The sequence below is a fragment of the Streptomyces sp. NPDC050842 genome (genome assembly GCF_044456565.1).
Classification (GTDB): Bacteria; Actinomycetota; Actinomycetes; order Streptomycetales; family Streptomycetaceae; genus Streptomyces.
Genome location: NZ_JBITGA010000003.1, coordinates 338,397 through 453,739, shown reverse-complemented (window position 1 = coordinate 453,739; position 115,343 = coordinate 338,397). Strand labels below are relative to the sequence as shown.

General features: G+C 71.9%; 87 protein-coding genes and 2 tRNA genes (2 of these 89 cut by a window edge). 40 read left to right on the top strand and 49 right to left on the bottom strand.

What is annotated here, in order from left to right; all coding sequences use genetic code 11:
• From ACIBG6_RS11215 to ACIBG6_RS11205, 3 genes are all read right to left on the bottom strand, one after another.
• A protein-coding gene (locus ACIBG6_RS11215; RefSeq protein WP_399222307.1) for an Rne/Rng family ribonuclease crosses the window boundary here: on the bottom strand, positions 1-565 show its 5' portion. Its footprint begins 3,332 nt before the window's first position; only the first 565 of its 3,897 coding nucleotides appear in the window; its start codon is at positions 563-565; its stop codon lies beyond the left edge, outside the window.
• 234 nt (positions 566-799) lie between these two features.
• Complete coding sequence (locus tag ACIBG6_RS11210; RefSeq protein ID WP_399222306.1) at positions 800-1,591, bottom strand: TIGR03936 family radical SAM-associated protein; 792 nt, start codon at positions 1,589-1,591, stop codon at positions 800-802.
• Positions 1,592-1,714: 123 nt separating this feature from the next.
• A complete protein-coding gene (locus tag ACIBG6_RS11205) occupies positions 1,715-2,851 on the bottom strand; it encodes a hypothetical protein (protein WP_399222305.1) in 1,137 nt (378 codons plus the stop codon).
• Positions 2,852-3,016: 165 nt separating this feature from the next.
• On the opposite strand from ACIBG6_RS11205, the gene ACIBG6_RS11200 reads away from it, so the two are divergent.
• Positions 3,017-5,032 (top strand): glycosyltransferase family 4 protein, encoded by a 2,016-nt coding sequence (locus ACIBG6_RS11200; RefSeq protein WP_399222303.1) that lies wholly within the window; start codon positions 3,017-3,019, stop codon positions 5,030-5,032.
• Positions 5,033-5,146: 114 nt separating this feature from the next.
• On the opposite strand, the gene ACIBG6_RS11195 is transcribed toward ACIBG6_RS11200, so the two are convergent.
• Entirely contained in the window at positions 5,147-8,758 is a 3,612-nt protein-coding gene (locus ACIBG6_RS11195) for a CDP-glycerol glycerophosphotransferase family protein (RefSeq protein ID WP_399222302.1), read from the bottom strand.
• A 583-nt stretch (positions 8,759-9,341) separates the two neighbouring features.
• Here ACIBG6_RS11195 and ACIBG6_RS11190 point away from each other — a divergent pair.
• On the top strand, positions 9,342-11,657 hold the full coding sequence (locus ACIBG6_RS11190; protein WP_399222301.1) for a CDP-glycerol glycerophosphotransferase family protein: 2,316 nt from the start codon (positions 9,342-9,344) through the stop codon (positions 11,655-11,657).
• A gap of 151 nt (positions 11,658-11,808) precedes the next feature.
• On the opposite strand, the gene ACIBG6_RS11185 is transcribed toward ACIBG6_RS11190, so the two are convergent.
• From ACIBG6_RS11185 to ACIBG6_RS11140, 10 genes are all read right to left on the bottom strand, one after another.
• On the bottom strand, positions 11,809-13,737 hold the full coding sequence (locus ACIBG6_RS11185) for a TIGR03960 family B12-binding radical SAM protein (protein WP_399222299.1): 1,929 nt from the start codon (positions 13,735-13,737) through the stop codon (positions 11,809-11,811).
• Positions 13,738-13,789: 52 nt separating this feature from the next.
• Positions 13,790-15,391 carry a CHAD domain-containing protein gene (locus ACIBG6_RS11180; protein WP_399222297.1) on the bottom strand — a complete coding sequence of 534 codons (1,602 nt, stop codon included), beginning with the start codon at positions 15,389-15,391 and terminating at the stop codon, positions 13,790-13,792.
• A 15-nt stretch (positions 15,392-15,406) separates the two neighbouring features.
• Positions 15,407-16,606, bottom strand: coding sequence for a rod shape-determining protein RodA (gene rodA / locus ACIBG6_RS11175; protein WP_399222296.1), 1,200 nt, complete (start codon positions 16,604-16,606; stop codon positions 15,407-15,409).
• Positions 16,607-16,610: 4 nt separating this feature from the next.
• Positions 16,611-18,797, bottom strand: coding sequence for a penicillin-binding protein 2 (gene mrdA / locus ACIBG6_RS11170; RefSeq protein WP_399222295.1), 2,187 nt, complete (start codon positions 18,795-18,797; stop codon positions 16,611-16,613).
• A 19-nt stretch (positions 18,798-18,816) separates the two neighbouring features.
• On the bottom strand, positions 18,817-19,485 hold the full coding sequence (gene mreD, locus ACIBG6_RS11165; RefSeq protein ID WP_399222293.1) for a rod shape-determining protein MreD: 669 nt from the start codon (positions 19,483-19,485) through the stop codon (positions 18,817-18,819).
• Positions 19,482-20,492, bottom strand: a complete 1,011-nt coding sequence (mreC, locus tag ACIBG6_RS11160) for a rod shape-determining protein MreC (RefSeq protein ID WP_399222292.1) — start codon at positions 20,490-20,492, stop codon at positions 19,482-19,484. Before mreC ends, mreD begins: the two co-directional genes overlap by 4 nt.
• Before the next feature lie 88 nt (positions 20,493-20,580).
• The gene (locus tag ACIBG6_RS11155) at positions 20,581-21,600 is read right to left on the bottom strand and encodes a rod shape-determining protein (protein WP_125753625.1); all 1,020 of its coding nucleotides are present in this window, start codon (positions 21,598-21,600) and stop codon (positions 20,581-20,583) included.
• 268 nt (positions 21,601-21,868) lie between these two features.
• On the bottom strand, positions 21,869-22,282 hold the full coding sequence (gene ndk, locus ACIBG6_RS11150; protein WP_055643470.1) for a nucleoside-diphosphate kinase: 414 nt from the start codon (positions 22,280-22,282) through the stop codon (positions 21,869-21,871).
• A 65-nt stretch (positions 22,283-22,347) separates the two neighbouring features.
• Entirely contained in the window at positions 22,348-22,722 is a 375-nt protein-coding gene (locus ACIBG6_RS11145; protein WP_399222291.1) for a DUF4233 domain-containing protein, read from the bottom strand.
• A 5-nt stretch (positions 22,723-22,727) separates the two neighbouring features.
• Positions 22,728-24,227, bottom strand: a complete 1,500-nt coding sequence (locus tag ACIBG6_RS11140; protein WP_399222289.1) for a bifunctional folylpolyglutamate synthase/dihydrofolate synthase — start codon at positions 24,225-24,227, stop codon at positions 22,728-22,730.
• Between the two features lie 100 nt (positions 24,228-24,327).
• Here ACIBG6_RS11140 and ACIBG6_RS11135 point away from each other — a divergent pair, with 100 nt between their 5' ends.
• Positions 24,328-25,350: a rod shape-determining protein gene (locus ACIBG6_RS11135; RefSeq protein ID WP_399222288.1), complete on the top strand. Its 1,023-nt coding sequence runs from the start codon at positions 24,328-24,330 to the stop codon at positions 25,348-25,350.
• A 4-nt stretch (positions 25,351-25,354) separates the two neighbouring features.
• On the opposite strand, the gene ACIBG6_RS11130 is transcribed toward ACIBG6_RS11135, so the two are convergent.
• Both ACIBG6_RS11130 and ACIBG6_RS11125 read right to left on the bottom strand, forming a co-directional pair.
• A complete protein-coding gene (locus ACIBG6_RS11130) occupies positions 25,355-26,494 on the bottom strand; it encodes a sensor histidine kinase (protein ID WP_399222287.1) in 1,140 nt (379 codons plus the stop codon).
• A gap of 235 nt (positions 26,495-26,729) precedes the next feature.
• Positions 26,730-29,351, bottom strand: coding sequence for a valine--tRNA ligase (locus ACIBG6_RS11125; protein WP_399222286.1), 2,622 nt, complete (start codon positions 29,349-29,351; stop codon positions 26,730-26,732).
• A 138-nt stretch (positions 29,352-29,489) separates the two neighbouring features.
• On the opposite strand from ACIBG6_RS11125, the gene ACIBG6_RS11120 reads away from it, so the two are divergent.
• Positions 29,490-30,449, top strand: a complete 960-nt coding sequence (locus ACIBG6_RS11120; RefSeq protein ID WP_399222285.1) for a hypothetical protein — start codon at positions 29,490-29,492, stop codon at positions 30,447-30,449.
• A gap of 80 nt (positions 30,450-30,529) precedes the next feature.
• Here ACIBG6_RS11120 and clpX read toward each other — a convergent pair whose 3' ends face one another.
• The 5 genes from clpX to ACIBG6_RS11095 all read right to left on the bottom strand — a co-directional run bounded on the left by clpX (position 30,530) and on the right by ACIBG6_RS11095 (position 35,190).
• Positions 30,530-31,813 (bottom strand): ATP-dependent Clp protease ATP-binding subunit ClpX, encoded by a 1,284-nt coding sequence (clpX, locus tag ACIBG6_RS11115; protein WP_024755522.1) that lies wholly within the window; start codon positions 31,811-31,813, stop codon positions 30,530-30,532.
• Between the two features lie 156 nt (positions 31,814-31,969).
• Complete coding sequence (locus tag ACIBG6_RS11110; RefSeq protein ID WP_376405880.1) at positions 31,970-32,632, bottom strand: ATP-dependent Clp protease proteolytic subunit; 663 nt, start codon at positions 32,630-32,632, stop codon at positions 31,970-31,972.
• A 62-nt stretch (positions 32,633-32,694) separates the two neighbouring features.
• Positions 32,695-33,312: an ATP-dependent Clp protease proteolytic subunit gene (locus ACIBG6_RS11105; RefSeq protein ID WP_329623462.1), complete on the bottom strand. Its 618-nt coding sequence runs from the start codon at positions 33,310-33,312 to the stop codon at positions 32,695-32,697.
• A 242-nt stretch (positions 33,313-33,554) separates the two neighbouring features.
• Positions 33,555-34,940, bottom strand: coding sequence for a trigger factor (gene tig / locus ACIBG6_RS11100; RefSeq protein ID WP_399222283.1), 1,386 nt, complete (start codon positions 34,938-34,940; stop codon positions 33,555-33,557).
• A gap of 173 nt (positions 34,941-35,113) precedes the next feature.
• Positions 35,114-35,190: transfer RNA gene (locus ACIBG6_RS11095), tRNA-Pro, on the bottom strand.
• Between the two features lie 133 nt (positions 35,191-35,323).
• Between ACIBG6_RS11095 and ACIBG6_RS11090 the strand changes: the two genes are divergently transcribed.
• Positions 35,324-35,397 (top strand) — tRNA-Gly (locus ACIBG6_RS11090).
• A 131-nt stretch (positions 35,398-35,528) separates the two neighbouring features.
• Entirely contained in the window at positions 35,529-35,990 is a 462-nt protein-coding gene (locus ACIBG6_RS11085; RefSeq protein ID WP_399222282.1) for an amphi-Trp domain-containing protein, read from the top strand.
• 24 nt (positions 35,991-36,014) lie between these two features.
• Here the strand turns inward: ACIBG6_RS11085 and ACIBG6_RS11080 are convergent, their stop codons facing one another.
• Together ACIBG6_RS11080 and ACIBG6_RS11075 are read right to left on the bottom strand one after the other, a co-directional pair.
• Complete coding sequence (locus ACIBG6_RS11080) at positions 36,015-36,209, bottom strand: hypothetical protein (protein ID WP_024755527.1); 195 nt, start codon at positions 36,207-36,209, stop codon at positions 36,015-36,017.
• A 154-nt stretch (positions 36,210-36,363) separates the two neighbouring features.
• Complete coding sequence (locus ACIBG6_RS11075) at positions 36,364-37,509, bottom strand: PP2C family protein-serine/threonine phosphatase (RefSeq protein ID WP_399222281.1); 1,146 nt, start codon at positions 37,507-37,509, stop codon at positions 36,364-36,366.
• Between the two features lie 106 nt (positions 37,510-37,615).
• On the opposite strand from ACIBG6_RS11075, the gene ACIBG6_RS11070 reads away from it, so the two are divergent.
• Positions 37,616-38,845, top strand: coding sequence for a GNAT family N-acetyltransferase (locus tag ACIBG6_RS11070; RefSeq protein ID WP_399222280.1), 1,230 nt, complete (start codon positions 37,616-37,618; stop codon positions 38,843-38,845).
• A gap of 169 nt (positions 38,846-39,014) precedes the next feature.
• Here ACIBG6_RS11070 and ACIBG6_RS11065 read toward each other — a convergent pair whose 3' ends face one another.
• Entirely contained in the window at positions 39,015-39,824 is an 810-nt protein-coding gene (locus ACIBG6_RS11065; protein WP_399222279.1) for an Fpg/Nei family DNA glycosylase, read from the bottom strand.
• Positions 39,824-40,318, bottom strand: a complete 495-nt coding sequence (locus ACIBG6_RS11060) for a ribose-5-phosphate isomerase (RefSeq protein ID WP_399222278.1) — start codon at positions 40,316-40,318, stop codon at positions 39,824-39,826. Before ACIBG6_RS11060 ends, ACIBG6_RS11065 begins: the two co-directional genes overlap by 1 nt.
• 196 nt (positions 40,319-40,514) lie before the next feature.
• On the opposite strand from ACIBG6_RS11060, the gene ACIBG6_RS11055 reads away from it, so the two are divergent.
• Positions 40,515-41,954, top strand: coding sequence for an amino acid permease (locus ACIBG6_RS11055; RefSeq protein ID WP_399222277.1), 1,440 nt, complete (start codon positions 40,515-40,517; stop codon positions 41,952-41,954).
• A gap of 84 nt (positions 41,955-42,038) precedes the next feature.
• On the opposite strand, the gene ACIBG6_RS11050 is transcribed toward ACIBG6_RS11055, so the two are convergent.
• On the bottom strand, positions 42,039-42,632 hold the full coding sequence (locus tag ACIBG6_RS11050) for a biotin transporter BioY (protein WP_024755533.1): 594 nt from the start codon (positions 42,630-42,632) through the stop codon (positions 42,039-42,041).
• A 253-nt stretch (positions 42,633-42,885) separates the two neighbouring features.
• Here ACIBG6_RS11050 and ACIBG6_RS11045 point away from each other — a divergent pair, with 253 nt between their 5' ends.
• The 3 genes from ACIBG6_RS11045 to ACIBG6_RS11035 all read left to right on the top strand — a co-directional run bounded on the left by ACIBG6_RS11045 (position 42,886) and on the right by ACIBG6_RS11035 (position 46,623).
• Entirely contained in the window at positions 42,886-44,259 is a 1,374-nt protein-coding gene (locus ACIBG6_RS11045) for an amino acid permease (RefSeq protein ID WP_399222276.1), read from the top strand.
• Between the two features lie 116 nt (positions 44,260-44,375).
• Entirely contained in the window at positions 44,376-45,794 is a 1,419-nt protein-coding gene (locus tag ACIBG6_RS11040) for an amino acid permease (RefSeq protein WP_399222274.1), read from the top strand.
• A gap of 184 nt (positions 45,795-45,978) precedes the next feature.
• Positions 45,979-46,623 carry a superoxide dismutase gene (locus ACIBG6_RS11035; RefSeq protein WP_399222273.1) on the top strand — a complete coding sequence of 215 codons (645 nt, stop codon included), beginning with the start codon at positions 45,979-45,981 and terminating at the stop codon, positions 46,621-46,623.
• A 125-nt stretch (positions 46,624-46,748) separates the two neighbouring features.
• Here ACIBG6_RS11035 and ACIBG6_RS11030 read toward each other — a convergent pair whose 3' ends face one another.
• Positions 46,749-47,381, bottom strand: a complete 633-nt coding sequence (locus tag ACIBG6_RS11030; RefSeq protein ID WP_399222272.1) for a DsbA family protein — start codon at positions 47,379-47,381, stop codon at positions 46,749-46,751.
• A gap of 19 nt (positions 47,382-47,400) precedes the next feature.
• Here ACIBG6_RS11030 and ACIBG6_RS11025 point away from each other — a divergent pair, with 19 nt between their 5' ends.
• The 3 genes from ACIBG6_RS11025 to ACIBG6_RS11015 all read left to right on the top strand — a co-directional run bounded on the left by ACIBG6_RS11025 (position 47,401) and on the right by ACIBG6_RS11015 (position 51,315).
• Positions 47,401-47,577 (top strand): hypothetical protein, encoded by a 177-nt coding sequence (locus tag ACIBG6_RS11025; RefSeq protein WP_399222271.1) that lies wholly within the window; start codon positions 47,401-47,403, stop codon positions 47,575-47,577.
• A complete protein-coding gene (pepN, locus tag ACIBG6_RS11020) occupies positions 47,567-50,116 on the top strand; it encodes an aminopeptidase N (protein WP_399222270.1) in 2,550 nt (849 codons plus the stop codon). The genes ACIBG6_RS11025 and pepN (ACIBG6_RS11020) overlap by 11 nt, the downstream gene beginning before the upstream one ends.
• Before the next feature lie 191 nt (positions 50,117-50,307).
• A complete protein-coding gene (locus ACIBG6_RS11015; RefSeq protein ID WP_399222269.1) occupies positions 50,308-51,315 on the top strand; it encodes a hypothetical protein in 1,008 nt (335 codons plus the stop codon).
• Between the two features lie 12 nt (positions 51,316-51,327).
• Here the strand turns inward: ACIBG6_RS11015 and ACIBG6_RS11010 are convergent, their stop codons facing one another.
• The 5 genes from ACIBG6_RS11010 to ACIBG6_RS10990 form a co-directional block, all read right to left on the bottom strand.
• Positions 51,328-52,479 carry a serine hydrolase domain-containing protein gene (locus ACIBG6_RS11010; protein WP_399222268.1) on the bottom strand — a complete coding sequence of 384 codons (1,152 nt, stop codon included), beginning with the start codon at positions 52,477-52,479 and terminating at the stop codon, positions 51,328-51,330.
• Positions 52,480-52,621: 142 nt separating this feature from the next.
• On the bottom strand, positions 52,622-53,089 hold the full coding sequence (locus ACIBG6_RS11005) for an NUDIX hydrolase (RefSeq protein WP_399222267.1): 468 nt from the start codon (positions 53,087-53,089) through the stop codon (positions 52,622-52,624).
• 9 nt (positions 53,090-53,098) lie between these two features.
• Positions 53,099-53,644 (bottom strand): HPP family protein, encoded by a 546-nt coding sequence (locus tag ACIBG6_RS11000; RefSeq protein ID WP_399222266.1) that lies wholly within the window; start codon positions 53,642-53,644, stop codon positions 53,099-53,101.
• A gap of 34 nt (positions 53,645-53,678) precedes the next feature.
• Positions 53,679-54,563, bottom strand: a complete 885-nt coding sequence (locus ACIBG6_RS10995) for a pyridoxamine 5'-phosphate oxidase family protein (protein ID WP_399222265.1) — start codon at positions 54,561-54,563, stop codon at positions 53,679-53,681.
• A gap of 44 nt (positions 54,564-54,607) precedes the next feature.
• Entirely contained in the window at positions 54,608-55,063 is a 456-nt protein-coding gene (locus ACIBG6_RS10990) for a VOC family protein (protein ID WP_399222264.1), read from the bottom strand.
• Positions 55,064-55,192: 129 nt separating this feature from the next.
• Between ACIBG6_RS10990 and ACIBG6_RS10985 the strand changes: the two genes are divergently transcribed.
• The 5 genes from ACIBG6_RS10985 (at position 55,193) to pepN (ACIBG6_RS10965) (ending at position 64,350) form a co-directional block, all read left to right on the top strand.
• Positions 55,193-55,735 carry a CGNR zinc finger domain-containing protein gene (locus tag ACIBG6_RS10985; protein WP_399222263.1) on the top strand — a complete coding sequence of 181 codons (543 nt, stop codon included), beginning with the start codon at positions 55,193-55,195 and terminating at the stop codon, positions 55,733-55,735.
• A gap of 194 nt (positions 55,736-55,929) precedes the next feature.
• Positions 55,930-59,250, top strand: a complete 3,321-nt coding sequence (locus ACIBG6_RS10980) for a S8 family serine peptidase (protein WP_399222262.1) — start codon at positions 55,930-55,932, stop codon at positions 59,248-59,250.
• A gap of 146 nt (positions 59,251-59,396) precedes the next feature.
• Positions 59,397-60,413, top strand: coding sequence for an aspartate-semialdehyde dehydrogenase (locus tag ACIBG6_RS10975; protein WP_399222261.1), 1,017 nt, complete (start codon positions 59,397-59,399; stop codon positions 60,411-60,413).
• Between the two features lie 111 nt (positions 60,414-60,524).
• The gene (locus tag ACIBG6_RS10970) at positions 60,525-61,721 is read left to right on the top strand and encodes a TerD family protein (RefSeq protein WP_399222260.1); all 1,197 of its coding nucleotides are present in this window, start codon (positions 60,525-60,527) and stop codon (positions 61,719-61,721) included.
• Between the two features lie 52 nt (positions 61,722-61,773).
• On the top strand, positions 61,774-64,350 hold the full coding sequence (pepN, locus tag ACIBG6_RS10965; protein ID WP_399222259.1) for an aminopeptidase N: 2,577 nt from the start codon (positions 61,774-61,776) through the stop codon (positions 64,348-64,350).
• Between the two features lie 67 nt (positions 64,351-64,417).
• Here pepN (ACIBG6_RS10965) and ACIBG6_RS10960 read toward each other — a convergent pair whose 3' ends face one another.
• The 5 genes from ACIBG6_RS10960 to ACIBG6_RS10940 form a co-directional block, all read right to left on the bottom strand.
• The gene (locus ACIBG6_RS10960; protein ID WP_399222258.1) at positions 64,418-66,166 is read right to left on the bottom strand and encodes an FG-GAP-like repeat-containing protein; all 1,749 of its coding nucleotides are present in this window, start codon (positions 66,164-66,166) and stop codon (positions 64,418-64,420) included.
• A 133-nt stretch (positions 66,167-66,299) separates the two neighbouring features.
• Positions 66,300-67,421 (bottom strand): allantoicase, encoded by a 1,122-nt coding sequence (gene alc / locus ACIBG6_RS10955; protein ID WP_399222257.1) that lies wholly within the window; start codon positions 67,419-67,421, stop codon positions 66,300-66,302.
• A gap of 58 nt (positions 67,422-67,479) precedes the next feature.
• Positions 67,480-68,406, bottom strand: coding sequence for a LysR family transcriptional regulator (locus ACIBG6_RS10950; protein WP_399222256.1), 927 nt, complete (start codon positions 68,404-68,406; stop codon positions 67,480-67,482).
• A 33-nt stretch (positions 68,407-68,439) separates the two neighbouring features.
• Positions 68,440-69,393, bottom strand: a complete 954-nt coding sequence (locus ACIBG6_RS10945; protein ID WP_399222255.1) for a DMT family transporter — start codon at positions 69,391-69,393, stop codon at positions 68,440-68,442.
• 5 nt (positions 69,394-69,398) lie between these two features.
• Positions 69,399-70,367 (bottom strand): EamA family transporter, encoded by a 969-nt coding sequence (locus tag ACIBG6_RS10940; RefSeq protein ID WP_399222254.1) that lies wholly within the window; start codon positions 70,365-70,367, stop codon positions 69,399-69,401.
• 135 nt (positions 70,368-70,502) lie between these two features.
• Between ACIBG6_RS10940 and ACIBG6_RS10935 the strand changes: the two genes are divergently transcribed.
• Positions 70,503-71,009, top strand: a complete 507-nt coding sequence (locus tag ACIBG6_RS10935; RefSeq protein ID WP_399222253.1) for a MarR family winged helix-turn-helix transcriptional regulator — start codon at positions 70,503-70,505, stop codon at positions 71,007-71,009.
• Between the two features lie 104 nt (positions 71,010-71,113).
• On the opposite strand, the gene ACIBG6_RS10930 is transcribed toward ACIBG6_RS10935, so the two are convergent.
• The 3 genes from ACIBG6_RS10930 to ACIBG6_RS10920 are packed head-to-tail and all read right to left on the bottom strand — an operon-like array spanning position 71,114 to position 73,663.
• Entirely contained in the window at positions 71,114-71,341 is a 228-nt protein-coding gene (locus ACIBG6_RS10930) for a hypothetical protein (protein ID WP_399222252.1), read from the bottom strand.
• Between the two features lie 20 nt (positions 71,342-71,361).
• Positions 71,362-73,461 (bottom strand): 4-alpha-glucanotransferase, encoded by a 2,100-nt coding sequence (gene malQ / locus ACIBG6_RS10925; RefSeq protein WP_399222251.1) that lies wholly within the window; start codon positions 73,459-73,461, stop codon positions 71,362-71,364.
• A 1-nt stretch (position 73,462) separates the two neighbouring features.
• Positions 73,463-73,663 carry a hypothetical protein gene (locus ACIBG6_RS10920; RefSeq protein WP_399222703.1) on the bottom strand — a complete coding sequence of 67 codons (201 nt, stop codon included), beginning with the start codon at positions 73,661-73,663 and terminating at the stop codon, positions 73,463-73,465.
• A gap of 249 nt (positions 73,664-73,912) precedes the next feature.
• Between ACIBG6_RS10920 and ACIBG6_RS10915 the strand changes: the two genes are divergently transcribed.
• Positions 73,913-77,170, top strand: coding sequence for a beta-N-acetylglucosaminidase domain-containing protein (locus ACIBG6_RS10915; RefSeq protein ID WP_399222250.1), 3,258 nt, complete (start codon positions 73,913-73,915; stop codon positions 77,168-77,170).
• Between the two features lie 63 nt (positions 77,171-77,233).
• On the opposite strand, the gene ACIBG6_RS10910 is transcribed toward ACIBG6_RS10915, so the two are convergent.
• The gene (locus tag ACIBG6_RS10910) at positions 77,234-77,797 is read right to left on the bottom strand and encodes an HNH endonuclease (RefSeq protein WP_150270194.1); all 564 of its coding nucleotides are present in this window, start codon (positions 77,795-77,797) and stop codon (positions 77,234-77,236) included.
• Between the two features lie 297 nt (positions 77,798-78,094).
• On the opposite strand from ACIBG6_RS10910, the gene ACIBG6_RS10905 reads away from it, so the two are divergent.
• The 14 genes from ACIBG6_RS10905 (at position 78,095) to ACIBG6_RS10840 (ending at position 96,970) form a co-directional block, all read left to right on the top strand.
• Entirely contained in the window at positions 78,095-79,114 is a 1,020-nt protein-coding gene (locus ACIBG6_RS10905; protein WP_399222249.1) for a mechanosensitive ion channel family protein, read from the top strand.
• 217 nt (positions 79,115-79,331) lie between these two features.
• Entirely contained in the window at positions 79,332-80,546 is a 1,215-nt protein-coding gene (locus ACIBG6_RS10900) for an ROK family protein (RefSeq protein ID WP_399222248.1), read from the top strand.
• A 94-nt stretch (positions 80,547-80,640) separates the two neighbouring features.
• Entirely contained in the window at positions 80,641-81,984 is a 1,344-nt protein-coding gene (locus ACIBG6_RS10895; protein WP_399222247.1) for an ABC transporter substrate-binding protein, read from the top strand.
• A gap of 19 nt (positions 81,985-82,003) precedes the next feature.
• Positions 82,004-82,969, top strand: coding sequence for a carbohydrate ABC transporter permease (locus tag ACIBG6_RS10890; protein ID WP_399222246.1), 966 nt, complete (start codon positions 82,004-82,006; stop codon positions 82,967-82,969).
• A gap of 3 nt (positions 82,970-82,972) precedes the next feature.
• A complete protein-coding gene (locus tag ACIBG6_RS10885; protein WP_399222245.1) occupies positions 82,973-83,890 on the top strand; it encodes a carbohydrate ABC transporter permease in 918 nt (305 codons plus the stop codon).
• Between the two features lie 7 nt (positions 83,891-83,897).
• Entirely contained in the window at positions 83,898-85,163 is a 1,266-nt protein-coding gene (locus ACIBG6_RS10880; protein ID WP_317595216.1) for a 6-phospho-beta-glucosidase, read from the top strand.
• Positions 85,154-86,137 carry an N-acetylglucosamine kinase gene (locus tag ACIBG6_RS10875; protein ID WP_399222244.1) on the top strand — a complete coding sequence of 328 codons (984 nt, stop codon included), beginning with the start codon at positions 85,154-85,156 and terminating at the stop codon, positions 86,135-86,137. Before ACIBG6_RS10880 ends, ACIBG6_RS10875 begins: the two co-directional genes overlap by 10 nt.
• Positions 86,138-86,390: 253 nt before the next feature.
• Positions 86,391-87,821, top strand: coding sequence for a hypothetical protein (locus ACIBG6_RS10870; RefSeq protein WP_399222243.1), 1,431 nt, complete (start codon positions 86,391-86,393; stop codon positions 87,819-87,821).
• A gap of 11 nt (positions 87,822-87,832) precedes the next feature.
• Positions 87,833-88,882, top strand: a complete 1,050-nt coding sequence (locus tag ACIBG6_RS10865; RefSeq protein WP_399222242.1) for a glutamate ABC transporter substrate-binding protein — start codon at positions 87,833-87,835, stop codon at positions 88,880-88,882.
• Between the two features lie 55 nt (positions 88,883-88,937).
• Positions 88,938-90,215, top strand: coding sequence for a hypothetical protein (locus ACIBG6_RS10860; RefSeq protein WP_399222241.1), 1,278 nt, complete (start codon positions 88,938-88,940; stop codon positions 90,213-90,215).
• Between the two features lie 59 nt (positions 90,216-90,274).
• Positions 90,275-92,785: a tetratricopeptide repeat protein gene (locus tag ACIBG6_RS10855; protein ID WP_399222240.1), complete on the top strand. Its 2,511-nt coding sequence runs from the start codon at positions 90,275-90,277 to the stop codon at positions 92,783-92,785.
• A 2-nt stretch (positions 92,786-92,787) separates the two neighbouring features.
• Positions 92,788-94,206 carry a PP2C family serine/threonine-protein phosphatase gene (locus tag ACIBG6_RS10850; RefSeq protein ID WP_399222239.1) on the top strand — a complete coding sequence of 473 codons (1,419 nt, stop codon included), beginning with the start codon at positions 92,788-92,790 and terminating at the stop codon, positions 94,204-94,206.
• A 61-nt stretch (positions 94,207-94,267) separates the two neighbouring features.
• Positions 94,268-95,602 (top strand): VWA domain-containing protein, encoded by a 1,335-nt coding sequence (locus ACIBG6_RS10845; RefSeq protein WP_399222238.1) that lies wholly within the window; start codon positions 94,268-94,270, stop codon positions 95,600-95,602.
• Between the two features lie 48 nt (positions 95,603-95,650).
• Entirely contained in the window at positions 95,651-96,970 is a 1,320-nt protein-coding gene (locus ACIBG6_RS10840) for an FHA domain-containing protein (protein ID WP_399222237.1), read from the top strand.
• Here the strand turns inward: ACIBG6_RS10840 and ACIBG6_RS10835 are convergent.
• Positions 96,967-97,941, bottom strand: a complete 975-nt coding sequence (locus tag ACIBG6_RS10835; RefSeq protein WP_399222236.1) for a methyltransferase domain-containing protein — start codon at positions 97,939-97,941, stop codon at positions 96,967-96,969. The two genes, ACIBG6_RS10840 and ACIBG6_RS10835, sit on opposite strands and share 4 nt — an antisense overlap.
• Positions 97,942-98,050: 109 nt before the next feature.
• Between ACIBG6_RS10835 and ACIBG6_RS10830 the strand changes: the two genes are divergently transcribed.
• The 5 genes from ACIBG6_RS10830 to ACIBG6_RS10810 all read left to right on the top strand — a co-directional run bounded on the left by ACIBG6_RS10830 (position 98,051) and on the right by ACIBG6_RS10810 (position 106,746).
• Positions 98,051-98,455: a globin gene (locus tag ACIBG6_RS10830; protein ID WP_399222235.1), complete on the top strand. Its 405-nt coding sequence runs from the start codon at positions 98,051-98,053 to the stop codon at positions 98,453-98,455.
• Between the two features lie 260 nt (positions 98,456-98,715).
• Positions 98,716-102,099 carry an ABC transporter permease gene (locus ACIBG6_RS10825; protein ID WP_399222234.1) on the top strand — a complete coding sequence of 1,128 codons (3,384 nt, stop codon included), beginning with the start codon at positions 98,716-98,718 and terminating at the stop codon, positions 102,097-102,099.
• Between the two features lie 44 nt (positions 102,100-102,143).
• The gene (locus ACIBG6_RS10820; RefSeq protein WP_399222682.1) at positions 102,144-105,035 is read left to right on the top strand and encodes an FtsX-like permease family protein; all 2,892 of its coding nucleotides are present in this window, start codon (positions 102,144-102,146) and stop codon (positions 105,033-105,035) included.
• Positions 105,032-106,003: an ABC transporter ATP-binding protein gene (locus ACIBG6_RS10815; RefSeq protein ID WP_399222233.1), complete on the top strand. Its 972-nt coding sequence runs from the start codon at positions 105,032-105,034 to the stop codon at positions 106,001-106,003. Before ACIBG6_RS10820 ends, ACIBG6_RS10815 begins: the two co-directional genes overlap by 4 nt.
• Before the next feature lie 155 nt (positions 106,004-106,158).
• The gene (locus tag ACIBG6_RS10810; RefSeq protein ID WP_399222232.1) at positions 106,159-106,746 is read left to right on the top strand and encodes a hypothetical protein; all 588 of its coding nucleotides are present in this window, start codon (positions 106,159-106,161) and stop codon (positions 106,744-106,746) included.
• A gap of 10 nt (positions 106,747-106,756) precedes the next feature.
• Here ACIBG6_RS10810 and ACIBG6_RS10805 read toward each other — a convergent pair whose 3' ends face one another.
• From ACIBG6_RS10805 to ACIBG6_RS10775, 7 genes are all read right to left on the bottom strand, one after another.
• Positions 106,757-107,425, bottom strand: coding sequence for a hypothetical protein (locus ACIBG6_RS10805; RefSeq protein ID WP_399222231.1), 669 nt, complete (start codon positions 107,423-107,425; stop codon positions 106,757-106,759).
• The gene (locus ACIBG6_RS10800) at positions 107,422-107,847 is read right to left on the bottom strand and encodes a thioesterase family protein (protein ID WP_329623408.1); all 426 of its coding nucleotides are present in this window, start codon (positions 107,845-107,847) and stop codon (positions 107,422-107,424) included. The genes ACIBG6_RS10805 and ACIBG6_RS10800 overlap by 4 nt, the downstream gene beginning before the upstream one ends.
• Positions 107,848-107,852: 5 nt before the next feature.
• A complete protein-coding gene (gene ettA / locus ACIBG6_RS10795) occupies positions 107,853-109,517 on the bottom strand; it encodes an energy-dependent translational throttle protein EttA (RefSeq protein WP_376405733.1) in 1,665 nt (554 codons plus the stop codon).
• Positions 109,518-109,860: 343 nt separating this feature from the next.
• Positions 109,861-111,342 carry an LAETG motif-containing sortase-dependent surface protein gene (locus tag ACIBG6_RS10790; RefSeq protein WP_399222230.1) on the bottom strand — a complete coding sequence of 494 codons (1,482 nt, stop codon included), beginning with the start codon at positions 111,340-111,342 and terminating at the stop codon, positions 109,861-109,863.
• A 224-nt stretch (positions 111,343-111,566) separates the two neighbouring features.
• On the bottom strand, positions 111,567-112,043 hold the full coding sequence (locus tag ACIBG6_RS10785; protein WP_399222229.1) for a single-stranded DNA-binding protein: 477 nt from the start codon (positions 112,041-112,043) through the stop codon (positions 111,567-111,569).
• Positions 112,044-112,201: 158 nt separating this feature from the next.
• On the bottom strand, positions 112,202-114,004 hold the full coding sequence (locus ACIBG6_RS10780; protein WP_399222227.1) for a GTPase: 1,803 nt from the start codon (positions 114,002-114,004) through the stop codon (positions 112,202-112,204).
• A gap of 1 nt (position 114,005) precedes the next feature.
• Positions 114,006-115,343, bottom strand: the 3' portion of a protein-coding gene (locus ACIBG6_RS10775) for a dynamin family protein (RefSeq protein ID WP_399222226.1). 297 nt of this gene lie beyond the right edge of the window; 1,338 of the gene's 1,635 nt are visible here — the last part of the coding sequence; the start codon falls outside the window, past its right edge — the gene reads right to left on this strand; the stop codon is at positions 114,006-114,008.

The window sequence follows — 115,343 nt, the reverse complement described above, 5'->3', positions numbered from 1 at the left end:
CCTCGACCGCGGGCTCCTCGACAGCGGCCGTGGACGTCACCGGCGCGGTGGCCTTACGGGTGGCGCGACGGCGGGTGCGCGGCGCGGCCTCGGCGGCCTCTTGGACCGGAGCGGCGGCGGTCTCGGCGACCGGCGCGGCCTCGACCGCGGGCTCCTCGACAGCGGCCGTGGACGTCACCGGGGCGGTGGCCTTACGGGTGGCGCGGCGGCGCGTCGGACGCGCCGGAGCGGCCTCTTCGGCCGGGGCGGCGGCGGTCTCGGCGACCGGCGCGGCCGCCGCGGGGGTCTCCGCGGGGACGTCCGCGAGGGGGGCACCGACCTCGACCGTCTCCACGGCGGGTGCGGTGGCCTTGCGGGTGGCGCGGCGGCGGGTGCGCGGCGCGGGGGCGGCCTCGGCCTCGACCGGCGCGGCCTCCACGGCCGGGGTCTCGGCGGTCGCCTTGGTCTCGGCGGCCTCGGTGCCCGCCGTCACCGGCGGACCGGCGGGGCGGGAAGCGGCGCGGCGCCGACGGCGCGGCGGCAGCTTGTCACCGGGGGCATTGGTGTCTTCGTTGGACTCGAGCATGCGGGCGGTTCTCCCGTCGCGCTCCCGGGCGCCGCGCCTGGTTCCGGTCCGGCGGCACGATCACGCCTGTGGCGCGGTGCCGCCGTCCGGGGCGCGGGCGCCGCACGGGAGCTGATGTCTGGCTCGCCGGTTCCGTACGCCCTGTGCGTACGGCCTGGCGAAAGTCTCCTGGTCTGTGCGCTGCCCGACCCAGGTGGCTCCCGAGTACCAGGGCGGCGCTACAACGACCGCTCCCTACGCGGTACCTGCACCCGGCGCCGTCGCTGAGGCGGTCGCGGCGGCCGTGGATGAAGCGGCCGTGACTGCCTCGCGGTCGGGCGCGAGCGGGTCGGTCACCGTGCCGGACTCCTCGTCGAAGAGCCCCTGCGCCAGCCTGGTCACCGCAGCGGGGACCGGCGGCGCCAGGTCGGCCACAGCTCGGAGACCGGACAGGACGTCGTCGGGTCGTACGGCAGGTGTCACGTGCCGAACAACCAGCCGCAGTATCGCACAGGCGCTGTCCAGCGTCCTCTCACCCTGGGGATCGCCCTGGGCGGAGGAAACCGTCAGCTCGGTGACCGCGGAGCGGGCGTCGAAGGTGCGGATGCCGTTCTTGGTCTTGCGCTGTACTTCCACGGTCTCGGCCGCGAGAAACGCGTCGGCGGCCTTCTGCGCGTCCTCGACGGTGACGCCTTCGAGCCGGAGCTCCCACACGGAGGCGGTGAGGCGGTCGGCGAGACCCGAGGTCCGGGCCTCTACGGCGTCGGTGATGTCGAGGCCCGTGGGAAGGGACTCGTCGAGCAGCGCCCGCAGCATCTCGGGGTCGCGCGTCTGGGTGAGCGCGATCTCCAGGTACTCGGCCTCGGAGCCCGTACCGGTCGGGGCGGCGTTGGCGTACGACACCTTGGGGTGCGGGGTGAAGCCGGCCGAGTACGCCATGGGCACCTCGGCGCGGCGCAGCGCACGCTCGAAGGCGCGCTGGAAGTCACGATGGCTGGTGAACCGGAGGCGGCCGCGCTTGGTGTAGCGCAGTCGGATGCGCTGCACCGCCGGTGCGGGCGGCGGGCCTTCGGGCTGTCGCTTGCCCAGTGGTTCTTCTCCTCGGTGCGGGGCGGGCGCGGGTGACGCGCCGCCCTCGGGTGTACGGGGGTTCCCTCGGGGCCGGCCGGCTCACCCCCGCTTGTGCAGGGAGATCTCGGTCTCGGCCACCACGCCGGGAACGGTCTGTTGTGGTGCAGCACCTCCCAGGTTACGCGCCTGACCCCGGATGGCGTTCACAGGCTCCGGCTGCCGCTCCCCGCCGACCAGCGCGTGCCACGCGTCGCGGCGCGCCCGGCGCACGGTCTCGCGCGCCGAGGCGAGGGCTCCGCGGACGGCCCGGCCGGTCTCCACGGCGGCCTTCCTGGCGGGGCGCCACACGGCGTCGCGCACGACGTGGCCGACCGGGGTGCACACGCTCCGGTAGAACCAGCTCACGGGCAGGCCGACCAGGTTCCACGCGAGCCACTTCAGGGCGCGGCCGACCGCGAGCGAGACGTACCCGGCCACGCGCCAGGCCACCGCGAGGGCGTCGGCGATCTCGCGGCCGATCAGCGCGAGGACACGTCCGACGGGGGTGAGCACCCAGCGGTACAGGAACACGGCGGGGACGACGACGAGGACCTTCCCGAGCCACATCAGGCCGGCGGCGAGGCCCTTGCCGAGCCAGGCGACGCCGCGGCCGAGCCAGGTGAGGGCATGGCCGAGCGGGGTGAGGACGTAGCGGTACGTCCCCGACGCGAGCGGCACGGCCACGTACCGCCACATGGCCGTCCACGGCCAGACGAGCACCGCCCACAGCGCCAGTCCGGCACCACGCCCGAACGGTGCGAGCAGCCGTGCGTACACCCAGGCCGTCGCGCGGGCCAGGCCGTGCCCGAGCGGCGTGAGGACGGCCCGGTACAGCCAGGCCACCGGGCGGGCGATCAGGTGGACGGCGATCGGTACGACGACGTAGCGCCACAGGCCCAGCCAGGGCCAGTAGAAGACCGCCTTGCACAGCCACCACGTCGCCGTGGCGACGGCCTCGGCCATCCGGGCGACGGCACGGCCGACGGGGGCGAGCACGTGCGCGTGGAACCAGTCGTACGCGCGGCCCAGTGGGCGCAGCAGTACCCGGCCCAGGAAACCGCCGCACAGGACCAGCGCGTCCCATACGAGGCGTACGGGGACGACGACGACAAGGACGACGATCCGTACGGGGATCCTGATGGCCGCCGTCAGACAGCCTTCGGGATCCGGCCGGGGGGCCGCTTTCTCCAGGTACATGTTCCGGGAGACGCGAAAGGTCCGTTCATGGTTCACCCCCGGCAACCGGATCCGGACTGTTCGGCACCGCCCCCAGGAGCGGCCCCGTAGCCTAGGTCCCTACGCCCGTCCCCCCACACACCTTGCGCATCCCCCCACCTACCCCAGGACACGTTGAGGCTCGGTATGAAAATATCCTTCCTTCTGGTCGACCGCTGTCACATCGGCGGCGTGGTCAGTGCCATCCACAACCTGGCCAAGGCGCTGGCGGACCACCACGAGGTCGAGCTGGTCTCCCTCCGTCGCAACCTCGACCAGGCGTACTTCCCGCTCGACCCCCGGGTGAAGACCCTCGCCCTCACCGACATGCGGAAGCACTCGCACACGTATGACGGTGACGACCCGATGATCGAGGTCTTCCCGCACATCTACCCGAACGAGCCGACGGACAAGAAGCCGTGGGTCAGCCGCCTGGCCGAGAAGCGGCTGATGGAGTACCTGGCCACGACCGACGCCGACATCGTGGTCAGCAACAACCCCAAGATCACGATCATGCTGGCCTACGCGGACGGCGACTTCCTGAAGGTCGCGATGGAGCACTCGCGGCCCGCGCGCTACGGCCCGCACATCCGGGACGCCCTCTTCAAGGACGCGTACCCGAAGATGGACGCGATCACCGCGCCGACGCCGGACGAGTGCCGGACCATCGCCGGGGTCGTCCCCGCCGTGAACCACCTGCTTTCCCCGATGCCCAACTGCATCCCGGCCCACGAGGGCCAGATGTCCACCGGTGACAACAAGATCGTGGTCACCGCCGGTCTGCTCAAGACCCACAAGGGCTTCGGCGACCTCATCGAGGCCTTCTCCACCGTGGCGCCCCGCCACCCGGACTGGAGCCTGCGGATCTACGGCTCCGGCCCCGAGCGCGCCAACCTGCGCAAGAAGATCAACGACACGGACAGCAACAACCAGATCTTCCTGATGGGCCCTGCCACCCCGGTCACCCCGGAGTTCGCCAAGGCGTCCGTGTTCGTCCTCCCGTCCCACCTGGAGGCCTTCGGTAACGTCACCGTCGAGGCGATGGCGGCCGGCCTGCCGGCGATCTGCTACGACGCCCCGCACGGCCCGCGCAACATCATCACGCAGGGCGAGGACGGCTACGTCGTGCCGCTCGGCGACAAGGCGGCGCTCGCCGAGCACATCGAGAAGCTGATCTCCGACGAGGACCTGCGCCGGAAGATGGCGGCCGCCGCGGTGACGAACGTGGTCCGCTTCCAGGAGGCCGAGACCGTCGCCCGCTTCGAGCGGCTCGTGGAGACCATGCGGGCCCGCCGGGCCATCCCCCGCACCGCCGCCGCCGTGGTCGATCCGCAGGGCGACGTCCGGGTGCTGGTCGACGGGCTGTCCGCCGACAGCGGCGCCGAGCTGGTCTGCAAGGACATCCGCAAGAAGGCCGACGAGGTCGTCGTCCCCTTCGTCGGCGGCGAGGCGCTGGTGCCCGCGCTCGGCAAGCTCGTCGAGGGCGACTGGGAGCTCGCGGTCCGCGCCGCCGGCTTCGACCTGCCGCTGCGGTCGGCCGGCTGCGACACCCTCCACATGCTCTCGCTGAAGCTGCCCCGCACCGAGGGCCCCGCCCTGTCCGTGCTGCTGCCGTACGCCCACACGGACGGCACCCTGCGCGTGCAGAGCCGGGTGCGCGCCCAGCACGTCGAGGTCGCGGCCCTGCACGCCGGCGCCACCTCGATCGTCATCGACGCCGCCGCCTGGGGCGTCGAGCCCGGCAAGAGCAGCGTGATCGAGGCCGTCCACCGCAAGGAGGCCGACAGGAACTTCACCTTCCCGGTGAAGGCCGGCGCCGACGGACGCTTCACGGCCACCCTGGACAACGCCGCCGCGGCCCGCCTCCACCAGGCCGGCGCCGAGGACGTCTGGGACCTCTGGCTGCTGCCGGACAAGGACTCCGCCCGGATCCGCGTCTGCAAGCTGGCCACCGACGTGCTCACCCCGATGGACGTCTTCACCTACCCGTACCCGGTGGTGAAGAGCTCCGGCGCGCCGGTCGCGGCCGCCGCGGACACCAAGTCGAAGAGCGTCTGGCGCAACCGCCTGGCCTCCGTGCCCGGCACCCCGGTCATGCACGAGCTGCGCCCGTACTTCTCCAGCAACGGCCAGCTCTCGCTGAAGATCATCGACAAGAAGTGACCGGCGAGCGGTAGGGCCTGACAGGACCTACCGGTCCCGGCCCGCGCACGACGGAGCCCCGGCCCGCAGGGAGACCTGCGGACCGGGGCTCTTCCGTACGCCCGGGGGCACCGACTACAGCGGCGCGCCGTCCTCGGCCGTCTTGAACATCAGGTCGGCGAGACGCTCGGCCGCGTGACCGTCGTCGAGGTCGCAGAACTGGTGGTGGAACTCGTCGTACTTCTCCTGGTACGCGACCTTCACCTCGTCGATCTCCCGGATGGCCGTGAGCAGGTCGTCCGAGGTCTCGACCAGCGGGCCCGGCGCGTCCTCCTCGAAGTCGAAGTAGAAGCCGCGGAGCCGGTCGCGGTAGTGCTCCAGGTCGTACGTGAAGAACAGCATCGGACGACGCAGGTGCGCGTAGTCGAACATGACCGAGGAGTAGTCCGTGATCATGATGTCGGCGGCCAGGTAGAGGTCCGCGATGTCCGGGTACTCGGAGACGTCGAAGACGAAGCCGTTACCGGCGCCCGGGATGCTGTCCACGATGTTGGAGTGGCGCCGGATGAGGAAGACGTGGTCGTCCCCGAGGCGGCGGCGGGCGTCTTCGAGGTCGACGCGGAGGTCGAACTTGAACTGGCCGCGGGCGTGGGACAGGTCGTCGCGCCAGGTCGGCGCGTACAGCACGACCTTCTTGCCCTCGGGGAGCCCCAGGCGCGCCTTGACCTCCTTGGCCCGCTCGTCGCGGTCCTCGGCGTACAGGTAGTCGTTGCGCGGGTAGCCCGTCTCGGCGATCAGGCCGTTGTAGCCCATGGCCCTCTTCAGGATGGGCGTGCTGAAGCGGTTGGACGAGACGAGGATGTTCCAGTTCGCCGCCTCCTGGACCAGGCGCTCGTGGTAGTTCGGGTCGAACTTGGGCGCGTCGATGTCCAGGCCGATCTTCTTCAGCATGGTGCCGTGCCAGGCCTGCACGATCACCTGTCCCGGCCGCCGCTTGATCCAGTGCGGGAGGTGGGCGTTGGTGATGATGTACCGCGAGCGCGCCAGGGCGTCGTACCAGTCGGTGCCCTGGAAGCGGACGGGCTCGAGCGTGTCGGGAAGCTCGACCTGGCCGTCGCGGACCAGCCACCGGTGCTTCAGGTCCGAGCCGCGGCGGAGCAGTTCCTCGTGGACCGCGCGGGGGCTGTCCGAGAACTGCTTGCCGTTGTAGCTGATGTACAGGACCTCGTCGCGCAGCGGCAGCTCGCGGCCGCGCTCGTAGACCTCGGTCCGCAGCTGGTACTGGCGGTTGGCGCCCCGCTCCATGTCCGTGAGGTCGGGCAGGCAGTTGAGCTGGGGGTGGTCCTGCCAGTGCACCTCCATCCGGTAGTCGCGGCCGTTGTGCGAGCCCTCCAGCGGGAACTGCGACACGGCGAGCCGGTCCACGACGAGCGGCAGGGACTGCTCCTCGTCGGGGGTCTCCAGGCGGAGGACCCAGCGGCCGGCCTTGAGCGGCAGGCGGCTGTTGGTGCCCGTCATCGTGGCGGGGCGGAAGGAGGCCTCGAAGGTGCCGTCCGGCAGGACGTTCAGCGGGACCGTGCGCTCGTCGAAGCGGCCCTTGGCGCTGATGACGAGGCGGTGGTCCGACAGCTCCACGGGCGCGGCGCCGCGGACGAGGAACGTCCCGTCGGCGAAGGCGATGCCGGTGATCCTGGCGCGCAGCGGGCGGCCGGAGAACTTCAGGTAGCCGTTGGCTCCGGAGAGGACCGCCACCTCGTTCTGCATGGCTTCCTCGCCGCCGAACTCGGCGGGCAGGCGGACCTGGAGGTCCGGGACGCCGTCCTTGACGACGACCTTGACGGAGCGCTGGTTCTGGCCGGGCTCCGTGACGCGTATCTGGGTGCTCCAGTTGCGGCGCATCGTCTTCGCGGCGTCGGCGCCACCGCCGGAGGCGGCCTCGGCGCTGTCCTGGTGCTCCGGCAGCAGGGCTATGTCGCCCAGGGGCACGCGGACGCGCAGTCGCGTGTGCCCGCCGGTGACGTCGAGGACCTCCGCCGGGTAGGTGAGCACCTCGCCGCTGTTCTGGTTGGCGACGCGGAGGATGATCTCGGTGCCCATGGCGAAGGTCTCACGGAACACGCCGTCGACGACGATCTCGTCGCCCTCGGGCTTGAAGCCGGTGATGACGACCGGCACCTTCTCGATGCGCAGCTTGAGCGCCGCGCGCCGGATCTCCGGGACGATCCGGAAGTCGTCGTCGAGCCACTGGTAGGGCGGGTAGGTCAGGCGGTCCGTGCCGTACGAGTGCACGGAGCGGGAGCGGACGAGGCCGCCGGACATGACGCGCATGCCCACGTGCCAGAGGCCCTCCTGCCACTTGCCGCCCTTGCGGAACCGGGCGGGGTCGATGGTCGTCTCCCAGCCGGCCCAGTCGAAGCTGTGGCCGCGGCCCTTGTGCCCGGAGGCGGTGGTGGCCTCGGGGGCGAAGATGTTGCCCAGCGGGACGAGGACGCGGCGCTGGGTGCCGTCCTTCTTCAGCTGGAGGAGCTTGACGACGCTGCGCTTGCCCGTCTGGTCGACGCGGTCGATCCAGGCGTGGCCGGACAGCTTCAGCTTGCCGTTCTCCCACGTCAGGTCGTCCAGCGGGGAACGCAGCTGGAGGTCCTTGTCGACGCGCAGGAGCTTCTTGGGCACCAGGTCGCCGCGGGCTTCCAGCGCGGAGTACCGGGCGTACTTGCGGACGACGCCGTCGAGCCCGACCGGCTCGCCGAGGCGCTCCGCCTCGATGAAGTCGACCAGCTCGTTCGCGGCGTGCTTGCGGACCAGCAGCCACTTGACGCGCAGCGCCGTGGGCAGCGTGTTGATCAGCTTGACGTCGATCTGGTCGAGGAACTTGTTCGCCACGCGCAGGAACTCGGCGCGGTACTCCTCGTCGCCGTCGGGCATCACGTTGAGGAAGATGCGCAGGTCGCCGGTGAGGACGGTCTTGTCGTACGCGAGCTTCAGCGCGTCGGCGGCGGGGTCGTTCTGCTCGGCGAGGAACCGGCTGACGTGCTCGCAGCCGGTGGCCCGGTCACGGGCCGCCTTGGGCTCGTTACGGCGCTGGGTGATCGAGGGGTTGGCCTCGCCCTCGCGCAGACGCCAGTAGTACGTGGCGTCGCTGATGATGTCGACGGACTCGGCGAGGAACTGGGCCGGCACGATGACCGGGGTGTCCTCGTACAGCACGCCCTCGGGGAAGCGCAGGCCGTGCTGCTCCCAGAAGTCACGCCGGAAGAGCTTGTTGCAGGCGAGGCGGTCCGTCAGGAGGTTCCGGTTCTTCCGGACGTGCGTGCGCTTCACGGCGCCCCGGGAAAGGAACCGGTGCATCGGCGACTGCCAGACGCGGGTGGAGTTGATGTGCTCCACGTTGCCCGTGGCGAAGGAGGAGCCGGTCTCGTCCAGGCTGCTGATCATCAGCCGGAAGGCGTCCGGCGGGATCATGTCGTCGCTGTCGACGAACGTCACGAACTCGCTCTCCGGCGCCAGGCTGTCGAGTCCCGTGTTACGGGCCGCACCCAGGCCGGCGTTCTCCTTGCGGATCAGCCGGAACCGGGCGTCCTTGTCGGCGAACTCCGCCGCTATGGCGTTGGAGTCGTCGGTGGACCCGTCGTCGATCATGAGAACTTCCAGGTCCTGGAAGGTCTGCACGGCCAACGAGTTGAGGCAGGCGGGAAGGTACTCCGCCACGTTGTAGATCGGGACGATGACGCTGAGCCGGGGTGCCATGGAGTTCTGCGTTCCTTTCTGGTTCAGACCCGCTCGACGAGCTCGAGCGCCTGAGGGGGTGACGGGGTGGCGTGCTTGGGGATTTCCGGCGGATCGGCGGGGGGTGTCTCCACCCTCCGGAGAGGATCCGCCGGGCGACGTGCTGGGCCGCACGCCCGCCGTCGAACTGCAGTACTTGTCCCGGTACCCGGTCCGCAGCTTAGCTGCCGCCCTCCGGCCCGCCCCGAAGGAAAGCGGACCTGCCGCACCGTGACGCGGGGAGCCGTGACCAGAGACACAGAAGAACGCAGGACCGTTTCCGCGCGCCCCGGTATGCGGGAGCGCGCGTTGCGTATGGGGACCACCAGGGTCGGTCGGGACATTCCTCACCGGTCCATCTGCCTGCATGACTGTGCGGCGGCCCCCGGCCGCCGCAGCTGTCCAGGGTAGACGATCCGCAATTCCGGCGTTCTCTTGTCGTTGGGCCCTCCCACACCCGCAAGGAAGAGGATGTTCACCCCGTACGCGAGCACGTGCGGTTTCCGGCGTGCGGAAGGCCTCCTGCATACTGCGCTTGAGCGGTTCGACTGAGGAGACACGACGCATGCCGGCTGCAGCTACCCCCCGATTCAGCGTGATCATCCCGGTGTACGGGGTCGAGGGCTACATCCGCGAGTGCCTCGAATCGGTGACTACGCAGAGTTACCAGAATTTCGAGATCATCGCGGTCGACGACTGCTCCCTCGACGGCAGCGGCGCCATCATCGACGAGTTCGCCGCGCGCGACCCGCGGGTGCGCGCCGTCCACCGTGCCCAGAACGGCGGCATCGGCGCCGCCCGGAACACCGGCGTCGAGCACGCCCGCGGCGACTACCTGCTCTTCATCGACGGCGACGACTCGATCCGCCCCGGCTCCCTGGAAGCCATGGCGGACCGGCTCGCCGAGGCCGAGGACCCCGAGGTCCTGCTCTTCGACCACGTCCGCACCCACGTGGACGGCACCGTCGAGCCCAGCAACTCGGGCCCGTACCTGGCCGGCATCCGCGACCAGGTGATCCGCCCCGCCGACCGCCTCGAACTGCTGCGGATGTTCGCCGTCGTCTGGAACCGCCTCTACCGCCGCGACTTCTTCACCGGCGAGGGCTACGCCTTCACCGACGGCCTGTACGAGGACGCGCTCATGGTCTACACGTCCATGGCCGTCGCCCAGCGCGTCGCGGGTCTGGAGTACGTGGTCGTCGAGTACCGGCAGCGCCGGGTCGGCAGCTCGATGCGCAGCAGCTCCCCGCGCAAGCACTTCGTGATCTTCGACCAGTACCGGAGGGTCTTCGCGTACCTCGACGGCCGCCCCGGCCTCGACGAATACCGCAAGACCGTCTTCACGCGGATGATCTCCCACTTCCTGTTCACCTTCGCCCGGGACTTCCGCATACCGAAGGGCCACCGCCGCGCGTACCTGAAGCAGGCCTCCAAGGTCTACCGCGACCTCGAACCCGCGGGCTTCACGCCGCCGCCCGGCATCCTCGGCCTGAAGTTCAAGGTGCTGCGGAGCGGTTCGTACACCGGCTTCGAAGGCCTCAAGGTGGTCAACGGCACCCGTGAGGCGGGCATCCGCTCCGTCGGCCGGTCCAAGCGCTGGGGCGGCCGCAAGGCCCTGCGCGCCTACTACGCCGTGCAGCGCCGCCTCCCCGTCGACCAGAACCTCGCCGTGTACTCGGCGTACTGGGGCCGCACCCCCGGCTGCAACCCGCTCGCCGTGCACGAGGCGGCCAAGCGGCTCGCGCCCGGCATCCGCGGGGTGTGGGTCGTCAACCAGGAGCACGCCGGCAGTGTGCAGCCCGGGCTGAAGCGGATCGCCCCGGCCACCTTCGGCTACTGGAAGGCGCTGGCCCGGGCCAAGTACCTGGTCAACAACGTCAACTTCCCCGACGCCGTGATCAAGCGCCCCGGCCAGATCCACCTGCAGACCCACCACGGCACCCCGCTCAAGCGGATGGGCCTGGACCAGCAGCACTACCCGGCCGTCTCCCGCAGCATGGACTTCGGGAAGCTGCTGGAGCGCGTCGACCGCTGGGACTACAGCGTCTCGTCGAACCAGCACTCCACCGAGAACTGGGAGCGGGTCTACCCGGCCGACTTCCGGACCGTGAACTCCGGTTACCCCCGCAACGACGTCTACTACCGCTCCACCGCGGCGGACGTCCGCCGGATCCGCGACGAGCTCGGCATCGCGCACGACAAGACGGCGATCCTGTACGCCCCCACCGTGCGCGACCACCAGAAGGACGCCTTCGTCTCCCGGCTGGACCTCGCCCGCTTCGCCCGCGAACTCGGCCCGGACTTCGTCCTGTTGGTCCGCGCCCACTACTTCTACGGCGCCGACCGGGAGTTGAGCTCCCTCGCCGAGCGGGGCGCGCTCGTCGACGTGTCGCGGCACCCGTCCGTCGAGGAGCTCTGCCTTGCGGCGGACGCCCTCGTCACGGACTACTCGTCGATCATGTTCGACTACGCCAACCTCGACCGGCCGATCGTCACGTACGCCGACGACTGGGAGGCGTACCGGACCTGCCGAGGCGTCACCTTCGACCTGCTCTCCGGCGAGCCGGGCGACACCCCCGGTGTCCTCACCACGACCGAGGACGAGCTGATCGAGGCGTTCCGCAGCGGCGCCTGGGAGGGCGAGCGGGCGGCCACGCTGCGACAGGCGTTCCGGGAGCGGTTCTGCGCCTGGGACGACGGCTTCGCGGCCGAGCGGGTCGTCCGGCGGGTCTTCCTCGGCGAGGAGGAACTGCGGCCGGCGGTCGTCCCCGTCGCCGAGCGCCACCCGGCCCCGGCGCCGCGATCGGCCGAGGGTCCCGGGGTGCTCCGCCCCCGGCCGGCGGACCAGGACGAGCTCACCGCGGCCCGGTCCGACCACTAGGGCTTGCCCCTGAGGACACGCGCAGGAGGCGCCCGGAGCGATGGCTCCGGGCGCCTCTTCGTGTCCGGTGGATCCGCCTCTTCGGACGGACGAAGGCCCGGCCACGGATGTCCGTGGCCGGGCCTTCGTCCGATCCTGTGCCTGCGGCGCGCTACTTCACGACCGACAGCGGCAGCAGCTTCTTGCCCGTCGGGCCGACCTGGATCTCGGTCTGCATCGCGGGGCAGACACCGCAGTCGAAGCACGGCGTCCAGCGGCAGTCCTCGACCTCGGTCTCGTCGAGCGCGTCCTGCCAGTCCTCCCAGAGCCAGTCCTTGTCGAGACCGGAGTCCAGGTGGTCCCAGGGCAGGACCTCCTCGTAGGTGCGCTCGCGGGTCGTGTACCAGGCGACGTCCACGCCGAAGCCGGGCAGCGTCTTCTCGGCGCACGCCATCCAGCGGTCGTACGAGAAGTGCTCGCGCCAGCCGTCGAAGCGGCCGCCGTCCTCGTACACCGCGCGGATGACCGAGCCGATACGGCGGTCGCCGCGCGACAGGAGGCCCTCGACGATGCCGGGCTTGCCGTCGTGGTAGCGGAAGCCGATCGAGCGGCCGTACTTCTTGTCGCCGCGGATCTTGTCGCGGAGCTTCGTGAGCCGCGCGTCCGTCTCCTCGGCCGACAGCTGCGGCGCCCACTGGAACGGGGTGTGCGGCTTGGGGACGAAGCCGCCGATGGAGACGGTGCAGCGGATGTCGTTCTGACCGGAGACCTTGCGGCCCTCGGCGATGACCTTGACCGCCATGTCGCCGATCTGGAGGACGTCCTCGTCGGTCTCCGTCGGCAGGCCGCACATGAAGTACAGCTTCACCTGGCGCCAGCCGTTGCCGTACGCGGTGGAGACGGTCCGGATGAGGTCCTCCTCCGAGACCATCTTGTTGATGACCTTGCGCATGCGCTCGGAGCCGCCCTCGGGGGCGAAGGTGAGGCCGGAACGGCGGCCGTTCCTCGTCAGCTCGTTGGCCAGGTCGACGTTGAAGGCGTCGACGCGGGTCGAGGGGAGCGACAGGCCGACCTTGTCCTCCTCGTACCGGTCGGCGAGGCCCTTCGCGATGTCACCGATCTCGGTGTGGTCGGCGGAGGACAGCGAGAGGAGGCCGACCTCCTCGAAGCCGGTCGCCTTGAGACCCTTCTCGACCATCTCGCCGATGCCGGTGATGCTTCGCTCCCGCACGGGGCGCGTGATCATGCCGGCCTGGCAGAAACGGCAGCCGCGGGTGCAGCCGCGGAAGATCTCGACGGACATGCGCTCGTGGACGGTCTCCGCGAGCGGGACGAGCGGCTGCTTCGGGTACGGCCACTCGTCGAGGTCCATGACGGTGTGCTTGGAGACCCGCCACGGCACGCCGGACCTGTTGGGCACGACACGGCCGATGCGGCCGTCCGGCAGGTACTCGACGTCGTAGAACGCCGGGATGTAGACCGCGCCGGTCTTCGCGAGACGGAGGAGGACCTCCTCGCGGCCGCCCGGCCTGCCCTCGGCCTTCCAGGTGCGGATGATCTCGGTCATGTCGAGCACGGCCTGCTCGCCGTCGCCGATGATCGCCGCGTCGATGAAGTCCGCGATCGGCTCGGGGTTGAAGGCGGCGTGGCCACCGGCGAGCACGATCGGGTGGTCGACGGTCCGGTCCTTCGCCTCCAGCGGGATGCCGGCGAGGTCGAGGGCGGTGAGCATGTTCGTGTAGCCGAGCTCCGTCGAGAAGCTCAGGCCGAAGACGTCGAAGGCGCCGACGGGACGGTGCGAGTCGACCGTGAACTGCGGGACCTCGTGCTCGCGCATGAGCTCTTCGAGGTCCGGCCACACGCTGTACGTGCGCTCGGCGAGGACGCCCTCGCGCTCGTTGAGCACCTCGTACAGGATCATGACGCCCTGGTTGGGCAGACCGACCTCGTACGCGTCCGGGTACATCAGCGCCCAGCGGACGTCGGCGGACTCCCACGGCTTCACCGTGGAGTTCAGCTCTCCACCGACGTACTGAATCGGCTTCTGCACGTGCGGGAGCAGAGCTTCGAGCTGCGGGAAGACAGACTCGGCAGCAGACATCTCGAACCTTCGTGAGCTGGCAGGGGGGCGACTCTCAAGCGTACCCCGGTGCTCAGCGCGTCAGCGCCGCGCGGATTTCCGGGGCCGCGGCCTTGGCCCAGACCCCGGGGAGGTCGCGCTCCCCGGCCTCCGCCGCCGCTTGCTCGCGGCCGTGGAGAAGTCCCCAGGTGAAAGCGGATTCCCCGGCCGCGTGGGCCTGGGTCGCGAGCTCGCGGAGGGCCTCGCGGGCGACGACGCTGTCCTGGTGTTCGCCCAGGAGGGACTGGACGGACTTCACACGCTTGGCGACCTTCCGCGCGGGCTTCCCTAGGGTGGGCTTGGCGGCGTTGGCGGCGTACCTCGCGCGCTTGGCGGCCTTGCGCGCCTCGTGGAGCGCGACGTCGCGCTCCTCCCCGGGGTCGAGAGCGAGGGCCCGGTCGACGCGGGCGGCCAGGCGGTCATGGTCCTTGAGGACGGCCCGGGCGAGGACCTTCCGGGCATCGCGGGACGCGGCCTTCCGCAGGGGCGGGTCGGCGAGCAGCGCGTCGAGGGCATCGAGGAGGGCGAGGTAGCGGGGCGAGTCCAGCGCGGCGAGGGTACGGCGGCGGGCGTCCCGGGCGCGGGCCGCGGACCAGGTCCGCAGCCGGCCGCGGACCGGTCCGAGCCGCAGGCTCCGGGGCAGCTCGTCGATCCGGCCGCGCAGCCGTTCGGTCAGCACCTCCTGGTCCCGGGCGATCCCGAGCTCGGCCGCCAGCCACTTCAGCTCGGCGCCGAGGGGGTCGGTGACGTCCCGGTCGAGGACCTTCCGGTACGTCTTGAAGGCGCTGCGCAGCCGACGGCAGGCGACCCGCAACTGGTGCACGGAGTCGGGCAGGTCGCGCCGGACGGCCGGGTCGAGCTCGACGATCGCGTCGATCTGCTCGCGCGCGTAGACGAGGACGGCGTGCCCAGCGGTGCCGGGCGCGGGTGCCTCGACCGCGGCCGGGGCGGTCTCGGGGGCTCCGTGCTCGGCGGACCGGGCTCCGTCCTGGGCTTCGGCGGGTCGTCGGCGCTCGGCGCTCGGTGTCGTCTCCGTTTCCGTTTCCGTTTCCGTCAGGGCCCTCGCCAGTTTGGAGGCGGACGACGAGGCGTGGATGCCGGCCTTCGTGAGGCGCTTCTCGACCGCGTCGAGGATCGCCTCGTCGGCGTCGTCGGCGAGTTCGACCTCGATCTCCTTCCAGGTGGCCTTCGCTCCCCCGGGCAGCCGCTCGGCGCGGACCGTGTCGACGGACAGCTCGGCGAGGAGCGTGCCCGACGCGTCGACCAGATGGCGGACGTCCCGCGCGGAGCGGAGACGGACGACGGGGACGACCTCGACGCCGCGGACCCGGGAACGCAGAAGCCCCGCCAGCTCACCCGGGAGGGTGTCGGCCAGCGGGGCCCTGATCTCGTCGCGGATTCCGGAGGCGACGGGGAACTTGAGGTGCCAGCCCTCGTCGTCCCCGCCCGTGCGCCGCCGCAGGGTGATCGCGTCGGCGGCGAGCCGCAGGTCAGGGGTGTCGTAGTAGACCGCGTCGAGTTCCATGACGCCCCGGTCCACGACGGCCTCGACCCCGGGGACCCGGGTGAGGTCCGGAACCCGGGTCCCGCTCGTGGCCTCGTACTTCCGCTCGATCTCACGCTTCGTCTCCGCCATGAGACGAATCTAGACCTATGCGGTCATCGGGCGCTGCACCCTGATGGACTGCAGCAGCCCGATCGCCACCCACACCGCGAACATCGACGAGCCGCCGTACGACACGAACGGCAGCGGCAGACCCGCGACCGGCATGATGCCGAGCGTCATGCCGATGTTCTCGAAGGACTGGAAGGCGAACCAGGCGATGATCCCGGCCGCGACGACCGTGCCGTAGAGCTCGGTGGTCTCGCGGGCGATCCGGCAGGCCCGCCAGAGCACGATCCCGAGGAGGACGAGGATCAGACCGGCGCCGACGAAGCCCAGCTCCTCCCCCGCCACCGTGAAGACGAAGTCGGTCTGCTGCTCCGGTACGAACTGGCCGGTCGTCTGCGAGCCCTTGAAGAGGCCCGCGCCGAGGAGGCCGCCGGAGCCGATCGCGATGCGGGCCTGGTTGGTGTTGTAGCCGACGCCCGCCGGGTCGAGGTCGGGGTTGGCGAAGGCCGCGAAGCGGTTGATCTGGTACTCGTCCAGCATGCCGAGCGTCGTGACGAGGACCGCGCCCCCGATGCCCGCGCCGATCAGGCCGAGGACCCAGCGGTTGGAGGCGCCGGACGCGAGCAGCACGCCGAGCACGATGACGGCCATGACCATGACCGAGCCGAGGTCGGGCATCAGCATGACGATGCCCATGGGGAGGGCGGCAAGGGTGAGGGCCTTGGCGACGGTGCGGTGGTCGGGGTGGAGCTGGTCGCCCGCGTCGACCTTGGCGGCCAGCAGCATCGCCATGACCAGGATGATCGTGATCTTCACGAACTCGCTGGGCTGGAGGGAGAAGCCGCCGCCGACGACGATCCACGCGTGGGCGCCGTTGATGGTGGCGCCGAGCGGGGTGAGGACGGCGAGGATCAGCACGATCGAGAGGGTGTAGAGGATCGGGACCGCGCCGCGCAGGGTGCGGTGGCCGAGCCAGATCGTGCCGATCATCAGGGCGACCCCGATGCCGGTATTGAGCGCGTGCCGGAAGAGGAAGTAGTACGGGTCGCCCTGGTTCAGCTCGGTGCGGTTCCGCGTGGCGGACCAGACCAGCAGCGCCCCGATGAAGGAGAGCGCCAGCGCCGAGACCAGCATCGGCCAGTCGAGGCGGCGGAGCATCGAGTCACGGGCGGTGAGCTTCGCGAGCGGCCCGCGCTCGGGGGCGTACCGGGAGACGGAGAAGCTGGTACGTGTCGTCATCGGGTCAGTCCCGCCTTCCGGGGGGCGGGCCCGCGAGCGGCGGCGCACCGGCGTTCTCGACGGGAGCGACGAGCTGCGACTTCGGGTCGTACGCCTTGATGTCGGGAGTGTCGATGGTGCCGTCGGCGTTCACCTTCGGCAGGGCCTTCTGCGGCCCGGGGAGCAGGGCCCGCTTGAGGTCCTGGTTGCCCGCGTCGTCCAGGCCGTAGAGGGCGTCGTAGATGTTGCGCACGGCGGGGCCGGAGGCGCCGGAGCCGGTGCCGCCCTGAGAGATCGTCATGATGATGGTGAAGTCGTCGGTGTAGGTCGCGAGCCACGAGGTGGTCTGCTTGCCGTAGACCTGGGCGGTGCCGGTCTTGGCCCGCATCGGGATCTTGTCCTGGGGCCAGCCGCCGAACCGCCAGGCGGCGGTTCCGCCGGGCTCGACGACGGACCGCAGTCCCTTGTCGAGGTCGCGGATCGTCTCCGCGCCGACCGGCAGCTTGCCGTGGGCCTTGGGCTTGATCTCCCGGATCGACTTGCCGTCCGGGCTGATCACGGCCTTGCCGACGGTGGGGTCGTAGAGGGTGCCGCCGTTGCTGATGGCGGAGTAGGCGGTGGCCATCTGGATGGGGGTGACGAGGACGTCACCCTGGCCGATGGCGAAGTTGATGCTGTCGTAGGCCTTGAGCTGGTTGCCTTCGAGGCAGCTCTCGTAGGCGATCTGCTGGACGTAGGTGCCGCCCTTCTTGCCCTGCTTGCACCACGCGTCCTTGTTCGCCTCCCAGAAGCTCTGCTTCCACTGGCGGTCGGGGATGCGGCCCTTGACCTCGTTGGGCAGGTCGATGCCGGTCTCGGAGCCGAGTCCGAAGTCCCGGGCCGTCTTGTAGAACCAGTCGTTGGCGCCCTGCTTGGGCTTTATTCCGCCGTCACGCTGCCACTCCTGGTGGCCCAGGGCGTAGAAGACGGTGTTGCAGGAGAACTTGAGGGCCTCGCCCAGGGTGATGGGGCCGTGTCCCTGGGACTCGAAGTTGGCGAAGCTGCGGCTGCCGAGGCTGTAGGAGCTGCTGCAGTTGTACTTGTCGTTGAAGTCGTGGCCGGCCCGTACGGCGGCGCTCGCCGACACCACCTTGAAGATGGAGCCCGCGGCGGCCTGCCCCTGGATGGCCCGGTTGAGCAGCGGGTAGTTGGACTTCTTGCTGGTGAGAGCGGCGTAGTCCTTGGCGGAGATGCCGCCGACCCAGGCATTGGGGTCGTAGTCCGGCTGGGAGGCCATCGCGACGACGCGGCCGGTCCTCGACTCCATGACGACGACGGCGCCCGCGTCGGCCTCGTACTTGCGGTTGGTGATCTTGTCGGTCTCGCCGCGGACGAGCTTCATGGCCGCGTTGAGCTCGTACTCGGCGACGGCCTGGACGCGGGCGTCGATGCTGGTGACGAGGGTGGAGCCCGCGATACCGGGGTCGGACTCGGTCTGGCCCATGACCCGGCCGAGGTTGTCGACCTCGTAGCGGGTCACGCCCGCCTTGCCGCGCAGCTCCTTGTCGTAGGTGCGCTCGATGCCGGAGCGGCCGACCTGGTCGGAGCGGAGGAACGGCGAGTCGCCGTCCTTCGCCTTCTCGATCTCGGAGTCGGTGACGGGCGAGAGGTAGCCGAGCACCTGCGAGGTGCGGGCCTTGCCGGGCGCCGGGTAGCGGCGTACGGCGGCGGGCTCGGCGGTGATGCCGGGGAAGTCCTCGGTGCTCTCGCGGATCGTCAGCGCCTGCTGGGTGGTGGCCTCGTCGGTCACCGGGATCGGCTGGTACGGGGAACCGTTCCAGCAGGGCTTGGGTGTCTTGGAGTCGCAGAGCCGGATCTTGTTGATGACGTCCTCGGGCTTCATCTCGAGAACGTCCGCGAGCCGGGTCAGGACGGCCTTGCCCTTGTCCTTTATCTTCATCAGCTCGGTACGGGACGCGGAGACCACCAGGCGGGTCTCGTTGTCGGCGAGCGGGACACCGCGGGCGTCCAGGATGGAGCCGCGGACGGCGGGCTGGACGACCTGCTGGACGTGGTTGTTCTTCGCCTCGTCCGTGTACTCCTTGCCGTTGCGGATCTGGAGGTACCAGAGGCGGCCCCCCAGGGTCAGGAGCAGCGAGAAGACGAGGATCTGGATGACGACGAGCCGGATCTGGACCCGCGGGGTCCGCCCGGTCTCGGGAATGTTGCTCATACTGCCGGGACCCCCTCGGTCACAGTCGCTTGACTCCCTTGATGCGGCCGGCCCGTGCGGCGCGGCTCCGGGCGGACTTCACGCGCAGGCCGCCGCGCTGGTTGCCGATCCGCAGGCCCGTGCCGGAGGAGAGCCAACCGGAGGCGACGTCGGTGCCGTTCGCCCCGCCGGCGTCGGACAGCGGATCGTTCTCGGCGCGCCGGGCCAGCGCCATGATGAGCGGCACGGTGAAGGGCGCGAGGAGCAGGTCGTAGACCGCCGCGGTGAACAGCAGGTAGCCGAGGCCCACATGGCGGGCGGCGGTGTCCCCGACGAGGGCGCCCACGCCCGCGTAGAGGAGTGTGGAGCCGACGGCCGCGACGACGACGACGGCCATGGGGCCGGTCGCGGAGGTCAGCCGGCCGTTCTCGGGCTTGGCGAGGCCGACCAGGTAGCCGATGACGCAGAGCACGAGGGCGTAGCGGCCGGCGGCGTGGTCGGCGGGCGGGGCGAGGTCGGCGAGGAGACCGGCGGTGAAGCCGATCAGGGAGCCGCTGACGGGTCCGTAGGCCAGGGCGAGGGCGACCACGGTGAGGAGCACCAGGTCGGGGACGGCGCCGGGGAGTTGGAGGCGGGCGAGGACGGAGACCTGGACGACCAGGGCGACCACGATCAGGGTCGCGGAGAGGAGGATGCGGTTGAACTTCACGGTGTCGCGTCCCCCTGGTCCTGGCCCTGCTGGTCCTGGCCTTGCTGGTTCTGGCCCTGCTGGTTCTGGCCCTGCTGGTTCCCGTTCGGCTGCTGTCCGTCCGGTGGCGGCGGTGTGATCGTGACCGTGACCGTCGGCGCGGGCTTGGGCTTCGGCGGCAGGACCATGTCGCGGGGGTTGGACTGGGGTGCCTGGACGACGACGCCGACGATGTCGAGCTTGGTGAAGCCGACGTACGGACGGACGTAGACGTTGCGGGTCAGGCCGCCGCCCGCGGGGTCGATGCGGACGATCTCGCCGACCGGGACGCCGGGCACGAAGGGCTTGTCGCCGCTGGAGCCGAAGGTGACGAGCCGGTCCCCCGTCTTCACCTTGGCCTTGCCGTTGAGGAGCTGGACGAGCAGGGGGCCGTCGCCCTGGCCGGTGGCGAAGCCGAGTTCGTCGCTCTTCTCCATGCGCGTACCGACGGTGAAGTCGGGGTCGTTGGCGAGGAGGACCGTGGAGGTGGACGGGCCGACGGTGGTGACGCGGCCGACGAGTCCCGAGCCGTTGAGCACGGTCATGTCCCGCTTGATGCCGTCGCGGGCGCCGACGTCGACGGTGACCGTCCAGGAGAAGCCCTGGGCCGCTCCTATGGCGATGACCTGGGCGCCCTTGATGCCGTACTGCCCGGCGCCGGCGGTCCTGAGCATGGCGTCGAGCTCGCGCAGCCGGTTCCGGTTGCGGTCGTCGCTGCCGAGCTCGGCCTTCAGCTCGGCGTTCTCCTTCTCCAGGGCGGCGATCCGGGTGTGCCGCTCACCGGAGTCGCGGACCGCGCCTATGGCGTTCCCGATGGGGTCGACGGCCGCCGCCACACCGTTCTCGACGGGTCCGAAGACCGCGGCGGCGGCCTGCCGGGCACCGTCGACGGGTGACTCCTGGCCGCCGCGGATGTCCACCGTGATCAGTGCGAACGCGATGGCGATCAGCAGCACCAGGAGCAGCCGGCTCTCTCGTGTGTCCCTCACGTGCGGCGGCCGTGCCTTTCCTCGTGGTTCGTTCTTCGGCTGTGCGTGTTCTCTTGTGGGGTGTTGCTCGTGTGGTGCTCGTACGGCTCTAGCGGCGCGGCTGGGCGTCCAGGACCTGCTGGAGGGCCTCGAACTCCTCCACGCACTTGCCGGCGCCGAGCGCCACCGAGTCCAGCGGGTCCTCGGCGATGTGGATCGGCATGCCGGTCTCGCGGCGGAGCCGCTCGTCCAGGCCGCGCAGCAGGGCGCCTCCACCGGTGAGAACGATGCCGCGGTCCATGACGTCACCGGAGAGCTCCGGCGGGCACTTGTCGAGGGTCGTCTTCACGGCGTCGACGATCGCGTTGACCGGCTCCTCGATGGCCTTGCGGACCTCGGCGGCGGAGATGACCACCGTCTTGGGGAGGCCGGAGACGAGGTCGCGGCCCCGGATCTCGGTGTGTTCGTCCTTGTCGAGGTCGTAGGCCGAGCCGATGGTGATCTTGATCTGCTCGGCGGTCCGCTCACCGAGGAGGAGCGAGTACTCCTTCTTGATGTGCTGGATGATCGCGTTGTCCAGCTCGTCGCCGGCGACGCGGATCGACTGTGCCGTGACGATTCCGCCGAGGGAGATGACGGCGACCTCGGTGGTGCCGCCGCCGATGTCGACGACCATGTTCCCGGTGGCCTCGTGGACGGGGAGGCCCGAGCCGATGGCCGCCGCCATGGGCTCCTCGATGATGTGCACCTGGCGCGCACCGGCCTGCGTCGAGGCCTCGATGACGGCGCGTCGCTCTACACCGGTGATGCCGGAGGGCACGCAGACGACGACGCGGGGGCGGGCCAGGTAGCGGCGCTTGTGGATCTTGAGGATGAAGTAGCGGAGCATCCGCTCCGTGATCTCGAAGTCGGCGATCACGCCGTCCTTGAGCGGGCGGACGGCGACGATGTTGCCGGGCGTCCGGCCGATCATCTTCTTCGCCTCTGCACCGACCGCCAGGATGCCGCCGGTGTTGGTGTTGATCGCGACGACGGACGGCTCGTTCAGAACGATGCCTCGGCCCCTGACGTACACCAGCGTGTTGGCGGTCCCGAGGTCGACAGCCATGTCACGGCCGATGAACGACATTGAGTTCCCCTTGATTTCCCATGGCTGAGAGTGGTGCGGCGTGGAGTTTTTCCATCGTAGTGCCGCCCGCGCGGATGCCGCGCGTCGGTCCACCTCAACACTGGTGACGGCAGGACGCGGCGATCCGTTCCCGGGATTGCCGTTCATATGCCTGGGGGCGACCGAAATTCCTTCGGTCGCCCCACAGGGTTGTGCTGATCGGCTGACGCCGGGTCAGCATTCGATCAACACGCGATCGGCACCGGATCGGCACCGGATCGACATCGGATCAGACGAGACCCGGGAAGAAGATCTTCAGCTCGCGGAGCGCCGACTCCTCGGAGTCCGAGGCGTGGATCAGGTTCTCGCGGACGATGGTGCCGAAGTCACCGCGGATGGAACCGGGCGCGGCGGCGATCGGGTCGGTGGGGCCCGCGAGCTGGCGGACGCCCTCGATGACCCGCTCGCCCTCGACGACGAGCGCGACGACCGGACCGGAGGACATGAAGCCCATCAGCGGCTCGTAGAAGGGCTTGCCCTTGTGCTCGCCGTAGTGCTGCTCCAGCGTGTCCTGGTCCAGCTCGCGCAGCTCCAGGGCCGCGAGGCTCCAGCCGGCCTTGCGCTCGATACGACCGATGATCTCGCCGATCAGGCCACGGCGGACGGCGTCGGGCTTGAGCAGGACGAGCGTGCGCTGGCTCACGGGGGAACTCCTTCGGAAAAGCGGTGTGCGGGCCTCCGAGGCTACAGGGCCCGCACGCCCCTCGATTACGCAGCGTCAGGCCCTGCCGTGGCCTGTGCGGCCTGCCCGGACTGCGACTCGGCCCAACGGGCCTTGATGTCGTCGACCTTGCGGCCGTAGTGCACCGACGCCCACCACAGGACGGCGAAGGCCGCGCCGAGGACGAACATGACCGGCACGAAGAAACCGCTGGCGATCAGGCCGATCTGGAGGGCCCAGCCGAGCTGCACGCCGCCGGGACGGGTGACCATCCCGCACAGCAGCACCGAGAGGACCATCGCGACGCCGCAGACCCACCAGACGGTCGACATCGCCAGGCTGTCGTCCTTCATGGCGACCAGACCGGCGAAACCGATGACGAAGAACTCGCCGATGAGCGTCGAGGAACAGAGCATGCGCATCGGTGTCAGCCCCTTCGCAGCAGCAGCCGGGCGTCGCCGACCGTGAAGATCGAACCGGTCACGAGGACTCCCGCGCCGCCGTACTCGGCCTCTTCCTCCGCGAGGGTGATGGCCGCTTCGAGCGCGTCGGGCAGCCGCGGCTCGACGACGACCCGGTCCTCGCCGAAGACCTCGACCGCGATCGCGGCGAGCGCGTCGACGTCCGTGGCCCGGGGGTTGGAGTTCGTCGTGACGACGACCTCCGCGAAGATCGGCTCGAAGGCCTCCAGGAGACCCCGGGCGTCCTTGTCGGCGCTCGTGGAGACCACGCCGACGAGCCGCGAGAAACCGAAGGACTCAGTTACGCCCTCCGCCGTGGCCCGTGCGCCGTGCGGGTTGTGCGCGGCGTCCAGGATCACCGTCGGGGAGGAGCGGACGATCTCCAGGCGGCCGGGCGAGGCGACCTGGGCGAAGGCCCGGCGGACCGTGTCCGCGTCCAGGGTCCTCGCGTGGTCCGCGCCGACCCCGAAGAAGGCCTCGACCGCCGCGAGCGCCACGGCCGCGTTGCGCGCCTGGTACGCGCCGTGCAGCGGCAGGAAGACGCCGTCGTACTCGCCGCCGAGGCCCCGCAGGGTGAGGAGCTGGCCGCCGACCGCGACCTCGCGGGAGACGATGCCGAACTCCATGCCCTCGCGGGCGACGGTGGCGTCCGCCTCGACGGCCTTCTTCAGCAGGACCTGGGCCGCGTCCACCGGCTGCTGGGCCAGGATGACGGTCGCGCCCTGCTTGATGATCCCGGACTTCTCGCCGGCGATCTCGCCGGTGGTCCCGCCGAGCCGGTCGGTGTGGTCGAGGTCGATGGGGGTGACGACGGCGACGGAGGCGTCGATGACGTTCGTCGCGTCCCAGGTGCCGCCCATGCCGACCTCGACGACGGCCACGTCGACCGGGGCGTCGGCGAAGGCCGCGTACGCCATTCCGGTGAGGACCTCGAAGAAGGAGAGGCGGTACTCCTCGCGGGCGTCGACCAGCTCCACGTACGGCTTGATGTCCGCGTACGTCTCGACGAACCGCTCGGCGGAGATCGGGGCGCCGTCCAGGCTGATCCGCTCGGTGATCGTCTGCACGTGCGGCGAGGTGTACCGCCCGGTGCGCAGCTCGAAGGCGCCGAGCAGCGCCTCGATCATGCGGGCCGTCGACGTCTTGCCGTTGGTGCCGGTGATGTGGATCGAGGGGTACGCGCGCTGCGGCTCGCCGAGCACGTCCATCAGGGCCGCGATCCGCGTGACGGAGGGCTCCAGCTTGGTCTCGCCCCAGCGGGTGGACAGCTCGGTCTCGACCTCGCGCAGCGCCTTGTCGAGCTCCGGGTCCTCGGGACGGCCGGGCACGGGGTCGCCCTGGACGGGGCCCGCCTGCGCACGCAGGGTGCGGCTGCCGGCCTCGATCACCGCCAGGTCGGGGTCACGCGTTGTCTCGTTGTCGACGATGTCGTCGAACTGGTCACTCGGGTCGCTCGGCTCGCTCACGGGCCCAGTCTACGGAGGGGTACCGACAGGACCATGGACCCACCCCTTTCGGGACTTTCGGTCCCCCGTCCGCCGGAGTCGCCGGGCAAACTTGGCGATCATGGACATAGGGATCGACCTCGGCACGGCCAACACGCTCCTCTACGCCCGGGGCCAGGGCATCGTGCTCAACGAGCCGTCCGTGGTGGCGGTCCAGGAGGGCTCGCGGCAGGCGCTCGCGGTCGGCACCGAGGCTAAGGAGACGATCGGCCGGACACCCGGCTCGATCAGCGCGATCCGCCCCCTGAAGGACGGCGTGATCAACGATTACGAGGCGGCCGAGGAGATGATCCGGCACTTCGTCCGCAAGGCGGTCCCGGGCCGCCGCCGGCCCCGCACCAGGATGGTGGTCTGTGTGCCGAGCGGGGTGACCCCGGTCGAGCGGCGGGCGATCGTGCACGCCTCGCTCTCCGCGGGGGCGCGGGCGGTGCACCTCATCGAGGAGCCGATGGCCGCGGCGATCGGGGCGGGGCTCCCGGTCTCCGACCCGCGCGGCTCGATGGTCGTCGACATCGGCGGCGGGACGACCGAGGTGGCGGTGATCTCCCTGGGCGGGATCGTCACGGCCCAGTCGCTGCGGGTGGGCGGCGACCGCCTCGACGCGGCCATCACCGACTTCGTCCGCAAGGAGCACTCGCTGCTCATCGGCGAGCGCACGGCCGAGGACGTGAAGGTCGCGATCGGTTCGGCGTGGCCGGTGCCGGGCGAGGAGGAGCGGGAGCGGCGGACCTTCACCGTGCGGGGGCGGGAGAAGGTCAGCGGGCTGCCCCGGACGGTGGAGCTGACGGTGCCTGAGGTGCGGGCGGCGCTCGACGAGCCGGTGGAGGCGATCATCGCGGCGGTGCGGGCGACCCTGGAGGACTGCCCGCCGGAGCTGTCCGGCGACGTGATGGAGCACGGCATCGTCCTGACCGGCGGCGGGGCGCTGCTGCCGGGGCTCGACCTGCGGCTGGCCTCGGCGACGGAGATCCCGGTCTTCGTCGCCGACCGGCCGCTGGACTGCGTGGCACTGGGCTCGGGGCGGTGCGTGGAGGACTTCGACAGCCTTCAGCGGGTGATGGGGAAGGCGGAGCGGGTCCGGTAGCCGATCAGCGCCCCAGGCCGGTCGGGAGCAGCGCCGTCACCACGTACGCCCCGTCCTCCGCACGCGCCGTGAGCGTCCCGCCCATGCTGACGACCCGCTCCTCCATCGAGAACAGCCCGGTGCCGGTCGAGACGGGTGCCGGGTCCGGCGGGGTCTTCGGCAGCGGGTTGCGCACCTCGATCCGCAGGTCCGGCCCCTCCACGGTGATCGCGACCGTCACCGGCAGGCCCGGCCCGTGCTTGGCGGCGTTCGTCAGGCACTCCTGGACGACCCGGTGGACGGCCGCCTGCCGCAGCGGCGACAGGGCCTTGGCCGCGTCCGCGACCGTCAGGTCCACGGGGCTGCCCATCCGTTCGCTCTCCTCGGCGAGCGCGGCGAGCCCTTCGAGGCCGGGGGTGGCCGCGTCCCGGTCGGCGCGGCGCACGATCGTCTCGTTGAGCATGAGGTGGGCGCGGCGGGCGGTGTCCGCGAGCTCCTCGAAGTCCTTCTGGTGCGCCCCGCCCCGCGACCGCACGGAAAGGACCTCGGCCCGTACCGCGAGGACGGTGAGCTCGCGGCCGACCAGGTCGTGGACGTCCCGGCCGACGGAGATCCGCTCCTCCTGCACGGCCTGCCGGGCGGCGGCCTCGCGGCGCTGCACCTCCAGGGCGCGCACGAGGTCCTGCCGGTACGCGGCGATGCCGACGCCCGCCGCGAGGACCCCGATCGGGACGACGATGCTCAGGAAGTCGCTCAGGGTGGCGCCGTGCCGGGCGGGCCAGCCGGGCAGCTGGAAGAAGAGGCACGCCAGGCCGATGTAGAACACGGTGGCGGCGACGGCGGCCCGCCGCCCCCGGTACCGGCCGATCGAGTACAGCGCGAACTGGATCATGGTGAGCTCGTGGAGCCACCCCATCAGCCCGAGCGCCACGAGGTACGGGACCCACGGCAGCCGGCGCCTGAGCACCAGCGTGGCCGCCCCGGCCGCCAGGACCAGGGTCGCCGTGACCCCGGTGAGCGAGTTGTCGGCGCGGGCGAGCCCGGGCACGTCGAGGACCATCAGGCCGAAGGCGCTCAGCGCGGCGACGACGTCGAGGGCGCGGGGCGAGACGGCCCACCGGTCCACGCAACGGCGCAGCGCGGGGACGGTGGGGAGGCGGGACATGCCGTCCATCATCCAAGGTCTTTCGTCCCGAAGCCGTGGACCCGAAGTCCCTTCTGGTGTGAGATCGGGCACTTCGCCCACATTGCTGTTCGACTCAGAAATGTGCACGAAGCATCCCAGGAGCAGCTCTCCTTCACCGCCGCCCTCCTGCGACTGCCCGGCCACGGAGTCCTGACCGGGTACGCGAAAGGGGCCCGGAACCGTGTACCGGTTCCGGGCCCCTCCCTGTGCCGTACTACGCCTGCGGCAGGTTCGCCAGCTGGGTCTGGATACGGGCGATGTCCTCGTCCGCCTTGGCGAGGCGGGTCCGGATCTTGTCGACCACGTTGTCCGGGGCCTTGGCGAGGAAGGCCTCGTTGCCGAGCTTCCCGTTCGCCTGGGCCTTCTCCTTCTCGGCGGCCGCGAGGTCCTTCGCGAGGCGCTTGCGCTCCGCGGCGACGTCGATCGTGCCCGACAGGTCGAGCGCGACCGTCGCCCCGGCGACCGGCAGGGAGGCGGTGGCGGAGAAGCCCTCGCCCTCCGGCTGGAGACGCAGCAGCTGACGGATGGCCGCCTCGTGGGGGGCCAGCGCGGTGCCGGTCACGTCGAGCCGGGCCGGAACCTTCTGACCGGGCTGGAGGCCCTGGTCGGAACGGAAGCGGCGGACCTCCGTGACGACCTGCTGGACCAGCTCGATCTCCTTCTCGGCGGCCTCGTCGCGGAAGTTGCTGTCCTTGGGCCAGTCCGCGATGACGAGGGACTCGCCGCCGGTGAGGGTGGTCCACAGGGTGTCGGTGACGAAGGGGACGATCGGGTGCAGCAGGCGCAGGGTGACGTCGAGGACCTCACCGAGGACACGGGCCGAGACCTTGGCCTGCTCGCCGCCGTCGAAGAAGGTCGTCTTCGACAGCTCGACGTACCAGTCGAAGACCTCGTCCCACGCGAAGTGGTAGAGGGCGTCGGCGAGCTTCGCGAACTGGTAGTCGTCGTAGAAGGCGTCCGCCTCGGAGACGACCTTGTTCAGCCGCGAGAGGATCCAGCGGTCGGTCGCCGACATGTCCGCGACGTCCGGCAGCGGGCCCTCGACCGTGGCGCCGTTCATCATGGCGAAGCGGGTCGCGTTCCAGATCTTGTTGGCGAAGTTGCGGGACGCCTGGACCCAGTCCTCGCCGATCGGGACGTCCACACCCGGGTTGGCCCCCTTGGCCAGGGTGAAGCGCAGGGCGTCGGAGCCGTACTTGTCCATCCAGTCGATCGGGTTGACCGTGTTCCCGAACGACTTCGACATCTTCTTGCCGAACTCGTCACGGACCATGCCGTGGAACGCGATCGTGCGGAACGGCGGCTGACCGTCCATCGCGTACAGACCGAACATCATCATGCGGGCGACCCAGAAGAACATGAGGTCGTAGCCGGTGACCAGGACGGAGTTCGGGTAGAACTTCTCCAGGTCGGGCGTCTGCTCCGGCCAGCCCATCGTCGAGAACGGCCACAGGCCGGACGAGAACCACGTGTCGAGGACGTCGGTGTCCTGCGTCCAGCCCTCGCCGGTCGGCGCCTCGTCGTCGGGGCCGACGCAGACCAGTTCGCCGTTCGGGCCGTGCCAGACCGGGATGCGGTGGCCCCACCACAGCTGGCGCGAGATGCACCAGTCGTTGAGGTTGTCGACCCAGTCGAAGTACCGCTGCGACATGTCGGCCGGGTGGATGTTCACCTGACCGTCGCGGACCGCGTCGCCGGCGGCCTTGGCCAGCGTCTCGACCTTGACCCACCACTGGAGCGACAGGCGCGGCTCCAGCGTCGTCTTGCAGCGCGAGCAGTGCCCGACGGAGTGGACGTACGGACGCTTCTCGGCGACGATCCGGCCGTCGGCGCGCAGGGCGGCGACGATCGCGGAGCGCGCCTCGAAGCGGTCCAGGCCCTGGAAGGGGCCGTGGACGGTGATGACGCCGCGCTCGTCGAGGACCTCGATGGACTCGAGGCCGTGGCGCTGGCCGATCGCGAAGTCGTTCGGGTCGTGCGCGGGGGTCACCTTGACGGCGCCCGTGCCGAACTCCGGGTCGACGTGCGTGTCCGCGACGACCGGGATCGTACGGTCGGTCAGCGGCAGCTTGATCCGCTTGCCGATCAGGTGGGCGTAGCGCTCGTCGTCGGGGTGGACGGCGACGGCGGTGTCGCCGAGCATCGTCTCCGCGCGGGTCGTGGCGACGACGATGGTGTCGTCACCCTCGCCGTACTTCATGGAGACGAGCTCGCCGTCGTCGTCCTGGTAGTCGACCTCGATGTCGGAGATGGCCGTCAGACAGCGCGGGCACCAGTTGATGATGCGCTCGGCGCGGTAGATCAGGCCGTCGTCGAACATCTTCTTGAAGACGGTCTGGACGGCGCGGGACAGCCCCTCGTCCATGGTGAAGCGGTCCCGGCTCCACGCCAGGCCCTCGCCGAGGCGCCGCATCTGGCCGGCGATCTGACCACCGGACTCGGCCTTCCACTCCCAGACGCGCTCGACGAAGGCCTCGCGGCCCAGGTCGTGGCGGGACTTGCCCTCCTTGGCGAGCTCGCGCTCGACGACGTTCTGGGTGGCGATGCCCGCGTGGTCCATGCCCGGCTGCCACAGCGTCTCGAAGCCCTGCATCCGCTTGCGGCGGGTGAGGGCGTCGATCAGCGTGTGCTCGAAGGCGTGGCCCAGGTGCAGGGACCCGGTGACGTTCGGCGGCGGGATGACGATCGTGTACGCGGGCTTCTCGCTCTTCGCGTCCGCCTCGAAGTACCCCCGGTCTACCCAGCGCTCGTACAGCGGCCCCTCTACCTCGGCCGGCGCGTACTGGGTCGGCAGTTCGGTGGTGGGCGCTGTCTGCTGCTGAGTGTTCTCGGTCACGGGGCCAGTTTAGGGGTGTCCCCGCCCCGTCCTGAAACGCTTTGGTTCGGTAACGGTGTGGCCCCCGCCGCACTTCATGGTCATCGCTTCCGCCAGGATGTTCGGCAGACATAAACATCCTGTGAGGGGAACCTGTCGATGAGCTACAACCAGCCCGGCCCGTACGGCGGCCAGCCGCCCCAGCAGCCCGGCCCCTACGGCCAGCCGGGCCCGTACGGCCAGCAGCCTCAGCAGCCGGGCCCCTACGGCCAGCCGCAGGCGCCGCAGCCGGGTTACGGATACCCGCAGCAGGCCCCGCAGGGCGTTCCTCCGCAGCAGCCGCCGTACGGCTACCCGCAGGCCCAGCAGCCGGGCCCCTACGGCCAGCAGCCCCAGTACGGCGCCCCCCAGGGCCCCGGCGGCTACGTCCCGCACCCGCCGGCCCCGAAGAAGTCGAAGGCGGGCCTGATCATCGGCGCGGTCGCGGTCGTCGCGGCGCTCGGCGTCGGCGCGTACTTCCTGCTCGGCGGCGGTGGCTCCTCGGTCGCGGACGACGGCGCGCACAAGCTGACCACCCCGGAGACGGTGCTCACGGAGTACAAGAAGAAGCCCGGCAAGGAGGGCGGCGACAAGGACTCCCTCAAGGAGGCCGAGCAGAACGGCGTCAAGAACGCCACGAACGTCGGCGCCAGCTACGAGGCGAAGGACGCCGCCAACCCGCTCGGCACCAAGATCATCTCCTTCAGCGGCCTCTACGGCGAGATCGACGACCCCGAGAAGGTCGTCGACAACGTCTTCGCGAGCATCAAGGCGAAGGCCGAGAAGGACAAGGCATCGGCCAAGGAGGGCGAGCCGGAACTGGTCGGCAGCCCGCAGGAGTTCACCCCGGCGGAGCTCGACGGCGCGGTCCTCAAGTGCCAGCAGGCCAAGTCCGCGGCCAACGCGGCCGAGTCCACCCCGGCCTTCTCCATGACGGTCTGCGTGTGGGCGGACCACAGCACGGTCGGCTTCGTGACGCCGGCGAACATGGCCGACATGCTCGCGGGCAAGGAAGGCTCGATGGAGGACGCCGCCTCCATCACCGCCAAGCTGCGCAAGGAAGTCCGCGTCAAGCTCTGAGCATCCGAGTCACCGACCGGACATGAGTGAGGGGGTCCCGCCTCGAAGGCGGGACCCCCTCACTCATTGTCTGCCTGCCGTCAGGCCGACTTCTCGTGTCTGCCGTCGTTCTTCACGATCCGGGGGACCAGCGTCGGGTTGACGTTGTTCCGGACGACGTCCGCCGTGATGACGACCCGGGCCACGTCCTTGCGGGACGGGACCTCGTACATCACCGACTGGAGGACCTCCTCCATGATGGCGCGCAGGCCGCGCGCGCCGGTGCCGCGCAGGATCGCCTGGTCGGCGATGGCCTCCAGGGCCGGGCGGTCGAAGTCCAGCTCCACGCCGTCGAGTTCGAAGAGGCGCTGGTACTGCTTCACCAGCGCGTTGCGCGGCTCGACGAGGATCTGGAGGAGCGCCTCGCGGTCCAGGTTGTGGACCGAGGTGAGGACGGGGAGACGGCCGATGAACTCCGGGATCATCCCGAACTTCACCAGGTCCTCCGGCATGACCTCCTGGAACTGGTCGCTCGCCTCGATCTCGCGCTTCGAGCGGATGGTCGCCCCGAAGCCGATGCCCTTGGCGCCCGCCCTCGACTCGATGATCTTCTCCAGGCCGGCGAAGGCGCCGCCCACGATGAAGAGCACGTTCGTCGTGTCGATCTGGATGAACTCCTGGTGCGGGTGCTTCCGGCCGCCCTGCGGCGGGACCGAGGCCGTCGTGCCTTCCAGGATCTTGAGGAGGGCCTGCTGGACGCCCTCACCGCTCACGTCACGCGTGATCGACGGGTTTTCGCTCTTACGGGCGACCTTGTCGATCTCGTCGATGTAGATGATCCCGGTCTCGGCCTTCTTGACGTCGTAGTCGGCCGCCTGGATCAGCTTGAGCAGGATGTTCTCGACGTCCTCGCCGACATAGCCGGCCTCCGTCAGCGCCGTCGCGTCGGCGATGGCGAACGGGACGTTGAGCATGCGCGCCAGCGTCTGGGCCAGGAGCGTCTTGCCGGAGCCCGTGGGGCCCAGCAGCAGAATGTTGGACTTCGCCAGTTCGATGGCGTCGTCCCGCCCCGCCCCGCCGCCGTTCTCGCCGGCCTGGACGCGCTTGTAGTGGTTGTACACCGCGACCGAGAGGGCCTTCTTCGCGGGCTCCTGCCCGACGACGTATCCCTCGAGGAACTCGTAGATCTCGCGGGGCTTGGGGAGTTCCTCCCAGCGCACCTCGCTCGTCTCCGCGAGCTCTTCCTCGATGATCTCGTTACAGAGGTCGATGCACTCGTCGCAGATGTACACACCGGGTCCTGCGATGAGCTTCTTCACCTGCTTCTGGCTCTTTCCGCAGAACGAGCACTTGAGCAGGTCGCCGCCATCACCGATGCGTGCCACGAGGTGCTTCCCCTTCGCCTGGGAGTGCTTGGTTCAGCGACTCCTGGTGCCTCATATTCGACGGTACCTTGCCGGGCCCCCCGTTCGGGCCCCCCTTGGCACGGTTCACATGGACGGGAATGCGTCCTGTGCCCCGTGCCGAGGGAAGGTCGGGCGTCAGCGCTCCGAGGAGGCCGTGCTCTTGCGGGTCGAGACGATCTGGTCGACCAGGCCGTACGCGAGGGCGTCCTCGGCGGTCAGGATCTTGTCACGCTCGATGTCCTCGCGGATCTTCTCGATCGGCGTCGAGGAGTGCTTGGCCAGCATCTCTTCCAGCTGGCTCCGCATCCGCAGGATCTCGCGGGCCGCGATCTCCAGGTCGGAGAGCTGCTCACGGCCGGTGCCGCCGGAGGGCTGGTGGATCAGCACGCGGGCGTTCGGCAGGGCCATCCGCTTGCCGGGCGTACCGGCGGCGAGCAGCACGGCCGCGGCGGAGGCCGCCTGACCCATGCAGACCGTCTGGATGTCCGGCTTCACGAACTGCATCGTGTCGTAGATCGCCGTCAGCGCGGTGAAGGAACCACCGGGGCTGTTGATGTAGATGGAGATGTCGCGGTCCGGGTCCATCGACTCCAGGCACAGGAGCTGCGCCATGACGTCGTTGGCGGAGGCGTCGTCGATCTGCACGCCGAGGAAGATCACGCGCTCCTCGAAGAGCTTCGCGTACGGGTCGTACTCGCGGACGCCCTGCGAGGTGCGCTCGACGAAGCGCGGAACGACGTAGCGATTGTCCATCGGCGCGCCGGTGTAAAGGCCGCTCGCGGAGAGGTTGTTCTGCATCTGGGTGTTCACCGTCCTGGTGGCGTTCGGTGGGCTGGGGCTCTTGAGCGGACTGCCGGGGCTCAGGCGCCCGTGCCGCCGCCGCCGGGAACACCCGCGGCGTGCGTGATGATGTCGTCGATGAGGCCGTAGCTCTTGGCCTCGTCCGCGGTGAACCAGCGGTCGCGGTCGCCGTCGCGGATGATCGCCTCGACGGTCTGGCCGGAGTGGTGCGCGGTGATCTCGGCCATGCGCCTCTTCGTGCGAAGGAGGTACTCGGCCTGGATCTTGATGTCGGAGGCCGTGCCACCGATGCCGGCGGAGCCCTGGTGCATCAGGATGTCGGTGTTCGGCAGCGCGAAGCGCTTGCCGGGGGTGCCGCCGGTGAGCAGGAACTGGCCCATGGAGGCCGCCATGCCCATACCGATGGTCACGATGTCGTTCGGGATGTACTGCATGGTGTCGTAGACGGCCATGCCGGCCGTCACCGAGCCACCGGGGCTGTTGATGTACAGGAAGATGTCCTTCTCCGGGTCTGCGGCCAGGAGGAGCATCTGAGCGGTGATCTTGTTGGCGATCTCGTCGTCGACCTGCTGGCCGAGGAAGATGATCCGCTCGCCGAGCAGCCGGTTGTAGACATGGTCGCCGAGGCCGCCACCGATGGACGGCTCACCCGCGGCGTAAGGCTTCAGATTCGTCACGTATCCACCTGCTCGTCTCCGACGGCCAAGGCCGTCTCAGCGTCTCGTTCCGAGGGCAGTGCCCTCGTATTCATGGACCCTAACGCGCAGGTAGGACAACGCCATCCCGGTTCCCGAACTGTTCGCTGGGAGCGCAAGGTACGCGGCGGCGCGTAAGGGGTTCCGGTATGCCCACGGGCCCGCACGCACAGCAGTGCGTACGGGCCCGTGGAGCGGGGTTCCGCGCCGGGGCGCGGAGCCGCTTACTTGTCCTCGGAGACCTCGGCCTCGCCGGTGACGGCCTCGACGGCCTCGGCGGCGGTCTCGAGCTCGTCCTCGTCGTCGGAGAGGTCGACGACCTCACCCGTGGTGTCGACGACCTTGGCGGCCTCGACGACGACCGCGAGGGCCTTGCCGCGGGCGACCTCGCCGACGAGCATCGGCACCTGGCCGCCCTGGGCCACGGCCTGGGCGAACTGGTCGGGGCTCATGCCGGAGGAGGCGGCACGACGGAAGAGGTGCTCGGTGAGCTCCTCGCGGGAAACCTCGAGCTTCTCCTTGTTGACGAGCTCATCGAGGATGAACTGCGTCTTGATGCCCTTCTCGGCCTGCTCCTTGGTCTCCGCCAGGAACTCTTCCTCGGTCTTGCCCTGGAGCTCCAGGTACTTCGCGAGGTCGATGCCCATCTGGCCGAGCTGGTGGTGCTCCAGGTTGTGCTTGCGGGTGTTGATCTCGTCCTCGAGAAGCTTCTCGGGCATCGGGACCTCGACCAGCTTGAGGAGCTCGTCGAGGACGCGCTCCTGGGCCTGGGTGGCCTGGTCGAACTGCTTCATGTTCTCGAGGCGCTTGCGGCTGTCGGCCTTGAGCTCGTCGAGGGTGTCGAACTCCGACGCCATCTGCGCGAACTCGTCGTCCAGCTCGGGGAGCTCACGGGCGGCGACGGTGGTGACCTTGACGGTGACCTCCGCGTCCTTGCCCTCGGCGGAGCCGCCCTTCAGCTGCGAGGTGAAGGTGGCCTCGCCACCGGCCTCCAGGCCCTTGACGGCCTCGTCGATGCCGTCGAGCAGCTCGCCCGAACCGATGGTGTACGAGACACCGTCGGCGACACCGTCGGGGAGGACCTCGCCGTCGACCTTGGCCTCAAGGTCGATGGTGACGACGTCGCCGTCCTGGGCGGCCCGCTCGACCGTGGACGTCGAGGCGAAGCGCTCGCGGAGCTGCTCCACCGACTTCTCGATGTCCTCGTCGGTGACCTCGACCGCGTCGACGGTGACCTCGATGCCGGAGTAGTCCGGGATCTCGATCGTCGGGCGGATGTCGACCTCGGCGGTGAAGGCCAGCAGTTCGCCGTCCTTCAGCTCCGTGATGTCGACCTCGGGCTGGCCCAGCGGGTTGACCTCGGCCTCGTTGACGGCCTCGGTGTAGAACTTCGGGAGCGCGTCGTTGACGGCCTCTTCCAGCACGGCGCCGCGGCCGAACCGCTGGTCGATCACGCGAGCCGGGATCTTGCCCTTACGGAAGCCCTTGACCGTGACCTGCTGGTTGATCTTCTTGTACGCCGCGTCGAGGCTGTCCTTGAGCTCCTCGAAGGGCACCTCGACAGTGAGCCGAACCCGGGTCGGGTTCAGGGTCTCCACGGCGCTCTTCACGGTTAGGTCTCCTTGTGGCTGATTCCTGGAATCCACCGTCTCCGCGTGAAAGCGGTTCCGGCGGGTCGGCCCGGTCAGAAAGACACACGGGCACGCAGCTTGCATAGTAACCGCAAGCGGGGAGGCAGCCACAACGCGATCAAGAACGAGGCCTATCGGACCCGTGATCGTCATGGTCGGGGTGGCGGGATTTGAACCCACGGCCTTCCGCTCCCAAAGCGGACGCGCTACCAAGCTGCGCCACACCCCGTCGGTGCGACACGTAGGGTACATGGACGGGGACGGTGCGGCGCCCCCTGTTTTAAGGGGTGTGCACGAAGGTCCCCCGACCGGCTACCATGCTCTTCGTGCCGCGGTCCTCGTGACCTGCGGCGCGATGCTGTGCGGGTGTAGCTCAATGGTAGAGCACTAGTCTTCCAAACTAGCTACGCGGGTTCGATTCCCGTCACCCGCTCCACGGTCTCAGGGCCGGTCCGGAGAAGTCTCCCGGACCGGCCCTGAGGCGTTTCCGGAGGCTCGCGAGATGCCGGGTCCGGCAGGCTCGCGCAGACTGGGCTCAGCCCGTCTCCCGCCGTACCGGAGGTAGCGATGAAGGACCTGAAGTTCGAGCGGAAGCGCTCGGTGTCCCGTCTCGAGGCAGCCGATCAGCTGACCGCCCTCGCCGCCGCGCTGAGGAAGGGCGGGGAGGCCGAACTGGAGCTGGGGGCCGGAACGCTGAGCCTGCACATCCCCGACGAGTTCCGCAGCGAGGTGGAACTGGAGGTCGGCGACGGGGAGATCGAGCTGGAGATCGAGCTCAAGTGGTCGACGGCCGGCCCCCGGGAGGCGGCGAAGCCGAGTACCGCCGTCACTGGCGGCGACATGGGGGCGAAGCGGTCCGCGCCGAAGCCGGCCGCGCACCCCGCGAAGCCGACCGAGAAGACGGCCGAGAAGCCGGCCGAGGCGCCGGCCGCGAAGTCGGCTGCGAAGCCGGTCGCGGACAGCAGGGCGAAGGCCGCGACGACGGCCAGGAAGTCGAAGGCGGCCAAGTCCCGGAAGTCGGCGGCCTGACGCCGGTCCCCCGCCCGCGCCGGCTCAGAACTTGATGGAGCCGACCGTCTGCGTTATCGAGTCCAGGAAGCGCTGGATGTCGTCGGCCATGCCGGTGGAGGCGAGGAAGAAGCCGAAGAGCACCGCGATCACGGCCGGTCCGCCCTTGAGGTTCCCCCCGCGGATCAGCACCACCAGGATGATTGCCAACAGCAACACCACAGACAGTGAAATGGCCACAACTGATCACACCCTCGGTCGGTCCCGCCTTGCCGCCGGGGAGCGCACGTCGCTCACCACCCCCCGCTGTCTCCATGGTGCCATCAACTCCCCTGCCCCCGTGGCGCCGTGACGAATCGTCGTGGAGAAGATCACGTCACACGGAGGTGGCCGGTCAGGTGCGGCGGGAGATCAGCAGCAGCGCCCGGTCGTCGTTGACGTCCTTGGCGACGGCCTCGATCAGATGCCAGGCGACGCCCTCGAAGCCCTCGACGACGCAGCGGTCGGCCTCGCCGGTGAGGCGGTCGATGCCCTCGGCGATGTCCCGGTCGGCGGCCTCGACGAGGCCGTCGGTGAAGAGCATGAGGACGTCGCCGTGCAGCAGCGAGCCCTTGACCGGGTGGAATTCGGCCCCGTCGTAGACGCCGAGGAGGGGGCCGTCCGCGGCCTTCTCCTCCCAGCGGCCGCTGCCCGCGTGCAGCTGGAGCGCGGGCAGGTGCCCGGCTGAGAAGAGTTCGTAGTCGCCGGAGTCCAGGTCGAGGACGAGGTGGACGGAGGTGGCGAAGCCCTCGTCCCAGTTCTGGCGGAGCAGGTAGCCGTTGGCCGCGGGGAGGAAGCCGTGCGGCGGGAGCGAGCCGAGGAGACCGCCGAAGGCGCCGGAGAGCAGCAGGGAGCGGGAGGCCGCGTCCATGCCCTTGCCGGAGACGTCGGTGAGGACGACCTCCAGGGTGCGGCCGCCGTGGGTGCGGGCGGCGACGACGAAGTCGCCCGAGAAGGACTGGCCGCCGGCCGGGCGGAGCGCCATCTCGCGGTGCCAGCCCTGCGGGAGCCGGGGCAGGGCGCTCTGTACGCGGATGCGTTCGCGCAGGTCGAAGAGCATGGTGCCGCCGCGCCGCCAGGGGACGCCGACCCGGGCGCGGAACTGGGCGATGAGGAGTCCGAAGAGCCCGCAGGCGGCGACGGTGAGGACGGTGCCGGGGGTGACCCGGGCGGGGCCCTGGGTGTACGGGCCGAGGACGACGGACTCGACGATGAGGGCGCCGGCGGCGGCCGCGTACAGGCCGAGCAGGCTGGCGGGGCGCAGCAGCAGCCCGCCGGCCACGATGGGCAGGACGAGCGCGGCGGGCGCGCACCAGACCGGGTCGAGGAGCGTGCCGCAGGCGATGGCCGGAATCATCAGGAGGAGTCCGGCGAAGGCGAGCCAGTCGGAGCCGTCCCCGCGGAAGTAGTCGACGCCGGATCTGCGCAGCGCGATGCGGGCCCGGCGGGCGCGTCTGCGCGTCCGGGCCGCGTACGTGTTCACTCCCGCGCGGTGTCCCATTGGCCTGGACCCTATCCACCCCGTCCGACATCGCGCAGGGGTACCCCGGTGACAATGTGCGTGAAATCGGGTCGCCCCGGGCGCGCGCCGCTGATATCGATGGCATATGACGACTGAACTGCGGGTACTCACCCCGACCGAGTGGGATCGCTGGTACGAGGTCCTTGAGCTGGCGTTCGGGGGTGTGGCCGAGGCCCCGGAGGAGCGCGCGCTTTGGCGTGATCTGACCGAGTTCGACCGCTTCTTGGGTGTGTGGGACGGCGATCTGTGCGTGGGGACGGCGGGCGCGTTCTCGTTCCGGCTCACGGTGCCGGGCGGGGCGTCGGTGCCGGTGGGCGGGGTGACGATGGTGAGCGTGGCGGGGACGCACCGCCGGCGCGGGATCCTGACCTCGATGATGCGGCGCCAGCTTGACGACCTGCGGGCCGCCGGCGAGTCGGTGGCGGTGCTCACGGCCTCGGAGCCGGAGATCTACGGGCGGTTCGGCTACGGCGTCGCCGCGTACACGGCGCGGGCGACGATCGACACGACCCGGGTGCGGCTCTCGGTGCCGGAGGGCACGGACGGCGTGACCTTGCGCCGGGCCGATCTGACGGAGTCCTCCGCGGCGTGCGAGGCGGTGTACGCGAAGCTGGTGCCCGGGCGGCCGGGGATGCTCGCCCGGCTGCCCCAGTGGGAGCGGCTGCCGCTGATCGACCCGCCGGCCGACCGGGAGGGTTCCTCGCCGCGGCAGTGCGTGCTCGCCGAACGGGCCGGGGAGGTCGTGGGGTTCGCGCACTACGCGATCAAGCCGGAGTGGTCCTTCTCGGGTGCCGACGGGGCCGTCACGGTCCATCAGCTGATGGGGCTCGACGCGGTGGCGGAGGCGGCGCTGTGGCGGTTCCTCTGCTCGGTGGACCTGACCAGGGAGGTACGGATCCTCAGCCGGCCCGTGGACGACGGCTGGCAGCACCTGGTGAGCGACATCCGGCGCTGCGCCCCGAAGCTGCGGGACGCGCTGCACGTGCGCCTGGTGGAGGTGGGCGCGGCCCTGGAGGAGCGGACGTACCAGACGCCGGTGGACGTGGTGTTCGAGGTCGAGGACGCGTTCTGCCCCTGGAACGAGGGGCGTTGGCGGCTGACGGGTGACACGAAGGGAGCGACGTGCGTCCGGACCTCGGATCCGGCGGACCTCGAACTGTCCGTACGGGAGCTGGGCACGGCGTACTTGGGCGGGCCCTCGCTGATGTCACTCGCGGCGGCGGGGCGCGTGCGGGAGCTGAGGGAAGGGGCGCTGGTGGAGGCGTCGGTGGCCTTCGGGTCGCCGGCGGCGCCCTGGCTGCCGCACGGGTTCTAGACGGCTCGGCCCTGTCCGGCGGATCAGGGTCGGATAGGCCGCGGCGTCTGGTGCGGTGCATCGCAAGGCGCCGGAGCGTCCTCATAGCGGAGCTATGTGGGCGTTTCGGTAACGCGGCGAGGTGCCGTGCCAGGCGTCGCGGCCCCGGCCATGATCCGCCGGACAGGGCCTAGCGGGTCTGGCAGCGCGGGCACCAGAAGAGGTTGCGGGCGGCGAGGGCGGCGGTGCGGATCTCGTCGCCGCAGATGTGGCAGGGCTGGTGCGTGCGGCGGTAGACGTATACCTCGCCGCCGTGGTCGTCGACGCGCGGCGGGCGGCCCATCGCCTCGGGCGTGTGCTCGGGGCGGACGGTGTCGATGCGGTTGAGGCGGACGCCTTCGCGCATCAGTGCGGCGAGGTCGGTCCAGATCGCGTCCCACTCGCGCGCGGTCAGGTCCTTGCCCGCGCGGTAGGGGTCGATGCCGTGCCGGAAGAGGACCTCGGCGCGGTAGACGTTGCCGACGCCCGCGATGACCTTCTGGTCCAGGAGCAGGGCCGCGATCGTGGTGCGGGACTTCGAGATCCGGCGCCAGGCCTTGCCGGGATCGTCGCCGGGCCGGAGCGGGTCGGGGCCGAGGCGGTCGTGTATCGCCTGCTTCTCGGCGTTCGTGATGTACGCGCAGGTCGTCGGGCCGCGGAGGTCGACGTACCCGTCCGTGTCGGCGATCCGCATCCGGACCGTGTCCGTGGGCGGCGGGACGGGCGCGGCGCCGAAGTTCACCTTGCCGAAGAGGCCGAGGTGGATGTGGACCCATTCCCTGTCCTCGAAGGCGAGGAAGAGGTGCTTGCCGTGGGCCTCGGTGGTCTCCAGGACGCTCCCGTCGAGCAGGGCCGCCGAGTCGGCGAACTTGCCCTGGGGGCTGGAGACGCGCACGGGCCGGCCGCCGAACCGCTCGCGGTGGTCGGCGGCCAGCCGGTGGATGGTGTGCCCTTCAGGCATCAGGCAGCGGGGCCCTGCGGGTGGTGGGCCGGGATCGGGGGGAGCTCGCCGGTGTTCTCGTACGCGGTGAGCATGTCGATCCGGCGGGTGTGACGCTCGTCACCCGAGTACGGCGTGCTCAGGAAGATCTCGACGAACTTCGTCGCCTCTTCCTGGGTGTGCATCCGGCCACCGACGGAGATCACGTTGGCGTTGTTGTGCTCGCGGCCGAGGGCGGCGGTCTGCTCGCTCCAGGCGAGGGCGGCGCGCACCCCCTTCACCTTGTTCGCGGCGATCTGCTCGCCGTTGCCGGAGCCGCCGATGACGATGCCCAGGCTGTCCGCGTCCGCGGCCGTCTTCTCGGCGGCGCGCAGGCAGAACGGCGGGTAGTCGTCGAGGGCGTCGTAGATGTGCGGACCGCAGTCGACAGCCTCGTGGCCGTGTGCCGTGAGCCACTCGACGAGGTGGTTCTTGAGTTCGTAGCCGGCGTGGTCGGAACCGATGTAGACGCGCATGGTGCCGAGTGTGGCATGTCAGAGGCCGGGTAGCGGTCAGCGGGGTCGGGACGTTCACCCGACCTGGTATGGACCTTCGCCTCTCGCGGAGTGGTCCTCACAACTATCCGGAATGAAGTCTTCCGATCACCCCCTTCCACAGGGTTCAATGCTCGGGCTCGCGACCCGAGCGTCCCCCACACGTTAGGAAGCGTTCATGAACACGCAGCCGACCCTGGAGAAGGAAGGCGGAACGGCCGGTACGACCGACGTTCCGCAGTCCTCCGACGGTCTCAAGGCCGGGCTCAAGAACCGTCATCTCTCCATGATCGCCATCGGTGGCGTGATCGGCGCAGGCCTCTTCGTCGGCTCCGGCTCCGGCATCGCCGCAGCCGGCCCCGCGATCCTGCTGTCCTACTTCCTCGTCGGCGCCATGGTCGTCTTCGTGATGCGGATGCTCGGCGAGATGGCCGCCGCCCGGCCGTCCTCCGGCTCCTTCTCCGCCTACGCCGACCGGGCCCTCGGCCGCTGGGCCGGCTTCAGCATCGGCTGGCTGTACTGGTTCTTCTGGGTCGTCGTCCTCGCCGTCGAGGCGACCGCGGGCGCCAAGATCCTGGAGGGCTGGATCCCGGCCGTACCGCAGTGGGGATGGGCGCTCATCGTGATGGTGGTGCTCACCATCACCAACCTCGGCTCGGTCGCCTCGTACGGCGAGTTCGAGTTCTGGTTCGCGGGCATCAAGGTCGTGGCCATCAGCGCCTTCGTCCTCATCGGCATGCTCGCGGTCTTCGGCGTGCTGCCCGGCTCGGACAACCCGGGCACAGGATTCGCGCACCTCACCGACACCGGGGGCTTCTTCCCGATGGGCGCGGGCGCGGTCCTCACCGGTGTGCTGATGGTCGTCTTCTCCTTCATGGGCAGCGAGATCGTCACCCTCGCCGCCGGTGAGTCCGAGGACCCGCAGAAGGCCGTCACCAAGGCCACCAACAGCGTGATCTGGCGGATCGGCGTCTTCTACCTGGGCTCGATCTTCGTCGTCCTCGCCCTGCTGCCGTGGAACGACAAGTCGATCGTCGAGAAGGGCTCGTACGTCGCCGCCCTCGACTCCATCGGCATCGCGAACGCCGGCCAGATCATGAACGTGATCGTCCTGACGGCCGTCCTGTCCTGCCTGAACTCGGGTCTCTACACCGCGTCCCGCATGGCGTTCTCGCTCGGTCAGCGCGGCGACGCGCCGAAGGCCTTCGCCAAGGGCAACAAGCGGGGCGTGCCCACGGCTGCGATCCTCGGCTCGGTCGTCTTCGGCTTCGTCGCGGTCTTCTTCAACTACAAGTGGCCGGACACCGTCTTCGCCTTCCTGCTGAACTCCTCCGGCGCGGTCGCGCTCTTCGTCTGGCTGGTCATCTGCGTGACCCAGCTGAAGATGCGCGGCATCATCCTGCGGGAGACGCCGGAGAAGCTGGTCGTGAAGATGTGGCTCTTCCCGTACCTGACCTGGGCGACGATCGGCATGATCGTCTTCGTCCTCGGCTACATGCTGTACGACGGCGGCAGCGCGCGTGAGCAGGTCGTGCTCTCGCTCCTCGTGGCCGCGCTCGTGATCGCCATCGCGCTGGTCCGGCAGTGGCGGGCGAAGGCGCCGGCCGAGCGCCCGTAGTCCGTACGCGTACGAAGTCGTCCGCAGACGAGAGGGCCCGTCGTTCCCCCGGAACGACGGGCCCTCTCGCGTACCTCGACGTGCTCAGCCCTTGCGGCCGACGAGCTTCCAGGCGGCCGGCAGGGCGCCCATGGCGAGCGCGGCCTTGAGGGCGTCGCCGATGAGGAACGGGGTGAGGCCCGCGGCGACGGCCTGGCCGAAGGTCATGCCGGTGGCGAGCGCCAGGTAGGGCACGCCGACCGCGTAGATGATCGCGGAGCCGAGGGCCATCGCACCGGCCGTGCGGAGCACCGAGCGGTCGGCGCCGCGGCGGGCGAGGGCGCCGACGACGGTCGCGGCGAGCATCATGCCGAGGATGTAGCCGAAGGACGGCATGCCGTAGCCGGAGGTGGCCTGCGCGAACCACGGCACGCCCGCCATGCCCGCCACGGCGTACGCGGCGAGGGCCAGGAAGCCGCGGCGGGCGCCGAGCGCGGTGCCGACGAGCAGGGCGGCGAAGGTCTGGCCGGAGACCGGGACCGGGGAGCCGGGGACCGGGACGGAGATCTGCGCGGCGAGGCCGGTCAGGGCGGCGCCGCCGACGACCAGGGCGATGTCCCGGGCGCGGCTCGCCGGGAGCAGGTCGGCGAGGACGGTGCCCGCACGGAGGGAACGGACGGGGGCGGCGGCGGTGCTCATCGGTACTCCGCGGGGTGAGGGTGGGTGGGACACGTTGACGCTATGCCAGGTGTGAGCGTCCGATCACCGTCAGCCGCCCACAAAGCGGCGGTCGAGCCCTTCGTGGAGATCGAACAAACCCCGCCGATCACACCTCGCGCCACGTGACGCTTGTCACTGGGAACTCGTGCAGGGAGGTCCCTTTTGCGCCAAGGGACCTTCACTGGAGAGACTGTGGAGTCTCCATAAACCGTCAGAGAGCACGAGCCCCCACATGCACGACTCCCTCGCCACCGAACCGGAGCCCCTCTCCCACGGTCTGAAGCAGCGTCACCTGACGATGCTGGGGCTCGGCGGGGTGATCGGTGCCGGACTCTTCGTCGGTTCGGGCGCGGGCATCGCGGTCGCCGGTCCCGGCATCGTGGTCTCGTACCTGATCGCGGGCGCGCTCGCGATGCTCGTCATGCGGATACTGGGCGAGATGTCGGCGGCGATGCCCGCCTCCGGGGCGTTCTCGGTCCACGCCGAGCGGGCCCTCGGGCGCTGGGCGGGTTTCTCGGTGGGCTGGCTGTACTGGTTCCTGCTGGTCGTCGTCCTCGCGGTGGAGGCGACGGGAGCGGCGCGGATCGCGAACGGCTGGGCGCCGGGGGTCCCGCAGTGGGGCTGGGTGCTGATCTTCATGGTCGTCTTCACCCTGGCCAACCTGGCGGCGGTGAAGAACTTCGGCGAGTTCGAGTTCTGGTTCGCCGCGCTGAAGGTCGGCGCGATCGTGCTCTTCCTGATCCTCGGCACCCTCGCGATCGTCGGCTGGCTCCCGGACACTGATCCGGTAGGCATGGCCAATCTGACCGGTCAGGGCGGTTTCCTGCCGAACGGCTGGGAGGGTGTCGTCTCCGGCGTGCTCGCCGTGATCTTCGCCTTCGGCGGCCTGGAGGTCGTCACGATCGCGGCGGCCGAGTCGGCCGACCCGGCGCGGAACGTGGCGCGAGCGGTGCGGAGCGCGGTGTGGCGGATCCTCCTCTTCTACGTGGGGTCGATGCTGGTCATCGTGACGCTGCTGCCGTGGACGTCGATGGAGCCGGGCCAGTCGCCGTACGTGGCGGTCCTGGACGCGATCGGGGTGCCGGCGGCGGGCCAGATCATGAACGTGGTGGTGTTCGTGGCGCTGCTCTCGGCGCTCAACGCCAACCTGTACGGGTCGTCCCGGATGGTGTTCTCGCTCGCGGAGCGCGGGGAGGCGCCGAAGGGGCTGCTCCGGGTCTCGGCCGGCGGGGTGCCGCGCCGGGCGGTGCTCGCCTCGGTGGCCTTCGGCTTCGTCTCCGTACTCCTCAATCTGAAGTGGCCGGACTCCGTCTTCCTCTACATGCTCAACGCGGTCGGCGCGGTGCTGCTGTTCGTCTGGGCCCTGATCGCGGTCTCGCAGCTGAAGCTGCGGCGCCGGATCGAGCGCGAGGCGCCGGAGACGCTGACGCTGCGGATGTGGGGCTTCCCGTGGCTGACGTGGGTGGCGCTGGCCGCGATGGCGGGGGTGCTCGTCTTGATGCTCAACGACGACGCGGCGCGTCCGCAGGTGCTGTGGTCGGCGGCGGCGACCGGGCTGGTGCTGCTGATCGCGTGGGTACGGGAGCTGCGTACGAACCGGGCATGAACCTTCACTTTGTGTGAAGGTCGTGACCGTATAGCGGACATCGGTTCCCTCTGAGCGGTGCGCCCACCCAGACTGTGGGCTCCCTCCCCGTCTCAGCTAGTGAACAGGGCTCGCCCATGTCTCGGACCACCGCGCCCGCGCCGGCCGACCGCAAGGACGGCGCGACCGCACCCGCCGAGGGCCTCACGCACGGCCTCAAGCAGCGCCACCTCTCGATGATCGCCCTCGGCGGCGTCATCGGCGCCGGACTCTTCGTCGGCTCCGGCGCCGGCATCGCCGCCGCCGGTCCCTCGATCGTGATCGCCTACGCCCTATCGGGCATCCTCGTCATGCTCGTGATGCGCATGCTCGGCGAGATGTCGGCGGCGAACCCGGCCTCCGGCTCCTTCTCCGTCCACGCCGAGCGCGCCTTCGGCTCCTGGGCGGGTTTCACCTCGGGCTGGGCCTTCTGGTTCCTGCTCTGTGTCGCCGTCGGCCTGGAGGGCATCGGCGCGGCGAAGATCATGACCGGCTGGTTCCCGGGCAGCCCCGAGTGGGCCTGGGTCGCGCTCTTCATGGTGGTCTTCTGCGCCACCAACCTGGCGGCGGTGAAGAACTTCGGCGAGTTCGAGTTCTGGTTCGCCGCGCTGAAGGTCGGCGCGATCGTCCTCTTCCTCGGCATCGGCGTGCTCGCCATCACCGGCCTCCTGCCCGGCTCGGACGCCCCCGCGCCCGGCACCACGAACCTCACCGGTGACGGCGGCTTCTTCCCCAACGGCTCCGAGGGGCTGATCGTCGGCCTGCTCGCCTCCGTCTTCGCGTACGGAGGCCTGGAGACGGTCACCATCGCGGCCGCCGAGTCCGAGCACCCGGTGCAGGGCGTCGCCAAGGCCGTCCGTACGGCGATGTGGCGGATCGCGCTCTTCTACATCGGCTCGATGGCGGTCATCGTCACCCTCGTCCCGTGGGACGACAAGGCGGTCGTGGAGAAGGGCCCGTACGTCGCCACCCTCGACCACCTGGGCATCCCGGCGGCCGGCCAGATCATGAACGTGGTCGTGCTGGTCGCCCTGCTCTCCGCGATGAACGCCAACATCTACGGCGCCTCGCGCATGGCCGGTTCGCTCGTGGCGCGCGGCCAGGGCCCGAAGGCGCTCGGCAAGCTCTCCGGCGGCGTTCCGCGCCCGGCCGTGCTCGTCTCCTCCGTCTTCGGCTTCGGCTGTGTGCTGTTGAGCTACTGGCGGCCGGACGACATCTTCATCTGGCTGCTCAACACCATCGGCGCGATCATCCTGGTCGTCTGGTTCTTCATCGCCGCCTCCCAGCTGGTGCTGCGCCGCCGCACCGAGCGCGAGGAGCCGGAGAAGCTTGTCGTGCGGATGTGGGCCTTCCCGGTGCTGACCTGGGTGGCGCTGGCCGGCATGGCGGCGATCTTCGTCCTGATGGCCCGCGAGGAGGGCACGCGCGTGCAGCTGTACTGGACGGGCGGGCTGACGCTGCTGCTCGCCGCCGTCGGCTTCGTACGCCAGAAGGCGGCGGCGGGCCGCACTTCCTGATCCGTACCACCTCGTCCCGAAACCCCCGAACCGCCTTCCGGTTCGGGGGTTTCGCCGTGTGTGGAACGAGGGGCCGGGCCCCCGGACCTAGGGCGAAGGGCTGATCAACATCTCGCGCACCTACTGTTAGCCTGCACTTGCGCATAGGTTGCAATAAGCAGGAGCCATTGAAGGGGCCGGGCACATGGCGATCTACACACTTCCGGAGCTGCCGTACGACTACGCGGCGCTGGAGCCGGTGATCAATCCGCAGATCATCGAGCTGCACCACGACAAGCACCACGCCGCGTACGTCAAGGGCGCGAACGACACCCTGGAGCAGCTGGAGGAGGCCCGCGACAAGGACCAGTGGGGCTCGATCACGGGCCTGGAGAAGAACCTCGCGTTCCACCTCTCCGGCCACATCCTCCACTCCATCTACTGGAACAACATGAACAGCCCGAAGGACGGGGGCGGCGGCGAGCCGCTGGCCGCCGACGGCGTCGGTGACCTCGCGGACGCGATCACCGAGTCCTTCGGGTCCTTCGCCAAGTTCAAGGCCCAGCTGACGAAGTCCTCCGCGACCACCCAGGGCTCCGGCTGGGGTGTCCTCGCGTACGAGCCGATCAGCGGCCGGCTCATCGTCGAGCAGGTCTACGACCACCAGGGGAACGTCGGCCAGGGCTCGGTCCCGGTCCTCGTCTTCGACGCCTGGGAGCACGCCTTCTACCTGCAGTACAAGAACCAGAAGGTGGACTTCATCGAGGCCATGTGGCAGGTCGTCAACTGGCAGGACGTGAGCAAGCGCTACCAGGCCGCCAAGGCCTCGGTCCCGCTGATCTCCTTCTGATCGGCGCCCGAAAGGGCACCCCGTCGTCCTGCTCGTGATCGTCTTCTCAACCTTCACGCCGCAGGCGGATGAAAGAAGGACCCCCGCGATGACAGGAATCGCGGGGGTCCTTCCGTTCCGGGGCACTACTCGAAGCTGGGCGCCGCCGTCCGGGTGCGCTTGATCTCGTAGAAGCCCGGCGTCGACGCCACGAGCAGCGTGCCGTCCCACAGCCGGGCCGCCGCGTCGCCGCGCGGGGTCGGGGTGACGACCGGGCCGAAGAAGGCGACCTCGTCGCCCGTCGGGCCCGGCACCGCGATGACCGGGGTGCCGACGTCCTGACCGACCTTCTCTATGCCCTCCGTGTGGGAGGCGCGCAGCTCGGCGTCGTAGGTGTCCTTGTCGGCGTACTCGACCAGGTCCTCCGGCAGGCCGACGTCCGTCAGCGCGCCGACGATCGCCTCACGGGTCGCGCCCTCGCCGTTGTTGTGGAAGCGGGTGCCGAGCGCCGTGTAGAGCTTGCCGACGACCTCGTCGCCGTGCAGCTGCTGGGCGGCGACGACGACGCGGACCGGGCCCCAGGCCTGGGTCAGCAGCTCGCGGTACTCGGCCGGGAGCTCGTCGAGCCGGTTCTCGTTGAGCACGGCCAGGCTCATGACCTTCCAGCGCACGTCGACCGGGCGCACCTGCTCCACCTCCAGCATCCAGCGGGAGGTCATCCAGGCCCACGGGCACATCGGGTCGAAGTAGAAGTCTGCGGTGGTCCTGGTCTCGGACATGTCACTCCTCGGTACGGCCGTGATGAAGGTGCTGCTGATCGTGGTGCTGAACGACGTGGTGCTGAACGACGTGGTGCGCCGAAAGGAGCAAACGCCACGGGCGCTCGAAGGCATTCCCGTGCGCCGGGTGACAGTGGCACATGGGAGGATCGGTGCTGTTTCGAACGTGCCACGAAGGAGTGACCGTGCCCGGTGAGAATCTGTCCCGCGACGAGGCCCACGAGCGGGCCGCGCTGCTGTCCGTCGACGGGTACGAGGTCGTCCTCGACCTGCGCTCGGCGGTCGGCGACTCGGCCGAGGCGGTGCGCACCTTCCGCTCGGAGACGACGATCCGCTTCCGCCGCACCGGCGAGGGCGCGAGCACGTTCGTGGACCTGATCGCCCCGTCCGTGAACGCGGTCACCCTCAACGGCCGCTCCCTGGACCCGGCCGTCGTCTTCGACGGCTCGCGGATCGCCGTCGACGGCCTCGCCGACGAGAACGTGCTCGTGGTGGACGCGCAGTGCGCCTACAGCCGCACCGGCGAGGGCATGCACCGCTTCGTCGACCCGGAGGACGGCGAGGTCTACCTCTACACGCAGTACGAGCCGGCCGACGCCCGCCGGGTGTACGCCAACTTCGAGCAGCCCGACCTCAAGGCCCCGTACCGCTTCGCGGTGACCGCGCCCGAGGGGTGGACGGTCTGGTCGAACGGCGCCGGGGAGCAGGACGCCGAGGGCGTGTGGCGGTTCGCCGAGACGGCGCCGATCTCCACGTACATCACGTGCGTCGTGGCGGGCCCGTACCACTACGTGACCGACAGCTACACGCGCGGCGAGCTGGAGATCCCGCTCGGCGCGATGTGCCGCAAGAGCCTCGCGAAGCACTTCGACGCGGACGACGTCTTCCTGATCACCAAGCAGGGCTTCGACTTCTTCCACGACAACTTCGACTACCCGTACCCCTTCGGGAAGTACGACCAGGCCTTCGTCCCCGAGTACAACCTCGGCGCGATGGAGAACCCGGGCATGGTGACCTTCCGCGAGGAGTACATCTACCGGGGCAAGGTCACGCAGGCCGCGTACGAGAGCCGGGCCAACGTCATCCTCCACGAGATGGCGCACATGTGGTTCGGCGACCTCGTCACCATGGTGTGGTGGGACGACCTGTGGCTGAAGGAGTCCTTCGCGGACTTCATGGGCTCCTTCGTGAACGCCGAGGCGACCCGCTTCACCAACAGCTGGGTCACCTTCGCCAACAACCGCAAGGCCTGGGCGTACCGCGCCGACCAGCTGCCGTCCACGCACCCGATCACGGCCGACATCCGTGACCTGGAGGACGCCAAGCTCAACTTCGACGGCATCACGTACGCCAAGGGCGCGTCCGTCCTGAAGCAGCTCGTCGCGTACGCGGGCCGGGACGCGTTCCTGGAGGGCGCGCGCCGCTACTTCAAGCGCCACGCGTACGGGAACACGCGCCTCGCCGACCTCCTCACGATCCTGGAGGAGACCTCCGGCCGGGACATGACGACCTGGTCCAAGTCCTGGCTCCAGACCTCCGGTGTGAACACGCTGACGCCGGTCGTCACCTACGACGCGGAGGGCCGGATCACCGAGCTCGCCGTCGTCCAGGAGGGCGGGGAGCTGCGTCCGCACCGGGCGGCGGTCGGCCTCTACCGGCTGTCGGCCGAGGGGGACCTCGTGCGCTTCGCGCGCGCCGAGACCGACATCACCGGCGCCCGGACCGTCGTCGCGGAGCTGGCGGGCGAGGAGAAGCCCGACCTGGTGCTCGTCAACGACGACGACCTGACGTACTGCAAGATCCGCTTCGACGAGGGTTCGCTCGCCACCCTGCGCGCGCACCTCGGCGACATCGGCGACCCGCTGGCCCGCGCCCTGTGCTGGTCGGCGCTGTGGAACCTGACCCGCGACGGACTGATGCCCGCCCGGGACTTCGTCTCCGTCGCGCTCGCCTTCGCGGGCCGCGAGACCGACATCGGCGTGGTCCAGATGGTGCACGCCTGGACGAAGTCCGCGGTCTCCCTCTACGCGGCCCCCGAGTGGCGCGAGGAGGGCGGGCGGCTGCTCGCCGAAGGCGGGCTGCGCGAGCTGCGACTGGCCGAGCCGGGCAGCGAGCACCAGCTGACCTGGGCGCGGTTCTTCGCGGCCACGGCCGGTTCGGACGCCGACTTCCAGCTCCTGGAGGGGCTGCTCGACGGTACGGCGAAGATCGACGGGCTCGACGTCGACCAGGAGCTGCGCTGGGCGCTGCTCTCCCCGCTGGCCGTGCACGGCCGGGCGGACGAGGGCCGGATCGGCGAGGAGCTGTCCCGCGACGACACGGCGACGGGCAAGCGCCACCAGGTGCGGCTGCTCGCCTCGCGGCCCTCGGCCGCGGTCAAGGCGCAGGCCTGGGCGCAGGTCGTCGAGTCGGACACCCTGTCGAACGCGCTGGTGGAGGCGACGATCGCGGGCTTCGTCCAGCCGACGCAGCGCGAGCTGATCGCGCCGTACGCGGAGAAGTACTTCGCGGCGATCGAGGGGCTGTGGGCCGAGCGGTCGATCCAGATCGGCATCGACGTCGTCAAGGGCCTCTTCCCGGGGCTCCAGGACAGTGACGAGACGCTGGCCGCGGCGGACGCCTGGCTGACGGCGCACGAGTCGGCGGCGCCGGCGCTGCGCCGCCTCGTCCTGGAGGCGCGGGACGACCTGGCCCGGGCGCTGCGCGCACAGGCCTGCGACCGCCTGGCCGCGTAAGGCTGTGACGCCGGTGGGGGTCGCGCGCTTCGGCGGGCGGCCCCCATCGGCGTACGGGGCGGGTGTCGCGTTCTGCGACGCGGGCCCTCATCGGCACTCGAACGCGCGTACTTTAGGGCGAGGTTGTCCCTAAATGTCGACGAGCGTGTAACAGGGGTTAGGGGAGCCTTCGGAAGCGGAAGACCCCCGGCATGAACCACAACACCCCCATCACCCCCCGCCCCCTCCCCCTCGCCTCCCGCACCGGACGCACCCAACGACTCGCGTCCGCCGCCCAGTTGAGGACCCAGGGCGTTCCCGCCGGCGAGGTCGCCGCGCGCTGCCGGTCCGGCGGCGGCTGGCAGCAGCTCCTCCCGGGCGTCTTCCTCCTCCAGTCCGGACCCCCGACCAGCGAGGACCGGCTCAACGCCGCACTCCTGTACGCCCGCCGGGCCGGTGCCGTGCCGGCGCAGGGGCCCGAGGCGATGATCACCGGGCTCGCCGCGCTGACCCTGCACCGCTTCTCCTCCGCTCCCCCGCTCACCGCCCTGGACCGGATCGACGTGCTCGTCCCGCGCACCCGACGGCTGCGCTCCACCGGCTGGGTGCGGGTGGTGCGCGCCGCCGAGCACCCCGAACCCGTGGAGCTCACCGGCGTCCCCGTCGCCCCGGCCGCCCGCGCCGTCGCCGACGCGGTCGCGGGCCTCTCGGACGCCGAGACCGTACGCCGGCTGCTCACCGAGGCGGTCCGCGGCGGGCACTGCGAACCGGCCGCGATCGTCCGGGAGTTGAGCCGGGCCCGGCTGCTCGCCCGGCCGCACGTGGTGGACGCGGTGGACACGCTCCTCGCGGAGGGGCGCTCGCTCTCCGAGGAGCGGCTGTACGAGATGGTGCGGGAGTTCGGGCTGCCGGACCCGCTGTGGAACGTGGACCTGCGGCTGCCGGGCGGCCCGCACCTGGGCGGGGTGGACGCCTACTGGCCGGACCAGGCGGTCGCCGTCGAGCTGGACACCCGGGCGCCCCGGCAGGACGACGACGCGCTGTGGTCCGAGTACACCCGCAAGCGCGAGCACCTGGAGCGGCTCGGGATCACGGTCGTCCACCTGACCCCGCGCAAGCTGCGCGAGGCCCTGGACCAGCAGGCCACCGTGGTCCGTACGGCCCTGATGGCCGCGCCGGACCGGCAGCCGTCCGCGTATGTCGTCGTCCTGCCGCGCTGACCCGGTGCGGGATCAGCCCTTCGGCGCGACGTCGCAGAACTCGGCCTCCAGGACCGACTCGGAGCTGCCCGTCCAGTCGGCGTTGAAGTTCAGGGCTATCGAGTGGTTGCCGTCGCGGGTGACCTGGGCGTCGGAGGTGGAGCCGTGGATGCCGCCGCCGTGGCCCCAGACCTCCTTGCCGCAGCTCAGCTTCTGCTTCATGAGCCCGAGTCCGTACCCCGCTCCGGGGAAGTCGGGGTGGATCGGGATGGTGGTGGTCATCTCCCGCAGCTCGGCCTTCGGGAGCAGCTTGCCCTTGAGCAGGGCGCGGTAGAAGGTCTGCAGGTCGTTGGAGTCGGAGATCATCTCGCCGGCCGCGTAGGCGAGGGTGGGGCTGAGCTTGCTGACGTCGTGGACCGGCGTGTTCGGGCCGGCTTCGAGGGAGAGTGTGGACCAGGCGGGTGAGCTCGGCTTCGGCATCCGCACGTCGGTGCCGGGGACGCTGGTGGCGCGGAGCTTGAGCGGCTTGATGATGCGGTTCTCGACCGACTTGCCGTACGGGCGGCCCGTCACCTTCTCGATCACCATGCCGGCCAGGACGTAGTTGGTGTTGGAGTAGTTCCAGGCGGTGCCGGGGGCGAAGTCCGGGGCGTGGGTCATCGCGATGTCGACGAGCTGCTTCGGGGTCCACCGGTCGTAGCGGTGCTCCAGGAAGCCGGGGCCGAAGATCTCCTTCTGGAAGCCGGGGTCGGAGGTGACGCTGTAGACGCCGCTGGTGTGGTTGAGCAGCTGGCGGACGGTGATCTTCCGGCCGTCGTGGCCGTTGCCCTGGACGACTCCGGGCAGCCACTTCTCGACCGGGTCGTCGAGGTCGATGCGGCCTTCGGCCTGGAGCTGGAGGAGGACGGTGGCGACGAAGGTCTTGGTGATGGAACCGACGCGGTAGCGGTCGTTGCCCTTGCGCTCGCCGGCGGTGCCGGTCCACGCCTCCCGCCCGTCGCGGGCCTGGGCGACGGCGCCGGGCACGCCGGCGTCGACCGCCGCCTGGAGCGCCTGCTGGGTGGCCGCGTGGTCCTGCTTCGCGGGCGCGGGAGCCGCCAGGGCGGGCGTGGCGAGGGCGGTGGCGGCGAGGCCGGCCACCAGGGTGGCGGCGACGACGGTACGGGCGGTGCGTGCGGCTGACATGCGGGCTCCCCTGTTCCTTTTCCTGTTCCTGCGAACGCTGTGCTGCGGTCGGCGGGGAGGACCTCGGGGGTGCCGGGACAGTTGAGCGGGAGGGGGATGGTTGAGCGTTATTCGGCCTAGTTCGGCCCCTTTGAAGGAGGGGTCAGCTGTTCGACGGATCGGTGAGGCGGGAGCGGCCCACGGGAGGTCGCTCGCGCCACAGGTCGAGGCCGATGTCGACGAGGGAGACACGGGGCAGGCCGGAGACGGCGTCGAGAGGATGCCAGGCGGCGAGGTCCGTCGAGCCGCCGGTCTCGTTGCGCAGGACACCCCCGGTGACCTGCACCTCGTAGATGATCCGCAGGCCCTGGAAGTCGCCGGGACCGGCGAGGCGGCGGAGCCGGCTCCGGCGGATGGAGTCGATGCCGAGGAGGGCGGTGGGTTCGGTGACGTGCCCGGTCTCCTCCTCGACCTCGCGGACGACGGTGTCGACGGGCTCCTCGCCGTGGTCCATCCCGCCACCCGGCAGAGTCCACTGCTTGTTGCCGTCGCTCGACACCCAGCGGGCGAGGAGGACCTCACCGTCACGGACGCACACGGCGTAGGCCGCCACCCTCAACTCCTGCTTCATGCACCGAGGTTAGATCCAGTACGCGGGGTACGTCCGCCCCGCGGCACGGGCGCCGGCGAGGCCGACGGCGACCAGGACGAGCGAGGCGACGGCGAGAAGGCCGAGAAACGACCAGAAGGGCGGGGCCTGGAGGGCGACGATCACGGCGGTGGCCGCGGCGGGCGAGTGCGGGGTGCGGGCGCACATCATCACGCCGAGGGCGAGGCCGCCCGCGACGGCGGCGCCCCAGAGGCCGGGGCCGGCCACGGCGAGGACCGCGAAACCGGTGAGCGCGGAGAGGAGTTGGCCGCCGACGACGGAGCGCGGCTGGGAGAGGGGCAGGTCGGGGGCGCCCGCGACCAGCGCCATGCTCGCCGCGAGCGGCGGGATGAGCAGGGGCTGGTGGAGGAGGGTGCCGACGGCGACCAGGAGGAGGAGAGCGGTGACGGCGGTCGCGGTGCCGACGAGGAGGGCGCGGGGGCGGGGGCGGGCGGGGGGTCCGGGGCGGGTGGGGGCGGTGTTCGTCGCGGGGGTCGTCGCTGGGGCCTGGGTGGTGGCCTGAGTGGTGGTGGGCACGGCGGTCCTCGGTCAGGGGGCATCAGGTCAGGGGTCAGGGGGCCGGCGGGTTGGCCGGGGAGTACTCCGGAGCGGACCAGCGCAGGGGGCTGCCTGCCGGGGTCTCGACCGTGTGGTCGACCCCGAAGCGGACGACGCGCCCCTCGGGGCCGTACTCGGTGTGCGCGAGGCCGCTGAGCTGGAGGGTCGTCCCCGTCTCCCAGTCGAGGAAGAGCAGACCGGCGCGGCCGTCCTCCTCCAGGTTGCCCAGGGTCAGGAACATGGCGTTGCCCGGGTAGTCCCGCCAGCTGATCTCCCGGGGCGTGTCGACCCGGACGAAGCCCGGGTTGCCGCCGCGGTGGCTCGCGTCGACGCCGTCGGGCGCGGTGGTGGAGACGAAGAAGGTGTCGGCGGCACGGACGCGGCGCACCTGGTCGGGGGTGAGCGCCTCGCCGTGCCGCACGACACCGGACTCGGGGCGGGCGGCGGTCTCGGAGCCGTACCAATCCCGCTTCTGGAGGTACTTCGGGCAGTTGGAGAAGACCTGCTCGGCCTCGATCACGAAGCCGCGCGCGCTGGGCCGCGCGATGCCGTTGAGGCGCATGCGGCGGCGGGTGCGGGGGTCGAGGGCGATCGTGCCGACGGGGGTGCCCGCGGCGGTGAAGGCGGCGGCGAGCGGGTCGTGGGCGGGGACGCCGCCGGCGACGGAGACGGTGTGCGGGCCGGTGGCGCGGGTGAAGCCGGGGGCGCCGGTGAGCAGGGTCGACCAGACGCGGCCCGCGGGGTCGGCGGCGCCGATCACCAGCATCGGCTGGAGCTCCAGGAAGGCGGCGGCGACGGGGCGGATGCCGGGGGTGACGGAGCGGCCCACGTGCGCGGCGAGGTCCCGGACGCCGAGACGTTCCTGCAGGGCGAGAGAGCCGGAGTTGTACGGGTCCATGACGGGCCTCACTTGGGTGCGGAGGTGAGCGCGACCGGGTCCGGCTAGAAGAACCCGCAGGTGGGGGCCGTTCCGGCCGGGGCTTCGGCGGATTCCGCGCCCTTCGGGACCGAGATCTCCAGGCGGGTGCCGTCCGGGTCGTGGAAGAAGATGCCGCCGGAGCCCGCGCCCTCGTGGTGGGCGACGACGCCCTCGTACGCGAAGGAGGCGCCGCGGGCGGTGAGCGCGGCCTCGGCGGCGCGGACGTGCTCGATGGACTCGGCCTCGAAGGCGAGGTGGTGCAGGCCGGGCCGGGCGGAGTCGTACGCGCCCTCGGACTGCTGCCAGAGGGTGAGGACCAGACGGCCGTCCTGGCCGAGGAAGGCGTAGCGGCTCCCCTCCTCCTTGCCCTCGCCGAGGACGTCGAAGCCGAGGACGTCGCCGTAGAAGGCGAGCGAGCGCGCCAGGTCGGTGACGTTGAGGCCGACGTGGTGAGTAGCGAGTGTGCCGATCGCGGACATGGCTGTCCTTCCGTCGCAGTGGCCGCCCCCCATGGGCTAACCGCTTACCTTGAGGTTAGGGGTTAGAGGCTCGGGCGTCAACCGCTCACGTACTCTTGAGGGGTTAGCTCATCGAGGAGGATGCCCGCCATGACCGCCACCGACCCGCGGCCGCTCACCGGCGAGCCGGTCTCCCTCGACCTGCTCAACACCCGCTGGAACGTGGAGGGCGTCCGCCAGGACCTGCTCACCGGCGTCGAGGGGCTCGGCATCTGGCTCGCCGCCAACGGCCTGGAGGGCCGCTTCGCCGCCGACGCCGGCACCCTGCGCCACACCCTCGCCGCCCGGGACGCGCTCACCGCGCTCGTCGACGCCCCCGGAGATCCCGCCGCCACCGCCCGCGTCGACGCCGTCCTCGGCCACGGCCGCATCCGGGCCACCCTCACCACCGAAGGCCCCGGCGAGGAGGCCGAGTTCGCCGACCCCTCCTGGGGGCCCGGCTGGACCGCCGCCCGCGACTACCTCGACCTGCTGCGCACCGCGCCCGACCGCATCCGGGCCTGCGCCCACGAGGCGTGCATCCTGCACTTCTTCGACACCTCGCGGAACGGCACCCGCCGCTGGTGCTCGATGGCGATCTGCGGCAACCGGGCCAAGGCCTCGCGCCACTACGCCCGCACGAAGGAGAGCTGACCCGCCAGGACGGCGAACTCGCCCCGGTTCGCACCTGTATATCCCCTGTGGCGCATCGGGCGCGCTGGCGGGTTTACGCCGCGACGCAAACCCGGCCCCGAGTAACTCTCCACAAACCCCTGTCGTTTACGAAAGGCTGAGCGGTCATCCGGCACCGAAATCCGGACTCTCTCCTTTCACAAACAGGGATGTAAATGACCACCCCCGAAACTCGGAGCTCCATACCCGGAAGCTCGACGCACGGGCACAGACGCGCGGCCCGCATCGCCGCCGCCGCCGGCCTGGTCGCCGCGCTCGTCGCGACCGGCGCCGCGCCCGTGCTCGCCACCGAGGCCCCGGTGACCACTCCCCCGGTGAAGTCCTCGAACCCGGCCGACAAGCTCGGCGCCATCGACGCCCAGCGCCTCACCGAAGCCCAGGCGGGCGGCGAGAAGAACGTCACCGTCCTCGTCGCCACCGCCCCCGGCGCCACCGAGCAGGTCGCGGGCCAGCTCGACGCCGTCCCCGGCGCCTCCGTCGGCAAGCAGCAGGACGCGCTCGGCTACGTCCGCGCGACGCTGCCGACCGCGAAGGCCGAGGCCGCCATCAAGGCCGCCACCAAGCTCTCCTCCGTGCAGTCGATCGACCTCCAGGCCGAGATCCCCCTGGACGACCCGACCCCGGACGCGGGCGCGGCCACGGGCGCCGTCGACGGCACCACCGTCACGACGACGTACCCGGCCCCGGGCAAGAACACCCCGGCGAAGAACCCGTACAACCCGTCGCACGAGATCGGCGCGGTCGAGTTCGTCAAGGACCACCCGAAGGCCGACGGCCGCGGCGTGACCATCGGCATCCTGGACTCCGGCGTCGACCTCGGTCACCCGGCCCTCCAGAAGACCACCACCGGCGAGCGCAAGATCGTCGACTGGGTCACGGCCACCGACCCGATCACCGAGGGCGACGCCACCTGGCGTCTGCAGAACGCCCCGGTCGCGGGCCCGGTCTTCACCGCCGCCACGCAGAGCTGGAAGGCGCCCGAGGGCTCCTACCAGTTCAGCCGCTTCACCGAGTCGGTCACCGCGGGCGGCGACCCGGCCGGTGACATCAACCGCGACGGCGACACCACCGACGTCTTCGGCATGCTGTACGACCCGGCCGCCGGCACCGTCCGCGTGGACACCGACCAGAACAACGACTTCACGGACAACGCGCCGATGAAGCCGTACAAGGACGGGTACCAGACCGGCTACTTCGGTACCGACAACCCGGCCACCGAGGTCGTCGAGAAGACGCCGTTCGTCGTCGAGATCCGCAAGGACGTCGCGATGGACCCGCTCGGCGGCAGCTGGGTCGGCCAGAAGCGCGACTTCGTCAACGTCGGTCTCGTCGAGTCCTCGCACGGCACGCACGTCGCCGGCATCACCGCCGCCAACAGCCTCTTCGGCGGCAAGATGAACGGCGCGGCCCCCGGCGCGAAGATCGTCTCCTCGCGCGCCTGCACCTGGACCGGCGGCTGCACCAACACCGCCCTCACCGAGGGCATGACGGACCTCGTCGTCAACCGCGGTGTCGACATCGTCAACATGTCGATCGGCGGCCTGCCGCAGCAGAACGACGGCGACAACGTCCGCTCGCGCCTCTACACCCGCCTGATCGACACGTACGGCGTCCAGCTGGTCATCTCGGCCGGCAACTCGGGCCCCGGCATCAACACGATCGGCGACCCGTCCCTGGCCGACAAGGTCATCTCGGTCGGCGCGGCCGTCTCCAAGGAGACCTGGGCCGCCAACTACGGCTCGGCCGTCGAGAAGAAGTACGCCATGTTCCCCTTCTCCTCGCGCGGCCCGCGTGAGGACGGCGGCTTCACCCCGACCATCACCGCCCCCGGCTCGTCCGTGAACACCATCCCGACCTGGCTGGCCGGCGCCGGTGTCCCCGAGTCCGGCTACGCGCTGCCCGCCGGTTACGGCATGCTCAACGGCACCTCGATGTCCTCGCCGCAGGCGGCGGGCGCGAGCGCGCTGCTGCTGTCGGCCGCGAAGCAGCGGGGCATCGCGCTCTCCCCGCTGACCCTGCGCACCGCCCTCACCTCGACCGCCCAGCGGATCCCCGGTGTCGCGGCCCACGAGCAGGGCTCGGGCCTCATGGACATCGAGGAGGCCTGGGACTCGATCAAGGACGGCGCCACGGCGCACGACTACAAGGTCGAGGCCCCGGTCGACACCGCGATCTTCCCGGCCCCGCACACCGGCACCGGTGTGTACGACCGTGAGGGCGGCCTCAAGGTCGGCCAGAAGCGCGTCTACGACGTCACGATCACGCGCACGAGCGGCCCGGACCGGTCGATCGAGCACGAGCTCGACCTCAAGTACAACGACGGCACCTTCCGCATCCTCGGCGACGACGAGATCGACCTGCCGCTGAACAAGCCGGTCACCGTCAAGCTCCAGGCCCGTGCCGCCACCGCCGGCGCGCACAGCGTCATCCTGGAGGCCGACGACGAGCGCACCGAGGGCGTCGACAAGCAGATCCTCGCCACCTCGATCGTCGCGAGCGACCTGGTCGCCCCGGGCTACGGCTTCTCCGCCTCCGGCTCGGTGCAGCGCAACAGCACCAAGCACTACTTCGTCACCGTGCCCGAGGGCGCCAAGACGCTGGAGCTCTCGCTGGCCGGTCTGAAGGCGAAGAGCCAGACCCGGTTCATCGCGATCCACCCGTACGGCGTGCCGGTCGACCCGACCGCCACCACGGGCTGCTACCCGCACTACAACCCGGCGAACACCTGCCGCCCGGACCTGCGGTCCTACGCGAACCCGACGCCCGGCGTCTGGGAGATCGAGGTCGAGTCCCGCCGTACGTCGCCGGACCTGGACAACCCGTACACCCTGGGTGTCTCCGTCCTCGGCGCCGACTTCGACCCGGCCGTCCAGACGGTCGCCGAGGCGAAGATCGGCACCCCGGCCCCGGTCCAGTGGACGGTCGCGAACCGCTTCGCGGGCATCGAGGGCAAGCTCAAGGGCGGCTCGCTCGGCTCGCAGAAGAGCGAGACGCCGACCATCCAGCACCACGAGCAGCAGACGAAGACCGTCACCATCGGTGAGGGTGTGGAGCGGCTCGACATCGCCATCGGCAACACCTCCGACAAGGCCGCCGACCTCGACCTCACCGTTCTCCTGAACGGCAAGCAGGTCGGCCAGTCGGCGGACGGCGACTCGGAGGAGTCCGTCTCCTTCGTGAAGCCGGCCGCGGGCACGTACACCGTCGTCATCGACGGCTACGCGGTCCACGCCGAGGGCGGCACCACGTTCGACTACAAGGACGTGTACTTCTCGTCCGCGCTCGGCACCGTCCAGGTCGACGCCTCGAAGACGTACCCCCTGGCCAACGGCGCGTCCGCCCAGGTGGCGGCCGAGGTCCTGGTCGCCGGTGCGGCTCCCGAGGGCCGTCAGTTCTTCGGTGAGGTCCAGCTGGTCAACGCCCGCGGCACCGTCGCGGGCAGCGGCAGCGTCCTGATCGGCGCGGTCACCCCGTAGTACCCCGCAGGTGAGAGGGGCGGGCGCCGAAACCGGCGCCCGCCCTTTTCACGTCCCGACCTGTGGACAATGGATTGGACAAGGCGCCCCGGGACATACGCATCATGGACCGGCAGCACCCTGCACATACGTACGGAGGAGTCCCCGTGAAGGTCGGAATCGTCGGAGCCACCGGTCAGGTCGGCACAGTCATGCGCAGCATCCTGGCCGAGCGGAACTTCCCCCTCGACGAGCTGCGGCTCTTCGCGTCCGCCCGCTCCGCCGGCACCGTCGTCGACGGCGTCACGGTCGAGGACGCCTCCACCGCCGACTACACCGGCCTGGACATCGTCCTCTTCTCCGCCGGTGGCGCCACCTCCAAGGCCCTCGCCGAGAAGGTCGCCTCCCAGGGCGCCGTCGTGATCGACAACTCCTCCGCCTGGCGTCGCGACCCCGAGGTCCCGCTGGTCGTCTCCGAGGTCAACGCGCACGCGATCAAGGACCGCCCCAAGGGCATCATCGCCAACCCGAACTGCACCACGATGGCCGCCATGCCGGTCCTCAAGCCCCTCCACCAGGAGGCCGGCCTGACCGCGCTGATCGCCACCACCTACCAGGCCGTCTCCGGCTCGGGCGTGGCCGGTGTCGCCGAGCTGCGCACGCAGGCGTGTGCCGTGGCCGAGACCGCCGACCAGCTGGCGTTCGACGGCGAGGCCGTCGAGTTCCCCGCGCCGGCCGTCTACAAGCGCCCGATCGCCTTCAACGTGGTCCCGCTGGCCGGTTCGATCGTCGACGACGGCTCCTTCGAGACCGACGAGGAGCAGAAGCTCCGCAACGAGTCCCGCAAGATCCTGGAGATCCCGGAGCTCAAGGTCTCCGGCACCTGCGTGCGCGTCCCGGTCTTCTCCGGCCACTCGCTCCAGGTCAACGTCCGCTTCGACCGCCCGATCAGCGTCGAGCGCGCCTACGAGCTGCTCAAGGACGCCGACGGCGTCGAGCTCTCCGAGATCCCGACCCCGCTCCAGGCGGCCGGCAAGGACGCCTCGTACGTCGGCCGCATCCGCGTCGACGAGACGGTCGAGAACGGCCTCGCGCTGTTCCTCTCCAACGACAACCTGCGCAAGGGCGCCGCGCTGAACGCGGTGCAGATCGCGGAGCTCGTCGCGGCCGAGCTCAAGGGCTAGGTCGCGGCCGAGCTCAAGGGCGAGCCGAACCGGTCCGTACGGCCCTGAGGGGCGGCCTCCCGTTGCGGGGAGCCGCCCCTCAGGCGTACCCGGCCGTGCCACAGTTCCCTCATGACCCAGACACCCAGGGGAGCCGACATCGCGGTGCCCCCGCAGGTCCTCCACGTCGCCGTCAGCTGGCGGACCGGGCAGGAGGTGCCCGACGTGGACGTCTCGGCGCTGCTCCTGGGGTCCGGGGCGCGGGTCCGGGGCGATGCGGATCTGGTCTTCTACAACCGGACCGACCACCCTTCGGGCGCCGTGCGGCACCTGGGGAGGTCGGCCCCGGGCACGCCCGGCAGCCCGGCGGCGGACTGGCTGTGGCTGGACCTCGCGCGCGTGGAGCCGGAGGTGGAGCGTCTGGTGGTCGTGGCCTCCGCCGACGGCGGCTCCTTCGGGCAGGTGCCCGGGCTCGACGTGCGGGTCACGGACGCGGCCGGGGCCACCGTGGCGTACCGCGCGATCGGGGACGCGACGACGGAGACGGCCCTCGTCTTCGGGGAGTTCCACCGGGAGGGCGGCGGCTGGCGCTTCCGTCCGGTCGACCAGGGGTACGCCACCGGGCTCGCCGGGCTCGCGACGGACTTCGGCATCGTGGTGGAGCCCCCGCCGCCCCCGATCCCGGGCCCCGGCTACGTACCGCCGCCGGCCGCGCCGGTGCCCCCGCCGCCGCGCGCCGCCCCGCCCGGGCCCGTGGCCGATCCGTACGGCGGGGAGTTCCGGCCCGCCACCTACCAGGGGCGCGGCAAGGAGACCGTGCGCTGCGATCCCGGGTTGCCGCCGGGCCGCTGGGTGCTCCTGGAGATCGAGTCGTACCACTCCCTCTCCACCACCATCGAGTCCTGCGACGCGCAGGGCCGCGCCGAGGAGTACCTGCTCGCGGCGTACGAGGACGACGTCCGGGCCCGTACGGTCGCCCTCGTCCCGCGCGCCCGGCCGCTGGCCCTTCGGGTGGAGGCCGACGCGCCCTGGACGCTGCGGGTGCTGCCGCTCTCCCACGCCCGCCGGTTCGACAGTCACATCGAGGGTCTCGCACACGATCTGGTGGTCTACGAAGGGCCGTCCGGGGTCCTCGACTTCCTGCACGGCGGCGTGTCCCGCTTCACCGTGCACCGGCACGCTCCGCCGCAGGATCCGCTCTACGACGACGAGGAACAGGATTTGCTGGTCAACGGGGTGGGCGAGGTGCGGGCGAGCGTGGCCGTGCCGGGGCCCGGGCTGTTGCGGATCAGTGGTGACGGACCGTGGAAATGTGCCGTGCGCCGCTGAGGCGCCGCGTGGAAGGATGGGCCAAACGTCACGAAACCGAGGAGTTGACCGGGTGCCTGGCACAAACCTGACCCGTGAAGAGGCCAAGCAGCGGGCGGCGCTGCTGACCGTGGACGCGTACGAGGTCGAACTCGACCTCACCGGTGCGCAGGAGGGCGGTACCTACCGGTCCGTCACCACCGTCCGCTTCGATTCCGCCGAGGCCGACGCCGAGACCTTCATCGATCTCGTCGCCCCCGCCGTCCACGAGGTCGTGCTCAACGGCCACCCGCTGGAGATCGGTGCGGTGTTCCGGGACTCCCGGATCGCCCTGCGGCATCTGCCGGCCGGCCGCAACGAGCTCCGGGTCGTCGCCGACTGCGCGTACACCAACACCGGTGAGGGCCTGCACCGCTTCGTCGACCCGGTCGACGACCAGGCCTATCTGTACACGCAGTTCGAGGTGCCGGACGCGCGGCGGGTCTTCGCCTCGTTCGAGCAGCCCGACCTGAAGGCGACCTTCCAGTTCACCGTGAAGGCTCCGACGGGCTGGAAGGTGATCTCCAACTCGCCGACGCCGGAGACGCCGAAGGATGACGTGTGGGTCTTCGAGCCCACCCCCCGCATCTCCACGTACATCACGGCGCTGATCGTCGGCCCGTACCACTCGGTGCACTCCTCGTACGAGAAGGACGGGCAGAGCGTCCCGCTCGGCATCTACTGCCGTCCGTCGCTCGCCGAGTTCCTCGACGCCGACCACATCTTCGACGTCACGCGCCAGGGCTTCGACTGGTTCCAGGAGAAGTTCGCGTACGACTACCCGTTCGCGAAGTACGACCAGCTCTTCGTGCCGGAGTTCAACGCGGGCGCGATGGAGAACGCGGGCGCGGTCACCATCCGCGACCAGTACGTCTTCCGCTCGAAGGTGACGGACGCGGCGTACGAGCGTCGGGCCGAGACGATCCTGCACGAGCTCGCCCACATGTGGTTCGGCGACCTCGTCACCATGGAGTGGTGGAACGACCTCTGGCTGAACGAGTCGTTCGCCACGTTCACCTCGGTCGCCTGCCAGGCCTCGGTGGCGGGCACCCGCTGGCCGAACGCCTGGACGACCTTCGCCAACGCGGAGAAGACCTGGGCCTACCGCCAGGACCAGCTCCCGTCGACGCACCCGATCATGGCGGAGATCAACGACCTGGAGGACGTGCTCGTCAACTTCGACGGGATCACGTACGCCAAGGGCGCGAGCGTCCTGAAGCAGCTCGTCGCCTACGTCGGCGAGGACGAGTTCTTCAAGGGCGTGCAGGCCTACTTCCAGGCGCACGCCTTCGGGAACACGCGCCTGTCCGACCTGCTCGGCGCGCTGGAGGAGACCTCCGGCCGTGACCTCAAGACCTGGTCGAAGGCGTGGCTGGAGACGGCCGGCATCAACATCCTGCGCCCCGAGATCGAGACCGACGAGAACGGCGCCATCACCGCCTTCGCCGTCAAGCAGGAGGCCCCGGCGCTGCCCGCCGGCGCGAAGGGCCAGGCCGTCCTGCGTCCGCACCGGATCGCCATCGGCTTCTACGACCTCGACGCGAGCGGCAAGCTGGTCCGCACCGACCGCCTCGAACTCGACATCGAGGCCGCCGAGCTGACCGCCGTACCGCAGCTCGTGGGCAAGGCGCGCCCGGCGGTCGTCCTCCTCAACGACGACGACCTGTCGTACGCGAAGGTCCGCCTCGACGAGGTGTCCCTCACCAACGTCACCGCGCTCCTCGGCGACTTCGCCGAATCGCTGCCGCGCGCCCTGTGCTGGGCGTCCGCCTGGGACATGACCCGCGACGGCGAGCTGGCCACCCGCGACTACCTGGAGCTCGTGCTCTCCGGCGTCGCCAAGGAGTCCGACATCGGCGTCGTCCAGTCGCTCCAGGGCCAGGTCAAGGCGGCCCTCGAGCTGTACGCGGCGCCGGAGTGGCGGGCCGAGGGCCTGGCGCGCTGGGGCACCTTCGCCCAGGAGCAGCTGCGCGCCGCCAAGGGCGGCAGCGACCACCAGCTGGCGTGGGCGCGGGCCTTCGCGGCGACCGCCCGTACGGACGCCGAGCTCGACGTGCTCGCCGGGCTCCTCGACGGCGCTGTGGTGATCGAGGGCCTGGCCGTCGACACCGAGCTGCGCTGGGCGTTCGTGCAGCGGCTCGCGGCCACCGGCCGCTTCGACGAGGCGGAGATCGCCGCCGAGCTGGAGCGCGACCGCACGGCGGCGGGCGAGCGGCACGCGGCGACCGCGCGTGCGGCCCGTCCGACGGAGGCCGCGAAGGCCGAGGCCTGGGCCTCGGTCGTCGAGGACGACAAGCTGGCGAACGCCGTGCAGGAGTCGGTCATCGCCGGCTTCGTCCAGTCCGACCAGCGCGAGCTGCTCGCCCCGTACACGGCGAAGTACTTCGCGTCGATCAAGGGCATCTCGGAGACCCGCAGCCACGAGATCATCCAGCAGATCGTGGTGGGCCTCTACCCGACGCTCCAGGTCTCTCAGGCGACCCTGGACGCGACGGACGCGTGGATCGCGGAGCACGACCCGGCCCCGGCGCTGCGGCGTCTGGTGACGGAGTGCCGCGCGGGCGTCGAGCGCGCGCTGAAGGCGCAGGCGGCGGACGCGGCCGCCGCCTGACGAGAGTGAGACGAGGAAGGGCCCCCGGACCAGCTGGTCCGGGGGCCCTTCCGCTGTGCCTGGCGGGTCAGCCCAGGGAGTCGATCCACTGCCAGCCGCCGGTGCCGACGGTCGCGGCGGGCGCGAAGCCGGTGGGCGTGCCCGGCAGGAACTCCAGGTTCTCGGCGGTGCCCGCGGTACGGGTGGACCACAAGTCGGGGGTGCCGTCGCCGTTCACGTCGCCTGCCGACAGCAGGAGGCGGCGGTCGGCGACGGTCGCCGTGCCGGTGCCGCCGAGGACGGTCGGGGAGGTGCCGAGGTCCTGGGTTCCCTGGCCCTGGTACTGCGTGATCTCACCGGTCGCGCGGTCCCGGGCCCACACGTCGGCCTTGACGTCGCCGACCGTGTCGCCGGGGGTCAGCACGTCGTACCCGGCCCACTCCGCGGACCCGATCTGGACGGCGGCCTTGGCTGCGAAGGTGGGCTGTCCGGCCGTGGGCGCGCCACCCCGGTGCAGCCACAGGCCGGTGGCGCTGCGGACGAGGACGTCGGGCAGGCCGTCGCCGTCGACGTCGCCCGCCGCGAGCGGCGTGAGGCCGCTCCAGCCGGTGGGCCGGCCGCCCATGGCGACGCGCGGGCCGAGATCGCCGCCGCCGGTGGTGGGGTAGACCCACAGGTCGTTGCCGATGCGGGCCAGCACGTCGGGACGGCCGTCGCCGGTCCAGTCGCCGCGGTGGCTGACGACGGCGCCGGCCCAGCCGCCGGTGCCGATCTGGCGCTGGCCGCCGAGGACGCCGTCGCCCGTGCCGGGGTACAGCCGCAGATTGCCGTCGTCCTTGACCGCGAGGAGGTCGGGGCGGCCGTCGCCGGTCAGATCGGTGTCGCCTGCGGAGACCGGGCGGGCGGCGGCGCGGAGCAGCTTGTGGTCGGAGAGCGGCTTGGTGCCCGGCGACTCGGGTTCGAACGCGTCGGCCCGCACGGTGTGGAAGTCGCGCGCGCTGAGGAAGACGTGGTCGAACTTCTTGCCGCTCGCGACGGTCGGCTCCCCGGTGTGGCAGGAGGTGGCGCCGCTGGTGTGGCACGTCTCGGTGAAGAACTCCGGGTCGTTCTCGTCGGCCTCGACGAACGGTCCGATGCCGGGCGGGCCGGTGCGGATCGGGTTCAGGGCGGGGTCGTAGATCGGTTCCGTGCCCGCGTTGAGGTCGGTGCCGAGGATCACCGGGGCTCCGGCGGCCCACGTGTCGATGTGCGCCATCACCTGCCCCGAGCCGTTGTCCGGCTTGATGTACTGGGCGAGGTGGGTGTTGCACACCAGGGTGGTGCGCCCGTCGACGGGGCCCCGGGCGCAGAGGACCGAGCGCGGTGACTGGCCGGCCGGGACCGTGAGGCCGGCCGCGTACCGCTCCACGGCGGGAGCCTTGACGAAGATGCCGAGGCCGAGCCGGGTGTCGGTGGACCACTTGGCGCAGCCGGGCCAGGACCTGGCGGACGTCCACACGGCGCTGTAGCCGGGGAGCGCGTCGCGGAGGGCGACCCACTGGCCGATGCACAGCTCCTGGAGCATGAGGGCGTCGGTGTCCCAGGCCAGGGTCTGGTCACGGAGTTCGGCGGTCCAGGCGGTCAGGTCGAGGTCGCTCTGACACTCCTCCCACCCGCCGCAGACGTTGTACGTGATCGTGCGCACGGGCGGCGCGGTGGCCGGGTCGAGGACGTCCTCGGCGAAGGCCGGGGCCGCCATGGTGCCGGCGAGCAGCGCCGCCGCGAGGGCGAGCGCGGCGGCGAGGCGGGCCGCGCCCCTTCTCGCCGCCGACGTCACTGTCGTTCGGAATCGTTGCATCGGTCCCCCAGGTGTTCGATGGTCGCGCAGCCGGATGATCTTCGCAGGCGCGAGGGGGGACGTGGAGTCCGCCCGGCGGGCGGGCGTCGGCGCGCGGCCGCGCCGCCGGGCGGAGGACCGGGGGTTCCCCGCGTCAGCCGCCGAGCGCCGCGTACCGGGCGCGCAGGTCGGACGCGCCCTGCTCCGTCAGCGTGCCGTGGAGCCGCATCCGGGCGACGCCGCCGTCGGGGAAGGCGTCGAGGCGGACGTGGGTGACGACGGCCTGGGCCGGGAGCTTGAAGCGGTGCAGGGTGTCGGGCTGGAGGCGGGTCCGGGGGATGATCTCGAACCACTCGCCCGTCTCGCCGTTGCGTCCCTGGAGCGCGATCCAGCCGGCCGAGTTGCCCTTGAGGTAGGCGGTGTCGATCTCGACGGCGCGGACGGCGCCCTGGGCGGCGAGCCGGAACCGGACCCAGTCGTTGGTGCCGCGGACCCGGCGGCGGCGGTTCTCCCAGCCGTCGTCCATCTTGCGCGAGGTCCCGGGCAGGATGATCTGGGTCGGCGAGGAGTAGAACTTGTCCGAGGCGTCCTCGTACGAACCGCCGTTGAGCACGGAGATCAGGTCGAGGGTGCCGAGGAGCTCCAGCCACTCGGGGTCGGGCACGACCTCGCCGTGGACGCGGAGGCGGGCGATGCCGCCGTCCGGGTGCTGGCAGACGCGCAGGTGGGTGTAGCGGCGCTCGGCGTCGATCGTGAAGCCGTTGGCGGCGTGGCCGCGCACGGGGGTCGGCGGGACGAGCTCCTCCCACTTCGCGTCGGCGAGGTCGGCGGGGCCGGGCGAGCCCTCGACGGCGGTGGCCTGGATCGAGACGCGCTGCGGGTAGTTGCCGCGGAAGTGGGCGGTGTCGACGACGATGCCGCGGATCACGCCGGGGGCGCCGAGGCGGACGATCGCCCAGTCGTGGTCCTCGGGGGCGGGGAAGACGTGGTCGGCGTCGGCGCCGCGGCGGCGGCGGGTCTCCCAGCCGTCCATGATCTTGCCCTTGTGGCCGAAGTGCTCCGGGTCGAAGACGGCCCGCTCGCGGACGAGGAGGTTCTCGCGCTCGGCGAAGAACTCGTCGTTGGCGGCCACGACGCCGGCGCCGAGGCGGCGGTCGGCGAGGTCGACGAGCTCGGTGAAGGGGAAGTCACCGGAGCGGTAGTCGGCGTACGGGTCGCCACCGGAGTAGGGGGCGGCGTCGTTGGCGTGCGGGTCGGCGTTCTCGTCGAAGCTCATGAATCGACTCTCCCGCGCCCGTTCACTCCGGTCCATCGAATGTTTTCGACGCACCTGTTCAGTTCTGCTGAACGGTTTCGCGGGCCGCGGCGGCCTGCCGGAGCGCGGCGAGCACCCGGGCCACCGCCGGGCCCTCCTCCGCCCCGCGCCGTACGGCCGCGACGACGTGGCGGCGGGGCTGGTCGGCGGAGAGGACGCGCATGACGACGCCGGCGCCACTCCGGCGGTCGGCGGAGGCCATCCGGGGTACGAGCGCGATGCCCATCCCGGCCTCGACCATGGCGAGGATGGCGGTCCAGCCGGAGGCGCTGTGGGCCTGTTCGGGGACGAAGCCCGCGGCCTCGCAGGCGGCGGTGGTGATCTCCGACCAGGGGCCGGAGCCGCCGAAGATCCACGGTTCGGCGGCGAGGTCGGCGAGGCGGAGACCGGGCGCGTCGGCGAGCGGGTGCCCGGCGGGCAGGGCGACGTCGAGGGGGTCGGCGAGCAGGGGCACCCGGCTGAACTTGGGGTCGCGCACCGAGGGCGCGTGCGCGGCGAGCGAGAGCGCCAGGTCGACCTCGCCGGCCGTGAGCAGTTCGTACGCCTCCGCCGCCTCGGCCTCCCGGACGCGGATGTCGAGCCCCGGGTGGGCGGTCCGCAACTGCCGGACGGCGGGGACGACGAGCGCGGGCACGGCCGTCGAGAAGGCCGCCACCCGCAACTGCCCCGCTTCTCCCCGCAGATACCCGTCGAGCTCGGCGTCGGCGCGCTCCAGTTGCGCGAAGACGACCTCCGCGTGCCGGAGCACCAGATGGGCGGCGTCGGTGAGCCGGACCCGGCGGCCCTGGGCCTCCAGGAGTCGCACCCCGAGCTGCTTGGCGAGGTTGGTGAGCTGCTGCGACACGGCCGAGGGGGTCATGAGCAGGGCCTCCGCGGTCGCGGTGACGGTGCCGCGGTCGCGCAGGGTGCGGAGGATCTGGAGCTTCTTGATGTCCCACTCGGTCATGGGGCGCAACCTACCGGGCGCGCCGGAGTGCGTTCAGCGGCCCCGGGCCGAGGCCAGTGCCACTCCGCCGAGGATGAGCGCCATGCACGCGACGCCGAGGGCACCGAGCCGTTCGCCGAGGAGCGCGTACGACAGGAGGGCGACGCAGACGGGCTGGAGGTAGTAGACGACACCCGCGCGGGCCGCGCCGATGAGGGTGATCGCCTTGTTCCAGGCGAAGAAGGCGACGGCGGAGGAGAAGACGCCGACGTAGAGCAGGGGGCCGGCGGTCGCGGCGCCGACGGCGAACCCGCCCTGGACGGCGAGGGACACGGCGTACGCGGGGGCGAGCATCAGCGCGCCGAGCAGGAAGGTGGTGAAGAGGAAGGCGAGTCCGTCGATCTCGGCGGGCTTGCGCTTGAGCAGCGCGCTGTACGAGGCGAAGGACAGGGCCGCGGCGAACATCCACAGGTCGCCCGCGGCGAAGTCGACGGCGAGCGAGCCCTTTCCGACGAGCAGGAGCACTCCGAGGGCGGCGGTCAGCATGCCGAGGACCCGGCGGGCGCCGAGGCGCTCGCCGCCGAGGCGGGCGTAGACCGCCATGATCACCGGGGAGGCGGCCATGATCGTGCCCATGTTGGAGGCGGAGGTGGTCAGTCCGGCCTGGTGCACGAGGGTGTTGTAGAGGGCGACGCCGAACAGCGAGGCGAGCGCGACGAAGCCGAGGTGTCGGCGGATCGTCCGCCACTGCCGCAGGAACGGGCGGGCGGCGAAGGGGGCGACGGCGATCAGCGCGATGATCCAGCGCCAGAAGACGGCCTGGACGGGCGGGACGGTGTCGGCCATGTCGCGGGTGGCGACGAAGCTGCCGGACCAGACGACGGTGGCGAGGAGGGCGAGGAGCACGCCGAGGCCGGCGCCCTTCGCGAGCTTCCTCGCGGGCGCCGGCCTCTCGGTGGTCGTGTCGGCTTCTGTGGCGGTCGGGTGGCGTGCGGTGATCAGGCTCATGCCGCTTACCGTCGCACCCTCGAACCCTCCAGGTCCATCGAAACTTCCTGACCGTTCTTTTCAGTTGAGCTGAACGATTCGACCTTCTTCGCACTCTTGGGAGTACGGGGAGCACGGGGAGCACGCGGACCCATCTGGCCGACCAGGGTCGCGCCGAAGGCGATGGCCATGCCCAGCAGCTGCACCGGGCCGAGCGCCTGCCCGAGCGCCGCCCAGCCAATGATCGCCGCGGTGATCGGCGAGAGGGGGCCGAGGAGGGTGGCCGAGGAGGCGCTGAGCCGCTCGATGCCGCGGAACCAGAGGAAGTACGAGATCGCGGTGTTGCCGAAGGCGAGGTAGGCGTAGCCGGCCAGGTTGGTGCCGGTCAGGGCCGGCGGGGCGCCCTCGATCAGGAAGGCGACCGGCAGGATGATCAGGCCGCCCGCGGTGAGCTGCCAGCCGGTGAGCGCGAGGGCGCCGACACCCTCGGGGCGGCCCCAGCGCTTGGTGAAGACGACGCCGGCCGACATCGAGAGCGCGGAGAGCAGCCCGGCGATCACGCCGACGAGGTCTAGTGCGGCCCCGGCCTTGAGGACCACGAGGCTGACGCCGAAGGCGGCGGCGACGGCGGTGATCAGGGACTTCGCGGTGGGCTTGTCGCCCAGGAAGAGCGCGGCGAGGCCGACGACGAAGAGCGGTCCGACCGAGCCGACGACCGCGGCGACGCCGCCGGGGAGCCGGTAGGCGGCCAGGAAGAGCAGCGGGAAGAAGGCGCCGATGTTGAGGGCTCCGAGGACGGCGGCCTTCCCCCACCAGGCGCCCTGCGGCAGCTTGCGGGTGAGCGCCAGGAGCAGGAGTCCGGCGGGCAGGGCGCGCATCAGGCCGGTGAAGAGCGGCCGGTCGGGCGGCAGGAACTCGGTGGTGACGAAGTAGGTGGAGCCCCAGGAGATCGGGGCGAGGGCGGTCAGTGCGACGACGGCGGCCTTGCGGGACATGACGGTTCCCCCTGACGCGGTGTTCCGGGGCCGCGGGGCACCGGACTGGCTTGGCGGTGATTAACTTACCACTAAGCTACTTACTTGCAAGCGTCTTAGTTGCCATCGAGGAGAAGAGAAGGGAACACTGGAGCCATGGACACGCAGACCCCCGCGCACGACGCCGTCGACGCCATCACCGACCAGTGGGCGGCCGTCCGCCCCGACCTGGACACCGTGCCGATGGCCGTCTTCGGGCGGATCTACCGGCTGGCCAACGCCATGCGCGGCCGGGTCGACAAGGCGTACGCGCCCTACGGCATGGCGCTCGGGGAGTTCGACGTACTCGCGACCCTGCGCAGGTCCGGGGAGCCGTACACGCTCTCACCGCGCGAGCTGACCGCCACGCTGATGATCACCACCGGGGGGATGACCGGCCGCCTGGACAAGCTGGAGAAGGCCGGGCTGCTCACCCGCAGCCCCGACCCGCACGACCGGCGCGGACTGCGCGTCACGCTCACCGAGCACGGCAAGGAGCTGGTGGACCAGGCCGTCGGCGCCGGGCTCGGACAGCAGCGGGCGGCCCTGGAGTCGGCGCTCACCGAGGAGGAGACGGAGCAGCTGGCGGGACTGCTGCGCAAGCTGCTCGCGACCACCGTGTGAGCGCCCGGCCGGGCCTGAACGCACGGCACGGGCCTGAACGCACGCGAGGGCGCCGCACGGTACGTCGGTACCGTGCGGCGCCCTCGGAGAGAAGGGGGTGGCTGTTACGCCTTCTTGGACTTGTCGAGCACCATCACCAGGCCGGCGATGACCAGGAAAAGCACCAGCGGGGCGGCCACGAACAGGCCGATGGTCTCGACGACCGACAGCTTGGGAGCCGGGTCGTCACCGTCGTCGCGGGTCAGCGCGAGCGCGGGGGACGACATGAGCAGCATCATCAGCGTCGTACCGGCCGCGACGGCGCCGGCGCGCAGGGCGTTCTTCTTGTCCACGGTGCAAACGTAGCGAACACCTAAACCGGCCGCGCGCCCGGGGGTACCGTACGGGCGCTCCCGGGGTCCGTACGGGTGTTCAGCTCGCGCAGCAGAGCATGGGCGCGGGGCGAGGCCACGAGGCGTTCCAGGGTGAGCGGCTGCCCGTCCGGGCCCGCGATCGGCAGCCGCCAGTTGGGGTACTCGTCCCAGGTGCCCGGCAGGTTCTGCGGTCTGCGGTCCCCCACCGCGTCCGGCAGCCACACCCCCACCATCCGGGCCGGGGTGCTCAGCAGGAACCGGTGGACGGCCAGGATCTCGGCCTCCTCGTCCCCCGGCCCCTCCGGGAGCAGCCCGAGCCGCCGGAACAGCCCCAGCCACTCGGTGGTCTCGGTCGCGTCCGCCGCCCGGTCGCGCTCCGGGTCGCCGTCGACGAGCCCGAGCCGGTGCCGCAGGACGACGTGGTCGCCGGAGAGCCGGGCGGCCGTCGGGGGCAGGTCGTGGGTGGTGGCGGTGGCCACGCACTCGGCGCGCCACCGCGCCGCCGGCACCGGGCGGCCGGTGCCCGCCCAGTCCCGCTCGAACCAGAGCACGGAGGTCCCGAACACCCCGTGCCGGGCCAGCTCCTCCCGTACGCCGGGCTCGACCGTGCCGAGGTCCTCGCCGATGACGAGGGCCCCCGCCCGGTGCGCCTCCAGGGCGAGGACGGCGAGCATCGCCTCGGCGTCGTACCGGACGTACGTCCCCTCGGTGGGCTCGCTGCCCTCCGGCACCCACCAGAGCCGGAACAGGCCCATCACGTGGTCGATGCGCAGGGCGCCCGCGTGGCGCAGGAGTTCACGCAGGAGGCCGCGGTACGGGGCGTACCCCGCGGCGGCGAGGGCGTCGGGCCGCCACGGCGGCAGGCCCCAGTCCTGGCCCCGGGCGTTGAAGGCGTCGGGCGGGGCGCCGACCGACATGCCGGCGGCGAAGGCCTCCTGCTGGGCCCAGGCGTCCGAGCCCTCCGGGTGGACGCCGACGGCCAGGTCGTGGACGATCCCGACCTCCATCCCGGCCTCGCGGGCGGCCTCGGCGGCCTCGGCCAGCTGCCGGTCCGTCAGCCAGGCCAGCCGGCAGTGGAAGTCGACCCGGGCCGCGAGGGCAGGATCGGCGCGCACGGCGCGCTCCGCGGAGCGCGGCTCGCGCAGCTCCTCGGGCCAGCCGCGCCAGTGGGGACCGTGGCGCTCGGCGAGGGCCTGGTAGGTGGCGTGGTCCTCCAGGGCGCGGCCCCGCTCGGCGAGGAAGTCGTGGTAGTCGGCGCGCCGCCCCGGCCCGAGCTCCACACCCCCGACGACGAGCTCCAGGGCCCGCCGCTTGACGTCCCAGACCGCGTCACGGTCGATCAGCGCGCCCTTGCCGAGGACCCGTTCGCGCAGTTCGGCCGCCTCCGCGAGGATCCGGTCGAGCTCCTCGCGCCGGCCGGGGTCCACGTACGCGTACTCGGGCACGGACTCGATCCGCAGATGGACCGGGTCCGGGAAGCGGCGCGAGGAGGGGCGGTACGGGGAGGGGTCGCTCGGCGCCCCGGGCACGCCCGCGTGCAGCGGGTTGACCTGGACGAAGCCCGCGCCGTGCGTCCGGCCCGCCCAGGTGGCGAGCTCCCGCAGGTCACCGAGGTCGCCCATGCCCCAGGAGCGCGTGGAGAGCAGCGAGTAGAGCTGGACGAGCAGCCCGTACGTGCGCCGCCCGGGGCCGGGCACGCGCGCGGGGCTCACGATCAGGGTGGCGGTGGCGGCGCGCCCCTCGGGGGCCTGCGCCTCGACCGTGTGGACGCCGAGGGGCAGCCGGTCCCAGTCCGGGCCGGTGAGGACCGCGCCCTCCTCGGTGGTGACCCGCAGCCGGGTGCCGGGCGGCAGGTCCTCCGGCGGGCGGACGGGCTCCTCGCCCCGCCGCCGGACCAGGGTGGGCGGCAACAAACGCTCCCGCTCGGCCCGTTCCGCCGCGTCGAGGGCGGCCGCGACCGCCTCCGGCGTGGTCGCGTCCACGCCCAGGGCGCCGAGGACGGCCACCACGGCGGCGTCCGGCACGGAGACGGTGACGCCCGCGGAGGGGCTGTACTCGGTGGCGACGCCATGACGGGCGGCGAGACGGGCCAGGGTCACTTCACACTCCGGGGGACTCCGTGCCGCCCGCGCTGCCGCGGACGGTGGGTTCGCTGGTGAGGGGTGCCGCCTCGGTCAGGGGCGGTTCGCTGGTGAGGGGCGTCGTGTCGGGCAGCGGCGGTTCGCTGGTCAGCGGGGAGTCGGAGGATGCCGACTGCTGAGGGATGCGTATCCGTCCGAGGTGGCGGGCGGTCGTGGTCACGGGGGTCTCCCGGTTTCGTCTCGACAGGTGGGACCTGGGGGTAACAGCTGAGCCCTACCCACCGCACCTCGTTTTACCGGCGGAAAGTGGCGAAGTGGCGTCATCTCCGTGACGGCTCGCCGGGCAAAGCCGACACATCGGCCACACGCATTGACACCCCAGTGCGACGGGTGGTGGGCTCGTGACCCACTCGTGACCGACCGGCAGAGCGGCCGACCGGGCCACCGGCCTGGGCCGAAGGGAGTTCCCGTGCACCTCGGGCGCAGGAAGCGCACGGCGACGGCGGTCGCCGCGGCCGTCATCGGCGGACTCCTCGGAGGCGCCTCCCCGGGCGCGGTCCACGCGGCTCCCGTTCCGCCGTCGGCCGACGCCGCGACCGCTCCCACGACCTCTCCCACGACGACTCCGCCGGCCGATCCCCCGGCCTCCGGCCGGTCATCGGCCGCCACGGCCCCCACGCGCGCACCCGTGACAGCGAAGGCCGCCACAGCCGGTGCCGCCTCGACCGGGACGCCCGCCGTCTGGCCCCGGCCCCAGTCGCTGACCGGTCGCGGACCCGCCGTACGCCTCGGGAGCGAGGTCACGCTGCTCGCGGACGCCGACGCCGATCCGTACGCCCTGACCGCCCTGCGGGAGCTGCTGACGGCCGCCGGGGTGCGGACCGTCCACACCGGACTCCCCGGCCGTGGCCCGGTGTTCCGGGTCGCGGGGCCCTCCGGCGACGACTCCGAGGCCACCGAGGCGGCGCTGGCGGCGCTGCGCGTGCCCGAGCGGCTCGATCTGCCGCGCGGCGGCTACCGGCTCGCGACGGGCCGCTTCCAGGGGCGGGACACCGTCGTCCTGGACGGCGTCGGCGAGGAGGGCCTCTTCCACGCCGTCCAGACGCTGCGTCAGCTCGCCGGCGCGGGCGGGGAGATCCCCGGCGTCCTCGTGCGCGACTGGCCGGGCACGGCCGAGCGCGGCCTCACCGAGGGCTTCTACGGCACTCCCTGGAGCCTGGAGCAGCGTCTCGCCCAGGTCGACTTCCTGGGCCGCACCAAGCAGAACCGCTATCTGTACGCGCCCGGTGACGACCCGTACCGCCAGGCGCAGTGGCGCGAGCCCTATCCCGCCGCCCAGCAGGAGGAGTTCCGCGCGCTCGCCGAGCGGGCCCGGGCCAACCACGTGACGCTCGGCTGGGCCGTGGCCCCCGCCCAGTCCATGTGCCTGGCCTCCGGCGCCGACGTGGCGGCCCTGACCCGGAAGATCGACGCGATGTGGGCGCTCGGGGTGCGCTCCTTCCAGCTCCAGTTCCCCGACGCCGGATACGGCGAGTGGCACTGCGCGAAGGACGCCGACGCCTTCGGGCGCGACGCCGAGGGCGCGGCCGCCGCCCACGCGCGCGTGGCGAACGCCGTCGCCCGGCACCTCGCCGAGCGGTACCCGGACGGCGAACCGCTGACGGTGCTGCCGACGGAGTACTACCAGGACGGAACGAGCGAGTACCGCACGAAGCTCGCCGGGACGCTCGACGCGGACGTACGCGTCGCGTGGACCGGCGTCGGGGTCGTCCCGCGCACCATCACCGGCGGCGAACTGGCCGGGGCCCGGAAGGCGCTGGGCCACCCGCTGGTCACCATGGACAACTACCCGGTCAACGACTACGCGCAGGACCGGCTGTTCCTCGGCCCCTCCACGGGCCGGGACCCGGCCGTGGCGGCCGGTTCCGCCGCCTTCCTGGCCCACGCCATGGAGCAGCCGGCCGCCTCCCGCGTCCCGCTCTTCACCGCCGCCGACTACGCCTGGAACCCGAAGGGATACCGGCCGCAGGAGTCCTGGCGCGCCGCCGTCGACGACCTCGCGGGCCCGGACCCGGCCGCCCGCGAGGCCCTGCGGGCGCTCGCCGGGAACGACGCCTCCTCGATCCTCGACCCGAAGGGCGAGTCGGCCTACCTGAAGCCGCTGATGGCCGCCTTCTGGGCGTCGCGCACGAGCCCCGACAGCGCCGCCGGCACGGCCGCGAAGGAGAAGGCGGCGCGCGAACTGCGGGCCTCGTTCACCGTGATGCGGCAGGCCCCCGAGCGGCTCGCGGCCACCGCCGGCGGCACCCTGGACGACGAGACGGGACCCTGGCTGGAACAGCTCTCGCGGTACGGCCTGGCGGGCGAGACGGCGGTCGACATGCTGCTCGCCCAGACACGCGGCGACGGCGCGGCGGCCTGGCAGGCGCAGCTGCGCCTCGAACCGCTGCGGGAGGCCCTGAAGGCGAGCCGGGTGACGGTCGGCGCGGGAGTGCTCGACCCGTTCCTCACGCGCGCGGTGACGGAGGCGGCGGCCTGGACCGGCGCCGACCGGACCCCGGCCAGCAAGGCCGACCGTGCCCCCGACTCGTACACCGTGCGGCTCGACCGGGCGCGGCCCGTGGAGGCCCTGACGGTGATGACGGCTCGTACGGAACCGGGTACAGGCGCAGTCACGGACACGGGCAAGGGCAAGGGCACGGAACCGGACGCGCGCGTGGAGGCGTACGTCCCCGGGGAGGGTTGGCGGGCGCTCGGCCCGCTCTCCGCCTCCGGCTGGACGCAGACCGACCTGAAGGGCCTGCGCGCGGACGCGCTGCGGGTCGTGTGGAGCGGCGAGGGACCGGCGCCCGAGGTGCGCTCCCTGGTGCCGTGGTTCGCCGACGGGCCGCGTGCCGGGCTCGAACTGGCCCGCACGGAGACGGACGCGGAGATCGGCGGCCCCGCGCAGCGGGTGGACGTGGAGCTGACGGGGCTGCGCGCGGGCGAGGTGCGCGGGCCGATGACGGCGAAGGCCCCGAAGGGGATCGCGGTGCGGCTCCCGAAGCAGGCCGTGGTGGAGCGGGGCACGCGGACGACCGTCCCCCTGGAGGTGTCGGTGGGCGCGGACGTGCCGGCCGGTTCGTACCGGGTGCCGGTGTCCTTCGCGGGCGAGGAGCGGGTCCTGACCGTGCGGGCGTTCCCGCGCACGGCGGGCCCGGACCTGGCGCGGGCGGCGACCGCCTCCTCCTCGGGCGACGAGACCCCGGACTTCCCCGCCTCCTCGGCGGTGGACGGCGACGCGGCCACCCGCTGGTCCTCCCCGGCGGAGGACGGCGCCTGGTGGCAGCTGGAACTGGCCGAGCCCGCGCGGATAGGCCAGGTCGTGCTGCACTGGCAGGACGCGTACGCCTCCCGCTACCGCGTCCAGGTCTCGGCCGACGGCCGCGTCTGGCGCACCGCGGCGACCGTCGCGGACGGGCGGGGCGGCCGGGAGTCGGTCCGCATGGACGCGGCGGACACGCGCTTCCTGCGGATACAGGGGGAGACGCGGGCGACGCCGTACGGCTACTCCCTCTGGTCGGTGGAGACCTATGCGGTGGCCCCGCAGGACCCGCCGAAGAAGCCCGGGACGCAGACGCCCGAGAAGCCGGAAGGCACGCCCGAGGAGCCGGAGGACCCCGCCGCGCGCCCCGAGGGCGCACCCCAGCGGCCTGAGGGCACGCCCGAGGAGCAGGACACCCCCTGACGGGTGCCCCGTCCCCGTACGCGAAAGGCCTCCCGTACGCCCCGGGTACGCGAAAGGCCCGGCTCAACCCGTCGTCAGCGCCCCCACTGGGGCGTCCGCGACGGAGTCGATCCGGGCCATCACGTCCTCGGCACCGTACGGCTGGAGGTAGGGCAGCCAGCGGGGGTCCCGGTGTCCGGTCCCGATGATCCGCCAGGCCAGGCCGGTCGGCGGGGCCGGTTGGTGCCGCAGCCGCCAGCCGATCTCGCGCAGGTGCCGGTCGGCCTTGACGTGGTTGCAGCGACGGCAGGCCGCCACCACGTTCTCCCAGGCGTGCGTGCCCCCTCTGCTGCGCGGGATGACGTGGTCGACGCTGGTCGCGACGCCCCCGCAGTACATGCAGCGCCCGCCGTCGCGGGCGAAGAGGGCTCTGCGGGTCAAGGGAACGGGCCCCCGGTAGGGGACCCGCACGAAGCGCTTCAGTCGCACCACGCTCGGCGCGGGCAGGACTTGGGTCTCGCTGTGCAGGAAGGCGCCGGACTCCTCGAGGCAGAGAGCCTTGTTCTCCAGTACGAGGACGAGTGCGCGGCGGAGCGGTACGACGCCGAGGGGCTCGTACGACGCGTTGAGGACCAGGACATGCGGCACGGATGCCTCCAATGGCGCCGGCGGCGCGTGGCTCGCGCCGGGACGAACTGCTCTCAGTCTCTCCTCATGCCTGGTCGGAACGCCACCACGTACCGGAATCGGGGTGACGGGCCCGGGGTGTTCTCGACCACATCGGCATCTCTCCGAGTACGTGCCCAGGTGAGGTCCGTCTCTCCCTCGAACACGGCAACAGGACCACGTCCGATGCCCCGTTAGTGTGGATGGTCTGCGTACGCGATGCCTGGAGGTTCCCCCGTGTCTTGGTCCGCCCTAGCGGCTGCCACCGAACCCGAACCCATGCCGGTGACCCTGGACGAGGCGGCGGAGAAGGCCACGAACGCGGCGAGCTGGGTGGAGGAGAACTGGTCCACCTGGCTGAACACCGGACTCCGCATCCTGCTGATCCTGGTCGTCGCGCTCCTGCTGCGGATGGCCGTCCGCCGCGCCCTGACGAAGCTCATCGAGCGGATGAACCGTTCGGCGCAGGCGGTGGAGGGGACGGCGCTCGGCGGCCTCCTCGTCAACACCGAGCGGCGGCGGCAGCGCTCGGAGGCGATCGGTTCGGTGCTGCGCTCGGTCGCGTCGTTCCTGATACTGGGCACGGCGGGGCTGATGATCCTCGGCGCCTTCAAGATCGATCTGGCGCCACTGCTCGCCTCGGCCGGTGTGGCCGGTGTCGCGATCGGCTTCGGCGCCCGGAACCTGGTGACGGACTTCCTGTCCGGCGTCTTCATGATCCTGGAGGACCAGTACGGGGTCGGTGACTCGGTCGACGCGGGCGTGGCCTCCGGCGAGGTCGTCGAGGTGGGCCTGCGGGTGACCAAGCTCCGGGGCGTGGACGGCGAGATCTGGTACGTGCGCAACGGCGAGATCAAGCGGATCGGCAACCTCAGCCAGGGCTGGGCGACGGCGGGCGTGGACGTGACCGTCAAGCCGACGGAGGACCTGGAGCGGGTGCGGTCGGTGATCACCGAGGCGGCGGATTCCATGACCAAGGAAGAGCCGTGGAACGAGCGCCTGTGGGGGCCGGTCGAGGTGCTCGGTCTGAACGAGGTGCTGCTCGACTCGATGACCGTCCGGGTCTCGGCGAAGACGATGCCGGGCAAGGCGCTGGGCGTGGAGCGCGAGCTGCGCTGGCGCATCAAGCAGGGCCTGGACGCGGCCGGCATCCGGATCGTGGGCGGAGTCCCGGCCCAGGCCGAGGAGTCCGCGGCCGACCCGACGGCGGGCATGGCGGCCCCGTCGGCCTTCTCCTCGGCGACCTCGCCGCAGTCGGCGGCGGCGACCCCGCTGCCGAGGACGGACCTCACCAAGTAGCGCGCGGCAGTACGTACGGGCGGACGCCCCCGCAGGTAACGCTTTGGTTGCCTTCGGGGGCGTCGTGCGTTCCCGGGTCTTGACGCTCCGGTGACGGGCGCCTTATTTTCCTCCCACCGAATAGGAAACTTTCCTAACAGTGTGGAAGGACGCGGTCCCCGGCAGGGCAGCAGAATGGCCGGTACCCGATCAGCTCCGAAGGGCAGGTGCACCCCTCATGGCCGGTACGACCCCGGGAACCCCCGGCACACCGCGCGTGCTGCGAGCCATGAACGACCGGGCAGCCCTGGACCTGCTCCTCGAACACGGACCGCTCTCGCGGACCCGGATCGGCAAGCTCACCGGCCTGTCCAAGCCGACCGCCTCCCAGCTGCTCGCCCGGCTCGAAGCCGCCGGGCTCGTCGTCGCCACCGGCACCACCGAAGGCCGGCCAGGACCCAACGCCCAGCTCTACGCGGTGAACGCGCGGGCCGCGTACGCCGCCGGGCTCGACGTCAACGAGCACCGCATCCACGCCGCCGTCGCCGACGTCACCGGCGAGATCGTCGGCGAGTACGAGCTCCGCACCCCCGGCCGTACCGCCACCGGCGTCGTCCACCAGGTCACCGACGCCCTCGACGGGGCCGTCAAGGCGGCCGGAATCGCCCCCGACGACGTGCGGCGCCTGGTCATCGGCACCCCCGGTGCCTTCGACCCGGCCACCGGACGGCTGCGGTACGCCTCCCACCTGCCCGGCTGGCACTCCCCCACCCTCCTGGAGGAGCTGGCCGCCGCCCTGCCCATGCCCTTCGAGTACGAGAACGACGTCAACCTCGTCGCCATCGCCGAACAGCGCGTGGGCGCCGCCCGCGGCCACGCCGACTTCGCCCTGCTGTGGAACGAGGCGGGCATGGGAGCCGCCCTCGTCCTCGGCGGGCGGCTGCACCGCGGATTCACCGGCGGCGCCGGCGAGGTCGGCTTCCTGCCCGTCCCCGGCACCCCGCTGGTCCGGCAGGTCACCAAGGCCAACTCCGGTGGCTTCCAGGAGCTCGCCGGCGTCCAGTCCGTCCCCCGGATCGCCCGCGCCGCCGGGATCGAGACCCCCGACCAGCCGTACGTACCGGTCGCGAGCGGCCTGCTGTCCCGGGCCGCCGAGACCCACGGGGACGACCCCCGGTACGCGGAGCTGCTCGACCGGTACGCCGAGCGCGTCGCCACCGGCCTCGCCTCGATCGTCGCCGTCCTCGACCCCGAACTGATCGTGCTCTCCGGTGACGTCCTCGTCGCCGGCGGCGAACCCCTCCGCGCCCGCGTCCAGTCCGAGCTCGCCGAGCTCGCGGCCTCCCGTCCGCGGCTCGTCCTCGCCGCCGTACCCCGGCACCCGGTGCTGCGCGGCGCCCTCGAAAGCGCCCTCGCGACCACGCGCGACGAGGTCTTCGACACCTCGCGCTGACCACACCCCGCGCCGACCCACACTCGCGCCGACCCCCGACCCGCCCCGCCTCTCACCCCATCCCGTAAGCCCTCCGCCACAGGGAGACACCGTCATGCCCGCACGTCCGCGCAGAGCAGCCGCCGCGCTCGCCGCCACCGCCTCGATCGCCCTCTTCGCCTCCGCCTGTACGGGCTCCACCGAGAACAAGGCGAGCGACGACCCGAACGCCAAGACCACGATCACCTTCTGGCACGGCTGGTCGGCGCCCTCCGAGGTCGCGGCGATCAAGAGCAACGTGGCCCGCTTCGAGAAGGCCCACCCGAACATCAAGGTGAAGCTCGTCGGCGACATCGCCGACGACAAGCTCAGCCAGGCACTCCGCGCGGGCGGTTCGAACGGGCCGGACGTGGCCGCCTCCTTCACCACCTCGAACGTCGGCAAGTTCTGCCACACCGGCGCCTTCGCGGACCTGAAGCCCTTCCTGGAGAAGGACAAGGTCGACCTGGACAAGACCTTCTCGAAGGTCCTCCAGGACTACACCCAGTTCGAGGGCAAGCGCTGCACGCTGCCGCTGCTCTCGGACGCCTACGGGCTCTACTACAACAAGGACGCCTTCAAGGCGGCCGGCCTCGACCCCGAGGCCCCGCCGAAGACCTGGTCCGAGTTCGCCAAGGTCGCCAAGACGCTCACCAAGGCCAAGGGCGACAGCTACGAGCAGCTCGGCTTCATGCCGAACTACCTCGGCTACGAGACCGTCCCGAGCCACTACATGTCCCAGTGGAACCACACGTACTTCGACGAGAGCGGCAAGTCGAACCTCGCCAGGGACCCCGGCTTCGCGAAGATGCTGAGCTACCAGAAGTCGCTGGTCGACGGCCTGGGCGGGTTCGCGAAGCTGGACAAGTACCGCACCACCTTCGGCGACGAGTGGGGCGCCAAGCACCCCTTCCACACCGGCCAGGTCGCGATGCAGCTGGACGGCGAGTGGCGGCTGAACTTCCTCAAGGACGCCAAGGCCGACTTCGAGGTCGGCGTCGCGCCCCTGCCGGTCGCGGACGACGAGGTCGCCGAGTACGGCAAGGGCTACCTGTCCGGCACGATCATGGGCATCGCCCCCCAGAGCACGAAGCAGAACGCCGCCTGGGAGCTGGTCAAGTACATGACCATGGACACCGAGGCCGTGGTGAGCTTCGCCAACGACATCGGCAACGTCCCCTCCACCCTGGAGGCCCTGAAGTCCCCGAACCTCAAGGCCGACAAGAACTTCAAGGTCTTCCTGGACATCGCCCAGCACCCCGAGTCCTCCACCTCCGACGGCGCGGTGAACGGCTCCACGTACCAGGACACCTTCCAGGACTTCGCCCAGAAGTACGAGAAGGGCCAGGTCCCGGACCTGAAGAAGGGGCTCGCGGACACCGCGGCCCAGATCGACCGCGACATCGCGCAGGCGAAGTAGGACCAGGGACCGGAACCTCATGTCCACCGACACCCTGCACGAGGGGCGCCGGGCGGCGCTGCGGGCGAAGCGCGTGCGCAACGCGCTTCGCACCGCGGCGTTCATGTCGCCCTGGCTGATCGGCTTCAGCGTCTTCTTCGCGTACCCGCTCGTCTCGACCGTCTACTTCTCCCTGATGAAGTACGACGGGATCAACCCGCCGACCTGGCGGGGCCTGGACAACTGGACGTACGTCTTCTCCGACATGCCGAAGTTCTGGCCGGCGATGCAGAACACCCTCTGGCTCGCGGTCGTCATGGTCGCCTGCCGGGTGGTCTTCGGCCTCGGCGTCGGCCTCCTCATCACCAAGATCAAGACGGGCGCCGGAGTCTTCCGCACCCTCTTCTACCTGCCGTACCTGGCCCCGCCGGTCGCCGCCACGCTGGCCTTCGTCTTCCTGCTCAACCCCGGTACGGGACCGGTCAACTCGTTCCTGGAGGCCGTCGGCGTCCCCGCGCCCTCCTGGTTCAACGACGCCGCCTGGGCCAAGCCCGCGCTGACCGTCCTCGCCGTGTGGGGCGTCGGGGACCTCATGGTCATCTTCATGGCCGCGCTGCTCGACGTACCGAAGGAGCAGTACGAGGCGGCGGAGCTGGACGGGGTCTCGTCCTGGCAGCGTTTCCGCTTCGTCACGCTGCCGAACATCTCGCCGATCGTGCTCTTCGCGGTCGTCACCGGGATCATCGGCGCGATGCAGTACTACACCCAGCCGATCGTGGCCGCGAAGGTCGCCTCGGGGGTGATGGGCGGCTCCGGCCAGACCTTCGAGCCGGGCTATCCGGACGACTCCACGCTGACCCTGCCGCAGCTGGTCTACACCCTCGGCTTCGGCCGCTTCGACTACGGCGCCGCCTGCGTCGTGGCCCTCGTCCTGTTCGCCCTCTCCATGGCCTGCACCGCGCTGCTCATGCGCCGTCGCGGCGGCCTGATCGGCTCGGGTGACTGAACCATGACCACCCCCGTATCCACCCTCGACCGCCCCGCGGGCACGTCGTCCACCGGGAACGCCGGACCGCCCTCCGCCGCCGAGAGGACGGCCCGCCGCAAGGCGCTCCTGCACTGGATCGCCGTCCACTCGCTCGGCATCGCCGCGGCCCTGTTCTTCGTGCTGCCGTTCGTCTTCGTCTTCCTGACGTCCCTGATGAGCGACCAGCAGGCGCTGACCCGCGACCTCACCCCGAACTCCTGGCACTGGGACAACTACGTCCGGGTCTTCGAGTCCGAGGGCTTCCTCACCTGGTGGAGGAACTCGCTGCTCTACGCCGGGCTCGGCACCGCCCTCGTCGTGGTGTCCTCGATCCCCGTGGCGTACGCGCTCGCCAAGTTCCGCTTCCGCGGCCGGCACCTGTCGCTGCTGCTCGTCATCTCGATGATGATGCTGCCGCCGCAGGTCGTGATCATCCCCATGTACCTGTTCTGGGCCAAGCAGATGGACCTCTCCGGCACGCTGTGGCCGCTGATCATCCCGCTGGCCTTCGGCGACGCCTTCGCCATCTTCCTGCTGCGCCAGTTCCTGCTGACGATCCCGAACGAGTACATCGAGGCCGCGCGGATCGACGGCTGCGGCGAGTTCCGCACCCTGATACGCATCGTGCTGCCGATGGCCAGGCCCGGCATCGCCGCCGTCGCCCTGTTCCAGTTCTTCTACTGCTGGAACGACTACTTCGGGCCGCAGATCTACGCCTCCGAGAACCCCGGGGCCTGGACGCTGAGTTACGGCCTGGAGTCCTTCAAGGGCGCGCACCACACCGACTGGAATCTGACCATGGCCGCGACCGTCCTGGTCATGGCCCCTGTGATCCTCGTCTTCTTCTTCGCCCAGAAGGCGTTCGTCGAGGGAGTCACACTGACCGGAGTGAAGGGCTGAATCACACATGAAGCTCGCTGTCGTGGGGGGCGGCTCCACCTACACCCCCGAACTGATCGACGGATTCGCGCGGTTGCGCGACACCCTGCCCATCACCGAACTCGTCCTCGTCGACCCGGCCGCCGAGCGGCTCGAACTCGTCGGCGGGCTCGCCCGGCGCATCTTCGCCAAGCAGGGCCACACCGGGAAGATCGTCACCACCTCCGACCTGGACGCCGGCGTCGAGGGCGCCGACGCCGTCCTGCTCCAGCTGCGGGTCGGCGGGCAGGCCGCCCGGAACCAGGACGAGACCTGGCCGCTGGAGTGCGGCTGCGTCGGCCAGGAGACCACCGGCGCCGGCGGCCTCGCCAAGGCGCTGCGGACCGTCCCGGTGGTCCTGGACATCGCCGAGCGCGTCCGGCGCACCAACCCGGACGCCTGGATCATCGACTTCACCAACCCCGTCGGCATCGTCACGCGCGCGCTGCTCCAGGCCGGGCACAAGGCCGTCGGCCTGTGCAACGTGGCCATCGGCTTCCAGCGGAAGTTCGCGAAGCTCCTCGACGTGGCCCCGTCCGCGATCCACCTCGACCACGTCGGGCTCAACCACCTGACGTGGGAGACGGGCGTACGGCTCGGCGGTCCCGACGGCGAGAACGTGCTGCCGCGGCTGCTCGCCGAGCACGGCGACACCATCGCCGGCGACCTGCACCTGCCGCGCCTGGTCATGGACCGCTTCGGCGTCGTCCCCTCGTACTACCTGCGGTACTTCTACGCGCACGACGAGGTGGTGCGCGAGCTCGGCACCAAGCCCTCGCGGGCCGCCGAGGTCGCGGCGATGGAGAAGGAACTCCTGGAGATGTACGGGGATCCGGCGCTCGACGAGAAGCCGGCGCTGCTCGGCAAGCGCGGCGGCGCCTTCTACTCGGAGGCGGCCGTGGACCTGGCCGCCTCCCTGCTGGGCGGCGGGGGTTCGCCGTACCAGGTGGTGAACACGTACAACAACGGCACGCTGCCGTTCCTGCCGGACGACGCCGTCATCGAGACGCAGGCGGCGGTGGGCCGGGACGGTGCGGCGCCGCTGCCGGTCGCGCCCGTGGACCCGCTGTACGCCGGGCTGATCGCGAACGTCACGGCCTACGAGGACCTGGCCCTGGAGGCCGCGCTGCGCGGTGGCCGCGACCGGGTGTTCAAGGCGCTGCTCGCGCACCCGCTGGTCGGGCAGTACGCGTACGCCGAGGGCCTCACGGACCGGCTGCTCGCGCACAACCGGGAGCACCTCGCGTGGGCCTGACCGGAACGCTGCTGGCCATCGACGCCGGCAACAGCAAGACCGACGTCGCCGTCGTCGCCGAGGACGGCACGGTCCTCGGCGCGGCGCGCGGCGGCGGCTTCCAGCCCCCGCTGGTGGGGGTGAAGGCGGCGGTCGACGCGCTCGCGGAGATCGTCGGGCGGGCGTGGGAAGGAGCCCGAGGCACCGGCCTTCCGCCGTCCTTCGCGCACGTCGCGGCCTGTCTCGCGAACGCCGATCTGCCCGTCGAGGAGGCCGAGTTGCTGGCCGCGCTGGTGGCCCGTGGCTGGAGCCGGTCCGTGCGGGTGCACAACGACACCTTCGCCATCCTGCGGGCCGGTCTCGACGAGCCGCGGGGCGTGGCGGTGGTGTGCGGCGCGGGGATCAACTGTGTCGGCATGACGCCGGACGGGCGGACCGCGCGCTTCCCCGCGATCGGCAAGATCTCCGGGGACTGGGGCGGCGGCAGCGCCATGGCCGAGGAGGCGCTCTGGTTCGCGGCGCGTGCCGAGGACGGGCGCGGCGAGCCGACCGAGCTGGCGCACGCGCTGCCCGCGCACTTCGGTCTGGAGACGATGTACGCGCTGATCGAGGCGCTGCACCTGGGCCGGATCCCGTTCGAGCGGCGGCACGAGCTGACGCCGGTGCTGTTCCGGGTGAGCGCGGCGGGCGACCCGGTCGCGCTGGCGCTCGTGCACCGGCTGGCCGAGGAGGTCGCCGCCCTGTCGGCGGTGGCGCTCGGGCGGCTCGGGCTGCTCGACGAGGAGGCTCCGGTGATGCTCGGCGGCAGTGTCCTCGCCGCGCGTCATCCGCAGTTGGAGGACCGGATCGTCGAACTCCTCGGCGTCCGGGCGCCCAAGGCGACGATCGGCTTCGTCACCGCGCCGCCGGTCCTCGGGGCCGGGCTCCTCGCCTTGGACGAGGTGGCGGCGGCTCCGGCGGCGGCCGCCCGGCTGCGGGAGCACTACGGGGCCTGAGGGGCGTGAGTGCGGGGCGGTTCTTCTCTCCGAAGAGGCGCCCCGCACGCATGTTCACTCCTTCGAGCGATGTCCGAAAGGGAACCGATCGCCGCCGGGGGACGTATTCAAGGTGAGGGGGTTCACCTGCGGATGTGCCGGGGGCATGAGGCACGATAAGAACAAGATCGCGTCAATCCCGGTGTGCGGGCAGGCCTCTGAGGCCATACTGCTGGCCGGACGGACCGACGTCAGCGACCCAGGGGGAGGTCAAGTGACATACCCGCCGAACGCGCCCGCCGCCCCGGCGACGGCGCAGGCCACGCCGCCCGCACCGGCGCGCCCGGGCACGGTGCCGGCGCAGCCGTCGGCCGCGCCCGCCGGCGGCCCTCCCGCGGGGCGCGGGGCCTGGGCCGTGGGGCGCGAGCGACTCCGTGAGGCCGCGACGACCGAGCCCGGCCGTCTCCAGATCCTCGGGGCCGTACTCGCGCTGCTCGTCGTCGCGTTCGGGGCGGTCACCGCCCTCGAAGTCACCGACCGCGGCTCCTCCGCCGACGACGTGGTCAGCCGCAGCCAGCCGCTGAGCGCCGACGCCGCCGCCGTCTACCGCTCCCTCGCCGACGCGGACACGACCGCCGCCAGCGGCTTCCTCGCGGGCACCCTGGAGCCCGCGGAGTCCCGCGAGCGGTACGACGAGGACATCGCCACCGCGGCCCGGCTCCTCGTGAAGGCCGCGGCGAACACCGAGGTCTCGAGCGCGTCGGCCCGCGAGATCACCACGCTCAACGAACAGCTGCCGCGCTACACGGGCCTGATAGAGCGCGCCCGGGCCGCCAACCGGCAGGGCCTGCCGCTCGGCGGGGCCTATCTGCGGTACGCGAACCAGCAGATGACCACCGAGCTGCTGCCCGCCGCCGAGCGGCTGTACGCGGCGGAGACCCGTCGGCTCCACGAGGACGACGACTCCGCCCGCACCTGGCCCTTCCTGTCGCTCGCGCTCGGCCTGGTGGCCCTCGCCGCGCTGGCCTGGGCGCAGCGCCGCAACTACGCCCGCACCCACCGGGTGTTCAACCAGGGCCTCCTCGCCGCCACCGCCGCCTCGCTGGTCGTCCTGGTCTGGCTCCTCGCCGCGCACACCGTCGTGCGGGCCGAGCTGAACGCCGCCCGGGCACACGGGCAGGAGTCCCTCCAGCTCCTCAACGAGGCCCGGATCAGCTCGCTCACGGCCCGCGCCAACGAGAACCTCACCCTGGTCGCCCGGGGCGCCGTCCTCACGGAGGACGGCAAGAACGACAAGTACGAGGCGGACTACGCGGCGAGCATGACCGCCCTGACGACCGCGCTCGCCTCGGCGAGGGAGCTCGCCGACGACGACGCCGGGCGCTCCCCGGTGGACGAGGCGGCGTCGCGTACCGGCGAGTGGCAGAAGCGCCACAAGGCGGCCCGCGCCGAGGACGAGGGCGGAAACTTCGAGGGCGCGCTGAGCCTGATCGTCGGCGCCAAGGAGACGACGGGCCAGTCCTTCGACCAGGTCGACGCGGCCCTGGAGCGGGCCCTCGCCCACGAGCAGGCCGAGTTCACCCGCTCCGCCGACGACGCCAGGGGCGCGCTGACGGCGCTGCCGCTGGGCGCGGCGGCGCTCGGGATCCTGGGCGCGGCCGGCGCCGTGCTCGGTATCAACCGCAGACTGTCGGAGTACCGGTGAGAGGGGGCGGGATGCCGAACGGCACGGACCCGCTGGTGCGGCGGGCCGCACAGCGGCTGCGTGGCTGGGGCGGGGTCGCCGCCATGGCCGTGGCCTGCGGGCTCACCGCCTCGCTGACGCTGCTGCCGCTGGCACACGACGGGAGCGGCGCCGAGGCCGTGCCCGGGACGACCGGTCCCGGCCCCGGTGTGGGCACCGGGGTGCAGGTCGGCGTCCAGGCCGCGGCCGACACCTGTGAGAACCCGGAGGCATCGCTCCGGCCCGACGCGGTGGACGGTCCCTCGATCCAGGCGATCAAGGCGCGCGGGAAGCTCGTCGTCGGCGTCGACCAGTCCAGCTACCGCTGGGGCTACCGGAACCCGGAGAACCGCGCGCTGGAGGGCTTCGACATCGATCTGGCCCGGGCCATCGCACGGGACATCCTCGGCGACGACAAGGCCGTGATCTTCCGGGCGATCCCGACGAACCAGCGGATCGCCGCCCTGGACAGCGGCAAGGTCGACCTCGTCGTGCGCACGATGACGATCAACTGCAAGCGGATCCAGCAGGTCGCCTTCTCCACCGCCTACTTCCAGGCCGGGCAGCAGGTCCTCGCGGCCAAGCTCGACCACGGCATCACCGGCTACGACTCCTCGCTGCGCGGCAAGCGGATCTGCACCGCCGAGGGGTCCACGGCCTACGAGGAGCTGGAGAAGAACTCGTTCGGCGCGGTCTTCAAGGACGAGGCCGACGGCACGAAGGACGACAAGGACCTGCTGACCGTCCCCAACCAGCTGGACTGTCTGGCCAGGCTCCAGCTCGGCGAGGTCGACGCGGTCGTCACCGACAACGCGCTCGCGGCCGGCCAGGCCGCCCAGGACCCGGCGGTCGAACTGAAGGGCAAGCCGTTCACCACGGAGTACTACGGGGTGGCCGCGAAGCTGGGGAACGACGACCTGGTCCGCCGGGTCAACAAGGTCCTCGTGGACTACCGGAACGGGCCCTGGAAGCAGGCGTACGACCACTGGCTCAAGGCGGACCTGCCCGGGATATCCGGGCCGCCCGAACCCGTGTACAAGTGACCCGGCCGGCAGCCCCCGCGAGCAGCCGCTGGACACGCGGCGGAAGAGGTGATCGATGGGCGTCACGGGACCTCCCGGTCCGGTGATGGACCGGGACGAGGCGGACCGTGCGCTGGCACGGCTCGGTGCCGAGCACAAGGCGATCGAGGACTCGCTCCTCGCCCTCCAGGACCACGCGGGCCGCAGGCTGCTCGAAGGGGCCGCGCTGACCGGCACGACCCGGGACCGCTGGGCGGCAGCCGAGCGGACCATCACCCTGCTCTGGACCTGCTTCGACGTGTACACGGGCGCCCTGCGCGACGCCCGTGGAATACGGACGCGGCGGCGCTGGCCCGGCCGGGACGAGCTCGTGGAGCTGACCGACCGGCTGCGCGGCGAGAGCGTCCTCGTCGCGGGCGGGGCGGGCGAACAGGGCCTGCTCTCCGAGCGGTTCACGCTCGAAGGGCTCGTCCGCCGGATGAACGAGCTGTACGCCTCCTCGCTCGACGTGGTGGTCACCGCCGACGCCGTCTGGTCGGCGCTGCCCGCCCGGATAGACCTGCTCGCCGCGGAGCTGGGCCGGACGCGCTCGCTCGCGCACTCGGTCGGCGTGCGGCCCGGGGAGCACCCGGCCGGTGACGAGCTGGAGGACATCACGGCCGAGCTGACCGCGCTGCGCTCGCAGGTCGTGACCGATCCGCTCGCCTTCTGGCGGCCCGCCGCGGGCAGTTCGGCGCCCGGCGGAGGGCGGCCGGACACCGCGCGGTACGACCGGGCGGCCCTGGCTCTGGAGGACATCCGGCGCGAGATCGAGGCGGTCCTCGCGGTCCGGCAGGACTCCGAGGACCGGCTGCTGCGGCTGCGGGACGTGCTGTCCCGCGCGGACCGGACGCTCACCGAGGCGCGGTCGGCGCGCGGCGAGGTCCTCGCGAAGATCGCCGCCTCCGAGGTGCCGGCCGTCAGTGGGCCGCCGACGGCGCTCCAGGAGCGGCTCGCGGCCGCCGCGGAGTACCGCAGGCACCAGCAGTGGCACCGGCTCTCCCCGCTCCTGGAGTCCCTGGAGCGGGAGGCGGAGGACGAGTTGATGCGGGCCCGGGAGTCGCTGACCGCGGTCACGGCGCCGCTCGCGGTCCGGGCGGAGCTGCGCGGCCGGCTCGACGCGTACAAGGCGAAGGTGGCGCGGCTGGGGGCGGCGGAGGATCCGCTGCTCATCGAGCGGTACGACGCGGCACGCCGGATGCTGTGGAGCGCGCCCTGCGACCTGCGGGTCGCGGAGCAGGCCGTGCTGCGCTATCAGCAGGCCGCGGCGGACGTACTGTCCGGCCCGAGAGATGCCGGAGGACGACAGTGGTGAGCGGGGAGACGGGTGTGGGGAGCTGTCAGCGTCCCTCGTGCGAGGGTTCGTACGAGGACATGGGAGCCGGCGAGCTGTACTGCGACACCTGCGGGCTCGCCCCGGTCGTCGCGCCCGGCGGGCTGATCGGTTCGACGCCGACCGGCATGGCCGTACCCGGCAGAGGAGCCGGTACGGGCGGTATCGGCGGGCCCGATTCGAGCTCCTCGCGGAGCTCGCGGGCGTCCTCGCGCGCCTCGTCGCGTTCGTCCCGCTCGTCGACGTCCCGCCGTTCGGTCTCCGGCCGTCTCTCGCGCTCGCTCTCCGGTGCCTCCGGGGGCCGCTCGGTGTCGGTGCGCAGCTCGGGCACGTCGACCGGGCAGTCCGCCCGGAACCGGCTGGGCGCGGGCCTGGTGACGATCCCGGAGGTGCCGCGTCCCGACCCGCGGGGCGCGGTGATGGAGAACCCGGAGGTGCCGGAGCGGAAGCGTTTCTGCTCCCGTTCCGACTGCGGTGCGCAGGTGGGCCGTTCGCGCGGTGACCGGCCGGGCCGTACGGAGGGCTTCTGCACCAAGTGCGGGCACCCGTACTCCTTCGTGCCGAAGCTGACCGGCGGGGACATCGTCCACGGCCAGTACGAGGTCGCGGGCTGCCTCGCGCACGGCGGTCTCGGCTGGGTCTACCTCGCCGTCGACCGGGCGGTCTCCGACCGGTGGGTGGTGCTCAAGGGCCTGCTCGACACCGGCGACCAGGACGCGATGGCCGCGGCCATCTCGGAGCGCCGCTTCCTCGCCGAGATCGAGCACTCCAACATCGTCCGGATCTACAACTTCGTCGAGCACCTCGACCAGCGCACCGGCTCCATGGACGGCTACATCGTCATGGAGTACGTCGGCGGCAAGTCGCTCAAGGAGATCGCCAACGACCGGCGGACCCCGGACGGCCGGCGCGACCCGCTGCCGGTGGAGCAGGCCTGCGCGTACGGGATCGAGGCCCTGGAGGCACTCGGCCATCTGCACAGCCGGAACCTGTTGTACTGCGACTTCAAGGTCGACAACGCCATCCAGAGCGAGGACCAGCTGAAGCTCATCGACATGGGCGCGGTCCGACGGATGGACGACGACGAGTCGGCGATCTACGGCACGGTCGGCTACCAGGCGCCGGAGGTGGCCGAGGTCGGCCCGTCGGTGGCCAGTGACCTGTACACGGTGGCGCGGACGCTGGCCGTGATGACGTTCGACTTCCAGGGCTACACGAACGTGTTCGTGGACTCGCTGCCCGACCCGGAGCACATCGCGGTCTTCCGGACGTACGAGTCGTTCTACCGCCTCCTGATCCGCGCCACGGATCCGGACCCGGCGCGGCGGTTCTCCTCCGCGCAGGAGATGGCGGAGCAGCTGACGGGCGTCCTGCGGGAGGTGGTGGCGGTCCAGTCGGGGCGTCCGCGTCCCGCGCTCTCGACGCTGTTCGGCACGGAGGTCCGGGTGACGGACACCGCGCTGTTCGCCGAACTGACGGAGGACGTGTCGCTGCTCGGGGCCCGGAAGGGTGCCGGGAGGCGGGGCGGTGAGCGAAAGACTCTTCCGGCTACGGGTACGGCTCCGGGTACGGCTCCGGCCGTGGCCGGGCCCGGGGGCGCCGCCGGGCCCGGGCTCGGGTGGTTGCTCGCGGTGGTCGACGCGTCCGCCACCGGGCTCGCGCTGCCCGTGCCGCGCGTCGACACGGGCGACCCGAACGCCGGGTTCCTCGCCGGTCTGCTGGCCGCCGCCCCCGCCGAACTGCTCGGCGCGCTCCAGGCCGCGCCCGCTCCCTCCACCGAACTGCGGCTGCGCACGCTGCGGGCCCACCTGGAGCTGGGCGACGCGCCCACCGCCGTACGGACCCTCGCGGCGCTGGAGGAGCGGGACCCGGACGACTGGCGGGTGGTCTGGTACCGGGGCGTGACCTCGCTGGTGACCGGGGACCACGAGCACGCGGCGCTCGCCTTCGACGCGATCTACGACGCCTTCCCCGGAGAGCCGGCGCCGAAGCTGGCGCTCGGGATCTGCGCCGAGGTCCTCGGCCAGCTGGACAACGCCGCGGAGTACTACCGGCTCGTGTGGGCCACCGACCCGAGCTTCGTCAGCGCGGCCTTCGGGCTCGCCCGCGTGCAGCTCGCGGCGGGCGACCGCGCCGGAGCCGTACGGACCCTGGAGTCCGTGCCGGAGGCCTCGATCCACTACACGGCGGCCCGGGTCGCGGCCGTGCGGGCGCGGCTCCGGCGGCGCCCGGCGCACGAGCCGCTCGGCGCCGAACTGACGGCCGCCGCGGCGCAGGTCTCCGCGCTCCAGGGCTTCGGTCTCGACGCGGTCCGCCGGGAGCAGTTGTCGACGGAGGTCCTCGGGACGGCCCTCGACTGGGTACTCTCCGGGAGTCCCGGTGCGGCACCGGGCGGCGGTGCGCTGCTGCTCGGGAGTGAACTGGACGAGCGCGGACTGCGCTTCGGCCTCGAACGCTCGTACCGGGCGCTCGCCCGGCTCGCCCAGCGGGGCGAGGAGAGGATCGAACTGGTGGAGCGGGCCAACCGCTTCCGCCCCCGGACGTGGGTGTGAGGATGTCCCAGAAGCCGAAGCCGAAGCCGTCGCACGGACTCGCCGCCTGCCCGGGCTGCGCGGAGCCGCTGGACTCGGGTGACCGGTTCTGCGGGGCGTGCGGCTACGACCTGACGGCCGTCCCGGCGGCCGAGGCGGAGCCGGACCGCCCGACCGTGGCGATCGTCGCCCCCGTCGACTGGCCGGCCGCCCCGCCCCGGGAGGCCGGTTCGCTCTCGACGGCGACCCAGCACCCCGGCGACCTGCCGGGCACCGACTCCGGCGGCCGTGACCTGCCCACCATGGCGGTCCGCACGGACGGCCCGGTGCCGGCGGGCACGCCCGCGCCGGGCGGGGACTTCGAGCTCGCCGCCCCCGACCCCCGTACCGCGGTGCAGGTGGACCCGCCCCAGGCCCAGGCCCAGACTCAGGCACAGACACAGGCCCAGGCCCAGGCCGCACAGCCGCCGGTGCCCGCTCAACCGCCCGCGACCCCGCCCTCCCCCGCCCCCGACTCGGCCGCGGCGGCGTTGTGCGTGGCCTGCCGGGCCGGACGGGTGGACACCGACGGGTACTGCGAGAACTGCGGGCACGCGCAGCCGCGCGAGCGGGACCACATGGAGCAGGAGCTCGACACCGTCGCCGCGGTCAGCGACCGGGGCCTGCGCCACCACCGCAACGAGGACGCGTTCGCCGTCTCGGCGACCACCCTCCCCGACGGCTCCCCCGCCACGTTCGCGATCGTCTGCGACGGCGTCTCCTCGGCGACCCGCCCCGACGAGGCCTCCGCCGCCGCGGCGCGGGCGGCCGGCGCGGCGCTGCTCGCCGCGCTGCCCCGCGGCATCCACCCGCAGCAGGCGATGCACGAGGCGATCGTCGCCGCCGCCGAGGCCGTCAACTCCCTCGCGGAGGAGCCCGGCCCGGACGGGGCCGAGCACGACCCCCACCGGAACTCGCCGGCCTGCACGATCGTCGGCTCCGTCGTCGCCGACGGCCTGCTCGTCGTCGGCTGGGTCGGGGACAGCCGCGTCTACTGGGTGCCGGACGACCGCACCACCCCGTCCGCGCGGCTCACCGAGGACGACTCGTGGGCCGCCCAGATGGTCGCGGCGGGCCTGATGAACGAGGCCGAGGCGTACGCGGACGAGCGCGCCCACGCGATCACCGGCTGGCTGGGCGCCGACGCGTACGAACTGGACCCGCACACCGCCGCGTTCAAGCCGGACCGCTCCGGGGTGGTCGTGGTCTGCACCGACGGCCTCTGGAACTACGCGGAGGGCGCCGAGGACATGGCGAGGGTCGTCCCGCCGGACGCGGCGGGCCGCTCGCTGGCCGCCGCGCAGGCCCTGGTCGGCCACGCCCTCGACGGCGGAGGCCACGACAACATCACGGTGGCGCTGCTGCCGTTCACCGTCGCTCTCCCAGGGGCAGGATCCGCCTGAGCGGCCGCCGGTCCCCCTGTCACCTCACTCTTCCCCGTCGTCGCCCGAGGAGCCGAAACAGATGGCGAACTTCTCCAAGCCGACCGCGCCGCAGTTCTCCGTGGACGTGTACCAGAACGAGTTCCTGCCGGAGGGCGGCCGCGAGGTCAGCGCCATCGTCACGGTCACGTCGACCGGGGGCGGCACCAGCGGCGCGACCGGCGTCGCCGGGTACGCGGACGGCGGCGGGGCCGGCGTGGTGATCATGGTCGACTGCTCCGGCTCGATGGACTACCCCGCCACCAAGATGCGCGGCGCCCGCGAGGCGACCGCCGCCGCCGTCGACACCCTGCGCGACGGCACCTCGTTCGCCGTCGTCGCCGGTACGCACGTGGCGAAGGAGGTCTACCCGGGGAACGGCCGCCTGGCCGTCGCGGACGCCCGGACCCGGGCCGAGGCCAAGCAGGCGCTGCGAAGCCTGTCGGCCGGTGGCGGCACGGCGATCGGCACCTGGCTGCGCCTCGCGGACCGGCTGCTCTCCTCCGCCGGACTCACCATCCGGCACGGCATCCTGCTCACCGACGGCCGCAACGAACACGAGGCGCCCGAGGAGCTGCGAGCCGCGCTGGACGCCTGCGCGGGCCGGTTCACCTGTGACGCGCGCGGGGTCGGCACCGACTGGGAGGTCAAGGAGGTCACCGCGATCGCCTCGGCGCTCCTCGGCACGGCCGACATCGTCGCCGACCCGGCCGGCCTCGCCGCCGACTTCACGGCGATGATGGAGCAGGCGATGGGCAAGGGCGTGGCGGACGTCGTGCTGCGCCTGTGGACGCCGGTCGGGGTGGAGATCGGATACGTGAAGCAGGTCGCGCCGACGGTCGAGGACCTGACCGGCCGGCGCACCGAGGCCGGACCGCGCGCCGGGGACTACCCGACGGGTTCGTGGGGCGACGAGTCCCGCGACTACCACGTGAGCGTGCGCGTCCCGCAGGCCGCGATCGGCCGGGAGATGCTCGCCGCCCGGGTCTCCCTGATCGCCCTGGACCCGGCGGGCGGCGACCCCCGGCCGCTGTCTCAAGGACTGGTACGGGCGGTGTGGACGGACGACCTGGCGATGTCCACGTCGATCAATCCGCAGGTCGCGCACTACACCGGGCAGGCGGAGCTCGCGGACGTCATCCAGCAGGGTCTCGATGCCCGCAAATCGGGCGATCGCGACGGCGCGACGGCGAAATTGGGCCGCGCGGTGCAGCTCGCGGCGGCCTCCGGCAACGCGGATACGGCGAAACTCCTTTCGAAGGTGGTCGACGTCGTCGACGCGGCGACGGGTACTGTGCGTTTGAAGGCGAAGGTCGCGGAAGCGGACGAGATGACACTCGAGACCCGCTCCACCAAGACCGTTCGCGTCAAGAGGTAGAGGCAGCCCGGCCCGCCGGGCCGGACGACGAGAGGGGGAAGCACCGACATGCCGACCTGCCCGAACGGACACCAGTCGGTCTCCGACGACTGGTGCGAGGTCTGCGGCCATCGCATGGCCGGGGCGGGCGCGCCTGCGGGTGCCGTTCCGCCGCCTCCCCCGCCGCCGCCCGCTTACGGATACCCGGGTCCCGGCGGCCCCGGCCAGCCCCCGATGGGCCCGCCGCCCGGCGCACCCGGCGGCCACGGCGCTCCCGGTGGGCCCGGTGCTCCCGGCGGCTTCGGTCACGGGGGCGACCCGAACGCGACCGCGCAGGCGGAGCTCTGCCCGCAGTGCCGTACCCCGCGTGAGCACATGGCGCCCTTCTGCGAGGAGTGCCGCTGGAACTTCCTCACGAACACGGCGACCTCCTACACGCCGCTGGCTCCGCAGCAGTCCGGGCCGCCGCCCGGTCTGAACCTGCCGCCCGGCTTCCAGTCCCCGCCGCCGCCCCCGCCGCAGCAGCAGCCCCAGCAGCCGCCTCAGCAGGATCCCTTCGGGTATCAGGGCTCGCGCCCCTCCCAGGTGAACCGCCCGGCCGAGCCGCTGGGCGCCGAGCCCACGCACCACCAGGCCCCACCGCAGCGCCCGCCGGCGCAGCAGCCGCCCATGCAGCAGCCGATGCAGCCGCCCGTACAGCAGCAGGCGCCGCCCGCGTACCTCCAGGCACCGCCGCCGCAGGCGCCGGTCCAGGCGCCGGTCCCGCCCGCGCCGCCGCAGCCGCGCGCGGACGACGACTGGGTCCTGTCGCCGCCGTCGCAGCCGCAGCCCCCGCAGCACCAGGCCCCGCCGCCGCCCCCGCAGCAGCAGCATCAGCAGTTCCAGCACCAGGCTCCGCCGCCGCAGCAACACCACCAGCAACAGCAGCAGCAGCAGCAGCAGCAGCAGCAGCAGCAGTTCCAGCATGAACCGCCGCGGCCGCCCCTGGGCTGGACCGCGGTCATCGGTCCGGACCGCGAGTACTTCATGGCGATGATGCACCGCAGCGGCCCGGAGGCCACGGGCCTCAACCTGCCCGCGTACTCGCCGGACAAGCACCTGCCGCTCCAGGGCAACCAGATCTCCATCGGCCGCCGCCGGCACTCCACCGGCGAGTCCCCCGACATCGACCTGTCGGTGCCGCCGGAGGACCCGGGCGTCTCGCACCAGCACGCCGTGCTCGTGCAGCAGCCGGACGGTTCGTGGGCGGTGGTGGACCAGAACTCCACCAACGGCACCACGATCAACGGCGGCGAGGAGCCGATCCAGCCCTACGTCCCCGTCCAGCTCCAGGAGGGCGACCGCGTGCACGTCGGCGCCTGGACGACGATCACGATCCGCCGCGGCTAGCCGGCGGACGGCAGAGGCCAGGCGTACGGCCCTCCGGGCTCGTCCAGCCAGGCCCACTGCCGGTCGCCGCTGACCGTCACCCCGAAGCGCTCCCGCTCCGGCCGCCCCTCGCGCAGCCAGAGCGAGAGCGCTTCGCGTCTGTCCAGGGCTTCGGCGACGAGGCCGCACAGGAAGCGGAAGCGTTCGTCCCCGGCGGGTCCGTGGCGCGGGCTCCGACCCTCCGGGGCGTGGGCGGCGACGCCCCGCAGCGCCACGAAGTACGCCGACGTCTCCAGGAACCGCCCCTCCGCGTGGGTGCCGTCGCGCACCCGCAGCAGGAGCAGCCCGGTGGAGAGCGGGGTGAGGACCAGGGCGCCGGGCCGGCACTGGGCGAGCCAGGGGTACGGGACGGCGGGCACCGCGCAGGTCGCGACGATCCGGTCGTAGGGGGCGTGGTCGGGGCAGCCCCGGGCGCCGTCGGCGGCGAGCACCGAAGGCCGGTACCCGGCGGTGGCGAGGTGGGTCCGGGCGGACTCGGCGATCTCCTCGTCGAGGTCGACGGTGGTGACGTGCCGGTCGCCGAGCCGGTGGCAGAGCAGGGCCGCGTGGTAGCCGGTCCCGGCGCCGATCTCCAGGACGTCGTGGCCGTCGCGCACGTCCAGGGCCTGGAGCATGAGGGCCATCAGGGAGGGCTGGCTGGCGGAGGAGACCAGCTCCCCGTCGCGTACGCGGGTGGCGATCGCCGTGTCGGCGTAGGTGCCGCGCAGCCAGCGCTCCCGACGCACGGGGTCGGGGTCGCCGGCCCAGAGCCGCTCGTAGCCGCCGGTCCCGGAGACGTAGAAGTACGGGACGAAGAGATGGCGCGGGACCTCGGCGAAGGCGGCCCGCCAGGCGGGGTCGGACAGCGCGCCGTCCGCCTCGATCCGTCGCACGAGCGCCAGCCGCTCCCGCGCGCCGGCCCCGGCGAACTCACCCCACACCTCTCCGCCCATGCCTCCACTCTCCCGCCCCAGGGGCCTCCGGGCGACCGCCCGTACGGGTACGGGTACGGGCGGTCCTAGGCTTCCGGTCCTCGGCCCGGCCATCTGAGACGATGGAACGGTGAACGAGATTCCCGGGGAAACGACGCAGGAGCAGACCTTCTACGAGCAGGTCGGCGGCGAGAAGACCTTCCGCCGCCTGGTCCACCGCTTCTACGAGGGCGTCGCGGAGGACCCGCTGCTGCGCCCGATGTACCCCGAGGAGGACCTCGGCCCGGCGGAGGAGCGCCTCGTGCTCTTCCTGATGCAGTACTGGGGCGGTCCCCGCACCTACAGCGACCACCGCGGCCACCCCCGCCTCCGCATGCGCCACGCCCCGTTCACGGTGAACCAGGAGGCCCACGACGCCTGGCTCCGCCACATGCGCGCCGCCCTGGACGACCTCGCGCTCGCCCCCGAGCACGAGGCGGAACTGTGGCGCTACCTCACCTACGCGGCAGCCTCCATGGTGAACACCGCCGGCTGACGCTCCCTCAACCCTCCCTCGCCCCTCCCTCACCCCGTCCCACCTCATTCACCGCGACACCACCCCCTGGACGGACACATTCCGGAGACGGAACGCCGAATAACGGTCACGATCGCATCAAGGTCGGTCCGTAAGCGGTTTCCACCGGCACCTGCACTCTGAAAGCATCCGAGGGAAGTCCGGGGGGACTCGATGGACTTTCGGAGAACTTTCGGCGGCGTTCGGCGCGCGCAGGGGGGTTCAGGGTTCCAGGGGGATGGGTGACGGGGTTCGTATTCCTGCGTGTCAGGGCTCACCGGCTGCTACTGGCCGCGGCGCTGCTCGCCGTGCTGCTGACCACCACCGTGCTGGCCACGCTCGCCGCCTTCTCCTCCACCATCGGGGACGCGGCGCTCCAGGCGGGGCTCCAGGGGCGGTCCGCGCCCGCCGCGTCGCTGCTCGTGACCGGACAGGTGGACGCCGCCAAGCGGGCGAGTGCCGACGAGGCCGTGCTGGAGGGGGCGCGGAAGACCTTCGCCGGGCTGCCGGTGAGCGTTCGGCGCCTCGAACGCTCCGGGCCGTACGCGCTGCCCCGCGCCCTTCAGCCGCCCGCCGCCCGCAAGGGCGATCCGGACCTCACCCGCTTCGCCGCCCTCGACCGCTCGCGGCTCTCGCTCGTCCGCGGCGCCTGGCCCTCGGCCGCCCGCGCCGGCGGTGTCGTCGAGGCGGCGATCCCTGAGGAGGCCGCCCGGCGCCTCCGGGTCACGCCCGGGACCGTGCTCACCCTCGGCGACCGGCTCACCGAGGGCAAGGTGGTGAAGACCCGGATCACCGGCGTCTACCGGCCCGTCGACACCGCCGACCTGTACTGGCGGCTCGACCTGGCCGGCGGCCGCGGCGTGCGGACGGTCGCGTTCACGACGTACGGACCGCTCTTCGTCGACCCGGCCGTCGCCGCCTCCGGAGCGCTCAGCGCCGGGGACACGTCCTGGCTCGGCACCGCCGACTTCAGCGGCCTCACGACCGACGGGATGGACGACCTGCGCGTCTCGGCGACCGAGGCGCCGAAGGAGCTGGCCGCCGCCACCGAGCCGTTCGGGACGACGATCGCCGCGGCGACCGCGCTCCCGACCGTCCTGGAGCAGACCCAGCGGGCGCTCGTCGTCTCCCGCTCGACCCTCCTGATCGTCGCCGTGCAGCTGGTGCTGCTCGCCGCGTACGCGCTGCTCCTCGTGGCCCGGCTGCTCAGCACCGAGCGCTCCGGGGAGACGGCGCTGCTGCGGGCCCGCGGCGGTTCGCGGCGCCGGATCACCGGGCTCGCCGCCGTCGAGGCGCTGCTGCTCGCGCTGCCCGCGGCGATCGCCGCCCCGCTCCTGACCGGTCCGCTGACCCGGCTCTTCACCGAGCGGTCCGCGCTCTCCTCGCTCGGGGTACAGCTCGACACGACGCCGTCCCTGCAGGTCTGGCTGGCCGCCGCCGCGGTGGCGCTGAGCTGCGCGGCGGCCGTCGTGGCTCCCGCGCTCGCCGCCGGGGACGGTGCCGCCGTCTCCCTGCGCAAGAACCGCTCGGGCACCCTGCCCGGTCCCGTACGGGCCGGGGCGGACATCGGGCTGCTCGCCATCGCCGCCGTCGCCTACTGGCAGTTGCAGCGGCCCGCCGCCACCGGCGCGACCCTCGGGTCGGGCGAGGACGGCGGGGGCTCCGTGGACCCGGTGCTCGTCGCCGCGCCCGCCCTCGCCCTGCTCGCCGGCACCGTCCTGACCCTGCGTCTGCTGCCGCCCGCCGCCAAGCTGGCCGAGCGGCGCGCGGCGAGCGGGCGCGGTCTCTCCGCCGCCCTCGCCGGCTGGCAGTTCAGCCGGCGGCCGCTGCGCGGCGCGGGGCCCGTACTCCTCCTCGTCCTCGCCGTGGCGATGGGCATGCTGGCCATCGCGCAGAGCAACTCCTGGGATCGTTCGCAGCGGGACCAGGCCGACTTCCGGTCCGGTGCGGACGTCCGCGTCCTCGCCGCCGGGCCCGGTGAGCCGACGCAGACCGAACGGCTTGCCGCGGTGCCCGGTGTCACGGGCGTGGCCCCGGTGCACCGTGCCACGACGGACGTCGCCGGGAAGAACGCGACCGTCCTCGCCGTCGACACCCGCGCGGCCGCGGGTGGGCTGCTGCTCCGCCCCGACCTCGCCGGCACCTCCTCAGCGACCTCCCTCCTCGCCCCGCTCGCCCCCGAGGCCGGGCCCCGCCCCGGGCTCCCCCTGCCCGCCGGCACCCGGACGCTCGGCATCGACCTGCGCACCGTCGCGGCGGTGCGCACCTCCGCGGCCCGGGTCACGGTCGTCCTGGAGGACCCGAACGGCATCCCGTACCGGCTCATCGTGGGCTCGCTGCCCTCCGACGGCCGCACGCACCGGCTGACCCTCGACCTCGGCGCCCTGACCGGCGAGCCCGGCGCCACGGGCGGGGCGAGCACCGCGGGCAGCAAGGGCTCCGGCGGCCTGCTCACCCTCACCGGCCTGGAGCTGGCCGGCGAGGTCGACGACGTCGAGAAGCACCCGCTGACCCTGCACGTCGAGCGCTTCACCACCGTCGGGCAGGACGGCGCCGAGCGGACGCACGCGCCGGGACGGATCCTCGCCGACTGGGCCTACGCCGCCGAGCAGACCCTGAACGGCACACCTCAGGTCACCGTCCCCGCGACCGGCCGCCCCGGCGCCGCGGGACCCGGCGGCCGCCCCGCGCCGTACTCCGTCGCGTACACGGTCACCGGCATGGAGCTGGGGGACGAGTTCCCCACGACCGAGGAGTACACCGCCCGGCTGACCGCCCCCGGGCCGAAGGCGCCCACCCGGCTGTCGGCCGTGGTCACCGAGACCTATCTGGCGGCGACCGGCGCCAAGCCCGGGGACCAGCTCGAGATCACCCTCGGCGGCAAGCCGGTCGCCATCACCGTCGCCCAGGTGGTCAAGGAGCTGCCGACCACCGGCCCGGGCGCCCAGGGGGCCTCCGCCACCACGCCCGTCGCCACCCCCGAGGACGGCGGGTCGATCCTCGTCGACCTCGCCTCGGTCAACCGCTATCTGGCGACCGACGAGACCGCGAGCGTGCCCGCGAGCGAGTGGTGGCTGACCGTCGTGCCCGGCCGGTCCGACGAGGTCGCCGCGACCCTGCGGGCCCGCCCGAGCGCGGACCCCAAGCAGCTCCTCGTACGCGACGAGACGGCCGCCGACCTGCTTGGCGACCCGCTCGGCGCCGGACCCAACGCCGCCCTGATGGCGGTGGCGGCGGCCGCCGCCGCGCTCGCCGCGGTCGGCTTCGCCGTCGGCTCGGCCGGTGCGATGCGGGAACGGTCCGCCGAGTTCGGGGTGTTGCGGGCGCTCGGCACCCCGCAGCGCCGCCTCGCCCGGCTGATCGCCGTCGAGCAGGGCGTGCTCATCGCCGTCGGCCTGCTCGTCGGCATCGGGCTCGGCGCGGTCCTGGCCCGGGCCGTCGTCCCCCTCGTCGTCCTCACCGGCCAGGCCACCCGGCCCGTGCCCCCCGTCCTGGTGGAACTGCCCCTCGGCCAGGTGGCGCTCCTCCTCACCGGTGTCGCCGCGCTGCCGCTGGCGATCGTCGCGGCGATCGCGCTGCGCCGCACCGACCCGGCCGTGACCCTGCGCCACCAGGGGGACAACTGATGACCGCCGCAGGCAAGGAGAACGAGAACAGGGAGACCAGCGCCATGCCCCGGTCCGAGAAGCCCCCGCAGCCCGAGAAGCCCACTCGGTCCGGCAAGCCCGCCCCCGCCGTGGCGCCCTGGGTGCGGACCCGGCTGCGGACCGCGCCCTGGGCCGCCGGCTCGCTGGCTCTCCTCGTCCTGATCACCGTCTACCTCGCCGCCGCGCTCCCGCGCGCCGTCGACGCGTACGAGACGGAGGGCCTCCGGCACGAGATCGAGGCCGCCGCGCCCCGCAACAGCGTCCTCGAACTGACCCAGCCGGGCGGCATCGGAGGGTCGCTCGCCGAGCGCGAGGCGACCCTGGCCCCCTCCGTCCTCCTGGGCAAGCGGGACACGCTGCGCTCCCTGCTCCCCGAGCCGCTGCGGACCGACCCGAAGCAGACCGTCCACGGCGTGCGTACGATCAAGCGGATCGACGGGCTCGACCCGTGGTTTCCCCGGCCCGACGGCCTGAACCCCCAGCTCGTGCTCTCCTCCCCGTCCGACCTGACCGCGCACGCGACGGTACGGAAGGGCAGAATGCCCGCCGGAACGGCGCGCGCCCCGGAGGCCGTGGTCACCGCGGCGACCGCGAAGTCGCTCGGCATCAAGCCCGGTTCGGTCGTGCACGTGCCCGGCGTCGTGAACGCACAGCCCGTCGCCGTGACGGTCACCGGCATCGTGGAGCCCCACGGCATGGAGTCCGCGTACTGGGCCGTGGAGCCGCTGCTGCACACCCCGGCACTCACCCCGATCGTCGGCGACGAGGTGAAGTACTACTGGCAGGGGGCCTTGCTCCTCTCCCCCACCTCGGCGCCCGTGATGTTCTCCACCACCGGTGAGCCGGAGGCCTACTGGCGGTACATGCCCACGGCGGGTCACCTCACCGCGCGGGACGTCGACCGGCTCGACGCCGCGCTCGGCTCGGCGAGCGCCGGACCCGACCTGGTCTCGATGCGCCAGGTCATGGGGAACACCGGCGCGCTCACCACCAAGCTCGACGACATCGTCGACTCCTTCCGCTCGATGCGCGAGGCGATCAACCCCGTCGTGGCCGTCGCCGTCTTCGGGATCGGCGCGGTCGCGGCCGTCGTCGTCGCGATGACCGGAGGCCTCTTCGCCGCCCGCCGGGACAGCGAACTGGCGCTGCTGCGCTCGCGCGGCGCCTCGCTGACCGGGATCGGGCTGCGCCTGCTCGGCGAGACCGCGGCGGTGGCCGTGCCGGCCGCCGCGCTCGGCCTGGCCCTGGCGGTGTGGACCGTACGCCCCCCGGAGACGGCGGGCGGTCCCGCCGGAGCCGAGGCGGGAGCCGGAGCCGCGGCCGAGGCCGCCACCGGGCTTCCCCTCGGGCCCTCCCTCCTCGCCGCCGCCCTCGTCGCGCTCCTCGCGATGCTCGTCCTGCCGCTGCGGGCCGTCGTCCTGCACCGCCGCCCGCGTCTGCACGGCGGCCGCGACGACCTGCTCACCGCCCGGCCCTCCCGCCGCCGCACGGTCGCCGAACTCACCCTGCTCGTCCTCGCCGTGGGCGCCGTCGCCTCGCTGCGGCTGCGCGGCACCGGCGACTCCGGGGACCACCTGGTGAGCGCCGCCCCGGTGCTCGTCGGCGTGATCGCCGCGCTCGTCCTCGTACGGATCTATCCGCTGCCGCTGCGGTGGCTGGCCCGGCCCGCCCGCCGGCTGCGCGGGGCCGTCGGCCCGCTGGCCCTGGCCAGGGCCGGACGCTCGTCCTCGACGGGCGCCCTGCCGCTCCTCGCGCTGGTCCTCGCGCTGACCACGGCCGCGTTCGGCGGCTCGGTCCTCGCCGGGGTCGCCGACGCCCGCGACCGGGCCGCGCTCCTCGCGACCGGCGCGGACGCCCGCGTCGACGGCTCGGTCGAGTGGACGCCGCTGCCGCCCGGGCTCACCGAGGCGGTACGCGACACGGCGGGGGTACGGGACGTGGCCCCGATCCAGGTCGAGTACGGGGTGGCGATCCCGTCCTTCCAGGGCACCGCCGCCCAGCCGATGAGCGGGCCGCTCGTCGGCGTCGAGCCCGGCTCGTACACCCGCCTCGCGGACCGGACCGGCTTCGGCCCGTTCCCGGCGAAGCTGCTCGCGTCGACCGGGAAGGGCGGCAAGGACGCCGTCGCGGACACCGAGCGGGTCCTGCCCGCGATCGCCTCGCCCGCCATCGCCGAGCGGCTCGGCAGCGAGCCGCTGGAGATCGTGGCGGCGGCCGGGGTCTTCCGGGTGAAGGTCGTCGCGGTCCGGTCGACCACCCCGGCCCTGTCCGGCGAGGACTTCCTCCTCGTCAACGCCGCCGACCTGACCCACCCGCAGCCCACCGCGCTGCTCGTCACGGGCAGTTCGGCGGAAGGAGCGCTGGACGGGGCGGGCCTGCGCGCCACCGTGACGGCGAAGTCCGACGACTTCGCCGTGACGCTCCGCACCGAACTGCGCTCCACCTACGTCGACTCGCCGCTCCAGACGGGCGCCGAGCGGATCTACGCGGCGGCCATCGGCGCGGGCGCCGCCTACGCGGTCGTGGCGGTGCTGCTCTCCCTGATGCAGAACGCGCCGGAGCGGACCACGCTCCTCGCGCGGCTGCGGACGATGGGCCTGACCCGGAAGCAGGGCCGCAGACTCCTCGGCCTCGAAGCGCTGCCGCAGGCGGTCCTCGCCGCGCTCGGCGGCATGCTGGTCGGCTGGGCGACGGTGCCGCTGCTCGCCCCGGGCATCGACCTGTTCCGGCTCGCACTCGCGACGGCACCGGGCTTCGCCCCGCTGGACAGCGCCCCGCTGCGGGCGGACCCCTGGTCCCTGGTCCTGCCCGCGCTCGGCGTCGTCGTCCTGACGGGACTGGCGGCGGCGGGGCAGGCATGGTGGGCGGGGCGCAGGGGCTCGATCAAGGAACTGAGGGCAGGAGACGCACGATGACGAAGACCGGTACGACCCTCCCCACCGCCCCTTCGGGCACCACCCTGGAGGAGCTGGAGCAAAGGGCGACGGCGCGGCGCGACCGGCCCTCGTACGGGCACGACGCGCTCATCGCCTGCGACCGTCTCGTCCGGATCTTCACCACGGACGGGGTGGAGGTGCAGGCGCTCCAGGGGCTCGATCTCCTGGTGAAGGAGGGCGAGTTGATGGCCCTGGTCGGCGCGTCGGGCTCCGGCAAGTCGACGCTGATGAACATCCTGGCGGGCCTCGACGTGCCGACGGCCGGCTCGGCGAGCGTCGCCGGGTGCGACCTGCTGGCGATGGACGGCAAGGCGCGGCTGCGCTACCGCCGCGAGGTCGTCGGCTTCGTCTGGCAGCAGACCGCCCGCAACCTCCTCCCGTACCTGACGGCCGCCCAGAACGTGACGCTGCCGATGCAGTTGCGGGGCCGGACGAAGCGGAAGGCCGAGCGGGCCGAGGAGCTCCTCTCGATGCTGGGCATCGCGGACGTCCGCGACCGGCGCCCGCACCAGCTCTCCGGCGGCCAGCAGCAGCGGGTGGCGATCGCGGTCGCCCTCGCCAACAACCCCTCCGTGCTGCTCGCCGACGAGCCCACCGGCGAGCTGGACTCGGCCACCGGCGAGCAGGTCTTCGCGGCCTTCCGCCGCGCCAACGAGGAACTGGGCACCACGATCGTCATCGTCACCCACGACCAGGCGGTCGCCTCCGAGGTCCGCCGCACCGTCGCCATCCGCGACGGCCGCACCTCCTCGGAGGTGCTGCGCCGCACCGAGGTCGACGAGCAGGGCAAGGAGTCGCTGGTGGCGCGGGAGTACGCGATGCTCGACCGCGCGGGCCGGCTCCAGCTCCCGGCGGACTACACGCAGGCGCTCGGGATGGAGCACCGGGTGGCGCTGGAGCTGGAGCAGGACCACATCGGGGTCTGGCCGGACGACGCGGAGCGCTGACGCGAGGCGAAACCGGGGAGGGGCGGCGCGGCGTCCCTCCCTGGGGGGTGATGTCCATGCCATCAAGGTCATCAAGGCCACCAAGGCCATCGGGAAAGCCGGCGCGGGAGACGCAGGCGAGCCGGGCGAGGAAGGCGGGACGGGCCCGGGCGGCGATGTTCCTGCCGGCGGCCTGCGCGGTCGTCCTGGCAGTCTGGGCGACCTGGTGCTTCGGGGGCGCGTCGGCGCCGTCCACGGCGGTCGCCGTCGCCGTCGGCGGAGCGATCGTCCTCGCGGCGGGGGTGGCCTACTTCCTGCTGGTCACCGGAAACCTGGGTTTCTTCGGCGCGGTCTCGCTGGTCGGCGGGCTGCTGCTCACGGCCGCCGCCACGGACCAGGCGGCCGCGCGCGGGGAGGTCGCCGAGTGCGTCGTCGTGAAGGTCGTCGGGGAACACAGGGAGGCGATCTTCGACGGCGGCCTCGACACGACGCTCCACCACCACACGCTGCGCTGCCCCGGCGGGTATCCGTCGACGCTGGCGGAGGACGGTCGGCTCGCCCCGGACGGCGGGACCCTCCGGGTGGCCTACGACGCGCGGCGGCGGGTGGACCCGGCGGTGGAGGGCTCCAGCTCGCCGTGGCTCCCGGGCTTCCTGGCCCTGCTCGCGCTGACGGCCGCGACGGCGGGGGCGCGACACGTACACCTGCGGTGGAGCCGCCCGGAACCGGACCCGGGGCCGCGCCGCTCCCGCCGCGGGGTCTAGCGGGTGTCCGTCAGCGACCAGGGGTGACGGTGAGGGACATCGGCGCGGTACGGAGGGCGATCGAGCCGTACGGGGTGCGCAGCCGGAGCCACGGCCCGGAGGCGAAGAGCGCGACCGGCGCGTCCCCCTGCCCGGGCGGCAGGAAGCCCAGCGACTGCGCGGCGTGCACGGCCCGCAGGGGCAGTCCGGTGGTGCCGAGGGTCCGGGACCAGATCTCGCGGCCGATGCGGTCGCGCTCGGCCCTGGTCCGCCGCTCCTCCGGCAGCTCCTCGTCGCGCGTCCGGAACTCGGCGACGGCCGCGGCGACCGCGCCCCGCATCTCGGGGGCGCCGGGCAGCCCGGCGACCGGCTCCCAGCCGGCCCGGGGCGGCAGCACGCCCGCCCAGGGCGGACCGGTGACGGAGTCCGGGACGACCGCCTTGCCGGCCGACTCCTCGATGCCTTCGAGGAGCTCGCCGGCGGAGACGGTGACGTCCAGGTCGACGGCGTCGACGAGCCGGGCCGTACGGATCGCGAGCACCTCGAAGGACGCCGGCCGGCCGAAGACGGCAAGCGCCCCGCCGCCCGCCTGGAGGCGGACGGCCGCGGCCCGGTCGTAGTGGACCAGCCGGCCCAGGAAGGCGGCGAGAGCGGCCGCCTCCCGGGCGTCGGCGAAGTGCAGCGGAGCGAGGACGGTCATGCGGCGGAGTTCATCCCGTCGTCCACGTACTCCTCCAGGAAGCTCCGCTCCTCGGCCGTGATCCGCCGCGGGCGCTGAGCCTCCAGGTCGAAGGGCACGACGACCGTGGACGCCCGGACGTACACGACGTCCGCGTCCTTGACCTCGTACGCGATCGTCAGCGACGCCGCGCCTATCTTCGTGACCCACGACTCGATGGTCACCGGCTCGTGCCGGTGGACCAGCGGCCGCTTGTAGTCGATCTCGTGCCGGGCCACGACGGACCCGCCCGAGAACGAGGGGGAACCGTCCCCCGGCGCCAGCCGGAACATGAAGTCGATCCGCGCCTCTTCCAGGTACCGCAGGAAGACGACGTTGTTGACGTGCCCGAAGGCGTCCATGTCCGACCAGCGCAGGGGACAGCTGTAGATGTGCCTGGTCACTGACCTCAGCCTCGGGTCAGCTTCTTGTACGTGGCGCGGTGCGGACGGGCCGCCTCGGCGCCGAGGCGCTCGATCTTGTTCTTCTCGTACGACTCGAAGTTGCCCTCGAACCAGTACCACTTCGACTCACCCTCGTACGCGAGGATGTGCGTGGCGACCCGGTCCAGGAACCACCGGTCGTGGGAGATCACGACCGCGGCGCCGGGGAACTCCAGGAGGGCGTTCTCCAGCGACGACAGGGTCTCGACGTCGAGGTCGTTGGTGGGCTCGTCGAGGAGCAGCAGGTTGCCGCCCTCCTTGAGCGTGAGCGCCAGGTTGAGGCGGTTGCGCTCACCACCGGACAGCACACCCGCGGGCTTCTGCTGGTCCGGGCCCTTGAAGCCGAAGGCGCTGACGTACGCGCGGGACGGCATCTCGACGTGGCCGACGTTGATGTAGTCCAGCTCGTCGGAGACGACGGCCCACAGCGTCTTCTTGGGGTCGATGTTGGCGCGGCTCTGGTCGACGTACGAGATCTTGACGGTCTCGCCGACCTTGATGGAGCCGGAGTCCGGGGTCTCCAGACCCTGGATCATCTTGAAGAGCGTGGTCTTGCCGGCGCCGTTCGGGCCGATGACGCCGACGATGCCGTTACGCGGCAGGGTGAAGCTCAGGTCGTCGATGAGGACCTTGTCGCCGAAGGCCTTGGAGAGGTTCTCGACCTCGACGACGATGGAGCCCAGACGCGGGCCCGGCGGGATCTGGATCTCCTCGAAGTCCAGCTTCCGCATCTTGTCGGCCTCGGCCGCCATCTCCTCGTAGCGGGCGAGACGGGCCTTGGACTTGGTCTGACGCCCCTTGGCGTTGGACCGCACCCACTCCAGCTCTTCCTTGAGGCGCTTGGCGCGCTTCTCGTCCTTCTTGCCCTCGACCTTGAGGCGGGTGGCCTTCTTGTCGAGGTAGGTCGAGTAGTTGCCCTCGTAGGGGATCGCGCGGCCGCGGTCGAGCTCCAGGATCCACTCGGCGACGTTGTTCAGGAAGTACCGGTCGTGGGTGACGGCCACGACGGCGCCCGCGTACTTCGAGAGGTGCTGCTCCAGCCAGTTCACCGACTCGGCGTCGAGGTGGTTGGTGGGCTCGTCGAGGAGGAGCAGGTCCGGGGCCTCGATGAGCAGCTTGCAGAGCGCGACACGGCGCTTCTCGCCACCGGAGAGGTTGGTGACCGGCCAGTCACTGGGCGGGCAGCCCAGGGCGTCCATGGCCTGCTCCAGCTGGGCGTCGAGGTCCCAGGCGTTGGAGTGGTCCAGGTCTTCCTGGAGCTTGCCCATCTCCTCCATCAGCGCGTCGCTGTAGTCGGTGGCCATGAGCTCGGCCACCTCGTTGAAGCGCTTGAGCTTGCCCATCTGCTCGGCGGCGCCGTCCTGCACGTTCTCCAGGACGGTCTTCGACTCGTCGAGCTTCGGCTCCTGCATGAGGATGCCGACGCTGTAGCCGGGCGAGAGGAACGCGTCGCCGTTGGACGGCTGCTCGATCCCGGCCATGATCTTCAGAACGGTGGACTTACCGGCACCGTTCGGGCCCACCACACCGATCTTGGCGCCGGGCAGGAAGTTCAGGAAGACGTCGTCGAGAATCACCTTGTCGCCGTGCGCTTTACGCGCCTTGCGCATGGTGTAGATGAACTCAGCCAAGAGAAACCGTCCGGCAAAGAGTGAGTGGGCAGATACACCCCATCTTGCCTGACCGCCACCCTCAGGCGGAAACCGGTAAGACCGGCGCGAGGGTGGAGAGGGAGCCGGGACGGGGGCGGCGCGCGGCGCGTGGGCGCGGCGCGTGGGCGCGGCGCGGGCGAGGCCGCTGGGGGGTGCCTGGAGGGGCTGAGGGGACCCCGGACGTGCGACGGCCCCCGCACGGCCCCGGACGCGGATGCGAACCAGGGCCGTACAGGGGCCGTACAGCGGCCGTGCGGAGCTTCACGGAGCGAAGCGCGTGTGACGCGGATCACTCCGTGAGGTCAGGCTCCGGAGGTCACCGTCAGTGACCGGCGGCCTTCTTCTTGCGGAGGATGAACACCGCGGCTCCACCGATCACGACGAGCGCGGCGGCGATGCCGGCGATCATCGGGGTCGCGTTGGAGCTGCCGGTCTCGGCGAGGTCGCCGCCACCGGTGGTGCCGGTGGTGCCGGTCGTACCGGTGGTCTCACCGGCCGGGGCCGAGGTCGACGGGGTGGCCGACGGGGTCTCCGTCGAGGGCTGGGTGGAGGGGGTCTCCGACGGCTCGGTCGAAGGCTCCGTGGTGGGGGTGGTCTCCGAGGGCTGCGGGCCGGGGGTGGCCGTCTTGCAGTCCAGGACGCCCTCGAAGGTCTCCTCGAAGCCGTTCGGGCCGGTGATCGTGAACTTGTACGCCTCGTCCTCGGCGAGCGGGACCGTCACGGTCTTCGTCTCACCGGCGGCGATCGTGTACGAGGTGCCCTTCAGGTCGAAGGTCCAGGCCTCGTCGCCCTCGTTGGAGGCGATGATCTCCAGGCCGCCCTTGGCGCAGTCCTTCGCGACCGTGACGGCCGGGACGGCACCCTTCTTCGCCCAGGTCGCGGAGGCCTTGGCGTTGACGGTGGAGTCGCTGGAGCCGGCCAGGATCAGGGTCTGCGAGGGGCCGTCGATGGAGACGAAGGCGCGGCCCAGCGGAACCTTGGTGGTGGCTTCGGCGGTCAGCTCGGCGGTGCCGTCGGCAGTGCCGGCGGGGACGTCGAAGAAGACCTGGTCGCCGTTCTTGGCCTCGGAGACGGGCTTGCCGTCCTTGTCGACGACCTGGACGCCGGCCGGGGCGCCGGCGGCGGCGGCGACCTTGGCGATCTCGGAGTTCGTGGAGACCGTGATCGGGCCGAGGCGCTCACCGGCCTTGCCCGCGACGGAGGAGGGCGACAGGCTCAGCGAGGCCTTGGGCTCCTCGAGCTGCTTGGCCTCCTTCAGCAGGTACTCGGTCAGCTTCTTGGCGTCCTCGTCCTTCGGCGTCGCGGTGACGTCGTCGGAGAGGGTCCAGATCGCGGCCTGGGTGCCGGCCGCGGCCTCCTTCTTGGAGAGGTCCACGCCGACCTTGCCGCCGAGGGTCTCGGCGGAGAACTTCGGGTAGGCGTTCTCCAGGATCCAGAGGATCTTGCCCGCGTTCTCGTTGTTGTGCAGGGAGGACTCGCCCCAGCCGACTTCCTTGTAGTCGAAGTCGTGCTTCGCCGGGGTGCGGAGGTCGATGCAGTAGGTGAAGAGAGTGCCTCCGCCACCGACCTCCATCTTGAAGAGACCACCCTGGACCGGCCACTTGTCGCCGTTCTTCTCGGTGATCTCGACGCCGGCGACGTCCTCGGTCAAGCCGCCGAGCTTCGCCGTGACGCCACCCGTACCCGGGGCGGGCTCATCGGCGAACGCCGGACCGGCGGTCGCTATCGCACCGGCCGCGACAAGGCCGGAGACCAGGGTCGCGGCGGCCAGGCGGGCAGCGCCACGCCCACGAACTGAAAACATTGGATTCCCCTCCGGGCGAGCCGCTCCGCGAACATGGTCGATTCGCGTGGGGGGAGCGCGCGCCAGCAGACTCACAGACTCGATGGGCTCACGTGCCACATGAGTACCCGGGAATCCTATGGATGCGGAACCCCCCGGTGCCCGGCCATACGTTCAGATAACCATTCCGTCTCAGAATCGTTATCCCCCCGGCGAGTTGGTCGACAAATCCACATGACACATGGTCAGGGAACGGTCACCAACCGCTTCGTGGCTTCTGTCCAGGGGTCCTGCTCGGGCGCCTGCACGAGGGTCGGCTCCGGCTCCGACCGGGGCCCATGCCCCGGCCCCTGCCCCGGCTCCGCCTTCGCCACGCGCCTGAAGGCGGCCGTGCCCCGGGTCAGATCGTGCCCCACGGCCAGGGCGTCCACGTCCACGAAGGTCTTGCGCTGCCCGTCGCGCTCATCCTCCCGTACCCTCAACCGGCCGTGCACCACGAGCGGTTCCCCGACGGAGACCGAGGCCGCGAGGTTGGCCCCGAGCGACCGCCAGGCCGACACCGTGTAGAAGCTGGTGTTCCCGTCGGACCAGAGCCCCCGCTCCCGGTCCCAGCGCCGAGCGGTCACCGCGAAGCGGAACCGCGCCACCCCGCCCCCGGCCGTCTCCCGGTACTCCACCGCCGTCGCCACATTGCCGACGAGCGTCACGGTCGTGTCGTTCATGGTTCCGCCCCCACCTGTGCGTTTCTCTCGGTCGGCACCATGATGGGGGCGGTCGGGAAGAGCCTGCCGGGACCTGTGGACAACCCGGCGATGGGGGACAACTCCCTCACCCGGAAGGGGAATGACCAGACATACCAGCGGCCGCCACAACGCGTCCGCTATCTCCCTCGTACGCCCGCCCTGGTCGCCCCCAGCCGCGACGCACCGGACCGGATCCCGCCGACCACCCGCGCCGAGGGCCGGGTGCCGACCACCGTCGCGTACTGCTCGCGGACCTCCCGGTAGCGCATCAGCTCCGCCGCCACCGGGTCGAGCACCCGGGCCCGGCCGCACGCCGCCGCCGCCTCCCGCAGCCGGCGCTCGGCCTCCTCCCCGTACCGCCGGGCAGGGCCCTTCACGGCGCCCTCGCAGGCCCATTCGACGAGCGGGCCGCCGACGATGCCGCCGAGCATGACGACGACCGGCGGAAGGAGCCCCGGCTCCACCACGCCGACGATCTGGCCCACCAGCCACAGCGCCCCGAAGATCTGCAGGAGCGTCATCACGGCCTGCGCGAGGACGGCGGCGGGCCACCAGGCGGGCCGGGGCGGCCGGGCGGCCGGGTCGCCCATGCTCGCCGTCAGCTCGTCGAGGGCCTCCGGCAGCCCCTCGGCCCCGCGCGCCGCCGCCTCCCGTACGGCCTGCGCCCAGGGGGTGGGGAGGCCGCGCGAGGCCTCGTCGGCGACGATCCGTACCGCCTGCTCGACGCGCTGCCGCGCCGTCAGTTCGTCCTCGGTGGGCGAGTCGAGGCGCGGGGCGGTGGAGCCGTGCGCGCGCAGCCGGTCGTACCAGCGGTAGAGCCGTAGCCAGGGCGTACCGCAGGCGCGGATGGCTCCCCGGCGCCAGACCCGCTCGGCGGCCTCACCGGCGGCCTGGGCGCCGACGGCGACCGCGAGCCGGTCCGCGAAGTCCCCCCGGGCGCGCTCGTCGAGGCCGGAGCGGCCGTCGGCGACGTACGCGGGGCGGAGTCGGCCGGCGGCGGCGTCGATGTCGGCGGCGAGCCGGCGTTCGGGGGCGGTCCGTTCCTGGACGAACCGGCCGATGAGTTCGCGCAGTTCGGGGATGCCTTCGCCGCTCAGCGCGGAGACGGCGAGGACGGTGGCGCCGGGTTCGCCGTGTTCGCCGAGCGCCACGCCGTCCTCGTCGAGGAGGCGGCGCAGGTCGTCGAGGACGAGGTCGGCGGCCTCGGTGCCGAGGCGGTCGATCTGGTTGAGGACGACGAAGGTGACCTCGGCGTGCCCGGCGAGGGGGCGGAGGTAGCGCTCGTGGAGGGCGGCGTCGGCGTACTTCTCGGGGTCGACGACCCAGATGACGGCGTCGACGAGGCCGAGGACCCGGTCGACCTGGTCGCGGTGGGCGGTGACGGCCGAGTCGTGGTCGGGGAGGTCGACGAGGACGAGGCCCTGGAGTTCGGCGTCGGCCGCGCCGCCGGCGAGGGGTCGGCGGCGCAGCCGGCTGGGGACGGCGAGCCGGTCGAGGAGTCCGGCGGCGCCCTCGGACCAGCTGAGCGCGATGGGCGCGGAGGTGGTGGGGCGGCGCAGGCCGGTCTCGGAGACGGGGACGCCGGCGAGGGCGTTGAAGAGCGTGGACTTGCCGCTGCCGGTGGCGCCGGCGAGGGCGATCACGGTGTGCCGGGAGGAGAGCCGCTGGCGGGCGGCTGCCTCGTCGAGGACGCGCCCGGCCTCGGCGAGGGCGTCGCTCTCGACGCGGGTGCGGGAGAGCCCGACGAGCTCGTGGAGGGCGTCGAGGCGGGTACGGAGGGGGCCGGCGTAGGCGCCGCCGAGAGGAGGCAGCGCATCCTCCTCTTCCGGAACCTCTCGCTCCGGATCCGCCGCCAGGGCGGCCCGCTCGCTCGCGCGCCGGGCGATCAGCCCGTCGTCCCAGCGCTCACGGCGGCTTGAGCCGCGGTCGTCGTCCACCACGTCACTTCTCCTTCTGCAGTACGGAGAGCGCGGCGATGAGCTCCGCCTGCGGCTCGGGGGTCACGTCGAGGCCGTCGAGGGGGGCGAGGCGCCGGTCGCGCTCGGCGTGCAGGACGCGGTCGACGTACGAGAGGACCAGCTCGCCGCCCTTGTCGCGCAGGCGCAGGGCGGCCTGGGCGCCGAGGAGTTCGGCGAGGCGGTCGCCGGCGGCCCGGGTGCGCCGGCCGCCGAGGAGGGAGGCGGCGAGGAGGGCGGCGACGGTCTCGGCGTCGGGGACGGCGGTGCGGGCGGCACGGGAGGAGCGGGAGGAACGGGAGCCGGAAGGCCGCTCGACGTTCCGCACTTCCTCCTCGGCGAGTTCTTCGAGTACGCGGCGCCAGCGACGTACCTCCACGCCGGTCCGCTCCCCCGTCTCCCGGTCGCCGCCGGCCCGCGGCGGACCCAGGGCGTCTGCGGCGGGATCGCGCTGCCAGGCGTCGTGTACGCGCTCCTCGGCGGCGGCCGCCGCGCAGTGCAGGAGGGCGGCGAGGGACTCGGCGAGGGCGTCGAGGAGTTCGTCGGCGGTGCTGTCGCGGGGATAGCCGCGCCAGCGGGTGCGGGCGTCCCCGGCGAGGACGGCGCCGCGGCCCAGCTGCTGCCGCACGCGCTTGCCCTGCTCGCGGTAGGCGGCCTCGACGGCGCCGCCGAGCCGGACGGCGGAGGCGTACTGGGCGGCGACGGCGCCGGCGAGTTCGGGCAGCCGGGTGTCGAGGGAGTCGATGACGCCGGTGGCGGTCCGGCCGAGGGCCTGCTGGCGGGCGGCGGGGTCCTCGGCCCGGTGGGCGAGCCAGGCGCGGAGCGGGGCGACGGCACTGTCGGGCAGGAGTCCGCTGCCGCCGTCCGTGGACTCGGGCAGCTCGGGGATGGTGAAGCGGGGCACGTCGCCGAGGCCCGCCTTGTCGAGGAGAGCCTCGTACTGGCGGGAGACCTCGCCGATGACCTGGTGCGGGACGCGGTCGAGGACGGTGACGAGGGTGGCGTCGTACTCCTTCGCGGTACGGAGCAGGTGCCAGGGGACGGCGTCGGCGTACCGCGAGGCGGTGGTGACCATCACCCAGATGTCGGCGGCGCAGATCAACTCGGCGGCGAGAAGGCGGTTCTCGACGACGAGGGAGTCGATGTCGGGCGCGTCGAGCAGGGCGAGCCCCCGGGGCAGGGAGGCGGCGGTCTCGACCCGCAGGGCGTTCTCCTCGGGCGGCTCCTCGGTGGAGTGCTCCTCGTCGGCCTGGGGCAGCCAGACGCGGGTGAGCTGCGGGAGGACGCGCATCCCGGCGAACCAGTGGTGGTCCTCGGGGTGGCA

What these genes read in the sequence shown, in the direction of transcription:
- ACIBG6_RS11205 (WP_399222305.1), bottom strand. Translation starts at nt 2,851, where the DNA reads ATGTACCTGGAGAAAGCGGCCCCCCGGCCGGATCCCGAAGGCTGTCTG.
- ACIBG6_RS11200 (WP_399222303.1), top strand. Translation starts at nt 3,017, where the DNA reads ATGAAAATATCCTTCCTTCTGGTCGACCGCTGTCACATCGGCGGCGTG.
- ACIBG6_RS11195 (WP_399222302.1), bottom strand. Translation starts at nt 8,758, where the DNA reads ATGGCACCCCGGCTCAGCGTCATCGTCCCGATCTACAACGTGGCGGAG.
- ACIBG6_RS11190 (WP_399222301.1), top strand. Translation starts at nt 9,342, where the DNA reads ATGCCGGCTGCAGCTACCCCCCGATTCAGCGTGATCATCCCGGTGTAC.
- ACIBG6_RS11185 (WP_399222299.1), bottom strand. Translation starts at nt 13,737, where the DNA reads ATGTCTGCTGCCGAGTCTGTCTTCCCGCAGCTCGAAGCTCTGCTCCCG.
- ACIBG6_RS11180 (WP_399222297.1), bottom strand. Translation starts at nt 15,391, where the DNA reads ATGGCGGAGACGAAGCGTGAGATCGAGCGGAAGTACGAGGCCACGAGC.
- rodA (WP_399222296.1), bottom strand. Translation starts at nt 16,606, where the DNA reads ATGACGACACGTACCAGCTTCTCCGTCTCCCGGTACGCCCCCGAGCGC.
- mrdA (WP_399222295.1), bottom strand. Translation starts at nt 18,797, where the DNA reads ATGAGCAACATTCCCGAGACCGGGCGGACCCCGCGGGTCCAGATCCGG.
- ACIBG6_RS11155 (WP_125753625.1), bottom strand. Translation starts at nt 21,600, where the DNA reads ATGTCGTTCATCGGCCGTGACATGGCTGTCGACCTCGGGACCGCCAAC.
- ACIBG6_RS11145 (WP_399222291.1), bottom strand. Translation starts at nt 22,722, where the DNA reads ATGCGCATGCTCTGTTCCTCGACGCTCATCGGCGAGTTCTTCGTCATC.
- ACIBG6_RS11135 (WP_399222288.1), top strand. Translation starts at nt 24,328, where the DNA reads ATGGACATAGGGATCGACCTCGGCACGGCCAACACGCTCCTCTACGCC.
- ACIBG6_RS11130 (WP_399222287.1), bottom strand. Translation starts at nt 26,494, where the DNA reads ATGTCCCGCCTCCCCACCGTCCCCGCGCTGCGCCGTTGCGTGGACCGG.
- ACIBG6_RS11120 (WP_399222285.1), top strand. Translation starts at nt 29,490, where the DNA reads ATGAGCTACAACCAGCCCGGCCCGTACGGCGGCCAGCCGCCCCAGCAG.
- ACIBG6_RS11110 (WP_376405880.1), bottom strand. Translation starts at nt 32,632, where the DNA reads ATGCAGAACAACCTCTCCGCGAGCGGCCTTTACACCGGCGCGCCGATG.
- ACIBG6_RS11085 (WP_399222282.1), top strand. Translation starts at nt 35,529, where the DNA reads ATGAAGGACCTGAAGTTCGAGCGGAAGCGCTCGGTGTCCCGTCTCGAG.
- ACIBG6_RS11075 (WP_399222281.1), bottom strand. Translation starts at nt 37,509, where the DNA reads ATGGGACACCGCGCGGGAGTGAACACGTACGCGGCCCGGACGCGCAGA.
- ACIBG6_RS11070 (WP_399222280.1), top strand. Translation starts at nt 37,616, where the DNA reads ATGACGACTGAACTGCGGGTACTCACCCCGACCGAGTGGGATCGCTGG.
- ACIBG6_RS11065 (WP_399222279.1), bottom strand. Translation starts at nt 39,824, where the DNA reads ATGCCTGAAGGGCACACCATCCACCGGCTGGCCGCCGACCACCGCGAG.
- ACIBG6_RS11060 (WP_399222278.1), bottom strand. Translation starts at nt 40,318, where the DNA reads ATGCGCGTCTACATCGGTTCCGACCACGCCGGCTACGAACTCAAGAAC.
- ACIBG6_RS11055 (WP_399222277.1), top strand. Translation starts at nt 40,515, where the DNA reads ATGAACACGCAGCCGACCCTGGAGAAGGAAGGCGGAACGGCCGGTACG.
- ACIBG6_RS11050 (WP_024755533.1), bottom strand. Translation starts at nt 42,632, where the DNA reads ATGAGCACCGCCGCCGCCCCCGTCCGTTCCCTCCGTGCGGGCACCGTC.
- ACIBG6_RS11045 (WP_399222276.1), top strand. Translation starts at nt 42,886, where the DNA reads ATGCACGACTCCCTCGCCACCGAACCGGAGCCCCTCTCCCACGGTCTG.
- ACIBG6_RS11040 (WP_399222274.1), top strand. Translation starts at nt 44,376, where the DNA reads ATGTCTCGGACCACCGCGCCCGCGCCGGCCGACCGCAAGGACGGCGCG.
- ACIBG6_RS11035 (WP_399222273.1), top strand. Translation starts at nt 45,979, where the DNA reads ATGGCGATCTACACACTTCCGGAGCTGCCGTACGACTACGCGGCGCTG.
- ACIBG6_RS11030 (WP_399222272.1), bottom strand. Translation starts at nt 47,381, where the DNA reads ATGTCCGAGACCAGGACCACCGCAGACTTCTACTTCGACCCGATGTGC.
- ACIBG6_RS11015 (WP_399222269.1), top strand. Translation starts at nt 50,308, where the DNA reads ATGAACCACAACACCCCCATCACCCCCCGCCCCCTCCCCCTCGCCTCC.
- ACIBG6_RS11010 (WP_399222268.1), bottom strand. Translation starts at nt 52,479, where the DNA reads ATGTCAGCCGCACGCACCGCCCGTACCGTCGTCGCCGCCACCCTGGTG.
- ACIBG6_RS11005 (WP_399222267.1), bottom strand. Translation starts at nt 53,089, where the DNA reads ATGAAGCAGGAGTTGAGGGTGGCGGCCTACGCCGTGTGCGTCCGTGAC.
- ACIBG6_RS10995 (WP_399222265.1), bottom strand. Translation starts at nt 54,563, where the DNA reads ATGGACCCGTACAACTCCGGCTCTCTCGCCCTGCAGGAACGTCTCGGC.
- ACIBG6_RS10990 (WP_399222264.1), bottom strand. Translation starts at nt 55,063, where the DNA reads ATGTCCGCGATCGGCACACTCGCTACTCACCACGTCGGCCTCAACGTC.
- ACIBG6_RS10985 (WP_399222263.1), top strand. Translation starts at nt 55,193, where the DNA reads ATGACCGCCACCGACCCGCGGCCGCTCACCGGCGAGCCGGTCTCCCTC.
- ACIBG6_RS10980 (WP_399222262.1), top strand. Translation starts at nt 55,930, where the DNA reads ATGACCACCCCCGAAACTCGGAGCTCCATACCCGGAAGCTCGACGCAC.
- ACIBG6_RS10970 (WP_399222260.1), top strand. Translation starts at nt 60,525, where the DNA reads ATGACCCAGACACCCAGGGGAGCCGACATCGCGGTGCCCCCGCAGGTC.
- ACIBG6_RS10960 (WP_399222258.1), bottom strand. Translation starts at nt 66,166, where the DNA reads ATGCAACGATTCCGAACGACAGTGACGTCGGCGGCGAGAAGGGGCGCG.
- alc (WP_399222257.1), bottom strand. Translation starts at nt 67,421, where the DNA reads ATGAGCTTCGACGAGAACGCCGACCCGCACGCCAACGACGCCGCCCCC.
- ACIBG6_RS10950 (WP_399222256.1), bottom strand. Translation starts at nt 68,406, where the DNA reads ATGACCGAGTGGGACATCAAGAAGCTCCAGATCCTCCGCACCCTGCGC.
- ACIBG6_RS10945 (WP_399222255.1), bottom strand. Translation starts at nt 69,393, where the DNA reads ATGAGCCTGATCACCGCACGCCACCCGACCGCCACAGAAGCCGACACG.
- ACIBG6_RS10940 (WP_399222254.1), bottom strand. Translation starts at nt 70,367, where the DNA reads ATGTCCCGCAAGGCCGCCGTCGTCGCACTGACCGCCCTCGCCCCGATC.
- ACIBG6_RS10935 (WP_399222253.1), top strand. Translation starts at nt 70,503, where the DNA reads ATGGACACGCAGACCCCCGCGCACGACGCCGTCGACGCCATCACCGAC.
- ACIBG6_RS10905 (WP_399222249.1), top strand. Translation starts at nt 78,095, where the DNA reads ATGCCGGTGACCCTGGACGAGGCGGCGGAGAAGGCCACGAACGCGGCG.
- ACIBG6_RS10900 (WP_399222248.1), top strand. Translation starts at nt 79,332, where the DNA reads ATGGCCGGTACGACCCCGGGAACCCCCGGCACACCGCGCGTGCTGCGA.
- ACIBG6_RS10895 (WP_399222247.1), top strand. Translation starts at nt 80,641, where the DNA reads ATGCCCGCACGTCCGCGCAGAGCAGCCGCCGCGCTCGCCGCCACCGCC.
- ACIBG6_RS10890 (WP_399222246.1), top strand. Translation starts at nt 82,004, where the DNA reads ATGTCCACCGACACCCTGCACGAGGGGCGCCGGGCGGCGCTGCGGGCG.
- ACIBG6_RS10885 (WP_399222245.1), top strand. Translation starts at nt 82,973, where the DNA reads ATGACCACCCCCGTATCCACCCTCGACCGCCCCGCGGGCACGTCGTCC.
- ACIBG6_RS10880 (WP_317595216.1), top strand. Translation starts at nt 83,898, where the DNA reads ATGAAGCTCGCTGTCGTGGGGGGCGGCTCCACCTACACCCCCGAACTG.
- ACIBG6_RS10865 (WP_399222242.1), top strand. Translation starts at nt 87,833, where the DNA reads ATGCCGAACGGCACGGACCCGCTGGTGCGGCGGGCCGCACAGCGGCTG.
- ACIBG6_RS10860 (WP_399222241.1), top strand. Translation starts at nt 88,938, where the DNA reads ATGGGCGTCACGGGACCTCCCGGTCCGGTGATGGACCGGGACGAGGCG.
- ACIBG6_RS10855 (WP_399222240.1), top strand. Translation starts at nt 90,275, where the DNA reads ATGGGAGCCGGCGAGCTGTACTGCGACACCTGCGGGCTCGCCCCGGTC.
- ACIBG6_RS10850 (WP_399222239.1), top strand. Translation starts at nt 92,788, where the DNA reads ATGTCCCAGAAGCCGAAGCCGAAGCCGTCGCACGGACTCGCCGCCTGC.
- ACIBG6_RS10845 (WP_399222238.1), top strand. Translation starts at nt 94,268, where the DNA reads ATGGCGAACTTCTCCAAGCCGACCGCGCCGCAGTTCTCCGTGGACGTG.
- ACIBG6_RS10840 (WP_399222237.1), top strand. Translation starts at nt 95,651, where the DNA reads ATGCCGACCTGCCCGAACGGACACCAGTCGGTCTCCGACGACTGGTGC.
- ACIBG6_RS10835 (WP_399222236.1), bottom strand. Translation starts at nt 97,941, where the DNA reads ATGGGCGGAGAGGTGTGGGGTGAGTTCGCCGGGGCCGGCGCGCGGGAG.
- ACIBG6_RS10820 (WP_399222682.1), top strand. Translation starts at nt 102,144, where the DNA reads ATGCCCCGGTCCGAGAAGCCCCCGCAGCCCGAGAAGCCCACTCGGTCC.
- ACIBG6_RS10815 (WP_399222233.1), top strand. Translation starts at nt 105,032, where the DNA reads ATGACGAAGACCGGTACGACCCTCCCCACCGCCCCTTCGGGCACCACC.
- ACIBG6_RS10810 (WP_399222232.1), top strand. Translation starts at nt 106,159, where the DNA reads ATGTTCCTGCCGGCGGCCTGCGCGGTCGTCCTGGCAGTCTGGGCGACC.
- ACIBG6_RS10805 (WP_399222231.1), bottom strand. Translation starts at nt 107,425, where the DNA reads ATGACCGTCCTCGCTCCGCTGCACTTCGCCGACGCCCGGGAGGCGGCC.
- ACIBG6_RS10790 (WP_399222230.1), bottom strand. Translation starts at nt 111,342, where the DNA reads ATGTTTTCAGTTCGTGGGCGTGGCGCTGCCCGCCTGGCCGCCGCGACC.
- ACIBG6_RS10785 (WP_399222229.1), bottom strand. Translation starts at nt 112,043, where the DNA reads ATGAACGACACGACCGTGACGCTCGTCGGCAATGTGGCGACGGCGGTG.